General features: G+C 71.3%; 105 protein-coding genes and 3 pseudogenes. 50 read left to right on the top strand and 58 right to left on the bottom strand.

The window, feature by feature from the left end; all coding sequences use genetic code 11:
• Positions 1-78: 78 nt before the first annotated feature.
• Both AB0C26_RS42855 and AB0C26_RS42850 read right to left on the bottom strand, forming a co-directional pair.
• Positions 79-690 (bottom strand): DUF6114 domain-containing protein, encoded by a 612-nt coding sequence (locus tag AB0C26_RS42855; RefSeq protein WP_360260025.1) that lies wholly within the window; start codon positions 688-690, stop codon positions 79-81.
• A 2-nt stretch (positions 691-692) separates the two neighbouring features.
• A complete protein-coding gene (locus AB0C26_RS42850; RefSeq protein ID WP_360260022.1) occupies positions 693-1,325 on the bottom strand; it encodes a DUF6230 family protein in 633 nt (210 codons plus the stop codon).
• A 230-nt stretch (positions 1,326-1,555) separates the two neighbouring features.
• Here AB0C26_RS42850 and AB0C26_RS42845 point away from each other — a divergent pair, with 230 nt between their 5' ends.
• Complete coding sequence (locus AB0C26_RS42845) at positions 1,556-2,224, top strand: Tat pathway signal sequence domain protein (RefSeq protein ID WP_360260020.1); 669 nt, start codon at positions 1,556-1,558, stop codon at positions 2,222-2,224.
• 53 nt (positions 2,225-2,277) lie between these two features.
• Here AB0C26_RS42845 and AB0C26_RS42840 read toward each other — a convergent pair whose 3' ends face one another.
• From AB0C26_RS42840 to AB0C26_RS42790, 11 genes are all read right to left on the bottom strand, one after another.
• Positions 2,278-3,021: a maleylpyruvate isomerase family mycothiol-dependent enzyme gene (locus tag AB0C26_RS42840; protein ID WP_360260018.1), complete on the bottom strand. Its 744-nt coding sequence runs from the start codon at positions 3,019-3,021 to the stop codon at positions 2,278-2,280.
• Positions 3,022-3,033: 12 nt separating this feature from the next.
• Positions 3,034-3,213 (bottom strand): hypothetical protein, encoded by a 180-nt coding sequence (locus tag AB0C26_RS42835; protein WP_360260015.1) that lies wholly within the window; start codon positions 3,211-3,213, stop codon positions 3,034-3,036.
• Between the two features lie 186 nt (positions 3,214-3,399).
• Positions 3,400-4,230 carry a hypothetical protein gene (locus AB0C26_RS42830; RefSeq protein ID WP_360260013.1) on the bottom strand — a complete coding sequence of 277 codons (831 nt, stop codon included), beginning with the start codon at positions 4,228-4,230 and terminating at the stop codon, positions 3,400-3,402.
• Positions 4,227-4,688, bottom strand: a complete 462-nt coding sequence (locus AB0C26_RS42825; RefSeq protein WP_360260010.1) for a sigma factor-like helix-turn-helix DNA-binding protein — start codon at positions 4,686-4,688, stop codon at positions 4,227-4,229. The genes AB0C26_RS42830 and AB0C26_RS42825 overlap by 4 nt, the downstream gene beginning before the upstream one ends.
• 56 nt (positions 4,689-4,744) lie before the next feature.
• A complete protein-coding gene (locus tag AB0C26_RS42820) occupies positions 4,745-5,761 on the bottom strand; it encodes a HAMP domain-containing sensor histidine kinase (RefSeq protein WP_360260007.1) in 1,017 nt (338 codons plus the stop codon).
• The gene (locus AB0C26_RS42815) at positions 5,754-6,446 is read right to left on the bottom strand and encodes a response regulator transcription factor (RefSeq protein WP_360260005.1); all 693 of its coding nucleotides are present in this window, start codon (positions 6,444-6,446) and stop codon (positions 5,754-5,756) included. The genes AB0C26_RS42820 and AB0C26_RS42815 overlap by 8 nt, the downstream gene beginning before the upstream one ends.
• A 9-nt stretch (positions 6,447-6,455) precedes the next feature.
• Positions 6,456-6,830: a hypothetical protein gene (locus tag AB0C26_RS42810; protein ID WP_360260003.1), complete on the bottom strand. Its 375-nt coding sequence runs from the start codon at positions 6,828-6,830 to the stop codon at positions 6,456-6,458.
• Positions 6,827-8,227, bottom strand: coding sequence for a molybdopterin-dependent oxidoreductase (locus AB0C26_RS42805; protein WP_360260001.1), 1,401 nt, complete (start codon positions 8,225-8,227; stop codon positions 6,827-6,829). Before AB0C26_RS42805 ends, AB0C26_RS42810 begins: the two co-directional genes overlap by 4 nt.
• Entirely contained in the window at positions 8,200-8,880 is a 681-nt protein-coding gene (locus AB0C26_RS42800) for a methyltransferase domain-containing protein (protein ID WP_360259998.1), read from the bottom strand. Before AB0C26_RS42800 ends, AB0C26_RS42805 begins: the two co-directional genes overlap by 28 nt.
• Entirely contained in the window at positions 8,877-9,785 is a 909-nt protein-coding gene (locus tag AB0C26_RS42795; protein ID WP_360259996.1) for a DUF2064 domain-containing protein, read from the bottom strand. Before AB0C26_RS42795 ends, AB0C26_RS42800 begins: the two co-directional genes overlap by 4 nt.
• On the bottom strand, positions 9,782-10,441 hold the full coding sequence (locus AB0C26_RS42790) for a glycosyltransferase family 2 protein (RefSeq protein WP_360259994.1): 660 nt from the start codon (positions 10,439-10,441) through the stop codon (positions 9,782-9,784). Before AB0C26_RS42790 ends, AB0C26_RS42795 begins: the two co-directional genes overlap by 4 nt.
• A 133-nt stretch (positions 10,442-10,574) precedes the next feature.
• On the opposite strand from AB0C26_RS42790, the gene AB0C26_RS42785 reads away from it, so the two are divergent.
• The gene (locus AB0C26_RS42785; RefSeq protein WP_360259992.1) at positions 10,575-11,741 is read left to right on the top strand and encodes an NAD-dependent epimerase/dehydratase family protein; all 1,167 of its coding nucleotides are present in this window, start codon (positions 10,575-10,577) and stop codon (positions 11,739-11,741) included.
• A 269-nt stretch (positions 11,742-12,010) separates the two neighbouring features.
• Positions 12,011-13,300, top strand: a complete 1,290-nt coding sequence (locus AB0C26_RS42780; protein WP_360260074.1) for a hypothetical protein — start codon at positions 12,011-12,013, stop codon at positions 13,298-13,300.
• Between the two features lie 4 nt (positions 13,301-13,304).
• On the opposite strand, the gene AB0C26_RS42775 is transcribed toward AB0C26_RS42780, so the two are convergent.
• Complete coding sequence (locus AB0C26_RS42775) at positions 13,305-14,573, bottom strand: YbiU family protein (protein ID WP_360259989.1); 1,269 nt, start codon at positions 14,571-14,573, stop codon at positions 13,305-13,307.
• 87 nt (positions 14,574-14,660) lie between these two features.
• Here AB0C26_RS42775 and AB0C26_RS42770 point away from each other — a divergent pair, with 87 nt between their 5' ends.
• On the top strand, positions 14,661-15,743 hold the full coding sequence (locus tag AB0C26_RS42770) for an ROK family transcriptional regulator (protein ID WP_360259986.1): 1,083 nt from the start codon (positions 14,661-14,663) through the stop codon (positions 15,741-15,743).
• A 76-nt stretch (positions 15,744-15,819) separates the two neighbouring features.
• On the opposite strand, the pseudogene AB0C26_RS42765 reads toward AB0C26_RS42770, so the two are convergent.
• The 3 genes and pseudogenes from AB0C26_RS42765 to AB0C26_RS42755 all read right to left on the bottom strand — a co-directional run.
• Positions 15,820-17,223: pseudogene (locus AB0C26_RS42765) on the bottom strand (NAD(P)/FAD-dependent oxidoreductase); the annotation flags it as partial.
• Positions 17,160-18,140, bottom strand: a complete 981-nt coding sequence (locus AB0C26_RS42760) for an agmatine deiminase family protein (protein WP_360260072.1) — start codon at positions 18,138-18,140, stop codon at positions 17,160-17,162. The pseudogene AB0C26_RS42765 and the gene AB0C26_RS42760, both read right to left, overlap by 64 nt.
• A gap of 17 nt (positions 18,141-18,157) precedes the next feature.
• Positions 18,158-19,069, bottom strand: a complete 912-nt coding sequence (locus AB0C26_RS42755) for a nitrilase-related carbon-nitrogen hydrolase (protein WP_360259984.1) — start codon at positions 19,067-19,069, stop codon at positions 18,158-18,160.
• 84 nt (positions 19,070-19,153) lie between these two features.
• Between AB0C26_RS42755 and AB0C26_RS42750 the strand changes: the two genes are divergently transcribed.
• Positions 19,154-19,774 carry a TetR/AcrR family transcriptional regulator C-terminal domain-containing protein gene (locus AB0C26_RS42750; RefSeq protein ID WP_360259982.1) on the top strand — a complete coding sequence of 207 codons (621 nt, stop codon included), beginning with the start codon at positions 19,154-19,156 and terminating at the stop codon, positions 19,772-19,774.
• Complete coding sequence (locus tag AB0C26_RS42745) at positions 19,761-20,540, top strand: hypothetical protein (RefSeq protein ID WP_360259979.1); 780 nt, start codon at positions 19,761-19,763, stop codon at positions 20,538-20,540. Before AB0C26_RS42750 ends, AB0C26_RS42745 begins: the two co-directional genes overlap by 14 nt.
• Before the next feature lie 793 nt (positions 20,541-21,333).
• On the opposite strand, the gene AB0C26_RS42740 is transcribed toward AB0C26_RS42745, so the two are convergent.
• Positions 21,334-21,567, bottom strand: a complete 234-nt coding sequence (locus AB0C26_RS42740) for a hypothetical protein (RefSeq protein ID WP_360259977.1) — start codon at positions 21,565-21,567, stop codon at positions 21,334-21,336.
• A gap of 209 nt (positions 21,568-21,776) precedes the next feature.
• Here AB0C26_RS42740 and AB0C26_RS42735 point away from each other — a divergent pair, with 209 nt between their 5' ends.
• Positions 21,777-25,133 carry a family 16 glycoside hydrolase gene (locus AB0C26_RS42735; protein WP_360259975.1) on the top strand — a complete coding sequence of 1,119 codons (3,357 nt, stop codon included), beginning with the start codon at positions 21,777-21,779 and terminating at the stop codon, positions 25,131-25,133.
• On the opposite strand, the gene AB0C26_RS42730 is transcribed toward AB0C26_RS42735, so the two are convergent.
• A complete protein-coding gene (locus AB0C26_RS42730; RefSeq protein WP_360260069.1) occupies positions 25,130-26,071 on the bottom strand; it encodes an endonuclease/exonuclease/phosphatase family protein in 942 nt (313 codons plus the stop codon). The genes AB0C26_RS42735 and AB0C26_RS42730 overlap by 4 nt on opposite strands.
• 91 nt (positions 26,072-26,162) lie before the next feature.
• On the opposite strand from AB0C26_RS42730, the gene AB0C26_RS42725 reads away from it, so the two are divergent.
• The 3 genes from AB0C26_RS42725 to AB0C26_RS42715 are packed head-to-tail and all read left to right on the top strand — an operon-like array spanning position 26,163 to position 29,746.
• Positions 26,163-26,840 carry a response regulator transcription factor gene (locus tag AB0C26_RS42725; protein WP_360259973.1) on the top strand — a complete coding sequence of 226 codons (678 nt, stop codon included), beginning with the start codon at positions 26,163-26,165 and terminating at the stop codon, positions 26,838-26,840.
• Complete coding sequence (locus AB0C26_RS42720; protein ID WP_360259971.1) at positions 26,833-28,350, top strand: HAMP domain-containing sensor histidine kinase; 1,518 nt, start codon at positions 26,833-26,835, stop codon at positions 28,348-28,350. Before AB0C26_RS42725 ends, AB0C26_RS42720 begins: the two co-directional genes overlap by 8 nt.
• Positions 28,351-28,405: 55 nt before the next feature.
• Positions 28,406-29,746 (top strand): DUF2079 domain-containing protein, encoded by a 1,341-nt coding sequence (locus tag AB0C26_RS42715; RefSeq protein ID WP_360259969.1) that lies wholly within the window; start codon positions 28,406-28,408, stop codon positions 29,744-29,746.
• A gap of 141 nt (positions 29,747-29,887) precedes the next feature.
• On the opposite strand, the gene AB0C26_RS42710 is transcribed toward AB0C26_RS42715, so the two are convergent.
• Positions 29,888-30,172 (bottom strand): hypothetical protein, encoded by a 285-nt coding sequence (locus tag AB0C26_RS42710; protein WP_360259967.1) that lies wholly within the window; start codon positions 30,170-30,172, stop codon positions 29,888-29,890.
• An 88-nt stretch (positions 30,173-30,260) separates the two neighbouring features.
• On the opposite strand from AB0C26_RS42710, the gene AB0C26_RS42705 reads away from it, so the two are divergent.
• Positions 30,261-30,464 carry a hypothetical protein gene (locus AB0C26_RS42705; RefSeq protein WP_360259966.1) on the top strand — a complete coding sequence of 68 codons (204 nt, stop codon included), beginning with the start codon at positions 30,261-30,263 and terminating at the stop codon, positions 30,462-30,464.
• Here the strand turns inward: AB0C26_RS42705 and AB0C26_RS42700 are convergent.
• Positions 30,433-30,990 carry a helix-turn-helix domain-containing protein gene (locus AB0C26_RS42700; RefSeq protein ID WP_360259964.1) on the bottom strand — a complete coding sequence of 186 codons (558 nt, stop codon included), beginning with the start codon at positions 30,988-30,990 and terminating at the stop codon, positions 30,433-30,435. The genes AB0C26_RS42705 and AB0C26_RS42700 overlap by 32 nt on opposite strands.
• Positions 30,991-31,083: 93 nt before the next feature.
• Here AB0C26_RS42700 and AB0C26_RS42695 point away from each other — a divergent pair, with 93 nt between their 5' ends.
• The 3 genes from AB0C26_RS42695 to AB0C26_RS42685 are packed head-to-tail and all read left to right on the top strand — an operon-like array spanning position 31,084 to position 33,420.
• Complete coding sequence (locus tag AB0C26_RS42695) at positions 31,084-31,944, top strand: NmrA family NAD(P)-binding protein (protein ID WP_360259961.1); 861 nt, start codon at positions 31,084-31,086, stop codon at positions 31,942-31,944.
• Positions 31,945-31,982: 38 nt separating this feature from the next.
• Positions 31,983-33,002: an FAD-dependent oxidoreductase gene (locus AB0C26_RS42690; protein WP_360260067.1), complete on the top strand. Its 1,020-nt coding sequence runs from the start codon at positions 31,983-31,985 to the stop codon at positions 33,000-33,002.
• Positions 32,995-33,420: a PPOX class F420-dependent oxidoreductase gene (locus AB0C26_RS42685; protein ID WP_360259958.1), complete on the top strand. Its 426-nt coding sequence runs from the start codon at positions 32,995-32,997 to the stop codon at positions 33,418-33,420. Before AB0C26_RS42690 ends, AB0C26_RS42685 begins: the two co-directional genes overlap by 8 nt.
• Positions 33,421-33,465: 45 nt before the next feature.
• Here the strand turns inward: AB0C26_RS42685 and AB0C26_RS42680 are convergent, their stop codons facing one another.
• Positions 33,466-35,268, bottom strand: coding sequence for a sensor domain-containing diguanylate cyclase (locus AB0C26_RS42680; protein WP_360259956.1), 1,803 nt, complete (start codon positions 35,266-35,268; stop codon positions 33,466-33,468).
• 154 nt (positions 35,269-35,422) lie between these two features.
• Here AB0C26_RS42680 and AB0C26_RS42675 point away from each other — a divergent pair, with 154 nt between their 5' ends.
• On the top strand, positions 35,423-35,665 hold the full coding sequence (locus AB0C26_RS42675; RefSeq protein ID WP_360259954.1) for a hypothetical protein: 243 nt from the start codon (positions 35,423-35,425) through the stop codon (positions 35,663-35,665).
• On the top strand, positions 35,662-36,378 hold the full coding sequence (locus AB0C26_RS42670) for a hypothetical protein (protein ID WP_360259951.1): 717 nt from the start codon (positions 35,662-35,664) through the stop codon (positions 36,376-36,378). The genes AB0C26_RS42675 and AB0C26_RS42670 overlap by 4 nt, the downstream gene beginning before the upstream one ends.
• 22 nt (positions 36,379-36,400) lie before the next feature.
• Here the strand turns inward: AB0C26_RS42670 and AB0C26_RS42665 are convergent.
• Together AB0C26_RS42665 and AB0C26_RS42660 are read right to left on the bottom strand one after the other, a co-directional pair.
• Positions 36,401-37,096 (bottom strand): annotated as a pseudogene (locus tag AB0C26_RS42665) (DDE-type integrase/transposase/recombinase); the annotation flags it as partial.
• A 342-nt stretch (positions 37,097-37,438) separates the two neighbouring features.
• Positions 37,439-38,614: a GAF domain-containing protein gene (locus tag AB0C26_RS42660; protein ID WP_360259949.1), complete on the bottom strand. Its 1,176-nt coding sequence runs from the start codon at positions 38,612-38,614 to the stop codon at positions 37,439-37,441.
• A 178-nt stretch (positions 38,615-38,792) separates the two neighbouring features.
• Here AB0C26_RS42660 and AB0C26_RS42655 point away from each other — a divergent pair, with 178 nt between their 5' ends.
• Positions 38,793-40,568, top strand: coding sequence for an NAD(P)/FAD-dependent oxidoreductase (locus tag AB0C26_RS42655; RefSeq protein WP_360259947.1), 1,776 nt, complete (start codon positions 38,793-38,795; stop codon positions 40,566-40,568).
• Here AB0C26_RS42655 and AB0C26_RS42650 read toward each other — a convergent pair.
• Positions 40,551-41,237, bottom strand: a complete 687-nt coding sequence (locus tag AB0C26_RS42650; protein ID WP_360259945.1) for an alpha/beta hydrolase — start codon at positions 41,235-41,237, stop codon at positions 40,551-40,553. The genes AB0C26_RS42655 and AB0C26_RS42650 overlap by 18 nt on opposite strands.
• A 109-nt stretch (positions 41,238-41,346) precedes the next feature.
• Here AB0C26_RS42650 and AB0C26_RS42645 point away from each other — a divergent pair, with 109 nt between their 5' ends.
• Positions 41,347-42,201: a substrate-binding domain-containing protein gene (locus AB0C26_RS42645; protein WP_360259943.1), complete on the top strand. Its 855-nt coding sequence runs from the start codon at positions 41,347-41,349 to the stop codon at positions 42,199-42,201.
• On the opposite strand, the gene araA is transcribed toward AB0C26_RS42645, so the two are convergent.
• The 7 genes from araA to AB0C26_RS42610 form a co-directional block, all read right to left on the bottom strand.
• Positions 42,149-43,630, bottom strand: coding sequence for an L-arabinose isomerase (araA, locus tag AB0C26_RS42640; RefSeq protein ID WP_360259941.1), 1,482 nt, complete (start codon positions 43,628-43,630; stop codon positions 42,149-42,151). The genes AB0C26_RS42645 and araA overlap by 53 nt on opposite strands.
• Positions 43,627-44,301, bottom strand: a complete 675-nt coding sequence (locus tag AB0C26_RS42635; protein ID WP_360259939.1) for an L-ribulose-5-phosphate 4-epimerase — start codon at positions 44,299-44,301, stop codon at positions 43,627-43,629. Before AB0C26_RS42635 ends, araA begins: the two co-directional genes overlap by 4 nt.
• On the bottom strand, positions 44,298-45,944 hold the full coding sequence (araB, locus tag AB0C26_RS42630) for a ribulokinase (protein WP_360259937.1): 1,647 nt from the start codon (positions 45,942-45,944) through the stop codon (positions 44,298-44,300). Before araB ends, AB0C26_RS42635 begins: the two co-directional genes overlap by 4 nt.
• Complete coding sequence (yjfF, locus tag AB0C26_RS42625; protein ID WP_360259935.1) at positions 45,944-46,957, bottom strand: galactofuranose ABC transporter, permease protein YjfF; 1,014 nt, start codon at positions 46,955-46,957, stop codon at positions 45,944-45,946. Before yjfF ends, araB begins: the two co-directional genes overlap by 1 nt.
• The gene (locus AB0C26_RS42620; RefSeq protein ID WP_360259933.1) at positions 46,954-47,982 is read right to left on the bottom strand and encodes an ABC transporter permease; all 1,029 of its coding nucleotides are present in this window, start codon (positions 47,980-47,982) and stop codon (positions 46,954-46,956) included. Before AB0C26_RS42620 ends, yjfF begins: the two co-directional genes overlap by 4 nt.
• The gene (locus tag AB0C26_RS42615; RefSeq protein ID WP_360259931.1) at positions 47,979-49,505 is read right to left on the bottom strand and encodes a sugar ABC transporter ATP-binding protein; all 1,527 of its coding nucleotides are present in this window, start codon (positions 49,503-49,505) and stop codon (positions 47,979-47,981) included. Before AB0C26_RS42615 ends, AB0C26_RS42620 begins: the two co-directional genes overlap by 4 nt.
• A 68-nt stretch (positions 49,506-49,573) precedes the next feature.
• Entirely contained in the window at positions 49,574-50,536 is a 963-nt protein-coding gene (locus tag AB0C26_RS42610) for an ABC transporter substrate-binding protein (protein WP_360260065.1), read from the bottom strand.
• Between the two features lie 348 nt (positions 50,537-50,884).
• On the opposite strand from AB0C26_RS42610, the gene AB0C26_RS42605 reads away from it, so the two are divergent.
• Positions 50,885-51,874 carry a LacI family DNA-binding transcriptional regulator gene (locus AB0C26_RS42605; protein ID WP_360260062.1) on the top strand — a complete coding sequence of 330 codons (990 nt, stop codon included), beginning with the start codon at positions 50,885-50,887 and terminating at the stop codon, positions 51,872-51,874.
• A gap of 400 nt (positions 51,875-52,274) precedes the next feature.
• On the opposite strand, the gene AB0C26_RS42600 is transcribed toward AB0C26_RS42605, so the two are convergent.
• Positions 52,275-52,814 (bottom strand): GNAT family protein, encoded by a 540-nt coding sequence (locus AB0C26_RS42600; protein ID WP_360260060.1) that lies wholly within the window; start codon positions 52,812-52,814, stop codon positions 52,275-52,277.
• Positions 52,815-53,934: 1,120 nt separating this feature from the next.
• On the opposite strand from AB0C26_RS42600, the gene AB0C26_RS42595 reads away from it, so the two are divergent.
• Both AB0C26_RS42595 and AB0C26_RS42590 read left to right on the top strand, forming a co-directional pair.
• Complete coding sequence (locus AB0C26_RS42595; RefSeq protein ID WP_360260057.1) at positions 53,935-54,924, top strand: LacI family DNA-binding transcriptional regulator; 990 nt, start codon at positions 53,935-53,937, stop codon at positions 54,922-54,924.
• A gap of 239 nt (positions 54,925-55,163) precedes the next feature.
• Positions 55,164-56,072, top strand: coding sequence for an aminoglycoside phosphotransferase family protein (locus tag AB0C26_RS42590; protein WP_360259929.1), 909 nt, complete (start codon positions 55,164-55,166; stop codon positions 56,070-56,072).
• A 19-nt stretch (positions 56,073-56,091) separates the two neighbouring features.
• Here AB0C26_RS42590 and AB0C26_RS42585 read toward each other — a convergent pair whose 3' ends face one another.
• Positions 56,092-58,338: a beta-L-arabinofuranosidase domain-containing protein gene (locus tag AB0C26_RS42585; RefSeq protein ID WP_360259926.1), complete on the bottom strand. Its 2,247-nt coding sequence runs from the start codon at positions 58,336-58,338 to the stop codon at positions 56,092-56,094.
• A gap of 61 nt (positions 58,339-58,399) precedes the next feature.
• Positions 58,400-59,554, bottom strand: coding sequence for a helix-turn-helix domain-containing protein (locus AB0C26_RS42580; RefSeq protein WP_360259924.1), 1,155 nt, complete (start codon positions 59,552-59,554; stop codon positions 58,400-58,402).
• A gap of 108 nt (positions 59,555-59,662) precedes the next feature.
• Here AB0C26_RS42580 and AB0C26_RS42575 point away from each other — a divergent pair, with 108 nt between their 5' ends.
• Together AB0C26_RS42575 and AB0C26_RS42570 are read left to right on the top strand one after the other, a co-directional pair.
• The gene (locus AB0C26_RS42575) at positions 59,663-60,724 is read left to right on the top strand and encodes a ferredoxin reductase (protein ID WP_360259921.1); all 1,062 of its coding nucleotides are present in this window, start codon (positions 59,663-59,665) and stop codon (positions 60,722-60,724) included.
• A gap of 16 nt (positions 60,725-60,740) precedes the next feature.
• Entirely contained in the window at positions 60,741-61,916 is a 1,176-nt protein-coding gene (locus AB0C26_RS42570) for an acyl-CoA desaturase (protein WP_360259919.1), read from the top strand.
• Here the strand turns inward: AB0C26_RS42570 and AB0C26_RS42565 are convergent, their stop codons facing one another.
• From AB0C26_RS42565 to AB0C26_RS42555, 3 genes are all read right to left on the bottom strand, one after another.
• Positions 61,917-62,375, bottom strand: coding sequence for a peptidoglycan-binding protein (locus tag AB0C26_RS42565; RefSeq protein ID WP_360259917.1), 459 nt, complete (start codon positions 62,373-62,375; stop codon positions 61,917-61,919).
• A 143-nt stretch (positions 62,376-62,518) separates the two neighbouring features.
• Positions 62,519-62,671 carry a hypothetical protein gene (locus tag AB0C26_RS42560; RefSeq protein ID WP_360259915.1) on the bottom strand — a complete coding sequence of 51 codons (153 nt, stop codon included), beginning with the start codon at positions 62,669-62,671 and terminating at the stop codon, positions 62,519-62,521.
• Positions 62,668-63,081 (bottom strand): hypothetical protein, encoded by a 414-nt coding sequence (locus AB0C26_RS42555; protein ID WP_360259913.1) that lies wholly within the window; start codon positions 63,079-63,081, stop codon positions 62,668-62,670. Before AB0C26_RS42555 ends, AB0C26_RS42560 begins: the two co-directional genes overlap by 4 nt.
• An 81-nt stretch (positions 63,082-63,162) precedes the next feature.
• Between AB0C26_RS42555 and AB0C26_RS42550 the strand changes: the two genes are divergently transcribed.
• The 3 genes from AB0C26_RS42550 to AB0C26_RS42540 all read left to right on the top strand — a co-directional run bounded on the left by AB0C26_RS42550 (position 63,163) and on the right by AB0C26_RS42540 (position 67,198).
• Positions 63,163-64,269 (top strand): histidine kinase, encoded by a 1,107-nt coding sequence (locus tag AB0C26_RS42550; protein ID WP_360259911.1) that lies wholly within the window; start codon positions 63,163-63,165, stop codon positions 64,267-64,269.
• A complete protein-coding gene (locus AB0C26_RS42545) occupies positions 64,266-64,913 on the top strand; it encodes a response regulator transcription factor (protein ID WP_360259909.1) in 648 nt (215 codons plus the stop codon). Before AB0C26_RS42550 ends, AB0C26_RS42545 begins: the two co-directional genes overlap by 4 nt.
• Before the next feature lie 77 nt (positions 64,914-64,990).
• Positions 64,991-67,198: an MMPL family transporter gene (locus AB0C26_RS42540; protein ID WP_360259907.1), complete on the top strand. Its 2,208-nt coding sequence runs from the start codon at positions 64,991-64,993 to the stop codon at positions 67,196-67,198.
• Here the strand turns inward: AB0C26_RS42540 and AB0C26_RS42535 are convergent.
• Positions 67,122-67,685, bottom strand: a complete 564-nt coding sequence (locus AB0C26_RS42535; protein WP_360259905.1) for a TetR/AcrR family transcriptional regulator — start codon at positions 67,683-67,685, stop codon at positions 67,122-67,124. The two genes, AB0C26_RS42540 and AB0C26_RS42535, sit on opposite strands and share 77 nt — an antisense overlap.
• A gap of 90 nt (positions 67,686-67,775) precedes the next feature.
• Between AB0C26_RS42535 and AB0C26_RS42530 the strand changes: the two genes are divergently transcribed.
• Positions 67,776-68,129 (top strand): DUF4267 domain-containing protein, encoded by a 354-nt coding sequence (locus tag AB0C26_RS42530; RefSeq protein WP_360259903.1) that lies wholly within the window; start codon positions 67,776-67,778, stop codon positions 68,127-68,129.
• Position 68,130: 1 nt separating this feature from the next.
• On the opposite strand, the gene AB0C26_RS42525 is transcribed toward AB0C26_RS42530, so the two are convergent.
• From AB0C26_RS42525 to AB0C26_RS42510, 4 genes are read right to left on the bottom strand one after another with little or no spacing between them, the layout of a single operon-like run.
• Positions 68,131-68,763, bottom strand: a complete 633-nt coding sequence (locus tag AB0C26_RS42525) for a pyridoxal 5'-phosphate synthase (protein WP_360259901.1) — start codon at positions 68,761-68,763, stop codon at positions 68,131-68,133.
• Positions 68,760-69,527, bottom strand: a complete 768-nt coding sequence (locus AB0C26_RS42520; protein ID WP_360259899.1) for a class I SAM-dependent methyltransferase — start codon at positions 69,525-69,527, stop codon at positions 68,760-68,762. The genes AB0C26_RS42525 and AB0C26_RS42520 overlap by 4 nt, the downstream gene beginning before the upstream one ends.
• Positions 69,528-69,562: 35 nt before the next feature.
• The gene (locus AB0C26_RS42515) at positions 69,563-70,441 is read right to left on the bottom strand and encodes a MerR family transcriptional regulator (RefSeq protein ID WP_360259897.1); all 879 of its coding nucleotides are present in this window, start codon (positions 70,439-70,441) and stop codon (positions 69,563-69,565) included.
• Complete coding sequence (locus AB0C26_RS42510) at positions 70,428-70,631, bottom strand: hypothetical protein (protein WP_360259895.1); 204 nt, start codon at positions 70,629-70,631, stop codon at positions 70,428-70,430. Before AB0C26_RS42510 ends, AB0C26_RS42515 begins: the two co-directional genes overlap by 14 nt.
• Before the next feature lie 288 nt (positions 70,632-70,919).
• Here AB0C26_RS42510 and rpoD point away from each other — a divergent pair.
• The 6 genes and pseudogenes from rpoD to AB0C26_RS42480 all read left to right on the top strand — a co-directional run.
• Positions 70,920-71,951 (top strand): annotated as a pseudogene (gene rpoD / locus AB0C26_RS42505) (RNA polymerase sigma factor RpoD); the annotation flags it as partial.
• A gap of 49 nt (positions 71,952-72,000) precedes the next feature.
• On the top strand, positions 72,001-72,330 hold the full coding sequence (locus tag AB0C26_RS42500) for a metalloregulator ArsR/SmtB family transcription factor (protein ID WP_360259893.1): 330 nt from the start codon (positions 72,001-72,003) through the stop codon (positions 72,328-72,330).
• A complete protein-coding gene (locus tag AB0C26_RS42495; RefSeq protein ID WP_360259890.1) occupies positions 72,327-72,797 on the top strand; it encodes an SRPBCC domain-containing protein in 471 nt (156 codons plus the stop codon). Before AB0C26_RS42500 ends, AB0C26_RS42495 begins: the two co-directional genes overlap by 4 nt.
• 556 nt (positions 72,798-73,353) lie before the next feature.
• Positions 73,354-73,917 carry a TetR family transcriptional regulator gene (locus tag AB0C26_RS42490; RefSeq protein ID WP_360259888.1) on the top strand — a complete coding sequence of 188 codons (564 nt, stop codon included), beginning with the start codon at positions 73,354-73,356 and terminating at the stop codon, positions 73,915-73,917.
• An 11-nt stretch (positions 73,918-73,928) separates the two neighbouring features.
• Positions 73,929-74,996 carry an alkene reductase gene (locus AB0C26_RS42485; RefSeq protein WP_360259885.1) on the top strand — a complete coding sequence of 356 codons (1,068 nt, stop codon included), beginning with the start codon at positions 73,929-73,931 and terminating at the stop codon, positions 74,994-74,996.
• The gene (locus AB0C26_RS42480) at positions 74,993-75,961 is read left to right on the top strand and encodes a zinc-binding dehydrogenase (protein ID WP_360259882.1); all 969 of its coding nucleotides are present in this window, start codon (positions 74,993-74,995) and stop codon (positions 75,959-75,961) included. The genes AB0C26_RS42485 and AB0C26_RS42480 overlap by 4 nt, the downstream gene beginning before the upstream one ends.
• Here AB0C26_RS42480 and AB0C26_RS42475 read toward each other — a convergent pair.
• A complete protein-coding gene (locus tag AB0C26_RS42475; protein ID WP_360259880.1) occupies positions 75,951-76,655 on the bottom strand; it encodes an ElyC/SanA/YdcF family protein in 705 nt (234 codons plus the stop codon). The two genes, AB0C26_RS42480 and AB0C26_RS42475, sit on opposite strands and share 11 nt — an antisense overlap.
• Before the next feature lie 52 nt (positions 76,656-76,707).
• On the opposite strand from AB0C26_RS42475, the gene AB0C26_RS42470 reads away from it, so the two are divergent.
• From AB0C26_RS42470 to AB0C26_RS42455, 4 genes are read left to right on the top strand one after another with little or no spacing between them, the layout of a single operon-like run.
• Entirely contained in the window at positions 76,708-77,319 is a 612-nt protein-coding gene (locus AB0C26_RS42470; protein ID WP_360259878.1) for a TetR/AcrR family transcriptional regulator, read from the top strand.
• A gap of 20 nt (positions 77,320-77,339) precedes the next feature.
• On the top strand, positions 77,340-79,691 hold the full coding sequence (locus AB0C26_RS42465) for an MMPL family transporter (RefSeq protein ID WP_360259876.1): 2,352 nt from the start codon (positions 77,340-77,342) through the stop codon (positions 79,689-79,691).
• A gap of 47 nt (positions 79,692-79,738) precedes the next feature.
• Positions 79,739-80,041 (top strand): PadR family transcriptional regulator, encoded by a 303-nt coding sequence (locus tag AB0C26_RS42460; protein WP_360259874.1) that lies wholly within the window; start codon positions 79,739-79,741, stop codon positions 80,039-80,041.
• A complete protein-coding gene (locus AB0C26_RS42455) occupies positions 80,038-80,787 on the top strand; it encodes a hypothetical protein (protein ID WP_360259871.1) in 750 nt (249 codons plus the stop codon). The genes AB0C26_RS42460 and AB0C26_RS42455 overlap by 4 nt, the downstream gene beginning before the upstream one ends.
• A gap of 917 nt (positions 80,788-81,704) precedes the next feature.
• Here the strand turns inward: AB0C26_RS42455 and AB0C26_RS42450 are convergent.
• The 3 genes from AB0C26_RS42450 to AB0C26_RS42440 all read right to left on the bottom strand — a co-directional run bounded on the left by AB0C26_RS42450 (position 81,705) and on the right by AB0C26_RS42440 (position 86,938).
• Positions 81,705-82,067 carry a hypothetical protein gene (locus AB0C26_RS42450; RefSeq protein ID WP_360259869.1) on the bottom strand — a complete coding sequence of 121 codons (363 nt, stop codon included), beginning with the start codon at positions 82,065-82,067 and terminating at the stop codon, positions 81,705-81,707.
• Between the two features lie 382 nt (positions 82,068-82,449).
• Positions 82,450-85,482 carry a PAS domain S-box protein gene (locus tag AB0C26_RS42445; RefSeq protein ID WP_360259867.1) on the bottom strand — a complete coding sequence of 1,011 codons (3,033 nt, stop codon included), beginning with the start codon at positions 85,480-85,482 and terminating at the stop codon, positions 82,450-82,452.
• A gap of 4 nt (positions 85,483-85,486) precedes the next feature.
• Positions 85,487-86,938 (bottom strand): GGDEF domain-containing protein, encoded by a 1,452-nt coding sequence (locus tag AB0C26_RS42440; protein ID WP_360259865.1) that lies wholly within the window; start codon positions 86,936-86,938, stop codon positions 85,487-85,489.
• 163 nt (positions 86,939-87,101) lie between these two features.
• Here AB0C26_RS42440 and AB0C26_RS42435 point away from each other — a divergent pair, with 163 nt between their 5' ends.
• Positions 87,102-87,356, top strand: coding sequence for a hypothetical protein (locus tag AB0C26_RS42435; RefSeq protein ID WP_360259863.1), 255 nt, complete (start codon positions 87,102-87,104; stop codon positions 87,354-87,356).
• Between the two features lies 1 nt (position 87,357).
• Here AB0C26_RS42435 and AB0C26_RS42430 read toward each other — a convergent pair whose 3' ends face one another.
• Positions 87,358-88,164: a LysR substrate-binding domain-containing protein gene (locus AB0C26_RS42430; protein WP_360260054.1), complete on the bottom strand. Its 807-nt coding sequence runs from the start codon at positions 88,162-88,164 to the stop codon at positions 87,358-87,360.
• A gap of 82 nt (positions 88,165-88,246) precedes the next feature.
• Here AB0C26_RS42430 and AB0C26_RS42425 point away from each other — a divergent pair, with 82 nt between their 5' ends.
• Positions 88,247-88,948 carry an SDR family oxidoreductase gene (locus AB0C26_RS42425; RefSeq protein ID WP_360259861.1) on the top strand — a complete coding sequence of 234 codons (702 nt, stop codon included), beginning with the start codon at positions 88,247-88,249 and terminating at the stop codon, positions 88,946-88,948.
• Between the two features lie 61 nt (positions 88,949-89,009).
• Positions 89,010-90,083, top strand: coding sequence for an NAD(P)/FAD-dependent oxidoreductase (locus AB0C26_RS42420; protein WP_360259859.1), 1,074 nt, complete (start codon positions 89,010-89,012; stop codon positions 90,081-90,083).
• Between the two features lie 4 nt (positions 90,084-90,087).
• Here the strand turns inward: AB0C26_RS42420 and AB0C26_RS42415 are convergent, their stop codons facing one another.
• Positions 90,088-91,755: a DEAD/DEAH box helicase gene (locus AB0C26_RS42415; RefSeq protein ID WP_360259857.1), complete on the bottom strand. Its 1,668-nt coding sequence runs from the start codon at positions 91,753-91,755 to the stop codon at positions 90,088-90,090.
• A 78-nt stretch (positions 91,756-91,833) separates the two neighbouring features.
• On the opposite strand from AB0C26_RS42415, the gene AB0C26_RS42410 reads away from it, so the two are divergent.
• From AB0C26_RS42410 to AB0C26_RS42390, 5 genes are all read left to right on the top strand, one after another.
• Positions 91,834-93,201, top strand: a complete 1,368-nt coding sequence (locus AB0C26_RS42410) for an APC family permease (RefSeq protein WP_360259855.1) — start codon at positions 91,834-91,836, stop codon at positions 93,199-93,201.
• A complete protein-coding gene (locus AB0C26_RS42405) occupies positions 93,198-94,187 on the top strand; it encodes an acetamidase/formamidase family protein (RefSeq protein ID WP_360259852.1) in 990 nt (329 codons plus the stop codon). The genes AB0C26_RS42410 and AB0C26_RS42405 overlap by 4 nt, the downstream gene beginning before the upstream one ends.
• Positions 94,184-94,924, top strand: a complete 741-nt coding sequence (locus tag AB0C26_RS42400; protein WP_360259850.1) for an SDR family oxidoreductase — start codon at positions 94,184-94,186, stop codon at positions 94,922-94,924. The genes AB0C26_RS42405 and AB0C26_RS42400 overlap by 4 nt, the downstream gene beginning before the upstream one ends.
• Positions 94,921-95,844, top strand: a complete 924-nt coding sequence (locus tag AB0C26_RS42395) for a serine/threonine protein phosphatase (RefSeq protein WP_360259848.1) — start codon at positions 94,921-94,923, stop codon at positions 95,842-95,844. The genes AB0C26_RS42400 and AB0C26_RS42395 overlap by 4 nt, the downstream gene beginning before the upstream one ends.
• A gap of 105 nt (positions 95,845-95,949) precedes the next feature.
• On the top strand, positions 95,950-96,798 hold the full coding sequence (locus AB0C26_RS42390) for a hypothetical protein (protein WP_360259846.1): 849 nt from the start codon (positions 95,950-95,952) through the stop codon (positions 96,796-96,798).
• On the opposite strand, the gene AB0C26_RS42385 is transcribed toward AB0C26_RS42390, so the two are convergent.
• Positions 96,724-97,362: a hypothetical protein gene (locus tag AB0C26_RS42385; RefSeq protein WP_360259844.1), complete on the bottom strand. Its 639-nt coding sequence runs from the start codon at positions 97,360-97,362 to the stop codon at positions 96,724-96,726. The genes AB0C26_RS42390 and AB0C26_RS42385 overlap by 75 nt on opposite strands.
• A 50-nt stretch (positions 97,363-97,412) precedes the next feature.
• Between AB0C26_RS42385 and AB0C26_RS42380 the strand changes: the two genes are divergently transcribed.
• The gene (locus AB0C26_RS42380) at positions 97,413-97,964 is read left to right on the top strand and encodes a hypothetical protein (protein ID WP_360259842.1); all 552 of its coding nucleotides are present in this window, start codon (positions 97,413-97,415) and stop codon (positions 97,962-97,964) included.
• A 250-nt stretch (positions 97,965-98,214) separates the two neighbouring features.
• On the opposite strand, the gene AB0C26_RS42375 is transcribed toward AB0C26_RS42380, so the two are convergent.
• The 5 genes from AB0C26_RS42375 to AB0C26_RS42355 all read right to left on the bottom strand — a co-directional run bounded on the left by AB0C26_RS42375 (position 98,215) and on the right by AB0C26_RS42355 (position 103,291).
• Positions 98,215-99,003: an inositol monophosphatase family protein gene (locus tag AB0C26_RS42375; protein WP_360259840.1), complete on the bottom strand. Its 789-nt coding sequence runs from the start codon at positions 99,001-99,003 to the stop codon at positions 98,215-98,217.
• A 99-nt stretch (positions 99,004-99,102) separates the two neighbouring features.
• On the bottom strand, positions 99,103-99,717 hold the full coding sequence (locus AB0C26_RS42370; RefSeq protein ID WP_360259838.1) for an Ltp family lipoprotein: 615 nt from the start codon (positions 99,715-99,717) through the stop codon (positions 99,103-99,105).
• Positions 99,718-100,010: 293 nt separating this feature from the next.
• The gene (locus AB0C26_RS42365) at positions 100,011-100,589 is read right to left on the bottom strand and encodes a dihydrofolate reductase family protein (protein WP_360259836.1); all 579 of its coding nucleotides are present in this window, start codon (positions 100,587-100,589) and stop codon (positions 100,011-100,013) included.
• Positions 100,590-100,682: 93 nt separating this feature from the next.
• Positions 100,683-101,717, bottom strand: a complete 1,035-nt coding sequence (locus AB0C26_RS42360; protein ID WP_360259834.1) for an alpha/beta hydrolase-fold protein — start codon at positions 101,715-101,717, stop codon at positions 100,683-100,685.
• Positions 101,718-101,758: 41 nt separating this feature from the next.
• Entirely contained in the window at positions 101,759-103,291 is a 1,533-nt protein-coding gene (locus AB0C26_RS42355) for a heme peroxidase family protein (RefSeq protein ID WP_360259832.1), read from the bottom strand.
• A 190-nt stretch (positions 103,292-103,481) separates the two neighbouring features.
• Here AB0C26_RS42355 and AB0C26_RS42350 point away from each other — a divergent pair, with 190 nt between their 5' ends.
• Positions 103,482-103,823: an immunity 53 family protein gene (locus tag AB0C26_RS42350; RefSeq protein ID WP_360259830.1), complete on the top strand. Its 342-nt coding sequence runs from the start codon at positions 103,482-103,484 to the stop codon at positions 103,821-103,823.
• A 21-nt stretch (positions 103,824-103,844) separates the two neighbouring features.
• On the opposite strand, the gene AB0C26_RS42345 is transcribed toward AB0C26_RS42350, so the two are convergent.
• A complete protein-coding gene (locus tag AB0C26_RS42345) occupies positions 103,845-104,342 on the bottom strand; it encodes a DUF6985 domain-containing protein (protein ID WP_360259828.1) in 498 nt (165 codons plus the stop codon).
• A gap of 17 nt (positions 104,343-104,359) precedes the next feature.
• Complete coding sequence (locus AB0C26_RS42340; protein WP_360259826.1) at positions 104,360-107,686, bottom strand: beta-L-arabinofuranosidase domain-containing protein; 3,327 nt, start codon at positions 107,684-107,686, stop codon at positions 104,360-104,362.
• 163 nt (positions 107,687-107,849) lie between these two features.
• Between AB0C26_RS42340 and AB0C26_RS42335 the strand changes: the two genes are divergently transcribed.
• Positions 107,850-109,007 (top strand): MFS transporter, encoded by a 1,158-nt coding sequence (locus AB0C26_RS42335; RefSeq protein WP_360259824.1) that lies wholly within the window; start codon positions 107,850-107,852, stop codon positions 109,005-109,007.
• Positions 109,008-109,060: 53 nt separating this feature from the next.
• Complete coding sequence (locus AB0C26_RS42330; protein ID WP_360259821.1) at positions 109,061-110,671, top strand: lectin; 1,611 nt, start codon at positions 109,061-109,063, stop codon at positions 110,669-110,671.
• A gap of 27 nt (positions 110,672-110,698) precedes the next feature.
• On the opposite strand, the gene AB0C26_RS42325 is transcribed toward AB0C26_RS42330, so the two are convergent.
• Positions 110,699-111,127, bottom strand: a complete 429-nt coding sequence (locus tag AB0C26_RS42325) for a nuclear transport factor 2 family protein (protein WP_360260052.1) — start codon at positions 111,125-111,127, stop codon at positions 110,699-110,701.
• Between AB0C26_RS42325 and AB0C26_RS42320 the strand changes: the two genes are divergently transcribed.
• Positions 111,044-111,700 carry a TetR/AcrR family transcriptional regulator gene (locus AB0C26_RS42320; protein WP_360259819.1) on the top strand — a complete coding sequence of 219 codons (657 nt, stop codon included), beginning with the start codon at positions 111,044-111,046 and terminating at the stop codon, positions 111,698-111,700. The genes AB0C26_RS42325 and AB0C26_RS42320 overlap by 84 nt on opposite strands.
• Positions 111,701-111,752: the final 52 nt, after the last annotated feature.

The following is a 111,752-nucleotide window of genomic DNA, read 5'->3' as shown; positions in this document are numbered from 1 at the left end:
GAAACCAGGCGGCGTGGTTGCCGTACGCCGGGACAGCGACCCAACCGGCCCGGCAGCGAACCAACCCGGCGCGGCCGCTCAGCCGGCGCTGCGATGCCTTGGGCCGATGGTGGTGGAGGGCCCGGCTGGTCGGGATGGGTTTTCCGGCGGGGTGGGAGCCGGACTCACCGGGTCGTCGTTCGGTGAGGGCGGGGAATCGTTCGGAGGACCGAGGTCGTCGGGCGCCATGGCAAGGGTCTCGTGAGCCTCGGCGGGATTCCCCTGGGCGGAAGCTTCGTCCGAAAGGGGCCAGGCCGCGGGGTGGGCTTCGGGTTCTGGTGGTGGGGCCAGGGCTTCGGTGGTTTCCGGGCGGGGGCTCCAGGCGAAGGCCAGGGCGCTGCCGACCAGGCCGAGCAGCATGCCGACGATGAAGCCGCCCAGGTTCGAGGTCAGCCAGGAGCCCAGGCTCAGGGCGGCCGCGACCAGCGAGTAGAACAGGCGCTGGGCCGGGCTGACCAGCAGCAGGATGCCGCAGAGCAGCAGGATCATCGGGACCAGGAAGCCGGCCAGGCCCTGCATGCCGACGTGGACGACCACCGGCAGGGGGGCCTTCACCGAGATCAGGATCTCCGCGCCGGCCAGGGTGACGAGCAGGCCGCCCCAGAAGGGGCGGGCGTGCCGCCATCGGGAGAAGGACGACCGCCCGCCCATCGTCAGCAGCCGTCGCCGGTGAAGGCCATGCGCAGGTGCGGCAGGGTGAACCGGGCCGCCGTGGTGGCGTAGTTGTTCTGCCGCAGGTTCGCGATGGTCACGGTGTCGGCCTGCTGTCCGAAAACGCCCGCGCCGCCGGTGATCTTTCCGCCGTTGCGCCGGTCGTTCACCTTGTCGAAGGTGCTCGCGTCCTGGCCGATATCGATGTTCTTGAAGTCGGCCTCGCCGGAGATCTGGTCCGAGTCGACGACCAGGCTGTCGGCCTTGACCGGCGTACCGGCGTCGCCGGCGGTGATTTTCAAATGCATGCCGCCGAGGGAGACGCTCTGGCAGAGCTTGGTCAATTCCGCCTTGTCGATGGCCGAGACGATGACGACCACCTGGCCGCCGGTGTCACCGGCGTTGGGACTGTCCTCGATCATGTTGTCCAGCGCCGCGAACTGCTCGAATCCGGTGCCCTCAAGCTGGGTCGCGGTGACCGTGAAGGGCATTCCGGAGATCGAGAAGTTGGCGGCCAGGACGCCCTGCGCGGTCAGCGCCACCAGCCCGGCGGCCATCGCCGCGGTGATGCCGAACATGGCGCCGAAGCGCTTCCAGCTTGTTTCCCGACGAGTTTTCACTGGCAACGTTCTCATGGGCAACTCCTAGATCGACAAATCGCGATTCAATATCGTCGAGCGTCAATGTCGATTTGGCCGAAGTTACTCCCGGGTAGCGGAGCGGTCAAGTCGTACGGCCGCGGATCGCAGGTCGTGCTTTGTTACGCCGAAGTTGCCTTGACGTTACGTCCGGCCGGGTCTATAAACCGACAAGTCGAGCGTCAACGTCGGTACCTGCGCTTATCCGGACTATGAGGAGAGAAGCCATGCGCGCGTACCGAACCATCTTCGTGATCACCGCGGTCGCGGCCTCCGTGGGCCTGGGCGCCACCCCGGCCCTGGCCGACGCCCCGGCCGTGCTGACCGTCGAGGCGGCCGGCGGCACCGCCGTCGCCGTCGGCGATGTGCTGACCGCCTCGGTCGCCACCGGCACCACCGCCGACTTCACCACCACGGCCGGCGGGAGCACCGGCATCAAATGCGCCCAGTCGGCCTTCACGGCCACTGTCGTGGACAACCCCGAGGCGCCGGGCGTCGCCGGCGAGTCGGTCACCTCGCACACGTTCGCCGGCTGTACCGCGAACATCTTCGGCGTCACCCGGGTGAACAGCGTGACGGTGAACAACACGCCGTTCGCCACCACTGTCGACAGCGCCACCGGCGCCGTCACCGTGAGCGGCACCGACGCCGCCCCGATCCAGACCACGCTGAGCCTGGGCACCATCCTCGGCTCGGTCACCTGCGTCTACCGCGCCACCGGCAACGCCATCACCGGCGTGTCGGCCAACGACGACAACTCGATCACCTTCACCCAGCAGGCGTTCGCGAAGTTCTCCGGCCCGGTCACCTGCCCGGGCAGCGGCTTCTTCACCGCCCGCTACGCGCCGGTCCTGGACAGCTCCGTCGAGGGCACGCCGGCCGTCTTCACCAACTGAAGGTGATCAGCACGCTCGCCGGGCACCCGAAATGCGCCCGGCGGGCGGGCTGGTCAGCTCCACGAGACCGTGGCCCGGCTCCGCCACGCGTCCAGGGCGCCGAGGTCACCGTCGACGGCGAGCTGGTCCGGCCCACCCCGGTTCCACAGCAACAGGTACAGGTCGGTGGCGGCCCCGGACAGGGTCAGGGTGGTGGCCGGTGCGGCGCCGTCGGCCACGTGCAATCCGCCGGCGTCCATCCGAAGGGTCCACGCCGCCTCGGCGTCGGTGGCCGTCAGCGCGATGGTGACCGGCGGCTCGCAGGCCATCCGTTCGGGTCCCCGGCCGAAGAACCCGCGCAACAGCTCCTCGACGCCGTCGACCGCGAACGCCGGCGCCCAGGCCGGTGTGGCCCCGTCCGCGGACTCGACGTCGGCGCGGTGCACGGCCGTCTCGTGCGCCTGCCGGCGCGCCCAGAAGGCCAGCGGCGACGGCGCCGGCATGAAACTCCAGCAGGTGAGCTCGGGGTCGGCGCCGGCCAGCGTGCTGACCAGGGCGCTGTGCCCGGACCGGAACCAGTCGATCAGCGCCTCGTCGCCGACGCGGGTGAAGAACCCCTCCTCGCCGCTGGGGCGCTCGAGGCGGTCCGCGACGTGGGCCGCGGCCCACCGGTGCACGCCGCCGAGGTGCAGCAGCACGTCCCGGACCTGCCACCCGGGGCAGGCCGGCACCACGGCGTCCAGCCCGGTCCGCCCGGCGGCCTCGGCCACGAGCTCGCCGTCGCGGCGGAGAGTGTCAAGATAGTCCTCGATGCGCATGCCATGATCATCTCAGCCGCCGTCCAGCGCCGCGTACACCGCTTCGATGCGGTCGCGGACGGGGCCGGGCTCGGTCACCTGCTCGCCGGCGCGGTCCCGGAGCTTCACGAAAGCGGCCATGTCGGCCCGGGCCGCCTCGAGGTCGCCCAGCTCGACGTGGATGGCGGCCCGCCGGGTCAGGGCACGGACCATCGCGCCCACGTTCTCGCCCTGGCGCCGGCGCAGTCCTCGGTGGTCAGCAGCGGCTCCTCGGCCAGCACCGCCGCCAGCTCGGGCCCGGTCGACGCCCCCGGCACGAGGGCGAGCCGCCGGAACAGGCGGCGGGATCACCCTACTTCCCCTCGCGGGCCCGGCACCGGGTACCGGGCCCCCGAGCGGTCAGGGCTGAATCGGCAGGGTCTGCCCGGCCAGCAGCCGCTTGCCGGCCTCGATCTTGGCCGCGAACGGGTTCGGCAGATTCCACAGCTCGGCCAGCTTGGCCGCGTCCTGGCCGTCGTAGCCCCTGGCGAAGAAGGTGTCGACCCGCTTGATGTCGTCCTTCTGCTCCTTGGCCGCCTCGACGTTGGCCGGCTTGGGCTTGACCGGCAGGTCCTGCCCGGCCAGCAGGCGCTTGCCGGCCTCGAGCTTGGCCGCCGGCGGGTCGCTCAGGTGCCAGATCGTGGCCAGCCTCTCGGCGTCGGCCCACACGTAGCCGGCGTCGAAGAACGCCGCGTACTGCTTGTCCTGCTCGGGCGAGGTGGCCGGGTCGGACGGCACGACGTCCTGGTGCGGCCCGACCGGCAGGGTCTCGCCCAGCAGCAGACGGCGGCCGGCCTCGGCCTTGACGGCCGACGTGTCGCGCAGCCGCCAGATCTTGGCCAGCTTCTCGGCGTCACCGAGGCCGTAGCCGGCAGCGGCGTACGCCTCCCAGCGCTTCTGCAGCTCCTCGTCGCTCGGCGCGGACGACGCCGAGACGGCCGGGGCGGCGGCGACCGGAATGGCGGCCGTCGTGGCCCCCGAGCTGCCCGGCAGGAAGGCCGGCAGGTTCACCGCGCCGGCGATCAGGCCGGCGCCGAGCACGCCGCCCGCCGCGATCTGGGCGCCCCGCCGGCGGCGCTTGTAGCGGCCGGAGAGCTCGACCACGCGGGCGTAGACGGCGGCGGGGTCTCCGGTGTTGTTCTCGTGCTCCGCGAATACCTCACGCAGCTGGTCGGGGTGCTGCTCAGTCACGACTTCTCCTCGGCGGGAATGCGTTCGGTCAGCTCCGGCTCCAGCCGGAGCGCTTTCAGCGACTTCGTCGCGAGGCCCCGCACGGCCGGCCGGGAGCTGCCCAGCCAGTCGGCGATCTGGCCGTCGTCCAGCTGCTCGTAGTAGCGCAGCACCAGCACGGCCCGCTGCTTGCGGCCGAGGCCGGCCAGGCGCTGCCACAGATCGCCGGGGACGCTGCCCTGGACGTGCCGCAGCCGGCGGACCGACCAGAAGCGCCGCCAGGACAGGTACTCGTCGAGCACCATGCGCCGGACGTACGCCTCCAGGTCTTCGGTCCCGCTGATCCGCCGCCAGCGGGCCTGGACCCGGGCCAGCACCTCCTGCACAATGTCCTGGGCGAGGTCGCGGTCGCCGGAGAGGACGACCGTGAAGCGCAGGAGACTGGGCAGCCGGGCCATCGCGAATTGCTCGAAGGTCACGCCACTAGGACGGGCCTCGCGGCGCCGCTGTGCAGTCCGCCCGGAAAGATTTTCGCTCAGCGCGCCGCCGCGCCGGGCAGGCGCACCTCGAAGCGGCAGCCGCCCGTGACGTTCTGGGCACGCACCTGGCCGCCGTGCGCCTCGACCAGACCGCGCACGATGGCCAGCCCGAGCCCGCCGCCCCCGGCGGCCTCCGGAGTGCGGGCCCGGGTGCCGCGGAAAGCGACGTCGAAGACCCGTGGCAGATCGTCCTCCGGGATGCCGCCGCAGCTGTCCGACACCGCGAACCAGACCACGCCGCCGTCCCGGCCGGCGTCGACGTGGATGACACCGTGGGCCGGGGTGTAGCGCACCGAGTTGGTGAGCAGGTTGTCGAGGATCCGGTTGAGCTCGGCCGCGCCGGCGGTGACCACCGGCCACTCGTGCCCGGCCGCGACCACCCGGATCCCGCGGCTGCCGGCCAGCGGGGCGACCGCGGCCACCGCGTCCGAGACCACGTCGGCCAGCGGCAGGTCGGCCGGGGTGAGCCGCAGCGCGCCGGCGTGGATACGGGACAGCTCGAACAGATCGTCCACCAGGCCGCTCATCCGGTCGGTCTCGGCGCCGATGCGGCGGTGGTACTCGGCCACGGTCGCCGGGTCGGCCACCACCCCGTCCTGCAGCGCCTCGGTCATCGCGCGCAGCCCGGCCAGTGGGGTGCGCAGATCGTGCGACACCCAGGCCACCAGGTCGCGGCGGCCGGCCTCCATCCGCCGTTCCCGCTCGCGGGCCTGGGCCGCCCACACCGCGGCGGCGGCCAGCCGGCGCCCGAACACGGCGCCCAGGACCAGACTCACCACGGCCGACGCGGCCACGGTGACCAGGACGACCCGCATGTCGTGGGCGGAGAGGAACATGGCCCGGGCGACGGTGACGACCCCGGCGGCCACCGCGGCCACGGTGACGGCGAGCAGCACACACACGTGCACGGCGATCGACCGGCCGCGCAGCGCCCGCAGCGCGGCGGCGCCGAGCAGGCCGACGACCGCGCCCGCGGCCAGCGAGTAGAGGCCGATCAGCGCGATGTCACGCATGGCCCGGCTCGTACCGGTAGCCCACACCCCAGACGGTCAGCAGCCGCTTCGGCGCCGCCGGATCCGCCTCGATCTTCTCGCGCAGCCTCCGCACGTGCACGGTCACCGTCGACTGGTCGCCGAACTGCCACCCCCACACCCGGTCGAGGAGCTCGGCCCGGGAGAAGGCGCGCGCCGGATGCCGCAGCAGGAACTCCAGCAGGTCGAACTCGCGCACGGTCAACGTGAGCGGGCGCCCGGCCAGTTCCGCCGTGCGCCGGCCGGTGTCGGCCACCAGGTCGCCGTCGCGCAGCAGCGCCGGGCGCGGCGGGGCCTGCGGCGCGGTGCGGCGCAGCACCGAACGCACCCGCAACACCAGCTCCCGCGGGCTGAAAGGCTTGGTCACGTAGTCGTCGGCGCCGACCTCCAGACCGAGCACCCGATCGCTCTCCTCGCCCAGCGCGGTCAGCATGACCACCGGCAGCCCCGGCTGCTCGCGGCGGAGCCGGCGGCACACGTCGAGCCCGTCGACGCCACCGAGCATGAGATCGAGCACCACCAGATCGGGACACTCGGCGTCGACGGCGGCCAGCGCGGCCAGCCCGTCGGCGACGAGCCGCACCCGGCAGCCGTCCTGCTCGAGGTAGCGGCGCACCACATCGCTGACGGTCGGGTCGTCATCGACGACGAGTACCTGATGGGTCACGTTGGGAGGCTACCCATGCGCACGCCCGCGACGCCCGGCCCGCCACCTTTCGATTCCCTTACGACCGGCGACGGTCACCACCAGTATCAGGAGCGTTCCCCAGAGGTACGGGCCGGGGAGCGGCCCGATCGCCAGCGGAACGGCGACCACGGCGACGGCGAGACCCACCACGCCGGTCAGGCGCGCGCCGGGCCGCCCGGCGGGTGGCACGAACCGGTCGATCAGCGCGCCGCCGGCCAGCACGAGCGGCAGGAACAGGGCGTCGTGCAGGACCAGCACGGCGGCCAGGAACACCAGAATCCCGAGCCGGTGCGGGTCCCGGGCGGCCCCGATCACCGCGTACGCCATGACCAGCGTCCCGGCCACCACCAGAAGGCGCCTCATCGGGCTCTCCGCACCGAGATCCGGGCCACCCACTTGGTCTGCAGCACACCGGGCCGGTTCGGCGCGATCAGCCGGGCCGGAAAGCCGTGGTCGGCGTCGAGGGCCTCCCGCCCGAGCCGCAGAGCGATCAGCGTCCGATCGTCGCCGAGGTGCGGCCCCGCCACGACCGAACTGCGATAGCGCCCGGACGCCTGCAACGACACGACCTCGGCCTCCACGCCGGCCACGTCCCGGCCCAGCAGACCGGCCAGGTCGCGCAGCCGCACACCCGACCAGGTCGCGGTCGCGCTCCAGCCCTCCACACAGGCGATCGGCAGCACGGCGCTGTGCTGCGGCATCGCCGCCAGATCGGCCAGGCTCAGCGCGACCTCGCGACCGAAACCGGCCACCACGAGGCGATAGGCCGGATCGAGCGCGGCCTCGCGAACCCCGGCCGCCGCCGCGGTCCGGTTGACCGCCAGCCCCTGCGGCCCGTCACCGGGCCGCCGCGGCGCCAGCACACTGACCGCAACCAGCGGAGCGACGGTCTGCCCCACTGTGGCCACCGTGACGACACCGGCGGCCACCCCGACCGCCACCAGCACCTGCCGCCGCGCTACAGCGCCCTTTCCGCCGGCGGCTTCCCCCTCGCTCCCTTCTTTACTTTCTTCACTTTCTTCGTCTTTGCCGCCTTCGCCGGCCCTCCCCTTCTCCCGCGCTTCCTCGGCCGTCCTCTGACCGCCGGTTCCCTCATCGCGCGCTTCCTCGGCCGTCCTCTCATCGCCGGTTCCCTCATCCCGGGCTTCCTCGCCCGCCCTCTCACCGCCGGTTCCCTTATCCCGCGCTTCCTCGCCCGCCCTCTCTTGCTGGGGCGCGGAGATGTGCCGGCGGCGCAGCGCGGTGCGGGCCGCGGGCAGCTGGACGCCGATGTGTGTCAGAAGGGCGCCGACCGCCAGCCAGGCGATCCAGTAGTGGGCGGTGGTGAAGAAGAACGGCATCGGCGCGTACAGGTGAGCTGTGTTGAGCACGCCGCTCACCACCTGGAACAGCGCGGCGGCGACCAGCGCGGCCACGCTCGCGCGCTCGGCCGCGTGAGCGACACCGCGCACCGGCGGCCAGATGAACAACCGTGGGTAGACCGACCAGAGTTTCGCGCCGAGCAGCGGAACCGTGGCCAGGCCGGTCGCCACGTGCAGGCCCTGGGTGAACCGGTAGAGCCCGGCCGGCCGCGACGGCCACCAGAACCAGCCGGGCGGGTGCTGGATGAGGTGGCTCAGGACGCCGGTGACGAAACAGACGCCGAACGCGGCGCCGAGCGCCACCCCCAGCAAGCTCGTCAGGCGGGCCGACCTCGACGGTCCCGGCGAGGTGGGCCAGGTCAGAATCCGCGTCAGGCGGGAGTCATCGTCGCGAACCATCGGCCCGCCTCCGTCCACGTCGTCCGGATGACCAGTGCCGCCGCCCGGGCCAGGGGCGCGAGGTCGTCGGCGGCCACTTGCGCCCAGCGCAGCGGCGCCGCCGGCCCGCCGCCCTCGTCCCGCAGGGTGGCCGTTCCCGCCCAACTGCCGGCGCCCGGCGCCTCCAGTTCGGCGTGCAGCAGCCCGTGCGGCGCGAGCAGGTCACGGCAGCGCCGCAGCAGCGCGGCCGGATCGCCGCCGATGCCCACGTTGCCGTCGGCGAGCAGCAGATGCTCCCACCGCCCCTGGCCGGGCACCGCCGCGAAGACGTCCCGGCGCAGGGCCAGCGCACCCCGGGCCAGGGCCAGCCGTACGGCGGCCGCACTCACATCGATGCCCAGCGCCGGCCGTCCCCCGGCCAGCAGAGCCCGGGTGAGCCGGCCCGGCCCGCATCCCACATCGAGGGTGGCCCCGCCGCACCGATCGAGCAGCCCGCCGTCACCGGCTCGCACCGACCCGCACCACCCGGCAGCGTCGACCCGGTGTTCGCGCCCGTGAACGTCGCGCAGCGCAAGCGTCGCGTCCTCCCCGGCCGTGGCCCGTGCCAGCGCCCGCTCGTAGACCACGAGGGCCGACCGCTCCGCCGTCGCGCAGTCGGCCACCGTCGCGCTCATGCCGCCCCACCCACAACCGGCCCACCCGCGACCCGCGCGTCCACGCCCGGCCCACCCGCGACCCGCGCGTCCACGCCCGGCCCACCCGCGACCCGCGCGTCCACGCCCGGCCCGGCCGCGACCGGCCCACCCGCGACTCGCGCGTCCACGGCCCACGTGTCCACGGCCCACCCACCCGCGCCCTGCGCGCCCAAGACCCGCCCACCCAGGACTGGGCCGGACGCGACCGGGCCGGCCGCGACCCGCGAACCCGTGCCCATCCGCTCGGAACCGGCCGCCACGGGTGCGAGGATGCGGCGGACCGCGGTGGGGAAACACGCGGTGTCGGGGCAGGCGGCGGCCACCTCCAAGGCGTCGGCGGCGGTGTCGACGTCGCGTAAAGGCGGCAGGAGGTACGGCTGGACGCCGCGGGTTCGCAAGGCGGCCAGAGTCGAAGCGCCGGTGTCCGGTGTGGACATCGGAACGGCCGGCAACACCCGGGCGGCGTCCGTGTCCCGCAGGCCCAGGGCCCACCATCCGCCGTCGTGGGCCGGCCCGAGAACGGCACCGGTCCGGACCAGCGCCTCGGCCGCCGCGCACAGCAGATCCACGGTGAGCTGCGGGGTGTCCATGCCGATCAGGAGCGTCGGCACGCCGGGCAAGGCGGTGTCGGTGAACGCGTACGCCAATCTCTGCCCCAGCCCCTCACCGCGCTGCGCCACCCGGCACCAACCCGACGGCACGGGGTAGCTGCCTTCGAGGACGGTGGTCCGCCGTACGGCCGGAACTTGATCGACGGTTTTCCAGGTGTCGGCGAGCGCCGCCCCGGCCAGCACCGCCGCCTCGGCCGGCGTGCAAGGCGGGCAGAGGCGGGTCTTCACCCGGCCGGGGACGGGAGCCTTGGCCATGACCAGAATCTGGATCATCGGCTCAGCACCGCCCGCATGTCGTTGATCGCCTGTACCGTCCCGCGAACGGTCCCGGTCACCTTCGACCGGGTCCCGGCCGCACGGGGGTGATACGCGACGTCGAGCTCGCGTACCCGCCAACCCGCCCGGGCCGCGGCCAGCAGCAGCTCCAGCGGGTAGCCGCACCGACGGTCCCGCACGTCCAGCGCGAGCAGCGCGTCACGGCGAGCGGCGCGGATCGGGGCGATGTCGTGCACCGGCAGGCCGGTGGCGCGGCGCACCCGACGGGCGACGACCGCGTTGCCGAGACGCGCGTGCACGGGCCAGGCCCGCACGCCGGTCGGACGACGGCGGCCACCGACGAGATCGGCGTCGCCGTCCCGCACCGGGCCGGCGAGCCGGGGCAACTCGGCCGGATCGAACGAGCCGTCCGCGTCGAGCACACAGACGACGCCGTCGTCCGGGTCCGAAGCCAGAACCCCGGCGTGCACGGCGGCGCCGTACCCACGCCGGTCGACCTCGATCACCCGCGCGCCGAGACGGCGGGCCACCTCCCGGGACCCGTCGGTCGAGCCGTTGTCGGCGAGGATCGGCCGGAACCCGGCCGGCATGCGGGACAGCAGCCACGGCAGGGCGGCGGCCTCGTTGAGGCAGGGCAACACCACATCGGTCATGAACGCCGAAGCTATGCCCGGTCGGCGCCCGCGGATCTTACGGAACGCGAACGTCACCGCCAGTCCTTACGAAGCGCTGACGGATCGGCTCGCACCGCCGCACCACCCGGCCGGCGAACCTATGGTCACCGCCATGGCCCACATCCTCGTGACCGGCGGCGCCGGATTCATCGGCTCGGCGGTCACCTCAGCCCTGACCACCGCGAACCACCAGGTTTCCGTACTCGACAGCTTTCATCCGGCGGCGCACACCAGCCCGCCGGAAGTACCGGACGGCGTCACACTGCACCGGGCCGACGTACGCGACCCGGCAGCCGTCCGCGAGGCGCTGCGCGGCGTCGACGCGGTGGTGCACCAGGCCGCGCTGGTCGGGCTCGGCGCCGGGCCCGGCGACCTCCCCGAATACGTGAGCTGCAACGACCTCGGAACGGCGGTGCTGCTGGCCGCGATGAACGAGGCCGGCATCCGGCGGCTGGTGCTCGCCAGCTCGATGGTGGTGTACGGGGAAGGGAACTACCGCTGCGAGCGGCACGGGGCGGTCCGGCCCGCCGCCCGGGAAGCGGCCGAACTGCTCGCGGGACGATTCGAACCGCCCTGCCCGGACTGCGGGTGCCCGCTGAAACCAGGACTGGTGGACGAACAGACGCCGGTGGATCCGCGCAACGTGTACGCGGCGACGAAGGTGGCGCAGGAGCATCTGTGCGCGGCGTGGGCGCGGGAGTGTGGCGGTACGGTGGCGGCGCTGCGCTACCACAACGTGTACGGGCCGGGCATGCCGCGGGACACGCCGTACAGCGGGGTGGCGGCGATCTTCCGGTCGGCGCTGGAGCGGGGCGAGGCGCCGCAGGTGTACGAGGATGGCGGCCAGTTACGGGATTTCGTGCATGTGGACGACGTGGCGGCGGCCAATGTCGCGGCTCTGGACGCCGTGACCGCGCTGGCGGGCACACGCGAGTTTTCCACAGTGCCGGCTTGTCCACAGCCCACCAGCACGATCATCGAAAATTCCGGGAGAATGGCGTCGGGGGCTTCCCCCTTGGGAGGGTGGGCTCCGTGGGGTGGTGGATTTCGGGCGTTCAACGTCGCCTCGGGGCGGCCGACCACCGTCGGTGAGATGGCCGGGGCGCTCGCGGACGCCTTCGGCGGCCCTCGCCCGCACGTGACCGGCCGGTTCCGGCTCGGCGACGTACGCCATGTTGTGGCCTCCCCCGCCCGCGCGGCGGCCGAGCTCGGCTTTCACGCCGTGGTGCCACCCGTCGACGGTCTGCGGGAGTTCGCGTGCGCGCCCCTGCGCGGCTGACCCGCCGCCGCAAGCCCGTCCCGAACGGCAGCCCCGACCAGAATGCGCCGTCGCACGGCGACCCCGACCGGAATTCACCGCACGGCGACCCCGACCGGAATTCACCGCACGGCAACCCCGACCGGAAGTCGCCGTCGCACGGCGGCCGGCGCCGCGAACCCTTGCCGGACAGCGACCCGGCACAGCTCTCACCCTCGCGCCGGCGCGAGCCTTTGCCGGACAGCGACCCGGATCAGAACCGCGGCGGCCGGCGCAACGTGTCGCCACGGTTGCTCAAGTTGTGGCCGTCTTCCCGGGCCGACCGGTGGGCGCTGGCCGCGGTGGCCGGGCTGGTCGCGCTGGCGGCGGCGACCGGCGCGGTCCTCGGACTGGCCGGGCGGCCGGTGCACGCGTCGGCCGCTCCTCTCTTCGGCCATGTGCTCCCGCACGCCGGGCCGGGCACCCCGGCCGCGATCGCTGTCGCCCTGGCGGTGATCCGGTGGGGTCCGCGCCTCGCCGAGCGGGTGCCGTGGCGGACGCTGCTCGCGGCGACCTGGGCCGCCGCGACCGCCTGGACGTTCGCCCTGGCTCTGGTGGACGGCTGGGGGCGCGGTGTCGCGGGGCGGCTGACCACGCCGTACGAATATCTCGCCGAAGTGCCCGGCGTGACCGACGTTCCCGCCATGCTGCGGGGTTTCGAGGGCCGCATCCTGGACGGCGGTCCCGACCCGTGGACCACCCACGTGGCCGGGCATCCCCCGGGAGCGCTCCTCGCCTTCGTCGGCCTGGATCGGATCGGGCTGGGCGGCGGCGCCTGGGCGGCGGTGTTCTGCATAGTGGCCGGGGCCTTCGCCACTGCGGCGATCCTGGTTACCGTGCGGGCCTTGGGCGACGAGCGAGCGGCCCGGACCGCGGCCCCTTTCTTGGTTCTCTTCCCAGGGGCCGTCTGGGTCGGCGCCTCGGCCGACGGCCTCTTCGCGGGGGCGGCGGCGGGCGCGATCGCGCTGTTGACCGTCGGCTTGTCCCGTCCTTCGCCGTGGGCGGTCGCCGCCGGCGGGGTGGGGCTGGCCGCCTGCGCGTACCTCTCCTACGGCCTGGTTCTGCTGGCGCTGCCCGCCCTCGCGGTGGTCGCGGTTCGCCGCACCCGGTGGCGGCTGCTGATCTGGGCCGTTCTGGGGGCGGCCGCGGTCGTGGCGGCGATGACGCTGCTGGGTTTCGCGTGGTGGCACGGCTATTCGCTGGTACGCCTGCGTTACTACCAGGGTCTGGCTTCCGACCGCCCGTACGCGTACTGGGTGTGGGCGAATCTGGCGGCGTTCGCCCTCTGCGCCGGCCCGGCCGCGGCCCCGATCCTGCGCCGTGCCGCCCGCGCACCACTTGTCGCGGCGTGGGCGGCGGCCGCTCTGTTGGCGGACCTGTCCGGGATGAGCAAGGCCGAGGTCGAGCGGATCTGGCTGCCGTTCGCGGTCTGGCTTCCGGCCGCGGCAGCGCTGCTGCCGCGGCACGATCGACGGTGGTGGCTGGCCGCGCAGGCCGTCACCGCCCTGCTGGTCAACCACCTGGTGCTGACCGCCTGGTGAGATCTCAGGCCAGGCCGAGGCCGCGGCGGCCGATGTCGTTGAGGTCGCTGGGCTGGAAGCGGTCGGGCCATTCGCGCTCGTAGTGCTCGGCCGGGAAGTCCGAGGGGCTTTCGCCCTTGGCGAAGGCGTCGCGGACGTCGGCGGCGTACTTCTCGTTGCGCGGGCACCACGGCGCGGCCGGGATGTACATGACGTTGCCCCAGCCCTTCTGCGCCTCGACCGGGGCGACGCTGTGGATCATGTCGCAGTGCCACCAGACGGAGTCGCCGGCGCGGACGTCGGGGATGCCGGACAGGGCCTCCATGAGCGGGGCGTGCCATTTGTGGCCGGCCGGGAAGACCTGGTTGACGGTGACGCCGCACATGTCGTCGTCGGGCACGTCGGACAGCAGCGGGCGCAGCATCAGGTACGCCATCGCCTCGGGGATCGGGACGGTGTGCAGTACGCCCTGGTCGTGGTCCATGTCGGACAGGGCGGTCCAGCCCTGGAACGTGCGGAAGGCCGAGCACATCGTGGAGCCGGGGTACTGCGGTCCGTCGGTGCGATGGGCGGCGTCCCACGGGTCGTACTGCTCGACGCTGCCGTCGAACAGGTGCCGGAAGGCCTGCTGGTAGGCCTGGGTCATCCACAGGTCGAGGGTGCCCGGGTCGAGGTGTGTGCCGAGGCCGGCCGATTCGGCGCCCTCCGGGCGGCGGCGGATCCGGTCGGGGTAGAGCGAGTCCCGGTTCGGGTCGAACCACTGCGTGCCGTCGGGCGCCGTGTGCTTCCACTGGCTGTTGAGGAAGGCCTGCACCGTGGCCATGCGCTCGCTCTGCCGGGCCTGCATCTGCGCGTGCGACCAGTAGATCGGGTAGATCTCGGGCTTGGAGCCGACGCTGCCGAAGAAGTCGTCGCCGGGACCGCGGTAGTTCTCGAAGAAGCGGTTGCCTTCGACGTAGTCGACGATGTCCTGGTCCCAGCGCAGCGCCTGCTCTCGCTCGAAGTGCCCGCGCACGACGAGACAACCGCGCTTCTTGAGCAGTTCCGTGGGGGCGGTGCCGGCCTCGATGTCGGCGTAGTCGACGACCGGCCAGATCTCCTCGCCGCGGCGGCGGGTCGCGACGATGTCGTCGATGGCGGCCTGCACGCGCTGTTCGACAACGGCGAAGACCTCGTCGACCGTACGGCCGGACGCCTCGATGCGAGCGCGCAGCGCGGCCTTGATCTCACGGGTGGCCGCGGCCAGGTCGGCGGGAGTCTGCTCCCAATGCGGCAGAGCGGTGGTGGCCGGCACGGCGCCTCCTTCTAGTCAGGTCCCCTTACTTGAACGACGGTACGTGTCGCTCCCGTTCTGGGCAAGCCCCCTTACTAGAATCGGCACGTGGAGACCAGCGACGAGCACGTATTGCGTACGCTCATGCGCCACCGCCGCCTGACCCGCGCCGAGCTGGCCACCGAGATCGGCATCTCGAAGCCGACCGCCGGCGAGAGCGTGCGCCGCCTGACCGAGCGGGGCCTGGTGGCCGACACCGGCGAACGCACCCCCGGCGGCCGGGGGCGAGGCCGGGTCGGGTCGTACTACGCGCTCTCCCCCACGATCGGCGTCGCCCTGGCGGTCACCATCGCCCCGCAGGGCGTCGTCGCCGAGTGCGTCGACGTCTACGGCGACGTCGTCGGCCGCGCCGTGCGCCCGGCCGACCCCTCGAAAGTCGCCACCGCGATCTCCGCGGCCGCTCGGCAGGCGCGCGGCGAGGACGGCCCACCGATTCGCCTGGCCGTCGTCGGTGCCGCCGATCCGGTCGACCGGGCCACCGGCCGGCTGGTTCACCTGCCCGACGCGCCTTTCCTGGTCGGCGAGCTGGACCCGGTCGCGATCCTCGGCCGCTTCGTGGACGGCCCGATCGTCGTCGACAACGACGTGAACTGGGCGGCCCTGGCCGAACGCGATCGCCACGGGGCCGGCGACTTCGCGTACCTCTATCTGGGTGAGGGTCTGGGCTGCGCCATCGTCAGCGACGGCGAGGTGCGCCGCGGCCACACCGGCCTGGCCGGCGAGATCGCCCACATGCTCACCGTCGGCCCGGACGGCCGCGCGATCCGTTTCATCGAGCTCTTCGGCGAGCTGGATCTGCGCCGCGAACGCTCCGACGGCACGGGAGCACGCGGCGACGAGACGGCGATCGACGTAGGCCGGCTGCTGACGAGCGACGCCGCCACGCGGGCAGCCCTCGGCTCCGCGGTCGGCGGTGTCGTCGCCGCCGTGATCGCCCTGGCCGATCCGCGCGAGGTGGTGATCGGCGGCCCGTGGGGGCCGGCGCTGGTGGGCGAGATCCGAGCCGCCACCGAGCGGATGCCCCGGCACGTACCGGTCCGCGCCGCGGCCCTGGACGACGAGCCGGTGCTGGCCGGTGTGCGCGCCGAGGCCGTCGCCCGCTTACGCGCCCTGGTGGCCGCCGGCCAGTGAGTGTGATCAGCGAGCGCCGTCCCCGGTGCGCTCCACGCGAGGAGCGGCGTCAGGGCGACCGCCTGACGCTGCCCGCCTACCGCTGCTCGAGGATGGCGGCCGCGGCCGCCTCGCCCATGCGGATCGCGCCGTCGACGTGCTGGAAGCCCAGGCCGGCCACGTCGCTGCTCACGAAGGACAGCGGGCCGACCGGGGTGCGCAGGTGACGGCCGTAGCGGGTCAGGGAACCGATGTCGAAGCTCGTTCCGAAGGCGCCGGCCGTCCACTCGTCGGACTGCCACGGGCTCTCGTAGTACGCCACCGGCGACAAGGCCTCGGGGCCGTAGTACGCGGCCAGCGACGTCAGCACCTTCTCCCGGCGGGTGCCGGCGTCCAGGGCGAGCAGGGCGTCGGCGCGCACGTCGGAGACGAAGCCGACCAGGATGCCCCGGTCGTCGCCGGCCACGTCCTCGTTGCTGTTGTCGTACGCCTCGTGCACCAGCGCGTACGGGCTGAACGCCGTTCCCGACAGTCCCTCCTCGCGCCAGAACGGGGTCTCGTACGTGATGTGCAGCTTGACGACCAGCCCGAAGGACTGATGCTGGCGCATCTGCGCCTGGACCGGCGGCAGCGCCGGCGCGAACCGGATCCGGTTGACCAGCGTCGGCGGCACCGCCAGCACGACGTGGCGCGCCCGGTAGCCGCCGACCACGGCCGACGTGCCGTCCCACGAGATCTGGTCGACCGGTGTGGAGAGCCGCACCAGACCCGGAAGACGCGCGGCCAGCCGCAGCGGCACCTCCTGCAGCCCGCCGTCGACGCGGCGGTCGAGGATGAAGTCGGCGTCGAGCAGGTGGGCGAAACCTCCCGCGCTGGCCGCCATCAGCACCGCCGACAGCGCCGAGAACGCGTGCGCCGGCTTGGTCAGCATCGCCGGGCCGATGTAGAGGCCGATGTTGTCGCGCGCCTCCTGATCGCTGGTCTGCGACGAGAGCCAGTGGGCGAACGACATCTGGTCGAGTTCCACGGCCAGCGGGTGGTCCCACGGCACGAGCGGATCCATCTGCGCGGCCAGCCGGTCGAGTTCGGCGGCCACCCGTTTGATCTCCACCGCCGTTTCCGCCGGCACCGGGAACGCGTCACCGTGGAACGTCGTGCGGACGCCGTCACGGCCGATGTAGACCGACTCGCCCGAGCGGTACCGCGGATACGTCGTCAGTCCCAGCTCGTCGATCATCGCGAGCAGCGCCGTCTGGTCGGGCGAGACCCATTGACCCCCGATTTCCAGCCGTACGCCGTCGACGGTCTCCGTCAGCAGGCGCCCACCGACCCGGTCGCGCGCCTCGAGGACGACCACGTCGAGGCCGGCCTCCCGCAGGCGCACGGCCGCGGTCAGGCCGGTCACTCCGGCGCCGACCACCACCACATCCACGTCGTTCACGGTTCCACCCTCGGTTGCTGCTGTGTGATGCAGTGAATACCCCCGCCGCGCGCGAAGATCACACGCGCGTCGACCCCGACGACCTTCCGTCCCGGGTACGCGGCGGCGAGCACCTCGAGCGCGGCCGCGTCCCGCGGGTCGCCGAACGTGCCGGCCACCACCCCGCCGTTGCAGACGAGATGGTTGACGTAGCTGTGGTCGACCGGCCCGTCCTCGTCCGTCAGCCGTTCCGGCGCCGGCAGCTCGACCACCCGCCACTGGGCCGGCAGCGCGTCGCGGAGCGCCGCGCCGATCGCGTGGTCGGGGTGGTCCGGGGACGGCTGGACGTGCAACAGCACGGTCCCCGGCGACGGCACGGTGGCCACGATGTCGACGTGCCCGCGCGTGCCGAACTCCCCGTAATCCCTGGTCAGGCCCCTAGGCAACCACACCACATCGCGTACGCCCAAGGTACGCCGAAGTTCTCTCTCGACGTCGTCCCGGCCCCAGCCGGGATTGCGGCCGGGGTCGAGCTGCACGGTCTCCGTCACGAGGACGGTCCCGGCGCCGTCGACGTGCAGGCCGCCGCCCTCGTTGACCATCGCCGAGTCGATCACCGTGGCGCCGGCCCATTCGGCGACCCGGCGGGCGATCCGCGCGTCCTTCGCCCAGCGGGCCCAGCTCTGCTGACCCCAGCCGTTGAACACCCAGTCGACAGCGCCCAGCCCTTGCGGGCCCACGACGAAGGTCGGCCCGATGTCGCGCATCCACGCGTCGTCGAGCGGCGCCTCGAGCAGTTCCACGTCCGAGCCGAGCCACTGGCGGGCGTGTGCCACCGCGCCGGGGTCGACCACCATGCGTACCGGCTCGAACTCGGCCACCGCGAGAGCCACGGACGCCCAGGCGCGCCGGGCCTCGTCGGCGTCCTCGCCCAGCGTGTATCCACTGGACGGCCACGCCATCCAGGTGCAGTCGTGCGGTTCGGTCTCGGCGGGCATCCGCCACCGCGCCGGCGTCACGCGAGACCTCCGTACGTCTCAGGTCGCCTGGTCGTGAAGAACGGGAAAAGGGTGAGCCAGTCGCGGCGCTGATCGAGGTCGAGGTCGGCGACGAGCACGGCTTCGGAGTCGCGAGGGGCCTGGGCGAGGATCCGGCCGTACGGGTCGGCGATGAAGGAGGAGCCGTAGAAGCTGATCCGGCCCTCGTCGCCGGTGCGGTTGGGCACGGCGATGAACAGCCCGTTGGCGATGGCGTGACCGACGATCACCTGCTGCCACAACGGCTGCGTGTCGAAGTGCGGGTGATCGGGTTCGGAGCCGATGGCGGTCGGGTACGCGAGCAGGTCGGCCCCGCCCAGCGCGTAGAGGCGCGCCACCTCGGGGAACCACTCGTCCCAGCAGGTCGGCAGCCCGAGACCGACATCGTCGAGGCGATGGACCGGGTACGCGTCCTCGGCCGGCCCGGGACGGAAGTACTTGTCCTCCACGTACCCCTCGGTGACCGGGATGTGGGTTTTGCGGGTACGCCCGAGCAGCCGGCCCTCGGGGCCGACGAGCACCGCGGTGTTGTAGCCGAGCGCGTCGGTCCCGTTCCTCTCGTACAGCGAGGCGTGGACCGGAATGCCGAACTTGCGGGCGGCTTCGGCCGCGAAGGACACCGTCGGCCCGGTCAGGAGGTCTTCCGCGGCGTCCGACGGTACGCCCGTGGGCTCCTCGAAGGCCGGATAGCGCGACAGCGTCAGCTCCGGCAGGAAGACGATCTGCGCACCGTCGGCCGCCGCCTGCCCGATGCCGCCGAGCAGCGCGTCCTTGAGCTCGCCGGCGTCCGCGCGCCACCGGTGCTGGACGAGGCCGATCCGCAGCGGCGGCCGGGCCGGCTCGTGCACCCGGGCGGGCGAGTCCCGCGGACCGGAGCTGATCAGGCGCATGTCTTCTTCCTCGCCGTCGGGGGACAAACGAATGTCGTTCGTTTTAGTATGGTGGTCGTTCGAGCGCTTGTCGAGGGGAGTTCCGTGGGGCGACCGGCCACGCCGAAACTGTCGGTCAGCAAGATCGCCACGACGGCGCTGAAGCTGGTGGACGCGCAGGGCGAGTTCACGATGGGCGAGGTCGCGGCCGCCCTGTCCGTACGCCCGTCGTCGCTCTACAACCACGTGGCCGGCAAGACCGAGATCGTCGAGGCCATGCGGGCCCGCGTCTTCGCCGAGGAGCCCTTCACCCGGCGCGAGGCGGCCTGGGACGACGCCCTGCGCGCGCTGCTGCGCCACTACCGCGACGCCTTCGCCCGCCACCCCCGGCTGATCCCGATGCTCACCGCGCACACGGTCTCCTCCCCCGACGTCGTGCGCATGTACGACGACATCGCCACCGTGCTCAGCGACGCCGGCATCCCCACCGACCGCCTGCTCGACGTCATCACGGTGCTGGACAGCTTCGTCATCGGCTCGGCCCTCGACGTGGCCGCCCCCGACCAGGTCTGGGACAAGTCCAAGGCCCGCACCCCCGTCCTGCTCGCCGCCATCGAGGCCGCCGGCCAGGGCCGCCCCCGAGCCGACCGCGCCTTCGAACTGGGCCTCGACCTGCTGCTCACCGCCCTCCGAGATGACGATTGCGGCGGTCATGAAGCCCTCTGATCATCTCGGCGAGCCTCTCGCGGACGCGGTTCTGGCCGACGGCGTCGTCCACAAGACGGCCGGCCCGTGGACGCCCGCGGTGTTCGCCCTGCTCAAGCACCTGGAGCGGGTCGGCTTCGCCGGAGCACCGCGGGTGGTCGGCGACGGATACAGCTTCATCCCGGGCGAGTCTCCCCATCCGCACGCGTGGCCGGACGAGGCCGTCGGCGGCGTGGGAGCTCTGCTGCGCGGCCTGCACGACGCGACGGCAACGTTCACCCCGCCCGCCGGCGCCGTCTGGAAGCCGAACTGGCTACGCGACCTCGGCGGCGACGACATCGTGATCGGCCATTGCGACACGGGGGCGTGGAACATCGTCGGCCGGCACAGGCGGCCCGACGCGTTCATCGACTGGGAGTTCGCCGGCCCGGTGGATCGGCTGTGGGAGCTAGCCGAGACCGTGTGGCTGAACGCCCAGCTCGTCGACGACGACGTCGCCGAGACGCAGGGCCTGCCCGACGCCGCGACCCGCGCCCGCCACGCCCGGGCCATCGTCGACGGTTACGGCCTCCCCCGGTCCGCACGAGACGACCTGGTCGACCGCCTGGCCGACGTGGCGATCCACAGCGCACGCCACGAGGCGCTCGCCGAGGGCGTGACGATCGACAGCACCGCGGCCATCGCCGCCAACGGCTACCCCACCCTGTGGGCCATCACCTGGCGAGCCCGCAGCGCCTCATGGATCGCCCGCCACCGCCCCATGCTCCGCCAGGCGATCAGCGGATGAGCTCGCCTCCTCGGCAGGCGTAGGACTTTTCACCGCATCCCGCGCCGTCCAGACCGCGAACAAAGCCGATCACCGTGTGCGGCGCGCATTTCCGGACCCGGGTAGCACCGCTTCGAACCACTCGAAAGCGTGAAGATTATTCCGAACCAGCGACGCTCGCCCCTCGTATTCATCATTGAGCGGAGCGCGGTGGATTGATCCTTTTCTTATCCTGATAAATCCTGCCTTGTGACCATAGAAGCGACAGGCGTAGCGTCGACGCAGAATTGAATTCCTTCTCACCTCACTCCCCATACAGGAGCCTCCAATGCCCAATTCCGCGCCACAGCCTTGCGATGCCCGAACCGCTAATTTCCGTCTCGGGACGCCGAACTTCGGGGCCAGTGCCAATTTCTCGTGGCCAATGGCTTCTTTCGGGACCACGATCGAAAGGCCCAGCGGATTCAAGGTGACTCATTCGTTTCGCAGCACGAACCGCAGCGACGTACGAGATGTCGCGCTCGACTCGCTCCGGGCCGCCCTGGAGGCGGCGAACAGGATCGAAGCCATTGTGGCCACGCTCCGATCCGGCTATTCCACTCAGCTCAGCGGTTCACAGCAGAGGCAGATCGCCTTCTAATTGAACTTCCCGCCGAGCTGATCACTTCGGCCGGCCGCTAGCTTTCGCATCTCCGCCCGCCGGATAGGCCTTCCCCCTGTCTGGAGGGCTAATCGCGTTCACCGTGACGCCGCAAAGCGTTCTCATCGTATAAGTACAGGTGGCTGGGTGAAACGACGACTCACTGAGGTGATCTCAGCGAGGAATCGATGGGTAGCGGTGCGCGATTCGCCCTTCACGCTGGTGTTTTTCGGCGCAGCGGTCAGTGGTGAAGACCTTCCCGTCGGGGATGACGTGGGACCAGCCGTCGGCGGCAGCGCGACGCAGGGTGTCGTGCAGGCCCGATGCGGTCACGGCCAGGACGCGGGCGGCTTCGTCGCGGCAGCGGTAGGCGGCGACCCTGGAGACGCCGAAGCCTGCGGCGAGCACGGAGAGGTTATCGCCCTCGCCGCAATCGGCAAGTAGGTGAACAGATATCGCGCTCCTTGCTTCGTATAGTGCCTGGCCAGCGGCGGGATGCGGGACCGGCCGTAATCGGAAACAAGACTTTTCGATGAATGTGCCAAAGTTGTTTACTCGCGTGCAGAAGTGGGCCTACGGTGGCGGCCATCGATACTCGTCGAGGTCTGGACGGTGCTATGAGGAAGAAGCCGTTTGCCCTGCTCGCTGCCGTCACCCTGGTGGGACTGGTGCCCGCTCTGCCCGCCGCCGCGGCCGTGCCGCCGCAAGAAGCGGGTGTCACCCTTCGTACGTTCGACCTGCAGACCTCGCGTGACTCGATCTGCACGCTCAAGGCCGGGCAGACGCCCAACGTCGACAAGAAGATGCCGGCGATCAACTGGACCACCTCGGCCGACTTCGGGCTGGAGGACCGGTTCCAGTCCGAGGTGATCGGGAACGTCACCATCACCACCGCCGGGTCGTACGGGTTCCGGCTGACCAGCGACGACGGGTCCCGGCTGCTCATCGACGGGACCACCGTCGTCAACAACGACGGCGCGCACGGGCCCACCGCCGTCGAGGGGTCCGTCACCCTCACCACCGGGTATCACGGGCTGCACATCGACTTCTTCGAGCGCGACGGCGGCCAGCAACTGACCCTCGAGTGGCGGCCGCCCGGCGCCACCGCGTACACCCTGGTACCCGCCAGCGCCCTCAGCACCGACGCCGGTGTGGTGCGGGTGACCGCGCCCGGCAAGAAGGAGTGCGAGGGCGCCGGGGACAGCCCGGGCGACGGCCTGCCCCTGACCGGCGTGCACCCGGGCTACACGCTGACCAACCTGCGGCCCACCGGCTTCCAGCCGCAGGTCAGCGCCATGGACTGGTTCCCCGACGGCCGCCTCGCCATCGCCACCTGGGGTGGCAGTGACACCGTGGCGGGCGAGGTCTACGTGCTCAGCGGGGTCACCGGCACGACGTCGCCCAGCCAGGTGACGTACAAGAAGATCGCCTCCGGCCTGCGGGAACCGATGGGGCTGAAGATCGTCGACGGGAAGATCTATGTGTCGCAGAAGCACGAGCTGACCGAGCTCGACGACACCAACGGCGACGGCGTCATCGACCAGTACCGGCGGGTCGCCACCTGGCCGTTCGACGGGAACTTCCACGAGTTCGCGTTCGGGCTGCTGTACCAGGACGGGTTCTTCTATCTGAACCTGTCCGTGTCGATCAACCTGGGCGGCGCCACCACCGATCCGCAGGGCTCGCCCAACCGCGGGACCACGCTGAAGATCAACCGGTCGACCGGGGCCGTGCAGTACGTCGCCGGTGGGCTGCGCACGCCGAACGGCATCAACTTCGGGCCCGAGGGGGACATCTTCGTTCTGGACAACCAGGGCGGGTGGCTGCCCGCCTCGAAGCTCGTGCAGATCAAGCAGGACCGCTTCTTCAACCACTACACCAACCCGGACGGGCCGTTCGATCTCCAGCCGGTCACCCAGCCGGTGCTGTGGCTGCCGCAGAACGAGATCGCCAATTCGCCGAGTACGCCGGTCATGCTCAACTCGGGTCCGTACGCGGGTCAGATGCTGTTCGGCGACGTCACCTACGGTGGGCTTCAACGGGCGTACCTGGAGAAGGTCAACGGCCAGTACCAGGGCGCGGTCTTCCGGCTCACCCAGGGCCTGGAGATGGGTGTGCTGCGGCTGAGCGTCGGCCCGGACGGCGCGCTCTACGCGGGCGGGCTCGGCGCCGGCGGCAACTGGGGCCAGGAAGGCAAATTGACGTACGGGCTGCAGAAGCTCACGCCGAACAACGCGAGCGTCTTCGACATCAAGGCGATGCGGGCGGTCGCCGGCGGTTTCGAGCTCGAGTACACGCAGCCGGTCTCGGACGCGACCGCCGCCCAGCTGGCCGCCCGGTACCGCGCCGAGCAGTGGCGGTACGTGCCGACGCCGGACTACGGCGGCCCGAAGGTCGACGAGGAGGCGCTGCCGGTCACCTCGGCCACCCTGTCGGCCGACCGGCTCAAGGTGACGCTGAAACTGTCGGGGCTCAAGCCGGGCCGGGTCGTGCACGTCCGCTCGCCGCGGCCGTTCACCTCGGCGTCCAACGCCTCCCTGTGGAGCACCGAGGCCTGGTACACGCTGAACAGCCTGCCCGACGGCACCACGCTGAAGTCGGACCGGGTGGAGGCCGAGTGGTCGGGTCTGAGCGGCAGCACGTCGGTGGCCAAGGACCACACCGGCTACACCGGTTCGGGTTTCTCGGCCGGGCACGGCGCGGCCGGCTCGGCGACGACGTTCACGCTGAACGTGCCGTCGGCCGGGGCGTACCCGATCTCGCTGCGCTACAGCAACGGCCCGAACCCGGCCGCCGGGACCAAGACGATGAGCCTGTACGTCAACGGGACCCGGGTGAAGCAGGTCAGCCTGGCCGACACCGGCAACTGGGACACCTGGGCCGCTCTCAACGACACGGTGACGCTGCGGGCGGGCGCCAACACCGTCTCGTACCGGGTCGACACCGGGGACTCCGGGCACGTCAACCTGGACAGCCTGACCGTCGGCGCGAACGGTCCGGGCGGCACGAACAAGACGGGCACGATCACCGGGATCGGCGGCAAGTGCCTCGACGTGGACAACGCGACCATCACCGACGGGGCCAAGGTGCAACTGTGGACCTGCAACAGCTCGACCGCGCAGAGCTGGACGCGGGAGGGCGACACCCTGCGGGCGCTCGGCAAGTGCCTGGACGTCGACAACGGCGGCACCGCCAACGGCACCAAGGTGCGGCTGTGGACGTGCAACAACAGCGCCGCCCAGGTGTGGCAGGCCCAGGCCAACGGCTCGCTGCTGAACCCGCAGTCGGGCAAGGTGCTGGACGCGGCCGGCGGGGCGAGCGCGGACGGCACCGCCGTGCAGCTGTGGGAGTGGGCCGACGTCGCCCAGCAGCGCTGGACCCACAACGGCCCGAGCCGGGTCACGCTCTTCGACGGCGCGAGCCTGAACGCCTTCCGCAACGCCGACGGCAGCGCGCCGGCCTGGCCCGTCTCCGGCGGTTCGGCCGAGGTGCTGGGTGGAGACCTCAGGACCAAGCAGTCGTACGGGGATTTCAAGCTCCACGTCGAGTTCTGGCTGCCCAACCTCCCCGCTGACGTGACCGGTCAGCAGCGCGCCAACAGCGGCATCTACCTGCAGGACCGCTATGAGGTGCAGGTCCTCGACACGTACGGGAAAGCGGTCCTGGCCAACGACGACAGCGCCGCGATCTATCTGAAGCGCGCGGCCACCGCCAACGCCGGCACCGCGCCGGAGACCTGGCAGACGTACGACATCACGTTCCGGGCCGCCCGCTGGAACGGCACCACGAAGACCGAGGACGCCCGGGTCACCGTCGTCTGGAACGGCGTCACCGTGCAGAACAACGTGACCATCGACGGCCCCACCGGCAACGGCGCCGCCGAGAGCCCGGCCGCCCTGCCGATCCGCCTGCAGGACCACGGCGACCCGGGCGCCAACGTCCGCTACCGCAACATCTGGATCGAACCGGCCTAGGCTCGCGCCCTCGGCAGGACCACCGCGGCCAGCACCATGCGGTGGTCACTGCCGGGCAGGTCGTACGCCGCGTACCGGTCGATCCCGATCGTCCGGTCGGCCAGCACATGGTCGATGGTGATGGGCGGGATCGTCCGGTCCGCGTACGGGCCCCAGCTCGGCACCAGGCCCTTGCCCAGGGTCGCCGCCGCGTCCCGGTAGCCGCGGCCGAGCAGGTCGCGCAGCTCCTTGTGGTCGAGGGTGGAGTTGAAGTCACCGGCCAGGATGCGGTCCGGCCCGGGCTGGTCCCGCAGGTCCCGCCGCCATTCGTCGAGCACTTCCAGCGCGTGCGGCGCCGCCGGGTGGACCGACTCGACGACGACCGGCTTCGCACCGGGCGCCGTCACCGTGCCGTACGCCTGCTGGAAGCCCCCGTAGTTGAGGCGGGAGCCGACGCCGGTGAGCGGATACCGCGAGTAGAGCGCCGACCCGGTGGTCCCGTAGGGATCCTGGACGCGTTGCGGCGCGATCGACGAGTACGGCAGCAGCCGCTCGAGTCCCGCCCGGGCCAGCGCCGCCTGCCCGGCCGCGGTGAACTCCTGCAGCGCCAGCACGCCGACGTCCTCGTCCCGGACCCGCCGCACGATGGCCTCCGGATCGGCCCGCCCGATCAGCATGTTCGCGCTCAGCACGGTCAGCGCCACCCCGTCCCGGGGCCCGCGATCCCGGTCCGGCACGATCCGTCCCACCACACACCCGGCGAGCAGCGCGGTCGCCACCCCCGCCACCACAGCGGCGCGCCACTGCTTGCGCGCGACAACCACGGCGAGCGGAATCAAGGACGCGATTGCGGCGTACGGGGTGAAGGGCAGCACCACCACCACGGCCCCCGGACTCCACCCACTGATCCGCAGCAGAGCCCAGACCAGCCCCGGCACCACCAGCACCCACGCCAAGATCTTCACGCGCACACGGTAGAGAGACCGGACAACCCTCCCCACCTGAAACGGGCTTCAGGTTGTCCAGGGCATGAGCTGCGATGATGGCCCGGTGCGGCTGTTGGTGGTGGAAGATGAGCGGGAACTGGCCGAGTCTCTGCGTCGCGGTCTGGTTGCCGAGGGTTACAGCGTCGATGTCGTTCACGACGGGAGCACGGGGCTCGACTACGCCCTGACCGAGGGCTACCAGGCGGTGATCCTCGACCTGATGCTGCCGCGGCTGAACGGCTTTCAGGTGTGCGCCCGGCTGCGGGAGTCGCGGGTCGGCACGCCGGTGCTGGTGCTCACGGCCAAGGACGGCGAGTACGACGAGGCCGAGGCCCTGGACACCGGGGCCGACGACTATCTGACGAAGCCGTTCTCGTACGTGGTCCTGCTGGCTCGCGTGCGAGCCCTGCTGCGCCGCGGTGGCGAACACCGGCCGGTGGTGCTGACCGTGGGCGACCTGGTCGTGGACCAGGCGCGACGCCTCTGTTCGCGCGGCCCGACCCCGATCCCGTTGACCGCCAAGCAGTTCGCGGTGCTGGCCTGCCTCGCCCGCCGGGCGAACGCCGTGGTCAGCAAGGCGGAGATTCTGGACGAGGTGTGGGACGCGGCCTACGACGGCGACCTGAACATCGTCGAGGTCTACATCCGCGCGCTGCGCCGCGGCATCGACGTGCCGTTCGGCCGGCAGAGCATCGAAACGGTCCGCGGGGCCGGCTACCGGCTGGTGGACACCGATGCGTAGGCGCCGACTGCCGAAATTGAATTCGGTACGGGTACGGGCGGCGGCCGCCGCCGCGCTGGCGGCCGCGTTGTGCTTCGGGGGCGGGGCGCTCTGGCTGCGCCACGTCATCTACACCAACGCCATGGCGGCGTCCGTCGAGACCGCCCGGCAGACCGTCCGCGGCGTCGCGGCGACCTACGACACCGCCGCGGCGCGATCCCAGGCCGAGTCGGGAGCCCTCGTCGACCGGACGCCGAGTCCCACCGCGGGGATGAGCGAGGAGGAGGTGAGTGCCCTCATCAGCCGCATGCCCGACGGTGTGAAGAACGACTCCTACAAGTTCCCGTTCTTCACGGACTCCTACGCGGTCGTCGACACGGGCGGCAAGGTCCTGCTGGCCCAGGAACGCATGGCCTACTACATCCGCGAGAGCGGCCTGACCTTCCCCATCAGGCCGCCGGACATGCAGGACGGCTGGACCGGCCGGGTCAGCGTCCTGCTGAGCCCTTCCCGCAACGGCGAGCGGGGGCACAAGCTCGACGGGCAGACCGTCACGCTCGTCGCGATGAACGTCGAGGACACCAAGGGGTACGTGGTGGCCACCGTCTACGCGCTCGCCTCGCCGCTGCGCGCGCAGAACGCGGTCGCCGGCGTCGACCGCTGGCTGATCCCCGGAGTGCCCGCGTCGGCCCTGTTCGTCGCCGTGATCGCCTGGCTGGTGGCGGGCCGGGCGCTGCGCCCGGTGGAGCGGATGCGAGCCGAGCTGGCGCGCATCACCGCGGCCGACCGGACCAGCCGGGTGCCCGAGCCGCGCACCGGCGACGAGATCGCACGGCTCGCGGTGACCATGAACGCCACCCTGGACCGGCTCGCCGACGCGGCCGAGCGGCAGCGGCAGTTCGTCGCCGACGCCGCCCACGAGCTGCGCAGCCCCCTGGCCGGCCTGCGCAACACCGTCGAGGTCGCCCTCGAACACGGCGAGGCCGCCGACCTGAACACCGTCCGGTCCACCACCGAGCGGCTGCAGCACCTCACCGACGACCTGCTCCTGCTCGCCCGCCTGGAACGGACGGCCCCGCCCACCGGGAAACCGGTCGACCTGGCCGCGCTCGCCGAGGAACTGGCCGGCGAACGCGGCCACCGGACCCCGCCGGACGACAGGTTCATCGTGGTGGCGCCGGAGCCGGCCCTGGTGATCGGCCGCGAGCAGGAACTGACCAGGCTGCTGGGAAACCTGCTGGACAACGCCGCCCGGTACGCCCGCGACCGCGTCACCGTGACCGTCACGAAAGCCGAACCGGGCCTGGTGCGCGTCGAGGTCCTCGACGACGGCCCCGGCATCCCGGCGGCGGAACGGGAACGGGTCTTCGACCGGTTCACGCGCGTCGACGAAGCCCGCGATCGCCGCCACGGCGGCGCCGGGCTGGGCCTGGCCATCGCCCGTGACATCGCCGTGCGCCACGGCGGAAGCCTGTCCGTGGCCGACTCGTCGGCCGGGGCGCGCCTCGTCGTCGAGCTACCACGGACCTGAACATTCTTCAGATTGCTTCAGCGGGGGTTCAGCCGCGGCGCCGGAGTCTCCCGGCATGCCCGCGACCGCTCCACGAGCAACCACCCGGACGCCGTACCTCCTCGCCACCGCCCTGTTCCTCTCCTACGCGTGCTGGTCGGTCCAGCGGCATCGGCAGCTGCGGACCAGCGGCTACGACCTCGGCATCTTCGAGCAGGCGGTACGCGGCTACGCCGGCCTCGGCGCACCCGTCTCGACGATCAAGGCGCCCGGCTTCAACCTCCTCGGCGACCACTTCCACCCGATCCTCGCCGTCCTCGCCCCGTTCTACCGGCTCGCCCCCAGCCCGATCACCCTGCTCATCGCCCAGGCCGCCCTGATCGCGGCGTCCTCGATACCGATCACCCGGCTCGCCACCCGCCTCGCCGGCCGCCTCGCCGGGGTGAGCGCCGGACTGGCGTACGGCCTGTCCTGGGGTCTGCAGTCCGCGATCGACTTCGACTTCCACGAGGTCGCCTTCGCCGTTCCCCTGCTCGCGTTCGGCCTGACCGCGCTGCTCGAACGCCGTTTCGCCGCCGCCGCCGCGTGGACGCTGCCGCTCATCACGGTGAAGGAGGACCTGCCGGCCACGGTGGCCGTCATCGGCCTGCTCGTGGCCCTGCGCGGCCGGCGCCGTCTGGGCGCGGCGATGATCCTGGTCGCGGTCGGCGCGGGACTCCTGATCGTCGGCGTGCTGCTGCCCGCGCTCAACCCCGGCCACGTCTACGCGTACGCCGGGAGCACCGCCCCCGACGGCCAGAACCCGCTGCAGCGCCTGTTCCTGCCCGCCGTCAAACTGCGCACGCTGCTCGAGCTTGCGGCGCCGACGCTGTTCCTCTCGCTGCGATCGCCGCTGCTGCTCGCCGCCGTACCGACGCTGGCCTGGCGCTTCTGGTCGACGAACCCGTCCTACTGGGGCACCGGCTTCCAGTACAGCGCCGTCCTGATGCCCATCGTCTTCGTGGCCTTCCTCGACGCGCTGCCCACCATCGGCACCGGCCGCCCGGCCCGGACGGCCTGCGTCGCCGCCCTGGCCGCGACGATACTGATCCCCGCACCGATACGCGGCCTCCCGGATCACTGGAGAGTCAGCCCCCGAGCTCAGCAGGCGAAACTCGCACTCACCCGAATACCGGACGGCGCCCACGTCGCCGCCGACAACAGACTCGCGCCGCAACTCACCGCCCGCCGCACCGTCTACCTGTTCCCCGCCTACCCGCAGCCCGACGTCCGCCCCGAGTGGGTGGCCGTCACCACCCCGCCGGACACCAGCATGGCCGCCCTCGTGACGATGACCGCCGCCCTCGACCGCCTGCCGGCCTACGGCTACCGAGAAGCACTCCGAACCAACGACGTCATCATCTTCCACCGCCAGTGACCTGACACGCCCGCCTCTGGTAGCCGGCGGCCGCCAGCGTGCACAAGCGGCCTCGGCGCCCGCTGGCTCGCACCGGCTCGTCGTCCACGGCCGCGGCCCGAACCGGAACGGGACTGGACGAACCTCGACGCCGGCCTCGCCCTATACCAAAGGTCGAAGACCCTGGCCGAACGCGCGGCCTGGGATTTCGTGGCCGGCGAGGGCCGCGGCCTCGAACTGGCCACGGTCAACCCGGCCGCCGTACTCGGCCCGGTCCTCGGCCCTGACCACTCCCCCTCGCTCGACGCCATCGCGAGCATGCTCGACGGCTCGGCCCCGGCCCTGCTGAAGTTCGCCACCGGCTATGTCGACGTCCGCGACGTCGCCGCCCTGCACCTGCTGGCCATGACCGCCCCGGCCGCCGCCGGGCGAGAGCTTCATCGCCACCGCCGTTCCCAGCCTGTGGCAGCGCGACATCGCCGCCATTCTGCGCGGCCGCCTCGGCGACCGCGCGGCCAAGGTACCCACCCGCGAGATGCCCCTGACGGTGGCCCGCGGCCTGGCCAAGGCCGACCCCCGGATGCGGGCCCTGCGCCTGATTCTGGGCCGCGACCTGGCCGCCACCTCGGCCAAGGCCGAACGCCTCCTCGGCTGGAAGCCCCGCCCCATCGAGGACACCGTCGTCGAGACCGCCGAAAGCCTGCTCGTCACTCGGCGGGAGCGGGGCTCACGCCGGTGACGGTCAGGTGCAGCAGGCGGGTGGCCTCGGCGGCCGGGTCGGGGTGGTGTTCGGTGGCCAGGGCTATCCCGGTGACCAGGTTGAGCAGGTCGGTGATGGTGACGCCGGGGGTCAGGGCGGACGCCGCGCGTGACACCAGCGGGGCGCCGGCCTCGGTCAGGCGGGCGGTGGCGCAATGGTCGTGGGGCTCGGACGGATCGGCGGCGTGGTCGCGGTTCAGGGCCTCGGCCAGGCCACGGACGGTGGAGGCGAACGACGTGACGGCGGCCAGCCATTCCAGGAGGGCGGCGCGGGGGTCGGGATGGGCGGCGAGGCCGGCCGCCCGAGTGGCCAGGGTGTCGACTTGGCCGCGGAAGACGGCCTCCAGCAACGCGTGCCGGGTGGGGAAATGGCGGCGGACGGTGCCGGAGCCGACCCCGGCGGTACGGGCGATCTGCTCCAGGGAAGCGTCGGCGCCCTCGGTGGCGATCGCCTCGGTGGCGACGGCCAGCAGCAGCGCGTAGTTGCGGCGGGCGTCGGCGCGCATCGCGTCATCTCCAGGTTGATAAGTGGCGGACCCCGCCGTATGTTACTCCAGACGAAACGGCGAGCCCCGCCGTTTCGATGACGAGGAGTGCACATGTCTGTCCTGGTGGTGGGCGCCAACGGGCAGCAGGGAGGCGCGGTCACTCGCGCTCTGCTGGCAGCCGGCGTCGCCGTGCGAGGTCTGGTCCGCGATCCGGCCAAGGGCGTGCCCGGCACCGAGGTCGCCGTCGGTGATCTCGAGGACCGCGACTCGCTGGCCGAGGCGGTCCGTGGTGCCAGCGCCGTCTTCTCCATGCAGATGCCGCCGCTGAAGAACGGGACGTTCGACTTCGACGGCGAGCTGCGGCAGGCCGTCAACCTGATCGAGGCCGCACGGGCGGCCGGCGTGCGGCACTTCGTGCACTCGTCCGTGTCCGGCTCGCGGCGGCTGCCCGCGGAGGAGCGCTGGGCGCCGATGCGGCCGTACTACGCGGCCAAGGCCGGCGTCGAGGACCGGGTGAAGGAGGCCGGCTTCGAGTTCTGGACGCTGATCCGGCCCGGCTTCTTCATGGAGAACTTCCTGCCGTCGGCGGCCTACCTGCTGCCGCGCGGCCTCGAGGGCGGGATCGTCACGACCCTGAAGCCGGGCACGTGGCTCTCGCTCGTCGCGGTGGACGACATCGGCGCGGCCGTGGCGGCCGCCGTCACCGACCCGTACACCTGGAACGCCGTGGAATTGGAACTGGCCGGCGACCATCTCCCGCTCACCGCGATCGCCGGGGTGATGGGGATGACGGCACCCGACATGAGTGAGCAGGAGGCGCTGGCCGCGGGGATGCCGGCCTACGCCGTCCTCTCGAACCGGCTCATGAACGAGGTGCCGCAGCCCGCCCGCCCCGAGTTCGCACGGGCGCTCGGCGTACCCCTCACGCCTTTCGCGCGGTGGGCGTCAGAAAAGGGGGGAATACGCGGGTGATCTCGCGGGTTGGGCCGGTCGTGCGCCAAGTGACGGTGATGGTCATCGGTGGTGGTCAGGCCGGGCTGTCGGCCGCCTACCACCTGAAGCGGCGGGGCGTGGACTTCGTGGTCCTGGACGCGGCGCCGGCGCCCGGCGGGGCGTGGCTGAACCGGTGGGAGTCGCTGCGGATCGCGACCGTCAACGGCATCTTCGACCTTCCCGGGTTCCCCAAGCCGCCGCTCGACCCCGCCGCGCCGAGCCGGGTGGCCGTGCCCCGGTATTTCGCCGCCTTCGAGAAGGCCGGCGATCTGCCTATTCTGCGGCCGGTGCGCGTGACCGCCGTACGGCCCGGGCCCGAAGAGACTTTGATCGTCGAATCGGATCACGGGCGGTGGAGCGCGCGGGCGATCATCAACGCGACCGGCACGTGGACCAATCCGGTGCGGCCGCACTATCCGGGGCAGGAGACCTTCGCCGGGATCCAACTGCATTCCCAGGAGTACGTCTCGGCCGACGCGTTCGCCGGTCTGCGGGTGGCCGTGGTCGGCGGTGGGATCTCGGCCGTACAGCAACTCGAAGAGATCTCCCGCGTCGCCACGACGTTCTGGTACACGCGCCGGGAACCGGTGTTCAAGAGTGTCGGCGAGTTCGACGGCAGCGGCATCATCGCCAAGGTGGTCGCGGACGTCGAAGCGGGCAACCCCACCGGGAGCGTCGTCTCCTACACGGATCTGGCCTGGACCCCGTACGCCCTGGCGGCCAAGGAACGCGGCGCGCTGGAACGCCGCCCGATGTTCACCGCGATCGAACCGCACGGCGTCCGCGACGCCGACGGCTCCTTCACCGAGGTCGGCGCGATCCTGTGGGCGACCGGCTTCAAGGCCGACCTCAGGCACCTCGAACCGCTGCACCTGCGCAACGAGCGCGGCGGCATCCAGCTGATCGGCACCCAGGTCGCGGCGGATCCGCGGATCCACCTGATCGGGTTCGGCCCCTCCCAGTCCACTGTCGGCGCCAACCGCGCCGGCCGCGAAGCGGTGAACACCCTTCTCCGAAAGGTGCTGGCCCATGTCTGACTTCGACCCTCGTACGCTCCTCGAAGAGAGCCGCCTCGGCGTGCTGGCCACGATCAAGGCGAACGGCCTGCCGCAGCTCTCCCCCGTCACCCCGTACTACGACCGCGACGCCGAGCGGATCTACGTGTCGATCACCGACAGCCGGGCCAAGACGGCCAACCTGCGCCGGGACCCGCGGGCGGCGCTGGAGGTCACCCGGGGCGACGGCCGGGCCTGGGCGACCGCCGAGGGCCCGGTGGAGCTGATCGGGCCGGGCGACGACCCGGACGGGCCGGAGGTGGAGGCGCTGGTGGACTACTACCGCAAGGCCGCGGGCGAGCACCCGGACTGGGCGGAGTACCGATCGGTGATGGTGTCCGACCGCCGCGTGCTGATGGTCCTCAAGGTCGCCCACGTCTACGGCCAGCAGCTGGGCTGACGCCTTCTCAGGGTCGCTCACGGCCGGCGGCTGGGCTGACGCTTCTCAGGGTCGCTCACGCCTGCGGCCGGCGGCTGGGCTGAGCGCTTTCGCGCGGTACATCGCGGCGTCGGCCTCGCGCAGCAGGCGGCCGCCCTCGCTGGGCGAGCCGGTGGCGAGGCCGACGCTGGCGCCGACCGTGACCTGCTGGGTAGCGGTGATCCAGATGGGCTCGGCAACGGCGGCCGCCACCCTTCCCTCGTCCGAAATATCGCCATGAACGAGGAGCGCGAACTCGTCGCCGCCGAGCCGGACCGCCAGCCCCTGCTCAGCGATCACGCTCAGCCGGTCAGCGACGGCGACAAGCACCTGATCGCCGGCGTGATGCCCGTACTCATCGTTGATCGGCTTGAAACCGTCCAGGTCGACCAGCAGCACGGTCACGGTCTCGTCCGCGGGGATCTCGTCGAAGCGCTGCTCGAGCAGGCTCCGGTTGGCCAGCCCGGTCAGCGCGTCGTGCGTGGCCCGGTGCCGCAGCTCGTCGTGCAGCCGCCGCGCCTCGGTGACGTCACGGGCGTTGAAGACGATCGCCGCCACACTGGGGTTGGCGGTCAGGTCGACCCCGACGACCTGGAGCCAGCGGTACGACCCGTCCGTGTGCCGCAGGCGCAACTCGGCGTCGGCGTCGGCGCCGCGTTCGGCCGCGAGCCGGGCCACCAGCTCGGCCAGCCGGGGCCGGTCCTCCGGCAGCACCCGGTCGGCCAGCAGCGTCCCGACCAGCTCGCCCGGGCCGGTGCCGAGGATCTTCCGGGCGGCCGGGGTCGCGAAGCGGACCTGCCCGTCGGCGCCCACCACCAGCGTGAGGTCGGACGAATGCTGCACGACCGACTGGAACCACTCGCGCATCCGCTCGTTGTCGGTGAACGCCGCCATCTGCCGGCTCAGCACCAGCACCGTGATCAGGACCGCCCCGACCGACACGCCCCACACCTGCGGATCGGCGCTCCGCGTGGTCAGCGCCGCCACCAGCAGCAGCTGAACCGCGACCACGGCCAGGTAGGGCAGCCGGCTGCCGTGCCGCGGTCCCACCGGTCCGGTCTCGGTGCGGCGCCGGTTCCGCAGCTCCTGCCAGCGCAGCGCCACCGGCATCAGCAGGCACGGCAACAGCTGCGACACGTAGATCACGCTCGGGTCGTCGGTGCCGGTCAGCAGGGTCACCGTGGATGCGGCGATCGCCGTGCCGGCCACACCGGCGGCGGCCAGCAGCCCGGGACCCTTGGCGAACGGCGCGGTCCCACTGAGCAGCAGCTTCAACAGCCCGACGCTGAGCAACAGCATGATCGCCGAAGCGACCGCCGCGCCCGCCACCTCGGCCCGGTTGCCCTCGGCGACCACGTCGGCGAGAACGAAATACCAGACGAAAACGGCGACAGCGGCCAGTACGGTCACCGCGTCGAGCCACAACCGCAGACGTTGCCGCCCCGCCCCACCGAGCGGATGGCAGACCATGGCCACCATCGCGATCAGCATCCCGACCACGACGAACCCGGTCTGCACCGGACTCGGCCGATGCCCGGACAGGTGCATGACCGCCAACGCGGTCTGATACCCGTCCCCCACCGCACAGGCCACCCCGGTGGCGGTCACCGCCCGCCAGAACCGCCGCGCATGCCGCCGCCCGGCCGACGCCCGCGCCAGCCGCCACGCGGACACCGCGAGCGCCACATCGAGCCCGCTCTGCACGGCCCACGAGACGGTGGCCCCACCGGGCCCGGCCAGAAACCACAGGACGACGGCCACCCCGGCCACCGCCAGCCCGAGCAGCCCCGGATCCACCCGGAACCGCCGAGCCGTACCAGTGACGTCCATGGCCGTACCCATCGGCCAACCAAGCCGCAACGTAAGTGAAACCCAGCCCCGCCTCGGGTCGCGAACGCGTCAGTCCGCTTCCGGGACTTCCCTTGACTTGCCGCTGGGTCGAGCGCCTTGTGGGAAGAAGACGCGGTGATGCGAGGTGAGCCCCGTGAGCACCAGTACCAAGGCCACCTTCTCGGCGGTCACGAGCGGACTGATCGCCTTCCTGTCGGCCCTGCTGACCGCCCTTCAGGGCGAGAACACCGGATTCGACACGATCCTGCTGGGGCTGCTCCTGGCCGCCGTGCAGGTCCCGCTGTACCGGCTCGCCGAGGGTTACGTCGGCTGGCACCCCCGGCCGGCATGCTCGCGCAGCTGGCCGAGAAACGAACGCTCCGCCCGGAACTCATGAAAAGGCTCGCGCAGGTCCGGGCCGACCCGCGCCTCAAGCCCTACGTCGAAGCGGGCTGGGAAGCGAATCTCGCGCATCTCGGCCTGCTGAAGGAGCGGGCGCGGCGATATCCGGTCGACGACGGGCAGGTGCTGCCGACGCGGCTCGGCAACGCCATCCGGCGGCTCGAGGAATACGGCTACGACCGCTACCGGCTCGACTCGCAATTACTGTGGTACGAACTGAACTCCTCGGCCCCCGCGGAGGCACGGAAGTTCGCCGACCAGGCGCGCACCACCCTCGACTTCCTGATCTGCCTGCTCTACGGCAACCTGATGGTGGCCGCCGCGGCGATCGCCGCGCTGGGCTGGGCCGGCCGCGAGAGGATCACGCTGGGCGTGGCGGCGGTCATCCTGATCGCGGCCGCCGCGCTCTGGTACCGGGTGGCCGTCGTCGTGACTGACGACTGGGCCGCTTCGGTACGAGCCCTGGTCAACCTGGGCCGCAAGCCGCTCGCCTCGTCGATGGGGCTGGACCTGCCCTCGAGCCTCGCCGACGAGCGCGACATGTGGGCCGCCGTGTCGCGGGTCGCGGCGCGCCCGTACGACGACCTCAGCGCCCAGCTCGACCCCTTCCGGGCCCCACCCGCCGACACGTCGCTCCACGTCGACTGGCGCCGCGACACCCCGTCGGCGACGATCGTGACCGACGGCGACGGCCGACGGGCCGGCTGACGCCCGGCCCTCACTCGTGGGGCTAGCTGTGCTGCCCAGGGACGTTGGTCAACCTGGTGATGGGTGGCAGGCCGCCGATTGTGAGTGGGGTCGGTGGTGATGTAGTGATGCGGGAAGGCCGGTAGGGCCTTCCTGCGGGCCTGTTCGGTGTTATAGAAGCGTTTGAAGGCCCAGCCGTCGCTCATGGTGCGGTGGAAACGCTCGACCTTCCCAGTGGTCTGAGGCCGGTAAGGGCGGGTCTTCGTCGCCGTGATGCCGAGCTCGGCGCAGGCATCACGCCACGCGAAAGACTTGTAGGCTGAGCCGTTGTCCGCCAGCACCCGTTCGACGGTGACACCACGAGCGGCGAACCAGGCGACCGCGTTGCGCAGCACGGTAACGGCGGTGGCGGCCTTCTCGTCCAGGTGGATCTCGGCATAGGCGACCCGAGGTGGTCATCGATGACCGTGTGCACGAACGCGGTACCCATGAGCGGGTCGTAGCGGGCACTGCGGGTTCCGGTGCGCACCGCGGTGCGGTGCCGGTTGCGGTCGCCCTGGGCGCGGCCCACGTAGCGCCAGCCGCCGCCATCCGGGATGCTGCCGTATTTCTTGACGTCGACGTGCAGCATCGCCCCGGGCCGGTCGTGTTCGTAGCGGCGTACGGGTTCGCCGGTGACCCGGTCGATGTGAGAGAACCTGCTGAGCCCGCATCGGGTCAAGACCGCGTGCACCGTTGAGGCCGGCATCCCACCGCTGCCCAGCTCCCGATAGCGCTGCGCCCAGCGTTTCGCGAAGCAGCATTACCGTGGAGCACGAAGGCCTCCTGGTTGTGGAACTGGTTCCTAGACAGCTCCACTTCACAACCGGAGGCCTTCACCCGTCCACGACTCAGACCGAGTCGTCACACAACCTCGACCAACCTCCCTGGACAGCACAGCCAGCGCCTGTTTCGTACCTGAGGCGGGGCTGCGGCGTGGCCCGGCTTCCGCCTGGCGGCCTCCTGCGAAAGCCCGGTTACAACACCGGTAGCCGGACTTCCACGGGACCTCGCCTCGCTTCCACCCAGGTACGAACAGGCGCTAGCGGCGGAGCTCGAGGGTCACACCCGCGGCCAGGCGGTACGGGTTGGTCGCGACGAGGGCGCCGACCGCGCGGCGGAGGCGGCTGATCTCGGCGCGGACGGTGACCACGTGGGCGGTGTCGCCGTACAGCAAATGGCTCATCCTGCCCGCGGTCAGGCCGGCCGGGCCGCCGTCGTGCAGCAGGGCCAGGATGTCGGCGTGGCGGCGCGTCAGTGGTGTGCGCCAGGGTTCGGTCTCACCGCGTACCTCAAGAAGCGGTGGCGAACCGGTCAGGTCGAGCGTCGCGGTGATCGCGGCCCGCGGGCCGGCGGGCCGGACCAGCCAGCCTTCGGGCAGGCGTTCGGCCAGGCAGAGGCCCATTCCCGGTACGGCGACGGGTGCGCCCGCCGACGGAGCGCCGATCCGGTCCCGCGCGGACACCCCACTGGCGTGGGCCACCCAGCCGTGATCGTCGACGATGAGCAGGGGGCCGCGGGCGGTGCCGGTCACGTGCGCGGCCGAGCGCCGCAGCCGTTCGAGCCGGTCGGCGTGATGCCGCCACAGCCGCGCCTCGGCCAGCCGCACCCCGGTCTCGACGAGCACCCGGATCGCCGGGTGCAGGGTGAGGGCGGGCCCGCTGACGTCGACGATCCCGAGCAGCTCTCCGGTTCGCGGATCGTGCACGGGATGGGCCGAGCAGTACCAGGCATGCTGGGCCTGCTCGAAATGCTCGGCCGAGAACAGCTGAACCGGCGCCGCCTCGACGAGCGCGGTCCCGATGGCGTTGGTGCCGACGGCGGCCTCGGTCCAGAGCGCCCCTTCCCCGAACCCGAGCCGATCGGCCCGCCGGCGCAGCGGGGCGGGCCCGGCCCGCCACAGAATGGTGCCGTCGGCCCCGGTGACGACAAGCAGAAAAGCGGCGTCCCCGGCCATCCGCAGCAGATCACCGGCGACGGGCGCCAGCCCCGATCCGCGGCGCCGCCGCTCAACCTCCCCGGCCGGCACCGGATCGCGGGCGTTGGCCCGGCTGGGGTCGAGCCCGAACCCGAGCACACGCGACCAGGACCGCTCGACAAGCGCCCGCGGCCGATGCGGCGGCCGTCCCCCGGCCAGCACCGCGTCATGCACCCGCACCAGCTCACGGGCGTACCGCGACAGATCGGTGCCCGGCCGCACAGCGCTGTAGTCGCCCACGCCGCCTCCTCGCCGGTAGGCCCCTCCCGAGGCTCCCACGCCCGCCCGGACGAGGTCCAGAATCAGCCAGGTTGTCGATGGTCCGGGCTGAACAACGAAGGGAATGGCCGGCTGGGGCGAGTGATGCAATGTGTTGCAACTCTGTTGCGCGGGGTGAGCGTGGCGGTTTCGTGTCCGTATGACGCAGACCCTCGGTATCTCGGCCAAGCAGCGCGTTGACGACTGGCTGGAGGCGTTCGAAAGGGCGCTTCGGGAACGCGATGTGCGAGGCGCGGCGGATCTCTTCGCCCCGGAGAGCTTTTGGCGTGACCTGGTGGCCTTCACCTGGAACATCACCACCGTCGAGGGGCGGGACGGGGCGGCCGACATGCTCGGCGAGACGCTGGCGGGGGCTGATCCGCGCGGGTTCGCGCTGACCGAGGAACCCACCGAGGCCGACGGCGTGATCGAGGCCTGGATCCGGTTCGAGACCGCCACCGGGCGCGGCACCGGTCATCTGCGGCTCAAGCCCGAGGGCGCCTGGACTCTGCTGACCACGCTGCGGGAGCTCAAGGGCTTCGAGGAACGTCAGGGTGAGCGGCGGCCCCTGGGCGCCGTGCACACGCTGCGCAAAGGGCGTGAGTACGGAACAGAGGCGGCGGAGCAGGACCCGTACGTCGTGGTGATCGGTGGTGGGCAGGGTGGGATCGCTCTCGGGGCGCGCCTGAAGCAGCTCGGCGTCCCGGCCGTGGTCGTCGACAAGCACGCGCGGCCCGGTGATCAGTGGCGTGGGCGGTACAAGAGCCTCTGTCTGCACGATCCCGTCTGGTACGACCATCTGCCGTATCTGCCGTTTCCGCCGAACTGGCCGGTCTTCTCGCCCAAGGACAAGATCGGCGACTGGCTGGAGATGTACACGCGGGTGATGGAGGTGCCGTACTGGTCGTCCTCCGCGGTCCGCTCGGCGAAGTACGACGCCGGCACCGGCCGGTGGAGCGTGATCGTGGACCGGGAGGGCGGAACGACGGAGCTCACGCCGGCCCACGTCGTCTTCGCCACCGGCATGTCCGGCAAGCCCAACCGGCCCGTCATTCCCGGGCAGGACGTCTTCCGCGGGGAGCAGCAGCACTCGAGCGAGCATCCGGGGCCGGAGGCCTACCGGGGCAAACGGGTCGTCGTGATCGGGTCGAACAATTCGGCGTTCGACATCTGCGGGGCGCTCTGGGAGCACGACGCCGGCGTGACCATGGTGCAGCGGTCGTCGACGCACATCGTGAAGTCGGCCTCGCTCATGGACATCGGGCTCGGTGACCTCTATTCGGAGCGGGCCGTCGCGGCCGGGGTCACCACCGACAAGGCTGACATGATCTTCGCGTCGATTCCGTACCGGATCATGCATGAGTTTCAGATTCCGCTGTACGAGCGGATGGCCGAGCGGGACGCCGACTTCTACGCGCGGCTGGAGAAGGCGGGCTTCCGGCACGACTGGGGCGCCGACGGTTCCGGCCTGTTCATGAAGTACCTGCGACGGGGTTCCGGCTACTACATCGACGTGGGCGCGGCCGATCTGGTGGCCGACGGGCAGGTCAAGCTGGCGCGGGGGCAGGCCGTCCGGCTCACCGAGGACGCGGTGGTGCTGGACGACGGCACGGAACTGCCGGCGGATCTGGTCGTCTACGCCACCGGCTACGGGTCGATGAACGGATGGGTGGCCGACCTCGTCGACGCCGAGACCGCCGACCGGGTCGGCAAGGTGTGGGGGCTGGGCTCGGACACCCCGAAGGACCCCGGACCGTGGGAGGGCGAGCAACGGAACATGTGGAAGCCCACCCGGCAGGAGAACCTGTGGTTCCACGGGGGCAACCTGCACCAGTCGCGGCACTACTCGCTCTATCTGGCGTTGCAGCTCAAGGCCCGTTACGAGGGCCTGCCGACGCCCGTGTACCGCCTCGCCGAGTCACACCACCGGAGCTGACGCGGGCAGGAAGCCGGCCACCGCGGCGAAGAAGGCGTCGGGGGCCAGGCTGTGGACGCGGTGGCCGACCGGGATCGTCGCCAGCCGGGCGTTCGGCAGGGCGGCGGTCACGGCGGCCAGCCGGCGCGGGGGGATGCAGCTGGTGGGCCCGCCCGAGACGACCAGGGCCGGCTGGGTCACGAGGGCGAGGCGGCTCCACCACCGCGGGTCGGCGCGGGCCACCTGCAGCAGGATCGCCGGCACGGGGCGGCCGGCCAGGAAGCGGCCCATCGGCGGCAGGCCGCCCCGGCGGGGCGGGGCCGCGAGGTCTTCGAGGACCAGGCGGGAGACGCGGTCCGGCGAGTGCTGGGCCAGGGCCAGGCAGGCGTACGCCCCCACGGAGTGCCCGACCGCGAGCGCGCCGGTCAGCGACAGCGCCCGCATGACGCCCAGCAGATCGTCGCGGAGAGCACCGAGCTCATAGGACCGGGTGCGGTCGCTCGTCGCGTGCCCGCGCAGGTCGACCGCCACGACCCGGTAGCCGAGCGGCACCAGCCGGGCCGTGAAGCGGTCCCAGGTGCTCGCGCTGCTGCCGGTGCCGTGGACCAGCAGCGCCGGCACGCCGGACGGGTCGCCCGCCGAGCGGTAGCCGAGCCGGACGCCGTTGATCTGGAGGGTGCCGAACGTCATCACACTGTTTACCAGAAATCCACCACGTAACAAGCACGTAACAAGAGATTGACTCGCCGCCGCGGGGCAGACATGTTGGCGTTAACAGGCCCGTGGCGAAGGAGTCCGGATGACGGTCATCGGCGTGGTCGCGCAGAACTCCATGTTGTACGGGCCGGCCAGCATGGTGCAGGCGATCGGCGACGCCGCCTTCGACGCCGGCCTGGCCGTATCGGTCGGTCACGTCGCCGACTACGGCGCCGAGGCGCGCGAGGTCGTGCGGCGCCTGGTCGACCAGGAGGTGGCCGGGCTGATCGTCGTCGCTCCGGTGGCCGCGGCGGCCCAGCTGCTGGCGGCCGTGCCGAGCGGCCTGCCGGTGGTGACGGTGGACGGCCTGCCCCAGTGGCGCACGGCGAACGTCGCCGTCGATCAGTACGCGGGCGGGCTGCTGGCCACCCGGCATCTGCTGGCGCACGGGCACCGTACGGTCTGGCACGTGGCCGGGCCCGAGCAGTGGCACGGCAGCCGGGCCCGGGAGGCGGGCTGGCGGGCCGCGCTGGCCGCCGCCGGTGTCGAGGCGCCGCCGGTCGTGCGGGCCGCGTGGACGGCCGAGTCGGGCTACCGGTGCGGGCGGGCGCTGGCCACCGACCCGCGGGTCACCGCGGTCTTCGCGGCCAGCGACGACATCGCCATCGGGCTGATCCGGGCCTTGGCCGAGCACGGCCGGTCCGTGCCGGACGACGTCAGCGTGGTCGGGTTCGACGACGTGCCCGAGGCCGGGTACACCCATCCGGGGCTGACCACCGTGCGGCAGGAGTTCGCCGAGGTCGGCCGGGAAAGCGTGCGCCTGTTGCTGGGCGCACGCCGTCCCGAGTCCGTACAGCTGCGGCCGACCCTGGTGCCGCGGGGCACCGTGCGGCACCGGGTCGAGGTCAGAAGCCGCGGGCGAGCCGGTAGTACGCCTGGTTCCAGCGGACCTCTTTGACGAACTCCCGGATCGTCGTGTCCGAGTCGATCACCAGCAGCTCGCAGGAGAGCATCTCGGCCAGGTCGCTCAGCTCCTCCACGCCGACGGCCGAGGTGAGCACCGTGTGGTGCGGTCCGCCCGCGGTCAGCCAGGCCTCGGCCGACGTGGACAGGTCGGGGGCCGGCTTCCACACCGCGCGGGCCACCGGCAGCTTCGGCAGGGCCTCGGTCGGCGGCACCACCTCGATGACGTTCGAGGTCAGCCGGAACCGCTCCCCCATGTCGGACATGCCGACGACCACGGCCGGGCCGGGGGCGGCGTCGAACACCATGCGCACGGGGTCCTCGCGGCCGCCGATGCCGAGCGGGTGGATCTCGAGGCGGGGCCGGGCGGCCGCGATCGACGGGCACACCTCGAGCATGTGGGCGCCGAGGATGCGCTCCTGGCCGGGCGTCAGGTCGTACGTGTAATCCTCCATGAAGGACGTGCCGCCCGGCGCCATCGCCTTGATCGTGTGCAGCAGCACCGAGGTCTTCCAGTCGCCCTCGCCGCCGAAGCCGTAACCGTCGGCCATCAGCCGCTGCACCGCGAGGCCGGGCAGCTGGCGCAGGCCGCCGAGGTCCTCGAAGTTGGTGGTGAACGCGCCGAAGCCGCCGGCGTCGAGGAACTGCCGCAGGCCGAGCTCGATCCGGGCCGCGTACCGCAGCGACTCGTGCCGTTCGCCGCCGTCGCGCAGCTCGGGCGCCACCTCGTACAACTCGTCGTACTCGCCGACCAGCTTGTCGACCTCGGTGTCCAGGGCGTCGTCGACGACCTTGACCAGATCATTGACGCCGTACGTGTTGACCGACACCCCGAAGCGCAACTGCGCCTCGACCTTGTCGCCCTCGGTGACCGCGACGTCCCGCATGTTGTCGCCGAAGCGGGCCAGCTTGAGCGACCGGATGGCCGCGTGCCCGCGGGCGGCCCGCACCCAGGCCGCGATGCGGTCGACGACGCGCGGGTTGCTGACGTGCCCGGCCACCGTCTTGCGGGCCACGCCGAGGCGGGCCTCGATGTAGCCGAACTCGCGGTCGCCGTGCGCGGCCTGGTTGAGGTTCATGAAGTCCATGTCGATCTCGGACCAGGGCAGCGCCACGTTCGCCTGGGTGTGCAGATGCAGCAGCGGGGTGCGCAGCGCGTCCAGCCCGGCGATCCACATCTTGGCCGGCGAGAACGTGTGCATCCAGGCGATCACGCCGATCACCCGCGGCGCGGCGTTGGCCTCCCGGATGACCGTGAGGATGTCCTCGGCGCTGGTGAGCACCGGCTTCCAGACCAGGCGGACGTCGAGGGAGGAGCCGAGCGTGCCGGCGATCTCCCGCGACTGCGAGGCAACCTGGTCGAGCGTTTCGGGACCGTAGAGCCCCTGGCTGCCGGTCAGGAACCAGATTTCTTGGTCACTCATGAGCGTCCTTCCGAAGAGCGCTGGCCGTAGACGTTCTGGTAGCGGTCGTACAGGCTGTCCACGGCGTCGCCGGGCAGTCGATCGATCGCTCCGAGCTGCCGGGCCAGGAGCATGGTGCGGGCGACGTCCTCGCACATGACGGCGGCCTTGACCGCCGCCTGGGCGCTGGCGCCGACGGTGAACGGGCCGTGCTGGCGCATCAGCACGGCCGGCGAGCGGCTGCCGCGCAGCGTCTCGACGATGCCGCGGCCGATGTCGTCGCTGCCGATCAGCGCGAACGGCCCGATCGGGATGTCGCCGCCGAACTCGTCGGCCATGGCGGTCAGCGAGCACGGGATCGGCTCGCCGCGAGCGGCCCACGCGGTGGCGTACGGGCTGTGGGTGTGCACGACGCCGTTGACCTCGGGCATGTGCCGGTAGACGTAGGCGTGCGACTCGGTGTCGCTGGACGGGCTGTGCTCGCCCTCGACCAGCTTGCCGTCGAGGTCGCAGACGACCATGGCGGCCGGGGTCAGATCGTCGTACGAGACCCCTGAAGGTTTGATGACCAGCAGGTCCTCCCCCGGCACCCGGGCCGAGACGTTGCCGGCGGTCCAGGTGACGAGGCCCCAGCGGGTGAGGTGCGCGTGCAGGTCACAGACTTCGGTCCGTACGGCGTCGAGGACGCTCATCCGAGCGCCTCGTTCCGCAGATCGCGCAGCCGGTGCAGCACCTTGTTCTCCCCACGGCCGAAGTAGTCGTGGAGAACCGAGTATTCGGCGAACAGCCGGTCGTACACGTCGGCGGCCGCCGGGTCGGGCTCGAAGACCGCCTTCTCGACGCGGCCCATCGTCGCCGCCGCGGTCGCCACGTCCGGGTACGCCCCGGCCGCCACCGCCGCGTGGATGGCCGAGCCGAGCGCGGGCGCCTGGTCGGAGGTGGCCACGCTGATCGGCCGGCGCAGCACGTCGGCGTAGATCTGCATGACCAGGGTGTTGCGCTTGAGCCCGCCCGCGGCCACGAACTCGGTGACCGGCACGCCGGCCTTCTCGAACGACTCGATGATCGTGCGGGTGCCGAAGGCGGTGGCCTCGATCAGCGCCTTGTAGATCTCGAACGGCCGGGTGGCCAGGGTCTGCCCCACGATCACCCCGGACAGGTGGTGGTCGACCAGCACCGAGCGGTTGCCGTTGTGCCAGTCGAGCGCGATCAGCCCGTGCCCGCCGGCCGGCTGCCCGGCCGCCTGCCCCGACAGGAAGTCGTGCACGCTCAGGCCGGCCGCGCGGGCCTGCTCGTGCACCTCGGGCGGCACGCCGTGCTCGACGAACCAGCCGAAGATGTCGCCGACGCCGCTCTGCCCGGCCTCGTAGCCGTAGAGGCCGGCCAGGATGCCGCCGTCGACCACGCCGCAGATGCCGGGCACCGGCGCGATCGTCTCGCCGTTCATGATGTGGCAGGTGGAGGTGCCCATCACGGCCAGCATCTGCCCGGGCGTGATGGCCTGGGCGGCGGGCGAGGTGACGTGCGCGTCCACGTTGCCCACGGCGACCGCGATGCCGGCCGGCAGCCCGGTCCAGGCCGCGGCCCGCTCGGTCAGGCCGCCGGCGCGCTCGCCCAGCGCGGACAGCGGATGGGCGAGCCGGGTCTCGGCGAAGTCGGCGAAGGCCGGGTTCAGGGCTTCCAGGTACGCCTTGTCGGGGTACTGGCCGTCCTGGAAGATCCCCTTGTAGCCGGCCGTGCAGGCGTTGCGGGTCTCACGGCCGCACAGCTGCCAGATGATCCAGTCGGCCGCCTCGATCCAGCGTTCGGTCCGCGCGTAGACCTCCGGATCCTCCTCGAGGACCTGCAGGGCCTTGGCGAACTGCCACTCCGAGGAGATCCGGCCCCCGTAGCGCGCGATCCAGGGCTCACCCCGCTCGTGGGCCAGGTCGGTGATCCGGTCGGCCTGCGGCTGCGCCGCATGATGCTTCCAGAGCTTGGGGTACGCGTGTGGGCGTTCGGGGAGGACGTCGCGCAGCGGCGTCCCGTCGGCCAGCGTGGGCAGCACCGTGCAGGCGGTGAAGTCGGTCGCGATGCCGACGACGTCGGCCGGGTCGATGCCCGCGGCCTCCAGGGCCTCGGGCACGGCCGTACGCAGAACGTCGAGGTAGTCGTTGGGGTCTTGAAGCGCCCAGTCCGGGCGCAGCTGCTGCCCCGTGGCCGGCAGCGTGCGCTCGATGACGCCGTGCGTGTACTCGTGGACGGCCGCGCCGACCTCGGCCCCGTCGGAGACCCGCACCACCACGGCACGGCCGGACAGCGTCCCGAAGTCGACCCCGATGGTGTAGCTGGACATCACTTCGCCTTTCTGGTGACGAGGCGCTGCAGGACGATGAAGGCGAACAGCAGCACACCGATCGCCATCCGGGCCCACCAGGAGTTGAGGCTCGCGAAGTTCACGATCGTGTTGATCAGGCCGAGGACCAGGACGCCCAGGACCGTGCCGAGCACATAGCCGGAACCGCCGGTGAGCAGCACGCCGCCGATGACCACGGCCGCGATCGCGTCGAGCTCGGTGCCGGTGCCGTGTCCCGCGTACCCGGAAGTGGTCGTGATGCTGTAGATCAGGCCGCCGAGGGCGGCGCAGAACCCGCTGAGGGTGTAGACGCCGATCCGCGTACGGCCGACCGGAAGGCCCATCAGCAGCGCCGAGTCGGCGTTGCCGCCGATCGCGTAGACGTTGCGGCCGAACTTCGTCCAGGCCAGCACGACCGCCGCCACGGCCACGACGGCCAGCGCCACCAGGGCCATGCCGGAGATGTAGACGCCGGGCTCGAAGACGATGCGCGTCTCGGCGATGCTGGTCCAGAACTCGTTGGTGATCGGGATCGAGTTCTGGTTGATCAGCAGGGCGATGCCGCGGGCCAGGAACATGCCGGCCAGCGTGGCGATGAACGGCTCCACCTTGAAGAAGTGGATGACCGCGCCCATGCCGAGGCCGAGCACGCCGCCGATCAGCAGCACGACCGGGATCACGACGCCGGCCGGCCAGCCCGCCTGCAGCAGCGTGGCGGCCACGGTCGAGGTCATGGCGATCACCGCGCCCACCGACAGGTCGATGCCGCCGGTCAGGATCACGAAGGTCATGCCGACCGCGACGACCAGCAGGAAGGCGTTGTTGGTGAACAGGTTGAGGATCACCGAGGGGTGGGTGAAGTTCTCGTAGCTCACCGCGCCGAAGGTGTACATGACGATCAGCAGCGACAGGGTCGCCAGGACCGGGATGTACTGGGCGTTCGGCCGGTACGTCCGGCGCCGGCTGGCCGGGCCGCTCTTGTTGGTGGCCGGGGTGGTGCTGACGTCGATCATGCCGGGACCTCCGCCCGTGCGGCCGGCCTGGGAGTGGACCGGCGGAACAACATGGCCCGGAAGGTCGCCGACTGGGCGAGGCAGAGCACCACGACCACGACGGCCTTGAAGACCAGGGTCGCCTCGGGCGGGATGCCCACGGACTGGGCGGTCGTGTCGAGCGTGGCGATCAGCAGCGCGCCCAGCGTGGTGCCGGCCAGCGAGAACCGGCCGCCGGTCAGCGCGGTGCCGCCGATGACCACGGCCAGGATGGCGTCGAGCTCGATCAGGTTGCCGGCGTTGTTGCCGTCGGCGCTGGACACGTTCGAGCTGTAGATCAGCCCGGCGATGCCGGCGCAGGCGGCCGAGACGACGTACACCATCACGGTGAACCGGCGGGCCTGGATGCCCGCGAGCCGGCTGGCCACCGGGCTGCCGCCGACGGATTCCAGGAGCAGTCCCAGGGCTGTACGCCGGGTGAGCAGCACCGTGATCGCGAGGACCACCGCCGCGATCAGCACCGACACCGGCAGGCCGAGCACGTAGCCGGCGCCGATCACCTTGTACGGGCTCGACTGCACGTTGATGATCTGCCCCGACGTGATCAGCTGGGCCAGGCCGCGGCCGGCCACCATCAGGATCAGCGTCGCGATGATCGGCTGGATACCCAGCACCGCCACCAGGAAGCCGTTCCAGAGGCCGAGCACCAGCGACAACGCGATGGCCGCGAGCACCGCGATCGCCACCCCGCCGACGCTGTTCTGGTTGCTCAGGTCGCCGATGATCAGGCAGGCCATGGCGCCGGAGACGGCCATCACCGACCCGACCGACAGGTCGATGCCGCCGGTCGAGATGACCAGCGTCATGCCGATCGCGACCAGGACCAGGGGCGCGCTGGCCCGCAGGATGTTGACCGGCGTCCCGAACAGGTGCCCGTCCTGGATCCGGATGTCGAAGAAACCGTCGGAGAAGATGAGCGCGCAGAGCAGCAGCACCACGAGCATGGCGACCGGCCACATGAGCCGGCTCTTCATCGCTTTTTTCATGAGGTAGCTCCGCTGGCGATGGTCCGCATGATGCGGTCGGCGTCGACGTCGCCGGTGTTGTCGAGCTCCTCGACCAGGCGCCGGTCCCGCAGCACCTCGATCTTGTGGCTGAGGCGGAGCACCTCCTCGAGCTCGGCGCTGACGAACAGCACGGCCATGCCGCCGCTGGACAGCTCGGCGACCAGGCGCTGGATCTCGGCCTTGGCGCCGACGTCGATGCCGCGGGTCGGCTCGTCGATGATCAGAAGCTTGGGCTCGGTGATCAGCCAGCGGGCCAGGAGCACCTTCTGCTGGTTGCCGCCGCTCAGATTCCGTACCGGAATCTCGGGGTTGTCGGGTCTGATCTGCAGGGCCTTGATGTATTTGCCGACCAGTTCGTCCTGGCGGCGCTTGGCGATGGGCCGGGTCCAGCCCCGCGCGGCCTGCAGGGCCAGGATGATGTTCTCGCGGACGGTGAGCTCGCCGATCACGCCCTCGGTGCGGCGGTTCTCCGACGAGAAGGCGATGCCGTGCGCCATCGCGTTGCGCGGCGACCGCATCGACACCGGTTTGCCGTCGAGCTCGAGCTTGCCGCTGTCGGCCTTGTCGGCGCCGAAGAGGAGCCGGGCCAATTCGGTACGGCCGGAGCCCAGCAACCCGGCCAGCCCGACCACCTCGCCGGCGTGGATGGTGAGGTCGAACGGCGCGATGGCGCCCTTCCGGCCGAGGTTCTCGGCCCGCAGGACGGGCTCGCCGCGCTCGATCTGCTCGGCCGACTCGCGCGGGCGGCTCTCCAGCTGCTCGAGCGTGGCCAGTTCCTTGCCGATCATCTTGCGGACCAGCTCGACCTGGGGCAGCTCGGCCGTGCGGTACTCGCCGATCAGGGCGCCGTTGCGCAGCACCGTGATCCGGTCGGCCACCTCGTAGATCTGGTCGAGGAAGTGGGAGACGAACAGGATGGCCACCCCGGAGTCGCGCAGCCGCCGCATGATCGCGAAGAGCTGGGCCACCTCGGAGGCGTCCAGGCTGGAGGTCGGCTCGTCGAGGATGAGTACCTTGGCGTCGATGTCGACGGCGCGGGCGATCGCCACCATCTGCTGCACGGCCAGGGAGTACGTGTTCAGCGGGGCCGACACGTCGAGGTCGAGGTCCAGGCGCTTGAGCAGGCCGGCCGAGCGCTTGCGCATCTCGGACCACTGGATGCGGCCGAAGCGGCGCGGCTGGCGGCCGATGAAGATGTTCTCGGCGACCGAGAGGTTGGCGCAGAGGTTGACCTCTTGATAGACGGTGCTGATGCCGGCTTCCTGCGCCTGCAGCGGGCCGGTGAACAGCACGTCCCGGCCGCTGAGCTTGATGTCGCCGCCGTCGATCCCGTACACGCCGGTGAGCACCTTGATCAGGGTCGACTTGCCGGCGCCGTTCTCGCCCATGAGGGCGTGGATCTCGCCGGGCAACAGCCGGAAATCGACGCCGTCGAGCGCGACGACGCCGGGGAAGATCTTCTGGATTCCGGTCATCTCGAGGACCGCGGGTGGCTCACCCATTCATCCACTCCGTTCACGGGCTGCGGGTCACCCCGGTGGCGGCCGGGGTGACCCTGATCAGCGGTCCTTTAGTACTTGCGGTCCGGCAGGGCGGCCTTCGCCTGCTCGGGGGTGAAGGTCGTCTCCTTGGTGAGGATCCGGGTGGGGACCTCCTCCTTGTTCTTGACCTTCTTGACCAGCTCCATCAGCTGTGGGCCGAGCAGCGGGCTGCACTCCACGATGAAGTTGATCTTGTTCTCGGAGAGGGCCGTCATGCCGTCCTTGACCGCGTCGACGGTGATGATCTTGATGTCCTGACCGGGCTTCTTGCCGGCCGCCTCGATCGCCTCGATGGCGCCCAGGCCCATGTCGTCGTTGTGCGCGTAGAGCACGTCGATGTCCTTGACGGACTGCAGGAACGTCTCCATCGTCTGCTTGCCGCTGGTGCGCTCGAACTTGCCGGTCTGCGAGGCGACGATCTTGAACTTCGGGTCGGCCTTGATGACGTCCTCGAAGCCGGTCTTGCGGTCGATCGCGGGCGCCGCGCCCGGCGTACCCTGCAGCTCGACGATGTTGACCGGGTCGGTCTTGCCGTCGTACTCCTTGGTCAGCCACTCGCCGGCCTTCTTGCCCTCCTCGACGAAGTCGGAGCCGAGGAAGGTCTTGTACAGCGACGTGTCCTTGGAGTCGACCGCGCGGTCGGTCAGGATCACCGGGATGCCGGCGTCCTTGGCCTCCTTGAGCACCGGGTCCCAGCCCGACTCGACGACGGGCGAGAAGGCGATGACGTCGACCCGCTGGGTGATGAAGGAGCGGATCGCCTCGATCTGCTTCTCCTGCTTGCCCTGGGCGTCGGAGAACTTCAGGTCGATGCCCTCGGCGGCGGCCGCCTCCTGGATGGACTTGGTGTTGGCCGTACGCCAGCCGCTCTCCGCGCCGACCTGCGAGAAGCCGAGCGTGATCTTGTCATCGCCGCCGCCGCCCGAGCCGGAGCCACCGTCGTCGCCGCCACAACCGGCCAGGGTCGAGGCGAGCAGGAGCCCACCGACCATCGCCACGGAAATTTTCTTGAGCACAGGGCCCTCCAAATTGTTAACGTTCACGCATTCAGAGATGGTCGTCAGCGCGACCGTGAGACACCGAGCGGAGCATCGAGAGGAGAGTCGCGGCCCATCCGGGCACCGCGTTTCAGCAGTGTTACCGTTCTCAAACGCTCCGTCAAGGTTTCGCCATCGGTTTGTTACCGGGCGATTGCCTTGGGTGCTGAACGCGCGGTCGCCTATGGACAGCCGGGCAGAGCTTGTGCGATGTTCACGCTCACAAACCTGCCGCTCCTTGCCTTCGGAGGTTCGTTCTTGCCATCGTCCGACGGCGATCGGTCCCGGCCCCGGCTCACGGTCATGCGCGACGTCGCCAAACTGGCCGGCGTCTCGCACCAAACCGTGTCGCGGGTCCTGAACAACCACCCCAACGTGCGGCAGGAGACCCGGCTGCGCGTGCTCGAAGCCATGCAGTCGCTGAACTACCGCCGCAACCTGGCCGCCCGCACACTGGTCACCCGCCAGTCCGACACCCTCGGCATCATCGGCTTCGAGACCACCCTGTTCGGGCCGGCGTCGATGCTGTACGCCATCGAGAGCGCCGCCCGCGACGCCGGCTACCTGGTCAGCATCGCCTCGGTCCGCGACCTGGAACGCCGCCACGTGGTCGAGGCGGTCGACCGCCTCACCCAGCACGCCGTCGACGGCGTCATCGCCATCGCCCCGAAACTGACCGTCACCAGCGCCCTGGCCCAGGCCCCACCGTCGCTGCGCTGCGTGGCGGTCGGCACCGCCGGCCAGTCGGACGCGGCCCCCACGGTCGGCATCGACAACGCGGCCGGCGCCTGCCTGGCCACCCAGCACCTGCTGGACCTGGGCCACCGCACGGTCCACCACGTGGCCGGCCCCGCCGACTGGCCCGAGGCGCAGGAACGGGTGGAGGGCTGGCGAGGCACCCTGTACGCGGCCGGCGCGGTGGTCCCACCCGCCGCCCCCGGCTGGTGGGACGCCGAGTCGGGCTACGCCCGGGGCCGCACCCTGGCCGCCGACCCGACGGTGACGGCCATCTTCTGCGCCAACGACCGGATAGCCCTGGGCGTCCTGCGCGCCCTGCACGAGGCGGGCCGCCGAGTCCCCGAGGACGTGAGCATCGTCGGCTTCGACGACATGCCGGACGCGGGCTACTTCCTGCCCCCACTGACCACGGTGCGCCAGGACTTCCGCGAACTGGGCCGCCGAGCCCTGACCCTCCTCCTGGAACACATGTCCGGCGACTCCACCACCGACCGCGTGCTCGTGGCCCCCCACCTCGTGCCGCGGGCGAGCACCGGCCCTCCCCCGTCCCGCTAGCCTCGCCCGGCCAGGCGCCCCAGCTCGGCCGCTCGCCCGGCTCGGCCGCTCAACCGCTCGCCCCGCTTGCCCGGCTCGACCGCTTGCCCGGCCCGACCGCTCGCCCGGCCCGACCGCTCGCCCAGCCCGACCGCTCGCCCAGCCCGACTGCTCGCTCAACTCGACCACTTGTCTAGCTCGCCCATAACGGCCGCTCGCCCAGGCCGACCACTTGCCTAGCGTCGCCCAACACGGCCGCTCTCCCTGATCGGCCGCCAGCCCGGACCAGAAAATCGGCCAGCTCAGCCGTTTCTCAGACTGGCCGCGACCCGAAGCGGCCACCGCCTGGAGCGGCCACCGCCCGGGGCGGCCACCACCCGGGGCGGCCATCACCCGGGGCGGCCACCACCCGGGGCGGCTGCTAGCTGAGGTCGGCGGGGGTGAGCGAGTAGATCGCCAGATCGACCCGGCCGGCGGGGACGATGCCGGCGTTGCGGGCGAGACCCTCGTACGTGAAACCGGCCTTTTCGGCGACCCGGATCGACGCCTCGTTGCCGGGCGCGATGCGCAGGACCACCCGCTCGAAGGCCGCCTCGGTCAGCACCCAGCGGGACAGCGCGGCGGTCGCCTCGGTCATCACCCCCCGCCCGCGGGCCGCGGGCGCCGCCCAGTAGCCGACCTCGGCCGTCCGATGCCGCCAGTCGGTCTTCTTCAGGTCGATCATCCCGGCCAGAACGCCGTCGCACTCGATCGCGCGGATCAGGCCACGCCCACTCGCCCGCACCTCGGGCGCCTTCTCGACCACGAAGGCCACCGCCTGCTCCCGCCCGTACGGTTGCGGAAGCGGCAGCCACCGCCGCGTACCCGAATCCGCCACAGCGGCCACGATCGCATCCACGTCACCCTCGCCCGGCGCCCGCAGAGTCAGCCGCGCCGTCCGCAGGACCACATCGGGAAACATCTCTTCCACCACCCGACGATCTTCACCCCTCGCCCACACGCCGTCATCCCGGCGCCCTGACCTCCGCGCCCCTGGCGGCTCGAACACTCGCTCGACGGTTACCACGGCCGCGCTCGCCGCCCCTCCGTTCGACAAGGCGGGCGGCCCCGCACGCCCTCGACTGGGCCTGGCGCCTCCGGACCGGGCGCGGCGCCCTCGACTGGGCCTGACGCCCGCGAACCGGGCGCGGCGCCCTCGGACCCGGCGCGGCGCCACGCACCAAGTGCGGCGCTGCAAACCAAACGCGACAATCCGGACCGGCCGCGAAAATGCGGACCGGCCCGGTAGTGCGGACCGGGCGTGGCACTCCGGATCGGCCCCCGTAGCGCGGACCGAGCGCGGCTTTGCGGATCGAGCGCGGCTTTGCGGACCGGCTCGGTGGCGCGGACCGGCCGCGAAACTGCGGACCGACCCGGTAGCGCGGACCGGGCGCGGCTCTGCGGACCGGCTCGGTGGCGCGAACCGGCCGCGACACTCCGGACCGGCCCCGGCGGCGCGGCGCTGCGGACCGGCCGTGACCCTGCGGACCGTTAGCGCGGACCGGGAATGACACTCCGGACCACCGCGACGCCTGCGGACCGGACGACTCCGGACTGGCCCGGTAGCGCGGACCGGGCGCGGCGCTGCAGACCGGGCGCGACAATCTGGACCGGCCGCGATACTGCGGACCGGCCGGTGGTCCAGGCCGGGCGCGGCGCTGCCAACCAAACGCGACAATCTGAACCGGACGCGACACTGCGGATCCGCCGGTGGTCCAGGCCGGGCGCGGAACCTCAGGATGCGGTGACGCTCGGCCGACGGGTCGGAGCACGGTGCTCGGGCAGCGTGAGCGGGGGCCACGTTTCCTCGGGGCGCCTTACCCCCGGTGCGCGGCCATCCGAACGACATGCGACGTTCCGCGCCTCGCCGCTGTTGAATGCCGCGTTTTCGTGATGGGGGCTCGTCTTGCGGCGCGGCCGGCCGCCGTCGGCGGTGTGTGCTGCGTTTCGTTGACGGGTTCGGGCTGCGCGGCGCGACTATTCTTCCGGCAAGGACAAGATGTGGGGTGCGGGTGAGGGTGAAGCGCGGGCGGCCGCCGGGGATGATGGATGTCGCCCGGCTGGCGGGGGTGTCGCATCAGACCGTGTCGCGGGTGCTGAACGAGCATCCGAACGTCAGTGAGCCGACACGTCTCAAGGTGCGCGCCGCTATCGCTGAGCTCGGGTACCGGCCCGACCGTACGGCCCGGGCTCTGGTCACCGGCACGTCGGCGGTGATCGGGGTGGTCGCGCCGAACACGGCGCTGTTCGGGCCCGCGTCGATGTTGAACGCGTTCGAGCAGGCGGCGCAGGACAGCGGGTTCGCCGTGAACGTGGGCAACGTGCGTACTCTCGATGAACGCTCCATCGCCCGCGCCGTCGAGCGCCACATGGACCAGCGCGTGGCCGGACTGGTGGTGATCGCCCCGGTGACCAGCGCCGAGTCGGCGCTGGCGGCCCTGCCCGCGGACATTCCGCTGGTCACCATCGACGGCGATCCGAGCCGGGAGAGCACGCGGGTGACTGTCGACCAGGTGGCCGGCGGGCGCGCCGCCACGGAACACCTGCTGGCCGCGGGCCATTCGACCGTCTGGCACGTCTCCGGACCGCAGGACTGGTTCGACGCCAACGGCCGCGTCCGCGGCTGGGAGGAAGCACTGCGCGCGGCCGGCGTGGAACCGCCGCCGTTGCTGATCGGGGACTGGAGCGCCGAGTCCGGTTACCGCAACGGCAAGCTCCTGGCCCGTCTGCCCGAGGTGACCGCCGTCTTCACCGGCAACGACCACATGGCGCTCGGCCTTCTCCGCGCCCTCAACGAGCAGGGCCGCCGCGTTCCCGCCGAGATCAGCATCGTGGGCTTCGACGACGTACCGCAGGCCGCGTACTACACGCCCCCGCTGACCACGATCCGCCCCGACTTCGACGCCGTGGCCCGCGCCGGCATCGACATGCTCCTGGCCCAGATCGAGTCCGGCGCCCCACCGACGACGGCCCGCCGCGTCATAGCGCCCACCCTCGTCTCCCGCGCCAGCGTGGCCGAGCCGCCCTCCTGAGAACGGCATTCCCTTGCTGCCGTGCAGGCTGGTATCGATCACTGTGGTGTGTTAGCGTTCACACGTCTCGACGTGAATTCGGCGCCGTGGACATCGAGTGAGAGTAAGGCCTAGCGGAGCCGTCAAGGGGAGTACGGCTTCGCTAGGTCTGTCTCGGTCTATAGAGAACGTTCACTTTCGGTCGGGTGGGGCCTAGTGGTTGAGAGCCACCGACCCGGCGCCGGGTAGCGTGGCCAGCCGTGACTGAGCCGGAGATCGAGGTCAGCGAAGATCTGGTCCGTGCGCTGCTGCGAGAGCAGCACCCGGACCTGGCCGACCGGCCCCTCAGCGAAGTCGCGGGCGGCTGGGGTAACCAGATGTGGCGCCTCGGCGACGACCTGGCCGTCCGGGTGCAGCGGATGGACACGAGCCCCGGCCCGCAGCTCAAGGAGCGCCGCTGGCTGCTCGTGCTGGCCGCACGCCTGCCTCTTCCCATTCCCACTCCGGTGCGCGACGGTTCGCCCTCCGCGCGCTTGCCCAAGATGTGGACCGTCATGACCTGGGTCCCCGGCACTCCGCTGGACCAGACGGCGATCACCCGCGGCGACCACGCGGCCGACGTGCTTGCCGCGTTCCTCCAGGCGCTGCATGTGCCGGCTCCGCCGGAAGCGCCGGGCGCCTCGGACTTCGGCACCCACCCCAGGGACTCCCGGGACGGGTTCGAGCGCTTCCTCGGCGCGGTGGACCTCGACGCCTTCGGCTTCGCCGCGGGTGACATCCGGGCCGTGTGGGACGAGGCGGCGGCGACTCCCCCCTGGCCGGGACCACGAGTGTGGGTGCACGGCGACCTGCATCCCGCGAACGTCGTCGTCGCCGACGGCACGCTCGCGGGCGTCGTCGACTTCGGCGCGCTCTTCGCCGGCGATCCGGCGTGGGACATCGCGGCCGCGTGGTTGCTGCTGCCCGACGGGGGCGCCTCGCGGTTCTTCGACCGCTACCCGCCGGTGGACGAGGCGACCGTACGGCGTGCGCGTGGGCTGGCCGCCATGAAGTGCCTGTTTCTCATGCTGATGGGCCAGAACGGCGAGCGCGGCCGGCCCGGCGGGAAGCCGAACTGGGGACCGGCCGGCCGCTCGGCCCTGCAGCGGGTTCTGCGAAGTCAGGCGTAGCTGCGGAGCAGGCGCGCTCCTAGACGGGCACGACGCGCCACACCGTGTCTCGGCTGTCCTGCACGACCTGGGTGCCGCGCGCGGTGCCGCCGTTGAGGGCGCCCAGCAGTTTGCCGCTGTTGGCGTTGCGGAGCTTGTAGAGGCCGTCGCCGGCGGGAACCAGGATCCAGCGGTGGTCGGCCGTACCGTTGTCGTCCCACTGCATGACACGCGCGTTGTCGGCGGTGGACATGTTCTCGACACCCAGGACCTTGCCGCTGTTGAGGTTGCGCAGCCGGATGCCGTCGCCGTCCGGGATCTGGATCCAGCGGTGGTCCGCCGTGCCGGTGTCGTCCCACGTCAGGGCGAGGCCGCCGTTGGCCACCGACATGTCCTTGATGCCGAGCACCAGGCCGGTGGCCGCGTTCACCAGCTTGTAGGCCCGCGTGGTGCTCCAGTAGACGGCGTAGTTGAAGCCGTGCGCGTCATAGAACGGGCCCAGGTTGACCGTGGCGCCGTTCGCGGTGGCGGTGAAGGCCAGGCCGCTCGTGCGGCGCACGGAGGCGACGTCGAGGGCGGGCGGCGCGGACAGCGCCGCGTTCCCGTAGTTGCCGGCCAGTACCACCGGCCCGTACGCCATGGCCTGGATGCCGGGGTTGTCGTTGGCGGGCCTGGCGATCAGGCGCATCGGCAGGCGCACGACGACGGTGTCGCCGGGAGCCCAGACCCTGGTGATCGTGGCGTAGGAACCGGGGGCGGCGGTGACCGCCACCGCTTGGCCGTTGACGGTGACGGTCGCGTCCGAGGTCCACGACGGGATCCGGACACGGATGCTCCAGGTGCCGCTCATCGTGCCGGCCAGCGTCAGCGTCGTGGTGTCGGCGGCCGGGAACGCCGTGGTCTGGGTGACCGTGAGGCCCCGCTCGGACCAGTTCAGCGTCGACGGCACGAACAGGTTCACCGTCAGGGTGGTGCCGTCGCGGAAGTAGATGGAGTCCATCAGCCGCGTGTTGACCTCGACGCCGGTGCCCTGACAGCACCAGAAGGTGCCGTAGTCGGTGCTCCACGTGCCGCCTCCCCAGGCGGGGCCGACGCCGCGGCGGCCGCCGGGGCGCAGCGGCGTGAAGTACGTGACGTGGCCGTGGGCGTCGGCCGGGTTCTGCGCGCCGATGACGTGGTTGAGCACGGCCTGCTCGTAGAAGTCGAAGTACGCGGCCCGGTTCGGGTCGGTCAGCCACAGCTCGCGGGTGAGCCGCAGCATGTTGACCGTGTTGCAGTGCTCGCACGTGTCGTTGGTCAGGTACGACGCGATCGCGTTGGGGGCGCGGAAGTGTTCGGCCTGGCTGTTGCCGCCGATGGCGTACGTGTGCGCGCCAACCGTGAAGTTCCAGGCGTTGGCCGCGATGTCGCGGTAGCGGGTGGTGCCCGTGGCCTTGTACTCGCGGGCGGCGCCGATCCACTTGGGCACCTGCGTGTTGGCGTGCAGCCCGGCCAGCTGGTCCACGCCGGAGGCCAGCGGGTTGAAGACGGCCGCGTGGTCGAAGCGCTGGGCCACGGTCAGCCAGCGGGCGTCGCCGGTCTGCTGGTACAGGTCGGTGAGCACGGCGTTCATGCCGCCGAACTCGGTACCGAGCATCGCCTGCATCTGGGACGACGACAATTTGGAGGTACGCGTGTCGACCCACCCGGCGAGCGCCAGCAGCACCGTGCGGGCCTGGGTGTTGCCGATGTAGCGCCACACGTCGAGCAAGCCGGCGAGGGTTTTGTGGACGCAGTAGTACGGCACGTTGCCGTTGCTGAGGGTCCGGGCCTCCAGCGCCGTGAAGTCCGACTCGGGGAAGCCGGACAGGTAGCCGTTCGCGGCCTGGCATTTCGCCAGCTCGGCCACCATGTAGTTCGCCTTGTCGCGGCAGGCCGTGTCGCCGAGCACCGCCCACGCCTGCGCCCACGCGGTCAGGAAGTGCCCCTGCACGTGGCTGCGGAACGGGAAGCTCGGCGCGTCCCAGCCGCCGTTGGCCGCGGCCCCGCCGGTGGACCGCCCGTGGTTGGCCCGGAAGACGTACAGCAGCCGGTCGACGTCGACGAAGCGCAGGTAGCTCAGCGTCCGGTTCTGGTTGTCCAGGAACCGGCCGGCGGTGAGCCGCACCTGGCCGAGCTCGAACGGCTGGGCCGCGACGCCGAGGTCGGGGCGGGTGGGCGGGAGCTCGGCGGCGAGGGCGGGCGTTGCGCGGGTGAGGACGGGGGAGAGCGCGGCGGCGAACAGCAGGCTCCGGCGGGTGACAGGCATGGGGATCTCCGACGTAGTTAACGTTAACAATGGGAGCCCCCTCACCATACATCGATGAGCGTCAACCCGGAACGGCCAGCGCGATGATCAGAGCGGACGTCCACTCCGGGTCACGGAGCCGGTCTCCGTACAGCTCGCGCAGTCTGGTCATCCGGTAGCGGACCGTCTGCGGATGGATGAACAGCTCGGCGGCGACGTCCTCGCGGCGGCCCTGATGGCGCAGCCAGCTGCGCAGCGTCTCGACGAGCTTGGCGTCGGGGCCGGAGCCGAGCGGCGCCAGCACCTTCGACCGCAGGTCGGCCAGGGCCTGCGGGTCGGCCGTGAGCACCAGTTCGGCCAAGTGGTCCTCGGTGTCGACGACCGTCCGGGTGGTGGCCGGGCCGATCAGCTCCGAGGTGCGCACCGCCCGGTCGTACGACGCCTTGGCCCGCAGCCACGGCCGCGCCGGGCCGACCACCGCGCTCTGGCCGCGCAGCAGGCCCAGTACGGCGGCCCGCGCCGAGCCGTCCATGTCCGGCACCAGCAGCACCTCGCTGAGCTGCAACGTCCGGGGGTCGAGCAGGTCGACGACCGTGCGGGTGGAGTGCTCGGGGACGAGCACGGCGGTCAGCGTGCGCGGCGGCGACCAGTCGGCGCGCTCGGCGGCCGCGACGACCACGTGCTCCGGTTCGCCGGCCAGCAGGGCCTGGGCCAGCTGTTCGAGGTCGCGGATCCGGGCCCGGCCGGAGGAGGCCAGCTGGTCGGCGTGCCCGGCCACGCTGGCCGCGGAGAGCTCGTCGATGTAGGCGAAGACCAGCTCAGCGAAGTGGGCGATGGTCGCGGCCGGCTGCCCGCTGCTGACGCTGATGGCGGCCAGCTCGTGCCACGAGACGCGGGCTCCCACCCGGTAGGCACCCAGCAGCGCGTCCAGGCTGCGGCCGTTGCGGGCCTCACCCCTTCCCAGCGCGTACGCCCCCTCGAGCGCCGGCCCGAGCGGCGACTGCGGCTCGGGGCCGTCGGCCCGGGACACCAATTCGAGGAAGGTGCCCAGGGCGGCCCGTACGGCTCGCTCGATCTTGGGACCGAGATCACCGGCGAAGGGCACGGCGTACGCGGGAACTTCGGTCATGATGGCATCGATGGTCCGCAACGCCACGTCGGGCAGGCGCATCTTCAGCGGGGCGACGACTTCCGGCGCGAGCCGGAAAGTTCTGACATCCGGGAGAGCGTCACTCATCGTTTAATCGCCTCGTCTTGTCTCCTGCGAACAAAAAACGCGGTGCTGTTCACTTCCTCCGGTCAGGAATCTACCTCCGGAACGCAGGAAACTCGTTATGTGGCTGTGATGCGCAACATACGGGGCAGTGCCTGGCGGGTGGTCGAACTGATCACCACGCCGGTGGTGCCCGCCGACTATCTCGACGTGATCGCTCCGCTGCGGAACGCCAACGTGCTCCGCGCGAAGGTCGACGCCGTGCGCCCGGAGACGGCGAACAGCGTCACCCTGCTCCTGCGGCCCGGCCGCGGCTGGGTGCGGCACGAGCCGGGTCAGTACGTGCGGGTCGGGGTGGACGTCGACGGCGTACGGCTGTGGCGCTCGTACTCGATCACCAGTTCGCCCCGGCGCACCGACGGCCGGATCACCATCACCGTCAACGCGGTTCCCGAGGGCGTGGTCAGCAATCACCTCGTACGGAACGCGAAGCGGGGTTGGATCCTGCACCTCGACCCGCCCACCGGCGAGTTCCAGCTGTGCGCGCCCCGGCCGGCCAAGGCCCTGTTCGTCACCGCGGGCAGCGGCATCACCCCGGTCATGGGCATGCTGCGCAGCGCCCTGCACGAGCTCTCCGACGTCGTCGTCGTGCACTCGGCCGGCACCCGCGAGGCGGTGGTCTTCGGCTCCGAGCTGCGCGCGATGGCCGCCGACGGGCGGATCCGCCTGATCGAGCGGCACACCCGGGCCGACGGCCGCCTCAAGCCGGCCGACCTCGACGAACTGGTGCCCGACCTGTTCGAGCGGCGGGCCTGGGCCTGCGGGCCGAACGAGATGCTGGACGACCTCGAGACCCACTGGGCCGACGCCGAAGCAGGCCATCTGCTGCGCACCGAGCGCTTCCGGCCCACGCTGATCAGCGGGGACGGCGGCGGAACGGTCACCTTCACCCAGTCCGGCACGGTCGTCGAGACCGACGGATCCGAGCCGCTGCTCGACTCCGGTGAGGCCGCGGGCGTGCTCATGCCGTCCGGCTGCCGGATGGGCATCTGCTTCAGCTGCGTGCTGCCGCTGCGCGAAGGCGCCGTGCGCGACCTGCGCGACGGGCAGCTCACCGTCGCCGAGCCCGGCGACAGCATCCCCGTACAGACCTGCATCTCGGCCCCCGCGGGCCCCTGCACCATCGACGCCTGAGCAAAGAGGAACCTGCATGACGACGATCCAGCGCAAAGAGTCCAACCCGATCGCCCACCTGACGCCTGCGGACATCGAGCAGATCGGCGTCGAGCTCGACGCCATCCGCGACGAGGTCATGGGCAGCCGGGGCGAGAAGGACGCCGCGTACATCCGCCGGGTGATCGCCTGGCAGCGCGGCTTGGAACTCGGCAGCCGCGGGGTCCTGCTCTTCTCGCTGTTCCCGCCGGCCTGGCTGGTCGGCACGGCCGGCCTGTCGATCGCCAAGATCCTCGAGAACATGGAGATCGGCCACAACATCCTGCACGGCCAGTGGGACTGGATGCGCGACCCGAAGATCCACTCGACGAAGTGGGAATGGGACCACGCCTCCCCGGCCGAGCAGTGGAAGCACTCGCACAACGAGCTGCACCACACGTACACGAACGTGGTCGGCCGCGACAACGACCTCGGCTACGGCATCATGCGCGTCGACGAGGACCAGAAGTGGCACCCGGCGCACCTGGGCCAGCCGTTCTACAACTTCATCAACGCCTGCTTCTTCGAGTACGGCATCGCCGCGTACGACCTCGAACTCGGCAAGAACCTGGCCACCAAGGAAAGCCGTCGCGACCCCAAGTTCCGCGCCGGCCTCAAAGCGGTCCGCAAGAAGATCGGCAAGCAGGTCCTGAAGGACTACGTGGTGCACCCGGCCCTGTCCGGGCCGTCGTTCCTGCACACCATCGCCGCCAACGCCACGGCCAACCTGATCCGCAACCTGTGGAGCCACTCGGTCATCATGTGCGGCCACTTCCCGAACGGCGTCGAGACCTTCGAGAAGACGTCGATCGAGGGCGAGACCCGCGGCGAGTGGTACCTGCGGCAGATGCTCGGCTCGGCCAACATCAGCGGCAGCAAGGCCATGCACCTGATGACCGGCAACCTGTCCCACCAGATCGAGCACCACCTGTTCCCGGACATGCCGAGCAACCGCTACAAGGAGATCGCCCCCAAGATCCAGGACCTGTTCCAGAGGTACGGCCTGACCTACACGGCGGGCCCGCTCCCCAAGCAGGTGGCCTCGGCCTGGTACAAGGTCTTCCGGCTGTCGCTGCCCAACCGTGGCCAGGCGGCCGTGCGCCGCCCGGTGGAGAAGAAGGCCCCGGCCGAGGCCAACCGCTGGCGCCGGGCCAAGGCCCCCGCCGCTCTGTAGCTAGCCCGCGTACATCCCGCTGATCAACGACTGCCACGTCATGGGGCCGACGATCCCGTCGACCGCCATGGCGGGCTCGTCGTTGTCGTGCAGGAACTGCTGCCAGTCGATCACCACGGTCTCGGTGACCGGCCCGAAGATCCCGTCCACCAGCGGCGCGTTGTTCGGGTCACCGGACTGGTTGCGGTACTGGAACTCCTCCTGCACGGACTTCACGGCATCGCCACGGTCACCGGACCGCACGGTCAGAACGAGCGCCTTCCAGGTGGCCGGCCCGACGATGCCGTCGACGGCCAGGCCCTTCGACTGCTGGAACGCCCGCACGGCGGAGTTCGTCTTGGGCCCGAAGTCCCCGTCCACGGTCACGGTGTGCCCGCGGGCCCGCAGGTGATATTGAAGGCTCGGTACGGGGTGAGCCTTGTCCCCCTGCCGCACCAGCGGCCACGGCTGCAACGCCATCGCGATCATCCCCTGAGCCGGCGGCCACACCCGGGCCGCTCCGGCCCCGCCATCGTCACTCCCCCACGCGATCCACAGTGTCCTCGGTCGCGCTCCCGACATCGGTTAGGCACAACACCGCGCCGGCACCCTCGCTCACGGCCTCAGTCGGACGGCTCGGAGTCCACGCCGATCGAGCGCAGATATTCGAGGGCCAGCGCGGACGCGACCTTGGCCCGCACGTAAGGCGTCGCGAGGGCGCTTGCGATGACGGGGTCGCCGGGACCCTCGCGAGGGAAGCCACGTGTATCGATCACTCGGTGCTCGTGAACGATCGCGAGGGCAGGGCGTCCAGTTCCCGCTGCCAATCGTCCGCGGCCGCCAGGATCTGGGCGGGCCGGACCCGCAACTCGACCGGATTGTTCTCGCGCGGCCAGGGCGCGGCGGCTTCGGCAGTGAAGGAGAAGCGGACGACGAGTTCGTCGCCGCATGCGGCTGCGGAAAGGCTGAGAACGGGCTCGATGAACGACAGCGATAGCCCGACTCGACCGGCCGCCACCTGGCGGAGCCACGCGGTCAGGTCGTGTGCCTCTCCGATGAGAAGGCAGGGGTCCGTGAACGACCAGGTTCGGTCGCCGAGGTCGACGGTGCCATCGATGACCAGCCACTGGTCGTCCCACTCGCCGGCGTCGGCCGGGAACTGCCAGCGCACCGGTCTCAGGTCCACTCGGGTTCCGTCACTCGCTTCGATGAGCACAACGCCACGTTAGTGCCGCGGCCTCCGCGGAGTCGGATAGCTTGGATGATCATGATCAAAGGGCTGGCGCTGCGCTATCTGTGGTGGGCCGAGACCTGGTTCACGCTGGCCTGTCTCGTGATCCTCGGCTTCGCCGTCGCCGGGCTCGTCACCGGGGCCCGCGACGGGCCGGCCCTCGGCGCGACCCTGGTCACGCTGGCGTTGCTGCTGGGGTGGCGGCGGGCGGCGGTGGCGGGCTGGGTCGCCGGGTTCTGCGCGATGGCCGTGCTGGCCGTGCCGGGGCTGTGGTCGGGGGTCATGGCCGGGGCGCTGCAATTGGCGCTGACCAACCTTTTCATGCGCCGGGGCGGGAAGCTCGCCGTGGCCGCCGCCGTGCTCACGTTCGCCGAGCTCTATGCGGTTCTCGCGGTCGCGCAGGCTCCTCCCGGGCTCACCGCGACCGTGACGCTGGCGGTCTGGACGCTGGGCGCGGCCGGGTCGGGGGCGGCTATCCGGTCGCGGCAGCAGTACATCGCGGCCATCGAGGAGCGGGCGCGGTGGGCGGTCGAGACGCGGGAGGCCGAGGCGCAGCGGCGGGTGGCCGAGGAGCGGCTGCGGATCGCCCGGGACCTGCACGACGTGGTCGGTCACCAGGTGGCCGTGATCAAGCTGCACACCGGGCTGGCCCGGCGGACGTTGCGGGCCGACGCCGACCGGGCCGAGGCGGCGCTGCGGGAGGCCGAGGCGGCGACCGGGACGGTGCTGCGGGAGATGGCCGGCATGCTGCGGGTGCTGCGGGAGACCGACGAGCCGCCGGCGGGGCTGGCCGGTGTCGAGGATCTGGTCGCCACCTTGCGGGCCGGCGGCATGGACATCGCCGTCGAGCGCGAGGGCGACCCCGGCCGGGTGCCGGATCTGGCCGGGATGACCGCCTACCGGGTCGTCCAGGAGCTGCTCACCAACGCCCGCAAGCACGGGCACGGGCCGGTCGAGCTGGCCGTCCGGATCGGGGGCGGAAGCCTGGTCGTCGAGGTGTCGAACCCGGTCGCGGCCACGGCGGCGGGCACGCCGGGCTACGGTCTGATCGGCATGCGGGAACGGGTGGCGGCGGCCGGCGGCCACCTGAGCGCCGACCGACGGGGGACCATGTTCCGGGCAACAGTGGAGCTGCCGCTATGAGCGTGCGGGTGCTCATCACCGACGACCAGGCCCTGATCCGGGCCGGGCTGCGCGGCATCCTCGAGTCGGAGCCGGGCATCGAGGTGGCCGGTGAGGCCGCCGACGGGGCGGCCGCGGTCGAGGCCGTCCGGGCCGGTGGGGTCGACGTCGTCCTCATGGACCTGCGGATGCCGGTCATGGACGGCCTCGAGGCGACCCGCCGGATCGCCGCCGAGCCGGGCGTCGCCGTGCTGGTGCTCACCACGTTCGAGAACGACGCCAACGTGCTCGACGCGGTGGCCGCGGGCGCCCGCGGATATCTCGGCAAGGACGCCGACCCGGAGACGGTCGTCGACGCCGTGCGCCTGGCCGCGCGCGGGCAGACGCTGCTCTCGCCGAAGGCGATGGCCGCCCTCGCGTCGCGGGCGCACCTGCCGTCCGTACCACCGCAGGCACCCGATCTGCCCGGCGCCGGGCTGACCGACCGGGAGCGCGAGGTGGTCCGGCTCGTCGCCACCGGCATGACCAACGACGACATCGCCGCGCGTTTCACCATCTCCCCGCTGACCGTGAAGACGCACGTCAACCGGGCCATGGCCAAGCTGGGCGTCCGGGACCGGGCCGCCCTCGTCGTGGCCGTGCTCGGCATACCGCGAGAAGAGTAGGTACTCCGGCGGCGGTACGCCGCGGTGTCTGCGGCGGGACGACGACACCGAGGGGTGCCGGCGGCCAGGCTTTCGGTATGGCTCGTCTTCTCTATCGGCTCGGTGTCGCCAGTGCGCGCCGTCGCGGTCTCGTCCTGCTGGTGTGGGCGCTGGTGGCGGTCGCCGTCGGCGCCGGCGCCGCGACCGGCATGAAGTTCGGCGACGGCGGTTTCTCCATGCCCGGCTCCGAATCCAGCCGCGCCCTCGAGCGGATGGGCACGTACTTTCCCGGCACCGGCTCCTCCTCGGATCAGGAGAGCCTTCAGCTGGTGCTGAGCACGCGCGACGGCTCGCCGCTGACCGCCGGCGCCGCGCGGACCGCGCTCGCGGAGGCGCGGAAGGTTCCCCACGTCTCCTCGGTGAGCAACCCCTTCGACCCCCAGCGGCCGTACGTCTCGGCCGACCGCACGACCGCGGTCGCGACCGTCACCTTCACCGGCCTCACCGACGACGACACCGAGGCCACGTACGACCGGGTCGTCGCCGTCGCCGAGCAGGCCCGTACCGCCGGCCTGAACGCCGAGGTCGGCGGCTCCATCGAGGCCATGGGGGCCGAGGTGGGCGGGGTCAGCGAGATCGTCGGCGTGCTGCTGTCGTTCGTCGTCCTGCTGGTCACCTACGGCTCCCTGGTCGCGGCCGGCGCCAACATCCTGGTCGCGCTCGTCGGTGTCCTGGTCGGCATCCTGGGCGTGCTGGCCTTCTCGGCGCTGCACCCGATCAGCTCCACCACGCCCACCCTGGCCGTCATGATCGGCCTGGCCGTCGGCATCGACTACAGCCTGTTCATCCTGGCCCGCGTCCGTAACGAACTGCGGGAGGGCCGCGGCCTGGAGGACGCCATCGGCCGGGCCGCGGGCACGGCCGGCTCCGCCGTCGTCTTCGCCGGCACCACTGTCATCATCGCCCTGGCCGGTCTGTCGGTCGTCCGCATCGGCTTCCTCACCGAGATGGGCCTGGCCGCCGCGGCCACCGTGGCGGTGGCCGTGCTGATGGCCCTCACCCTGCTTCCGGCGCTGGCGCGCTTCATGGGTACGAGGGTGCTGCCGCGCCGCGAGCGCGGGGGCGCCTCGCACGCGCAGGCCCGGGCCACCCGCCTCACCTTCCTGGACCGCTGGATCCGGGTGGTCGTCCGCCGGCCCGGCCTGATCGCGGTCACCGTGGTGGTGGGGCTGCTCGCCCTGTCCGTGCCCACCCTCTCCATGAAGACGGCCCTGACCACGCCCGGCGGGGAGGACCCGGCGAGCACCCAGCGCGCCGCCTACGACCTGATCGCCGAGAAGTTCGGGGCCGGCTCGCAGAGCCCGCTGATCGTGCTGCTCGAGGGCGACGGCGCCGGCGGCCAGGTCGCCGAGGTCACGGCCGCGCTGGGCAGGCTGCCGGACGTCGCCGCGGTCGATCCGGCCGGGGTCACGAAGTCCGGCGGCGCCGCGCTGCTGCGGGTCATCCCCGAGAGCGGCCCGATCGACGACAGCACGTACGAGCTGGTGCACAGCATCCGCGGGGTGACGTTCGCCGGCGTCCAGCTGTCGGTGACCGGCCAGACCGCCATCGACATCGACCTCAACCACGCGCTGCGCCAGGCCCTGATCGTCTACCTGGTGCTGGTGGTCGGGCTCTCGCTGCTCCTGCTGATCGTGTTGTTCCGCTCGCTGCTGGTGCCGCTGATGGCCACGCTCGGCTTCCTGCTGTCGCTGGGCACCGCCTTCGGCGTGACCGTGGCGGTCTTCCAGTGGGGCTGGCTCAGCGGCCTGTTCGCCGCGCCCGCCGGCAATCCGATCCTGAGCTTCGTGCCGATCCTCATCGTCGGCATCCTGTTCGGCCTGGCCATGGACTACCAGGTCTTCCTGGTCTCGCGCATCCACGAGGCCCACCGCAAGGGCCTGACACCGGCCGAGTCGGTTCTGGACGGCTTCGGCCGTACGGCGGTGGTGGTGGCCGCCGCGGCCCTGATCATGACCTCGGTCTTCGGCTCCTTCGCCATCGCCCCGATGTCGATCATCGCCTCGATCGGCCTGGCCCTGACCGCCGGCGTGCTGGCCGACGCCTTCGTGGTCCGCATGATCCTGGTGCCGGCCCTGCTTGCCCTGCTCGGCGAGAGGGCCTGGTGGATGCCGCGCGGGCTGGACCGGATCCTGCCCCACATCGACGCCGAGGGCCAGTCGCTGACGGTCAGCGCGACAGCCGGCTCAGCAGCAGCGCCAGCCGTCGCTCATGGAGCTCACGCGGCAGGCGGCCACCGCGGGTGAGCGTGGCCAGGCCGTGCAGGGCGCTCCAGAGCAGCTCGGCGAGCAGGCCCTCGTCGTCGCCGGCGGCGATCGGGCGTACGACCGCAAGCAGCTCGTCGAAGCAGTCGTGCAGGGCGCCGGGTGCTTCCGGGGTGGCGAACGGCAGGGTGCTGGCGCGGTTGAACATCGCGTCGTAGAGGGCCGGCCGCCGCTCCGCGAAGTCGAGGTAGGCGGCGCAGACGCCCGCGAGCCGGTCCCCGGACCGCTCGCGGGCGGCGCGTATGTGGGCCGCCATCTCGGTGAAGCCCTCGACGGCGACGGCGGCCATGATGGCCTCCTTGCCGGCGAAGTGGCTGTAGAGCACGGGCTGGCTGTACTCGACCCGCTCGGCCAGGCGCCGGGTGGTGACCGCCTCCCAGCCCTCGGCCTCGGCCAGTTCCCGGGCCGCCGTGATGATCAGTTGCTCGCGTTCGGCCCGCTCCCGCAGCCGCCGTGCCTGGGTCGTCATGCCCACGATTCTAGCACCGCTAGGTTTTCTGTCGACGCTCTGTTAGCGTCGGTAGGAGTTCTAGCGGCGCTAGAAATTCATGGAGGAACCATGCTCGCGTACGGCCTGGCCATTGCCCTCGACCTGTTCATCATCTTCATCGGTGCCCGGTTCCTGCTCCAGCCCGAGACCGCGGCGGCCGGCTACGGCGTGCCGTCGACGCGCGGCGCCTACCTGAGCGTCAAAGGGGTGCGCGACCTGACGTACGGCGTCCTCGGCCTTTGCCTGCTCTTCTTCGCGGGCACCACGGCGGCGGCCTGGTTCATGCTCGTGGTCGCCATCGCCCCGTTCGGCGACACCGTGATCGTGCTGCGCAACGGCGGCACCCGCGCCACCGCCTTCGGCATCCACTTCGCCACGGCCATCGTGGTGCTGATCAGCGCGGCCCTGCTGTTCGCCGCCTAGCTCACGGCCAGAGCAGGTCGCGGGTCCAGCCCGAGGGCGTTCGGGCGTAGCGCAGGCGCGTATGTTTGCGCTCCTTGTCGGCCTGCCAGAACTCCACCCGGTCCGGGGCGAGGGTGTAGAGCGTCCAGCCCGGATCGACGAAGTCCGGGTCGGTGTCGATCCGGTGGCGGGCCCCGGCCACGGCCTCGTCGAGGACGGCCCGGTCGGCGAGGACCTGGCTTTGACGGCCGAGCGAAGCCTCCGCGCGGGAGCCGGGCGGGCGGGCCAGGAAGTCGGCGGCGCTCCGTTCGGGCGGCGCGGGGTGCACGGGGCCGCGGACCCGGATCTGGCGGCCCTGCGGCGACCAGTAGAAAGTGAGCGCGGCGACCGGATCCCGGGCCAGCTCGCGGCCTTTGGGGCTGGCCGCGTGGGCGGCGAACTGCCAGCCGTCCTCGTCGACGTTCTTGAGGATGAGGACGCGGGCGCCGGCCCCGGCCGTGGACAGGGTCATGGCGTGCGGCTCGCGGACGCCCGCGTCGACGGCGGCCATCAGCCACTCGATGAAGAGCTGGTCCGGCCGGGCCGGCGCCGCCGACGGGTCGAAGGACGGCAGCTCACCGGCGAAGACGGGCAGGGCCCGCAGGTAGTCCCTCATCGGCGGTGCCCCACGATCAGGCGCAGCGAGCCCTCGAACCGCGGTTGGGTACGGAGGTGGCCGTATCTCTCGTCCCACGCCCCCGATTCGAGGTCGGCGCGCAACGACTCGACGGCTCGCGTCGTGGCCGCCTCGTCGACGAACCCCCAGGCCGACTGGGCCGCCCGCACCCGGGGATCGAGGAATTCCGACGGGCGGGCGTAGAAGGCCTCGGTGAAACCGTCGGTGCAGTCGATGGGTACGGGCACCTCGCGCACCTCGGAGCGGGGCCCGATCGCGTCGGCGATGACGTCGACGGCGGGAAAACGGCGCCGCTCGGCGGCGATGAGCTCCGGCACGTAGGCGGCCAGCCAGAACCGGTCGAGGGCGGCAGCGTCGAAAGTCAGCACGAGCACCGGCCCACGGGCGACGCGGCGCAGCTCGGCCAGGCCGCGGGCCGGGTCGGGCCACTGGTGCACGGTGACGGTGGCCATCACCGCGTCGAACGCGCCGTCGTCGAACGGCAGGTTCTCGGCGACCGCGTCCAGCGCGGGAACAGCCGACGGTGGGCGCTGGGCGCGCATCCGGGCCGAGGGTTCGACCGCTGCCACGTACCGGTCGGTGGGCTCGTAGGAGCCGGCGCCGGCGCCGACATTGAGGACGGTCCGGGCGTCGCCCAGGGCCGCGTGCAGGGTCGCGGCGATCCGAGGGTCGGGGCGCCGCTGAAGCGCGTACCCCGAGCCCCGGGTTTCGTAGTCGACGTCGCCGCTCAAGATTTTCGTCATGACGGCGACGCTAAACCCGTACCCAAGGGTCCGGGTCAAGAGCGATTGAGCCAGCGCATCACCTCGAGCGCGTGCGCGGCCGGGTTGGGAATCGGGTGGAAGACGTGCTCCACGCGGTCGCCGGCGACGACCAGGGTGAGCCGCTCGTAGAGGGTCAGATCGCCGGCCGCGAGGGTGGGCAGGCCGAGAGCGGCGGCCAGGCCGAGGCGCGGGTCCGGGATCAGGGGGTACGGGAGACGGAGCCGGTGCACGAGCTCACGCTGGTAGCCCGTGGACTGCGCGGACAGGCCGTACACCCGGGCGGCGCCGGCGGCCAGGAGCTCGGCGTGGTGGTCGCGCAGCCAGATCGCCTGGTCGGTGCTCCCCCGCGCGCCGTGGATCTCCAGCAGGCCGCGCGGCAGGTCGACGCCGGGGCGGCCGGTCAGCGGATAGACGAAGATCACGCTGCGGCCGGGGCCGAGTGCGCGCAGGTCGACCAGGCGGCCGTCGCTGGCGAAGAAGGTGAGCGGTGGCAGCCGCCGGCCGGCCAGCTCGGCCACGCCCGGGCCGGGGGAAACCCCGCCGGTCACCACCTGGCGCGCGGCCTCGTCGATGCGGGCGTCGAGGGCGGCGCGCTGAGCGGTCAGCTCACTGATGCGTTTCTCCAGGTTGGTGACCGTGCTGCGGAAGGTCGCGAGGGCCGCCGCGCAGACGTCGTCGCCGTTGGCGATGGACTCGACGAACGGGCGGGTCTCCTCGACGGACAGGCCCAGCGCCATGAGCTCGCGGATCTGGGTGACCTGCCGCACCGCCACCGGCTCGTACTCCCGGTAGCCGTTGCTGAGGCGCCGGGGCACGACCAGACCGGCCGCCTCGTAGTAGCGCAGGGCCCGCACCGTCGTGCCGGTGCGGCGCGCCAGCTCACCGACTCGCACGCCGCCCCCGTCGGCGCGGCAGGCGCGGCCAGCGCTTGCCCAGCACCAGGTAGGCGGCGTACACGGCGGCGACCAGGGCCAGCGCCAGGCCGGGCCATCCCTCGTGGATGACCAGCGGCGGACCCGCCGACAGCAGCGCCAGCGCGAGGGCCAGCCGGTGTGAGCTGAGCCGCCGGGGACCTTGTGGCAACGCGATCCCCCTACCCGTCACAACTGTTCTGGCCCCAGAAGTATCCCAGCGGCCCCCATCGCGCCCGGCGGCACCGTCACCCCGGGTCGTTCACCACACGGTCTGGCCGGGCTCTGACCACGTCTCGGGCGGCGGGAGCGGCCCCAACCCGGTTATAATTCCCTGACCTCGCGGTTCGCGAGGACCAGATGGCCTCTCCGCGGTGCGAACCCTGCGGCCCGCGATGCCACGAGCCATCCCGGGAGCCTGGGCATGACATCCAGTACCGCCCGTTCCGCCACCGCCGTCAGTTCAGCCGCCGCCGGTTCCGCCGCCGGGCCGTCTGATTTCGACTGGGACACCGACGAGGCCGCCGAGATCGAGGCCGTGCGCCAGGCCGCGGCCGAGGCGCAGAGCGTCGCCACGACCGACACCGTGCGGGCCTACCTGCGCGAGATCGGCCGCGTTCCGCTGCTCACCGCGGAGCAGGAGGTGACCATCGCCAAGCGGATCGAGGCCGGGCTCTACGCGGCCGAGCTGCTGCGCGCGGCCGACGCCGACGGCACCGAGATGGACGGCGTGCACCGGCGCGACCTGCGGTGGATCGTCCGCGACGGCGACCGGGCCAAGAACCATCTGCTCGAGGCGAACCTGCGGCTGGTCGTGTCGCTGGCCAAGCGCTACACCGGGCGCGGCATGGCGTTCCTCGACCTCATCCAGGAGGGCAACGTCGGCCTGATCCGCGCGGTCGAGAAATTCGACTACGCGAAAGGCTTCAAGTTCTCCACGTACGCGACCTGGTGGATCCGCCAGGCCATCACCCGCTCGATGGCCGACCAGAGCCGCACCATCCGCATTCCGGTGCACATGGCCGAGATCATCAACAAGCTCGGCCACATCCAGCGCGACCTGCTCCACCGCAACGGCCGGGACGCCACGCCCGAGGAGCTGGCGGCCGAGATGGACATGCCGGTCGAGAAGATCCTCGAGATTCAGCAGTACGCCCGGGAGCCGATCTCGCTGGATCAGACGTTCGGCGCCGAGGGCGACTCCCAGATCGGCGACTTCATCGAGGACAGCGAGGCGGTCGTCGCCCTCGACGCGGTCAGCTTCGGCATGCTCCAGGACGAGATCGAGGCGGTGCTGGCCACGCTCACCGAGCGCGAGGCCGGCGTGGTGCGGCTGCGCTTCGGCATCCGCGACGGCAACCCGCGCACGCTCGACGAGATCGGCCAGGTGTACGGGGTGACCCGCGAGCGTATCCGCCAGATCGAGTCCAAGACGATGGCCAAGCTGCGCCACCCGGCCCGCTCTCGCCAGCTGTCCGACTACCTGTTCTGATCTTCCGGAGCCCTTGCGCGGTGCCCACACGGCGTCAATACTTAGCCTCGTGGCTAACTATTCGGCGCAGCTGGACGACGTCTTCGTCGCCCTGGCCGACCCGACCCGCCGCGGCGTCGTCCGCCGGCTCGGCGAGGGCCCGGCGACGGTCGGCGAGCTCGCCCGCTCGTACCCCATGGCCCTGCCCTCCTTCATGAAGCATGTGCGCACGCTCGAATCGGCCGGCCTGATCCACACCGCCAAGCAGGGCCGGGTCCGCACCTGCGCGCTCAACCGCGAACGCCTCGCCGTCGTCGAGGACTGGCTCGCCGAGCAGCGCGACGTCTGGGAGCGGCGCACCGACCGCCTCGAGCAGTTCCTTCAGGAGGACCGATCGTGAACCCCGACCTCGACCTCAGCCTGCAGCGCGTCATCCGCGCCCCGCGCGCCGCCGTCTGGAAGGCGTGGACCGACCCGGACCGCTTCGCGAAGTGGTGGATCCCCGCCCCCGCCGTGTGCCGCGTCGACCGCCTCGAACCCCACGCCGGCGGCGCCCTGCGAACCAGCGTGAGCGACGGCGGCTCGGCCTTCGCACCCCACATGGACGCGGCCTTCCTGGTGGTCGACGACCTGGAACGCCTCGTCTTCACCAACGCCGTCGACAGCGCCTGGCGCCCCGCCACCCCACAGCCGGTGGCCATGACCGCCGAGATCACCTTCGCCGACCATCCCGACGGCACCGACTACCGCGTCCTGGTCCGCCACGGCGACCCGGCCGCCCGCGCCCACCACGAAAAGCTGGGCTTCCTCGACGGCTGGGGCACCGTCACCGGCCAACTGGCCCGCGAGGCCGAACAGCTCAGCTAGTCCGTCACCCTGGCCGCTTTCGCCTAGCCCGGGCCGGCCGACCACTCTCGCCAAGCGTTGCTCGATCTCGTTGCCGGCCGGGTCCGACGAGACGAAGGCGTCCAGGCCGAACCGCGTGGTCAGAGTCCTGACCTCGAGGTACAGCAGTTCCGGGTCCGGGCTCGAGATCCACCAGTCGCACTGGCCCACCCAGTTCCACAACAGGATCCGCATGCCGCCGGCTTCGAAGCGCAGCACCGTGTGCCCGGGCCATCCCGCCGACGGCGGCCGCTCGTCGTAGCGGTGGCGAAGGAGCTGGATGGTCGGCGCGTCGAGCTCATCACTCTGAGCGCCGATCCCGTACGGCTGGTCCAGACAGTCCGTGTCCCAACGGCGCGCCGCGATGAACTCTTCGACGCCGGCTGCACGGCGCGGCCAGGACACGAGCGACCTCGGGAGTGATCCGTTCGCGCAGTCGCTGGAAAGGCTCAGGCATCGCCGTCGATCCTGGCGCCGACGTGGCAGCCAGTGGCAAAGTGCCGGTCACTGCCACGTTGGCAGGTGCTAGCATGTTGCTGTGACAGGCAATGATCTGCGCGAGCGCCGCCGGCTCGCCACCCAGGCGGAGATCGAGGCGGTGGCGCTCGAGCTGTTCAGTGAGCGCGGGTCGGAGCGGACCACCGTCGAGGACATCGCCGCCGCGGCCGGGGTGTCGCAGCGCACCTTCTTCCGGTATTTCCCGACCAAGGAAGATGCCGCGCTCGGGGTCAACCGCTCGTTCCAGGAGGCCTTCACCGCCGAACTCGCGCGGGGCAGGAACGTGTTCGAGGCCGTCGAAGCGACACTGGCCGCGGTGCGGACGCGCGACGGGGCCGTCGACCGGCTGTTGCGGGTGCGCTGTCTGCTCGCGCGCGACGACAACCTCAACCGGGCCGCTGTCGCCTTCGACAGCCAGGCCTGCCATGCCAACCAGGAGCTGATGGGCGGTGGCCTTCGGGCCCGGGTGGTCATGGAGACCGTCAGTGCGGCGCTGCGGGCCGCTCTCGACGACTGGGCGCTGCGGCGGCACGACGGCGAGGACGCCGATCTGCTCGAGATCTTCCGCGAGGCCTGTCGCTACACCAATTTGAGCACGGACTGACGGGACAACTGATGCTGTTCACTCCCCTGGAGCTCGGCTCCATCAAGCTGCGTAACCGCCTGGTGATGGCGCCACTGACCCGTATTCGCGCCGGGCAGGACGACGGCGTACCCAATGATCTGCTCGTCGAGTACTACCGGCAGCGGGCCTCCATGGGGCTCATCGTCACCGAGGGCACCTGGCCGGTGCGGGAGGGCCGCACCTGGATCGGCCAGCCCGGCATCGAGACGGCCGAGCAGGTCGCGGGCTGGCGCCGGGTCACCGACGCCGTGCACGAGGCCGGCGGCGCGATCGTCATGCAGATCATGCACGGCGGGCGCATCTCGCATCCGGCGGTCGGTGGCACCGGGCGTACCGTCGCACCCAGCGCTCTCGCCGCCCCCGGCGAGATCCGCGTTCCCGACGGCAAGGCCGACCTGCCCGTCCCCCATGCCCTGACCACCGGCGAGATCGCCGAGATCGTCGCCGGGTTCGCCGCCGCCGCCGGCAACGCCATCGCGGCCGGCATGGACGGCGTCGAGATCCACGGGGCCAACGGCTACCTGATCCACCAGTTCCTCTCCCCCGCGGCCAACGTCCGTACTGACGAGTACGCCGACCGGACCCGGTTCGCCGTCGAGGTCGTCACCGCGGTGGCCGCCGCCGTCGGCGCCGAGCGCACCGGCATCCGGCTGTCGCCCGAACACAACATCCAGGGCGCGCTGGAGACCGACCCGGCCGACGTCGCCGCCACGTACACCGCCCTGGCCGAAGCCCTCGCCCCGCTGGGCCTGGCCTTCGTCGACATCCTGCACGCGGACCCGGCCGGCGAGCTGGTGCAGAAGCTGCGCCACGCGATGGCCGCGCCGGCGATCGTGAACACCGGCTTCGGCACGCCGACCACCCGCGAGGAGGCGGCCCGCCTGCTCGCCGACGGGCTCGGCGACGCCGTGGCGGTCGGCCGGGCCGCCATCGCCAACCCGGACCTGGCCGTCCGCTGGCACCGCGACACCGACGAGAACACCCCGGACCCCGCCACCTTCTACGTCGGCGGCGCCACCGGATACACCGACTACCCCACGCTGGAGGAGCTGGCATGAAAGCGGCTGTCTACTACGAGAACGGCGGACCCGAGGTCCTGCGCTACGAGGAGGTGCCCGACCCGGCCCCGAAGCCGGGCGAGGTGCTGCTGCGCGTGCAGGCCGTGGGCGTGCAGGGCGGCGACCTGCTGCACCGGCAGGGCACCCCGCTGCCGGCCGCCCCGCACGTCGGCGGCTACCAGGCGGCCGGCACCATCGCCGCCGTCGGTGACGATGTGACCGGCGTGCGCGTGGGCCAGCGGGCGGTCGCCTTCATGATGGCCGGCTCGCACGCCGAGCTGGCCGCGGTGCCGCTGCCCAACGTGTACGTGGTGCCCGACGACATGGACCCGCGGGTCGCGGCCGGCATCCCGGTCGAGTTCGGCACCGCCGACGACTGCCTGTTCGAGTTCGGCCGGCTCCGCGCCGGCGAGACGGTCCTGATCCAGGCCGCCGCGGGTGGGGTCGGCCTGGCCGCCGTGCAGCTGGCCAAGGCGGCCGGCGCCACGGTCCTGGGCACCGCGTCCAGCGACGAGAAGCTGGCCCGCCTGGCCGGCTACGGCCTCGACCACGCCATCAACTACAAGGACCAGGACGTGGTCGAGCGGGTCCGGGAGCTGACCGGCGGCCGCGGCGTCGACCTGGTGGTCGACCCGGTCGGGGGCCGCACCCTGGAGGGCAGCATCAACGCCCTCGCCTACCGCGGCCGGATCAGCTGGGTCGGCCAGGCCAGCCGCGACACGTACTCGCCGCAGCTGGGCCCCCTGATGGGCAAGAGCGCTTCCCTGAACGGCGTCTACTTCGGTGCCGAGATGTCGTACAACCCGGCCCGGACCCGCGCCCTGATCGAGAAGCTGATCACCCGCGTGGCCTCCGGCGAGCTCAAGGTGGTCATCGACCGCGAGTTCCCGCTGTCCGAGGCGGCCGACGCCCACCGCTACATCGAGAGCCGCGCCGCCTTCGGCCGGGTCCTGCTCATTCCCTGATCGCTTGCCTGACCGGGAAGTCCGCCCGCAACCGCTCGAACGCGCGCGTGACCTCGTCCGGCACGTCGACGTGGGCGATGAAGTCGCGCCCCGAGGGACCGTAATCGGTCATCCGCGGGATCTCGCCCATCAGCAGCGTGACGTAGTGCTCCATGGACCACATGCCCGCCGGCGGGTCCACGTACGACAGCCGCCCATCGGCCTCTTCCACGAGAGTCCGGTGGGCGGCGTAGTTCACCAGCCGGATCGCCGGCGCGTGCCGGCGGAACCCGGCGTCCATCCGCTGCTGCATCGTCGCGTCCTGGATCAAAATCAGACTCGCGTGCCGTACGCCGGTGGCCCGCAACAGTCGCAGCGCGAAAGTGACGTTGTTTCCGCAGTTCGTCGACTCCTCCTCGAGGAAGTCCGCCGCCAGCCCGTGCCGCTCCCGGAGGTAGCCGTCGAACAGCGCGGCCTCCGTCCCGCCGTCCACACCCAGCGCCTCCCGCAGCGCCGCCGTCGTGTGCCCCTCGCCGCCGACGATCATGTAGTGGTCGGCGGCCCCCGCCCGCATGGCCTCGGCGAAGACCTCGGCGCCGGCCACGATGCTGCCACCGAACAGGATGGCCACATCGGCCGTTCCCGGAGTCAGCTCGGGTACGTCGCGGCGAGCGCAGAAGCGCACCAGGGTGTTGATGTCATCGGCCCAGCGCATGATCACCACCCTACTTTGCGCCGAGTGCAACGATGCACTTAATGTAATTGGGGTGACGGATCGGCGGGCGGCGCTCAAGGCACGGCATCGGCGGGCCATTCTCGACGCGGCCAAGGAGCTGATCTCCTCCGAGGACGGCAACTCTCGCCTCAGCGTCGACCTGCTGGCCGAGCGGGCCGACGTCTCGCGGCGCACGATCTTCAACCACTTCGCGTCCATCGACGACGTCGTGACGACCGTGTGCACCGAAGTCCTCGGTGTCGTCGTCGACAATGTGCTCGACCGGATCAGCACCGCCCCGGCCGCGTCGACCTTCGCCACCGTGTCCGCGGCGCTGCGATCCACCGACGTACCCTCGCTGATTGCTTTTCTCTATCGCGCCCTCGGCGGCTTCGGCGCCGGCGATCCCCGGCCCCAGCAGATCTTTCAGGCCACCTTCTCCCGTACGACCATCGACCTCGCCCGCCTGCTCGCCGAGCGGCACACCGACCTGGACGCGCTCGAGGCGGAGATCCTGGTCAGCTCGCTGATGCACGGCACCGAGGTGATCGCCCACCACTGGATCGCCGAAACCGGCGCCGTGGTCGGCGAGGACGCCCGTCTGCTGTGGAAACACCTGCTGGACCGGCTCATCGACAGCATCCGCACCGGTTACCCCACCTGATATCAGAGAGGCACTCCCCCGTGGCCGAGTTGCTTTACCGTCTGGGGCGCTTCAGCGCCAGGCGGGCCTGGACCGTCGTGATCGCCTGGGTGGTGATCCTGGGGCTGTCCGTCACCGCGTACTTCGCCTTCGGCGGCACCCTGTCGTCACAGGTCACCATCCCCGGCACCAAGACCGACCAGGTCACCCAGCAGCTGGCGCAGCGGTTCCCCAGCGCCAGCGGCGGCTCCGGCACCATCGTGTTCCACACCGCGAACGGTTCCGCCTTCACCGACGAACAGAAGGCGGCCGTCGGCGCCCTGCTCAAGAGCACCGGCGAGCTGGACGGCGTCGCCTCGGCCACCGACCCGTTCGCCACCCAGGCCCAGGCCGCTCAGCAGGCCGCCCAGGTCACCGGCGGCCTGGAGAAGGTGAACGCCGGCCTGGCCCAGCTCGCCGCCGTCCCCGCGGCCGGGCCTGAGCAGGAGGCGGCCAAGGCTCAGCTGGAGGCGCAGGCCACCAAGCTGAAGCTGTCGCAGCAGCTGCTGGCCATGTCGGCCGGGATCCGGCTGGTCGCCGAGGACGGCAGCGCCGCCACCGCCCCCGTCGTCTTCGACAAGCCGCGCATGGAGGTCACCCAGGAGACCAAGGACGGCGTCGTCGACCACGTCTCGGCCGGCGTCCCGGCCGGGGTCGAGGCCGCCTTCTCCAACGACATCACCCAGGGCGTCCCCGAAGTCCTCGGCGTCGGCGAGGTGGTCGGCGTCGTCGTCGCCGCCATCGTCCTGCTGGTCATGCTCGGCTCGCTCCTCGCCGCCGCCCTGCCCCTGGTCGGCGCGCTGGTCGGCGTCGGGGTCGGCGTCACCGCGTCGCTCGCCCTGTCCGGCGCCGTCGACATGCTCTCGATCACCCCGGTGCTCGGCGTCATGCTCGGCCTGGCCGTCGGCATCGACTACAGCCTGTTCATCCTCAACCGGCATCGCCGCCAGCTGCTGGCGGGCGTGGACCTGCACGAGTCGATCGGCCTGGCCAACGGCACCTCGGGCAACGCGGTCGTCTTCGCCGGCGCCACCGTGCTGGTCGCCCTGCTCGCGCTCAACGTCACCGGCATCGGCTTCCTCGGCATGATGGGCACCGTCGGCGCCATCTGCGTCGCGGTCGCCGTCGTCGTCGCCGTGACGCTGACCCCGGCCCTGCTCTCCCTGCTCGGCCGGCGGGTGCTCGGCCGGCGAAAGCGCGCCGCCGCCGCCGTTCCCGGCAAGCCGATGAGCACGAGCCGCGCGCTGCTCACCGCCCTCGCCGGCCTGGCCGCCCTGATCGTCATCGCCATCCCGGCGCTCTCCATCCGCCTCGGACTGCCCGACGGTTCCTCCGAGGCGGAGGACTCGTCGCAATATCAGGCGTACAAGCTGACCGAGCAGAAGTTCGGCGCCGGGGTCAACGGCCCGCTGCTGGTCGTGGCCGAACTCCCGGCCGCGGTGACCGGCGACGCCGTACTGGCCGAACAGGTCCGCGTCGGCAACGCCCTGATGGGCGCGAGCGGCGTCACCGCCGTCGCCCCGATCGGGCAGTCCAAGGACGGCGCGCTGCTGGCCTTCCAGGTGATCCCGGCCGACGGCCCGTCCAGCGAGTCGACCGAGCAGCTGGTCCGCGACCTGCGCGACCTGTCACCGCTGGACGGCGACGTCACCCTGGGCGTGGCCGGCAGCGCCAGCGGCAACATCGACATCTCGGAGCAGCTCTCCGACGTACTCCCGCTCTACCTGGGCGTCGTACTCGGCCTGTCCCTGATCATTTTGATCTTCGTCTTCCGCTCGCTGCTGGTGCCGCTCACCGCGACGCTCGGCTTCGTCCTGTCGCTGTTCGCCACCTTCGGCGCGATCACCGCGATCTTCCAGTGGGGCTGGCTGGGCGCGGTCTTCGGCGTCCACGATCCGGGCCCGATCCTGAGCTTCCTGCCGACCATCCTGATCGGCATCCTGTTCGGCCTGGCCATGGACTACCAGCTGTTCCTGGTCTCGGGCATGCGGGAGGCGTACGCGCACGGAGCCCCGGCCCGGCTCGCCGTCCGGCAGGGCGTGCACGCCGGCCGTACGGTGGTGACCGCCGCCGCCATCATCATGATCTCGGTCTTCGGCGGCTTCATCTTCTCGCACACCGCGATGATCAGGTCCCTCGGTTTCGGCCTGGCGTTCGGCGTGCTGGCCGACGCTTTCCTCGTACGCATGCTGGTCATCCCGGCCGTGATGCACCTGCTCGGCCGGTCGGCCTGGTGGATCCCGCGCTGGCTCGACCGGATCCTGCCCAACGTGGACGTGGAGGGCGCCGCCCTCGAACGCAGCCACCCCGCCACCCCGCACGAGGAGCGCGTGCCCTCGCCTACAGGTGCCTGACGATGGTCGCGCTTTACATATGTAAGTAGTCGCCATATAGTGCCGCCATGAGGGAGCCGACGTACTTCATCTTGGCGGCACTCCAGGACGAGCCACGCCACGGCTACGCGATCATCACGCGCGCCGCCGAACTGTCCGGCCAGCGCGTCACGCTGTCCACGGGCACGCTCTACCAGGCACTCGACCGCCTCAGCCGCGACGGCCTGATCGAGGTGGTCCGCGACGAGGTGGTGAACGGCCGAGCCCGCCGCCACTACGCGCTGACCCCCGACGGCCGCGCCGCCCTCGAGGCGGAAGCCACCCGCATGGCCGAGGCGGCCCGGATCGTCCTGCGGGTGAGGCCGGCATGACCCCGTACGAGGCGATGGTCCGCCTCTACCCCTCGGACCACCCCCGCGACGAGATGCTGGGCGTGCTCGAGGAAACCGGCCGCCCCTGGCATCGCGAGGCGCCCACACTCCTGCTCGGCGCCCTGCGCGCCCGCAGCGGCGGCGACCATCCGGCCCGCCTGCGCTGGCTCTACGCGACCCGCGCGGCCGCCCTGATGCTCCTGGTCGCCGGCGCGACAGCCCCGGTCCTCGACCTGCGCTACAGCGTGATACTCCTCAACGACCTCATGATCGCCACCTGGATCTGCGCCGGCCTGGCCGCCGCCGCGGTGATGCTGGGCGCCCGCCTGCCGGCGCTGGGCCTGTCCCTCTCAGCGCTCCTGCTCAGCGGCACCGACCAGACCAGCACGGCCGCGATAGCCGCCTACACCCTGGCCGCCGTCCTGCTGCTGCTCCCCGCACCCACCCTCCCGGTCCGCAACCCCCTCCCGATCCTGCTGGCCATCGCCTGGGCCGTCGACTACACCCTGCCCCCGTGGTCGCAGTCGGCCCTGATGCTGGCCCTGCTCCTCTGGACCCTGATCGACGAACGCATCCTGCTGGCCGCGGGCCTGGCCCTCTCCGCCGGCCTGATCACAGCGACCGAGGAGATAGCCCAGGCCACCGACCCGCGAGGCCTTCTCATCGTGGCCGCCTGGCGCCTGGGCATCCCGGTCGCCCTGATAGCAGCCGGCGCCTTCCTGATCCACCGCCGAGTAAGCACCTGACCGCCCCTCCGTCCCCGGCCGCCTCCCACCTCGCTCCGCCGCTACCCGACCGGCACGCAGCCACCACCACCTGCCGTTGCGCGTGAGCCCGCCCCGCTCTCGCACGCCGGCTCCGGTCCGCCGCCTCGCACGCCGCCGGACCGGAGCTTGGCGCCGCCCTTCGCGTACGGTCCCGACAGACCGGCCGCTGTCCGCCGCCCCGCACGCCGCCGGGTTCTCCCAGCGCTGCACGGCCCACCGCCTTCGGGTGGCGCCCGATCAGTGCTCGAGTTCAACCAGGCACCGTGGCGTGCCGCCGGCCGCTACCTGCGACCGTCGGATGCGGCGCGGCCAGCACCCGAGTAGGCGACGCTCGACCGCGAGCGTCGTGCGCCGCCGCCCTGAGGCCCCACCGCGACTGCCGCTGTCGTGTGCCGGCCGGCCAGCGCCCGGGCACGACCCGCCGCCATCATGGAGCCACCCCTCCAGGGGCGACCACAACCTGCCACCACCGTCAGCCACCCCGCCCCATCCGCCACCATCGTCGGTGCCCGGCTACTGACGTCGCCATTGAGGGCTGCGAGACAGGGCACGGTGCGGGCGACGCTTCGCGCGGTCCGTGGGGCTCGTGCTCAGGGCGACGCTTCGCGCGGTTCGTGGGGCTCGTGCTCAGGGCGACGCTTCGCGCGGCCCGTGGGGCTCATGCTCAGGGCGACGCTCCCCCGCGCGGCGCGTCGGCGTGCCCAGCGCAGTGCGCTGGCAAGATTTCCTGGCGGGAGATCGTTGGTGAATCGCTGCGAGGCTATGACGGAGCGGAGCCGGCTGCAGCCGGGACAATCTCCGCCGGCCGCACCTGGAGATCCTGTCCAGCTCATCCCTTCGGCTGCCGGGTAGCTGCGCGCGCTCATGCCGATGAGTGAGCTGTCCGACCGGGCCGGTCAGAAATCCTCCGGACGTATTCCGAGTGCCGACAACGTCTCGCGGCCCGCTTCCTCCGGCAGCCAGTCAACGGTGTAGCTCCCCTGATGTGCGTCGGCCTCTTCCCAGAGGAAGCTCCCCGCCACCATGTCACCGACCACGGTCCACGGCGGGTAATCCTCGTCGAGCGGTTCGCGATGCCCGTCCGCCCACACGACAATGAACCAGACCCACCACTGACGACGGCGGGAAAAGCTCAAAGGCGCCCAGAACGTGCCCACCTGCGTCGCCACATGGCCGGCCACTTCGCCGTTCCGCCGCAAAGCCGCCACCCCGCCCCGGAACGGGTCTAGATCGGGGAAAGGCTCGGGAGGTTTCAGCATTCATCCATGATCTCGCTCCGGCGCTGGGAACTTCCGGATCTGCCGCCGTCCGTGCGGCCACCGGAGCCGATGGCCAAAAAACCGTGGTGGCTAAAGAGACCGTGGTGGCTAGCATGCCGTCGTGGCCAAACCGAACTATGGGAGCAGGACTCGCCTGCTGCCCCCGGTCCTCGGACTGCTCCTGGGTGGCGCCATGATGGCGATTTCCAGCCTGTACTGGTCTGAAAGTACAGGCTGGAAATTCGGTGCCTTTCTCTTGACCCTGATGTTCGGAGCGGGGCTCGTTGTCGAGGCCTTCCGCGACCTATGGCGGGTGCTGCAGCGGACTAAGAGATAGCCGTCCCGGCACGATCACGCCGGTGGCGGTCTCGCGAGGGGGCGGTCAGCGGCTGACCGGGGCTCGGCGGGACAGGACGTCGCGGACTCGGTGGAGCAGTTCTCGGCTGGTGAAAGGCTTTTCGACCATGACCACGCCGTCGGGGAGGGTGCCGTTGTCGGTGAGGACCGGTTCGGCGTAGCCGGACATGTAGAGCACGGGGACGCCCGGGCGGACGTCGGCGAAGCGTACGGCTACCTCGTTGCCCATCATCTTGGGCATGATCACGTCGGTCAGCAGGAGGTCGATGGCCTCGGGGTGGGTCTGCGCCAGGTGCAGGGCCTGGGCGCCTCCGTCGGCCGCCAGGACCCGGTAGCCGGCACGGGTCAGGATGCGGGCCGTGGTCTGGCGCAGGGCGTCCTCGTCCTCGACCATCAGGATGGTCTCGTGTGCCGGGGGTGAGGTGGTCTCGCCGGGCGGCTCCGTGGCGCTGTCGCCGGTGGGCACGGACCGGTCCGTGGCCGGCAGCATGATGGTGACCGTGGTGCCTATGTCGAGTTCCGAGTACAGGTGCACGTCGCCGCCGGCCGCCGTGGCGATGCCGTAGACCGTGGCCAGGCCCAGGCCCGTGCCGGCGCCGCGCGGCTTCGTCGTGTAGAACGGCTCGAAAGCGCGTTCCTGCACCTCGCGTGGCATGCCGCTGCCGGTGTCGCTCACCCGCAACCGGACGTACGGGCCGGGGCGCAAGTTGTAGTCGCCGGCGTCCTCCGGGCACAGGTCGGCGTTGCCGGTGTCGATGGACAGGGTGCCGCCGCCGGGCATGGCGTCGCGGGCGTTGACGGCCAGGTTGACCAGGATCTGCTCGAGCTGGCCGGGGTCCGCGTGGACCGTGCGCAGCCGGCGGTCCAGGTGGGTGATCAGGTGGATGTGCTCGCCCAGGGTGCGGCGCAGCATCTGCTCGACGTCGCCGACCACGTGGTTGAGGCTGAGCACCTGGGCCTGTGTCACGTCGCGGCGGCCGAACGCCAGCAGCTGCTTGGTCAGCTGGGCCGCCCGTTCGGCCGCGTGCCCGATCTGGCCCAGGTCGTCGCGGGCCGCGGCCAGGTCGGCCGGCGCCGGGTTGTCGGCCTGCAGCGTGTCGAGCAGCAGCTCCGTGTAGTTGCCGATGATGGCCAGGATGTTGTTGAAGTCGTGGGCCACGCCGCCGGCCAGCTGGCCCAGGCTCTCCAGGCGGCGGGTGTGCTGCAGGCGGCGTTCCGCGGCGTCGCGTTCGGCCTGGGTGATCAGGCGTTCCCGTTCGGCCTGGGCGGTCACCCGGTCGGTGACGTCGCGGATGGCGGCCGACACGATGAGGCCCTCGTCGGTCTCCAGCGCGGACAGGCTGATCTCGGCCGGGAACTCCGAGCCGTCCTTGCGTACGGCCGCCAGCGTCGCCCCTCCTCCCAGCTGCCTGGTCCGGGGCTCGGCGAAGTAGCGGGCGCGCTGCCCCGGATGGCCCGCGCGGACCCGCTCGGGGACCAGGATGTCGACGTTGCGCCCGAGCAGCTCTTCACGGGCGTACCCGAAAAGCTCCTCGGTCTGTGCGTTGACGAGGGTGATGGTGCCGTCCCGGTCGACGCCGACCATGGCGTCGGGCGCCGCCTCGAGCAGGCCCTGGAACATCCGCTCGGCCCGGCGGCGCTCGCTGATGTCACGGTAGATCCCGGCCACCCCGGTCACCTGGCCGGACGGGTCGCAGATGGCCGAGAGGGTCAGCGCGACGGTGACGATCCGGCCGTCCCGGTGCCGCCGCCGCACCTGGTCCTGTTCGACGCGCTCACCGGCGGCGGCCCGGGTCACCAGCGCCCGCTCGGTCTCGTCCTGCCCGTCCAGGAAGATCAGGGCGATGTCCTGGCCGATGGCCTCGGCCGCCCGATAGCCGTAGAGGCGCTCGGCGCCGGCGTTCCAGCTGGTGATCACGCCGTCGAGGGACCGGCCGATGACGGCGTTCGGCGACGACTCGACGATGACCGCCAGCCGCTGCCTCTCGGCCAGCACCATGGCTCGCTGGGCGAGGGCGGCCGCCTGGTCGGCGAGCTCGGTGAACAGGGCTATGTCGTCGTCGGCGAACAGGCTCCGGTGGCGGCTGAGCATCACCAGCGCGCCCTGCCCGCCCGGCGTGGTGATCGGCGTCGCGGTGACGTAGCGGGTGCCGGTGGCCTGGGCGAGCTCGACCGCGACGGCCGGCGGGCCGGTCCAGCCGGCGAGCGCGTCGAGGGTGAAGCCGGCGGCCAGCAGGTCGTCGAGGTCGCGGTCCTCGGCCTCCCGGGAGAGAAGGGCCCGATCGTCGTACGCCAGGACCTGCAACCGCCCGGGTGTCGTGGGCAGCAGCACGGCCGCCACGTCGGCCCCCAGCACCTGGCTCGCGCCGTGGCAGAAATGCCGCCACGTCTCGGTCGCCGGGGCGTCCGGCGGCACCGTCAGCAGCTGCTGGGTCATGGCGTACGCGGCGCCGGTCGACCAGATCCGGCGCAGCCGCCGGGGCGGCACGAAGGCCAGCAGGTAGAGCAGGCCGGCGGCCAGGGCCAGGACCCGCGAGTGTACGGCCGTGGACCGCCCGGCCGCGGAGGTCAGCACCGCGACGCCGAACAGGGCGGTGGCGGCCGCGGCGCTCCACAGCCGCACCCGGGCCGCGCCGCCCAGGGAGCGTGCCTGGGCGGCCAGCAGCACGCCGGCCAGGGCCTCCAGGCAGAAGAAGACGCCGGCGGCGAGCCAGATCTGCGCGCGGGGCGGGGTTCCGCCGGTGGCGACGACCAGCGGGGCCGCGCTGACCGCCCACGCTCCGGTCGCGGCGGCCAGCAGCCACGCCGGGACCGGCCGCAGCCGGGCCACGAGCCGCAGGGTGATGACGGGCTTGGCCAGCAGCGTGGCCACCAGCACGCCCCGCACCACGGGCGAGGCCGATCCGCCGAACGCCTCCACCAGGCCGAGCGCGAAAATCATCGCCACCGACGCGAACATCACCATCACGTCGCGCAGCAGAGGATCGCGCCGCCGCAGGTAGCGGTAGCCCATCCAGGCGAAGATCACCGCGTACGCGGAGGTCACCGCGAGCAGCATCTTCTCAGTCTAGGAAGCTCCGGGCGAGTTCGTGGGCGGCCTCGTGAACCCGGTTCCGGCCGGCGTCCTTGGCCGCGTACAGGGCGGCGTCGGCGCGGGCGGTCAGGCCTTCGGCGGTCTCCGTACCGTCCCAGACGGCGACGCCGGCCGAGAAGCTCTGCCCGCGCGGGGTGGCCAGGCGCATGCGGTCGACGATGTCGCGGGCCTGGGCGGCCGACGCGGCGGGCAGCATGACGACGAACTCCTCGCCGCCGAAGCGGGCCATGTGGTCGGCCGTGCGCAGCTGCTCCTGCCAGGCGGCGGCCGCCTCCTTGAGCAGGCGGTCGCCGGCCAGGTGGCCGTACGCGTCGTTGAACTGCTTGAAATGGTCGACGTCGATGATCGCCACGGCCAGCGGGTCACCGGTGCGCCGCACCCGCTCGATCGTGCGGGGCAGTTCGGTGTTCCAGGCGCGGCGGTTCGGCAGGCCGGTCAGCTCGTCGGTGACGGCCAGCTCGCGCACCTTCTCGGTCTGCACGTCGAGCTGGCTGATCAGCTGCGACATCCGGGCCACGACGAGCAGGAACAGCAGGACGCAGCCGAGCGCGATGGCCTGGGCGTCGATGGCGTCGTGCCGGGCGGCCTGGAACATCAGCAGGGCGGGCGCGATGAGCGAGACGAGGGTCAGCACGAGCAGCAGGCCACGGCTGGGACGGGCCGAGCGCGGCGCGACGGCCCGGGTCAGCCGGCGGACGCTCGGATGGACGGCGGCGGCCGCGAAGAGCAGGTAGCCGGCCAGGAACACGTCAGACATGATCTTGTGGGCCAGCGGACCGGCCTCCCAGACCATCTGGTTGACCACCGCCCAGGCGCCGTCGCCGGCCAGGAAGCACAGCAGGGCCGCACCCAGCAGCCGGAACGAGGTGTTGCGGGCCCCGCCGCTCAGCAGCAGCCGGGCGGTCATGGCCAGCAGGGCGATGTCGCCGACCGGATAGGCCACGCTGACGATGTGGCCGAGCAGCCCGATCGACGGGTCGGAGGCCGCCGGCTTGATCAGGAAGACCCAGGACAGCAGGCCGGCGCCGGTGGTCAGAATGGCCGCGTCGACCAGGGTCGACAGGTCGCGGTGGGCGGCGCGCCGCCGGATGAGCAGCAGCAGGCCGACCGCGACGGCCGGATAGAGCGACAGGTAGGCGGCGTCGGCCCAGGACGGAAAACCCGGATCCTCCCCGGTACGCGTGAGCAGGTACTCGACGAGGATGCCGCCGGCGTTCCCGGCCACCCCCACCGCGACCAGCCACCACATGACCGGAAGCCCCGGCCGATGGCGCCGCACCCCCACCACGATCATCACGGCGGCGAGCCAGCCGCAGGCCACCTGCCACAGCACCTGCGCCAGACCGCCGTCGGGCACCACGAGGAAGCCACCCAGCGCCACCACGGCGACTACCGCGGCCCACCCTCGACGAGATCTCACGTCGCCTGCATCGGCATCCGGGGCCCCGACATGACGGGTTCCACGCGCGGGTGTGATGAATGAACCGGGTTCCCGGTTAGCCGATCAGCGAGACCGGGCACGGATCGGCCCAACAGCCGCGGCGCCTCCCCGTGCCGCGGTCGGCTCGAGAACGAGGAGTGCCATGAGCGTCGAGAAGACCGCCAGCAGCACCGTCATCGACCCGGAGGTCCCCACCGCCGAGACCCCTCGCCGCCGGTTGCGCGAGACGATCGCCGCGGGCGCTTCCCAGGCGCCGGGCGCCGTACGGCGGAACAAGGTCCCCGCGGCGGGCGCCCTGGCCGCGGTCGGCGGCCTGATCGCGGTGCTCCTGGTCCGGCGCCGTGCCGCCCGCGCCAGGTCCCGCAGCCGCTGGGTTCCGGCCCGCTTCCAGCGCTGAGTCACAGCGCCAGGGCGGCGAACTCAGCGAGGAGCGGGTCGCGGCGCACGGACAACCAGGCCAGAGCGACCTGGTTGTCCGGGATGTCGGCGATCCGGGACCAGGTGACGTCCGGCCGGGTGTAGTAGGTGGCCGCCGACAGCGGCAGTACCACGATCCCCCGGCCGGCCGCCACGTTCTCCAGCTTCTCCTCGACCGCCCGCGCCGGCACCGGCGCGACGGCCGCCACCTGGCGCCACTCGGGAACCGCCTCCGGGCTCTGCAGGAGCGTCTCGCCGGCGAGGTCACCGATGGACACCGTCCCCTGGCCGGCCAGGCGGTGACCGGCGGGCAGCACCGCGACCCGGGGCTCGCTGGTCAGCGGGCGGACCGTGAGCCCACGCTGGTCGACCGGCAACCGGACGTAGCTGACGTCGGCACGGCCGTCGCGCAGGACCTCGACCTGATCGTTCCAGGTGGTGCGGACGACCTCGACTGTCAGACCGGGGTGGCTGTCGCGCAACCGCCGGACGGCCTCGGTGACGATGAGGCCGGGCATGAAGGCGACCACGAACCGGTCCGGCGCGACCACCCGCCGGCGCAGAGCCTCGGCCGCGGCCAGCAACGGCTCGGCCCCGTCCAGCAGGCGGCGGCCGGCATCGGTCAGTTCGGTCGAGCGCCGGTCGCGCCGGAACAGCTCCACCCGGAGTTCGGTCTCCAGGGCCCGGATCTGGCGGGACAGCACGGGCTGGGCGATGTGCAGCTCGGCCGCGGCCCGCCCGAAGTGCAGGTGGCGGGCGACGGCCACGAAGTAGCGAAGCTTCCGCAGGTCGACGTCGATGCCCTCAGGGTATTACAGGCGACGGAACAGGTCTTGGACCCCGATGCCCCGCCGGGCGCACCGTAAGAGCATGAACATTGCGAAACAGCGGGTGGTAGTCGTCGGCGGCACTTCGGGCATCGGGTACGCCACCGCGGCGGCCGCCGCCGAGCAGGGCGCCGACGTGGTCGTCGTCTCCCGCACCGAGCACCGCGTCCGCGACGCCGCCGAGCGCCTCGGCGCCACCGGGCTGACCGCCGACCTCAGCGCCCCTCCGGCCGGCCTCTTCGACGAGATCGGCCCGTTCGACCACCTCGTCTACACCGCCGGGGAGCAGCTCTCCCTCACCCCGATCGCCTCGATGCGGGTCGCGCAGGCCCGGCAGTTCTTCGGCCTGCGCTACTTCGGCGCGCTCGCCGCCGTCCAGGCCGCCCTCCCCCATCTGCGCGAGGGCGGCTCCATCACCCTGACCACCGGCACCGCCGCCGACCGCCCCCTGCCCGGCTGGGCGGTCGCGTCGAGCATCTGCGGCGCGATCGAGGCGCTGACCAGGGCCCTCGCCGTCGAGTTGGCTCCGCTGCGGGTCAACGCGGTCAAACCCGGCGTCACCCGCTCGCCGATGTGGGGTTCCGGCGAGAGCGTGGAGCAGCTGTACGCGGACACGGCCACCGCCGTCCCCCTGCGCCGGGTCGGCGAGGTCACCGACGTGGCCGACGCCTACCTCTACCTGATCGGCCAGCCCTTCACCACGGGCACGATCCTCACCGTCGACGGCGGCGCCCTGCTCGCCTGATCTCAGCGCCGTGTGCGGGCCGTGTCAGGGCCGTGCAAGGCGGGCGCGCCAGCCTGGGCGCATGAACGCACCAGTCACCATCGTCGGCGCCGGGCTCGGCGGGCTCACCCTGGCCAACGTCCTTCACGTCAACGGCATCGAGTCCATCGTGTACGAGGCGGAGCGCTCCGCCGACGCCCGCGCGCAGGGCGGCATGCTCGACATCCACGACTACAACGGGCAGCCCGCCCTCGAGGCGGCCGGCCTGATGACGGAGTTCCGGGCCGCCGTCCTGCCCGGCCGCGAGGCCTACCGGGGGCTCGCCACCGACGGCACGCTGCTGTTCGACAAGGCCGACGACGGCACCGGCGGGCGGCCCGAGGTGCAGCGTGGTGAGCTGCGGCGGATCCTGCTCGACGCCCTGCCGGCCGGAACCGTGCGCTGGGGGCACAAGCTCGACGGCGTGCGCACGCTGGGCGGCGGCCGTCACGAGCTGAGCTTCGCCGGACGCGGCCGCGTCACCACGAGCCTGCTCGTCGGGGCCGACGGGGCCTGGTCGCGGGTGCGGTCCCTGCTCACCGCCGCCACCCCGGTCTATGCGGGCACTTCCTTCATAGAGACTTTCCTGTACGACGTGGAGAAGCGTCACCCGGAGCTCGCGCGGCTGGCCGGGCCCGGCACGACGATCGTCTCCGACTTCGCGGGCCGGCAGATCAACGTCCATCGGGAGGCCGGCGGCACCCTGCACGTGTACGCCGAGCTGACCGAGCCGCTGGAGTTCTTCGACGGCTTCGATCTCGCCCGCATCGCCCGCGAGTTCGACGGCTGGGCCCCCGAGCTGCTCGCGTTCATCACCGCGAGCGACACCCCGCCGCTCCACCGGCCGCACTACGCGCTACCGGCCGAGGGCCTCCGCTGGGACCACATGACCGGCGTGACCCTGATCGGCGACGCGGCCCACCTGGCGCCCCCGGACGGGGAGGGCGCCAACCTGGCCATGCAGGACGCGGCCGAGCTCGGCACCGCCCTCGCCACGCGGGACGGGGACGCTCTCCTCTCGTACGAGGAAACGCTCTTCCCCCGCAGCGCGGAGCACGCCGAGGCGGCCACCTACAAGCCGACCCGCGAGGACATGATCGAGTTCTTCGCCATGTAGAACCTCAGCGGTTGTAGCGCTCCCGGCGGACCGTGGGGCGCTTGCCGCGGATGGTGGCCCGCGACAGGGCCTTGATGACCCGGTCGGCCGCCGACTCCGGGACCTCGACCAGCGAGAACCGGTCGGTGATCTGGATGGCGCCGATGTCGCGGGCGGGCAGGCCGGACTCGCCGGCGATGGCGCCGACCAGGTCCTGCGGGCGCAGGCCGGAGCGGCGGCCGATGCCGACGAACAGGCGGGTCACGTCGTCGTCGTTGCTGCCGCGGGAGCGGCGGTCGGGCCGGGGGCCCCGGTTCTCCGGCTGTTCCCGGCGCGGCGGCAGCGGCGACGGGATCTCCTGCTCGTCGATGTCGCCGCCGGCCGCCTCGTGCAGCAGTTTCACCGCGGCCAGGGCGACCTGCTCGACGTCGTGCTCGTCGGTCAGCGAATCGATCACCACGCGGAAGCGGTCGAGGTCGTCGGCGTCCAGGGCCTCCTGCAGCGAGGCCCGGGTCAGCTCGAGGCGCCGGGCCCGCAGGTCGGTCACCGTGGGCAGTTTCTCGAGCGGGATGCGGCGGCCGGTCAGCCGTTCGATCGCCTTGAGCATGCGCTGCTCGCGGGGCTCGGCCAGGCTGATCGCGACGCCCTCGCGCCCGGCCCGGCCGACCCGGCCGATGCGGTGGACGTACGCCTCGGGGGCGGCCGGCACGTTGAAGTTGATCACGTGGGTGAGTTGTTCGACGTCCAGGCCGCGGGCGGCCACGTCGGTCGCCACCAGCAATTCCGTACTGCCGCCGCGCAGCCGGCCCATGACCCGGTCGCGCTGGTCCTGGCTCATGCCGCCGTGCAGCGCCTCGGCCCGGTAGCCGCGGCCGTTCAGGGTCTCGGTGACCTGGTCGACCTCCTCGCGGGTGCGGCAGAAGACGATGGCCGCGGTGGGCGCCTCGACGTCGAGGATGCGGCCCAGGGCGGCCGCCTTGTAGGCGCGGGCCACGATGTACGCGCTCTGGCGCACCAGCGGCAACTCGCCCGGCGAGGGCTCCTCACGGCCCATCGTGACCCGGACCGGCTCGCGCAGGTGGCGGCGGGCGATGGCGTCGATGCGGGGCGGCATCGTCGCCGAGAACAGCACGGTCTGCCGCTCGGCGGGCGTCTCGGCCAGGATCGCCTCGATGTCCTCGGCGAAGCCCATGTCGAGCATCTCGTCGGCCTCGTCGAGGACCACGGTCCGTACGTCACCGAGGTGAAGCGTGCCCCGGTTGATGTGGTCGAGGACCCGGCCGGGGGTGCCCACGACGACGTCGACGCCGCGCGACAGGGCCTGGAGCTGACGGCCGATGGGCTGGCCGCCGTAGACCGGCAGCACCCGCACGCCGAGCTCACGGCCGTACCGGTGCACGGCCTGGGAGACCTGCTCGGCCAGCTCGCGGGTCGGCACCAGGGCCAGCGCCTGCGGGCCCTCGGTCTCGCCGCGGGTCAGCGACTGGAGCAGGGGCAACGCGAAGGCGGCGGTCTTGCCGGTGCCGGTGGCGGCCTGGCCGACCAGGTCCTCTCCGGCGATCAGGGGCGGGATGGCCCCGCGCTGAATCGGGGTGGGCTCCTCGTAGCCGAGGCTGACCAGCGCGCGCAGCAGCTCCGGCCGAAGCCCCAGCCCCGCGAAGCCTGCCTCGGGCTCGAACAGGTCTTCGTCCATGCCAGCCAGGATACGAGCCTCGGAAATCTCGATGCGCGGCGGCGCGACTCATCGGCGTTTCTCGATTAATGTTCGACCATGGCGCAGGACGATCTCGAGCAGTTCGGCTACCGGCAGGAGCTCAGCCGTTCGCTGAGCTTCACCGACCTGCTCATCTACGGGCTCATCTTCATGGTGCCGATCGCCCCGTTCGGGATCTTCGGCAGCGTGTACAGCGGCTCGGGCGGCATGGTCGCCCTGGCATACGTCATCGGCATGGTGGCGATGATGTTCACCGCCCTGTCGTACGCCCAGATGGTCCGTGCTTTTCCGATGGCCGGGTCGGTGTACAGCTACGCCGGGCGCGGCATCGCCCCGCCGGTCGGGTTCCTGGCCGGGTGGGTGATCCTGCTCGATTACGTACTCGTGCCCGGCCTGCTCTATCTCGTGGCCAGTGTGGCGATGCACTCGTTGGTCCCGGGCCTACCGGTCTGGCTCTGGCTGGTGGCGTTCGTCCTGCTCAACACGGTGGTCAACTATCTCGGCATCAAGATGACGGCCCGGGTCAACCGGATCATGCTGGTGGCCGAGCTGATCATCCTGGCCGTCTTCCTGGCCGTCGGCGTGGCGAACATCGACAAGTTCTCGTTCAGCCCGCTCTTCAACGCCGACACGTTCTCCTGGTCGGTGGTCTTCGGCGCGGTGTCCATCGCCGTGCTGTCGTTCCTGGGCTTCGACGGCATCTCGATGCTGGCCGAGGAGAGCCGCGAGGAGGCCCGCCAGATCGGCCGGGCCATGGTCGGCGCGCTGCTGCTGGCGGGCACCCTGTTCGTCGTGCAGACCTGGGTGGCCGCGTTGCTCGTACCGGACGCTCCGGGCCTGCTCGAGAACGGCGACCCCGAGGGCACGGCCTTCTACGACGCGGCCCGGGCGGCCGGGGGCGGCTGGCTGGCCACCCTGACCGCGCTGGCCACGGCCATCGCCTGGGGTTTCGCCAACTCGCTGGTCGCCCAGGCGGCGACGAGCCGATTGCTGTACGCGATGGCGCGCGACCGGCAGATGCCACGCTTCCTGGCCCGGATCAACGAGCGGCACCGGGTGCCGGCGAACGCCACCCTGCTCGTGGCGGCCGTCTCGCTGGCCCTGGGCCTGTACATGGCGAGCCGCGACGACGGGATCTCGCTGCTGTCGACGCTGGTGAACTTCGGCGCGATGACCGCTTTCCTGGCGCTGCACGTGGCCGTGGTGGTGCACTACGTCGTACGTCAAGGAAGCCGGGACTGGTGGCGGCACCTGATCGTGCCGGTGGCCGGTTTCCTCATCCTGCTCTACGTGGTGATCAACGCGGACATCGCCGCCCAGACCCTCGGCTTCGCCTGGCTGGCCATCGGCGTGATCGTGCTGATCGTGTTCTACGCGACCGGGCGGCGCCCGTCGCTCGCCGGCCTTTCCGAGGGAGATTCGTGACCGTCCGCTTCCACCCCACGCCCGAGCAGCTGTCCTACACCTTCGGCGGCCGCGAACCCGTGCTGCGCGTGGCGCCCGGCACCGTCGTCGAGCTCTACACCGAGGACTGCTTCGGCGGCCGCGTCCAGTCCGTCGGCGACCTGCCGTCGGTGGTGTGCGAGTTCCCGTACCTGAACCCGGTGACAGGCCCCATCCACGTCGAGGGAGCCGAGCCCGGCGACACCCTCGCTGTGCACTTCGTGAGCATCGCGCCGGCCCGCGACTGGGCCGTGTCGTCGACGTTCCCGCACTTCGGGGCCTTGACCGGCACCCACACCACGGCCACCCTGCACCCGCCGCTGGACGAGGTGGTGTGGCGCTACGACGTCGACGTGGCGGCCGGCACCGTCACCTACCATGCCCGGCGCGGCGACTACAGCGTGTCACTGCCGCTGGATCCGATGCACGGCACGGCCGGGGTGGCGCCCGCGGCCTTCGAGAGCCGGATGACCATCGTGCCCGACGTGCACGGCGGCAACCTGGACACGCCCGAGCTGAGGGCCGGGGTCACCGCCTACTTCGGGGTCAACGTGCCGGGCGCGCTGTTCGCCCTCGGTGACGGTCACTGCCGTCAGGGCGACGGCGAGGTCTGCGGTACGGGCGTGGAGGCGGCCATGAACACGGTGGTGATCCTCGACCTGGTCAAGGGGGTGGCGACCCCGACGCCGCGCTTCGAGACCGACGAGGCGCTGATGTCGGCCGGCTCGGCCCGGCCGCTGGAGGACGCGTACCGGATGAGCCAGCACGACCTGGTCACCTGGTCGGCCGAGCTGACCGGCCTCGACGTGCTCGACGCGTACCAGCTGATCAGCCAGGCCGGCGAGGCCCCGGTCGGCAACGTCTGCGACCCGAACTACACGATGCTGGCCAAGATCGACAAGAGATACCTGCGGGAGGTGACCGCGTACGAGGGGATCCACGCCCGCCTGCGTAGTCTGCGATCATGAGAAACGTCCTCGTCACCGGAGCCTCGCGCGGCATCGGCCGGGCCATCGCCATCGCCTTCGCGGCGAAGGGCGACCGGGTCGCCGTCCACTACGGCTCCGATCGCGACGCGGCCTCGGAGACACTCTCGCTCCTGACCGGGACGGGACACGCCCTCGCCGGAGGCGACCTGGCCGATCCCGCCCAAGCGCTCTCGGTGGTCTCCTCCGCCGCTGGTTCCCTGGGCGCGCTCGACGTCCTGGTCAACAACGCCGCCGTGGCGCCCGGCCCCGGCAACCGCCATGCGATAGCCACGACGTCGTACGAGGACTGGCAGCGCCTGTGGCGCGAAACGGTCGACGTGGACCTGCTGGGCGCGGCCAACGTGACGTACGGCTTCGCCCATCACCTCATCGACCGCGGCGCCCCCGGCAGCATCGTCAACGTGGGTTCCCGGGGCGCCTACCGCGGCGAACCGGACTACCCGGCGTACGGCGCGGCCAAGGCGGCCCTGCAGGCCTTCGGCCAGTCGATGGCGATCGCGCTGGCCCCGCACGACATCGCCGTGACGTCGGTGGCGCCCGGCTTCATCGCCACCGAGCGCCAGCAGGTGGGCGACGCCGTACGGCGGCAAAGCCCCTTCGGCCGTGTCGGCACCCCGGAGGAGGTCGCCGCCGCGGTGCTGCACCTGAGCTCCCCCGAGGCCCTGTGGTCCTCCGGCGCCGTCCTCGACCTCAACGGCGCCTCCTACCTGAGGTGATCGCCTTCGACGCGCTCGACGACGCCGAACTGGCCAGCCTCCTGCGGTCGGCGCCCGCCGGCGCGGCCGGGGTGGGCGGCGGCTCCTCGGTCATCGACGCCGACGGCGTGCCGGTCTTCGCCAAGCGGATCCCGATCACCGACCGGGAGCTGGCCCACCCGCACAGCACGGCGAACCTGTTCGACCTGCCGCTCGCCTGCCAGTACGGCATGCACCGCCTCCCCGGCCCCGGTTTCGGCGCCTGGCGCGAGCTGGCGGCCAACACCATCATGGGCTCCCCCACGCTGTATCACTGGCGAGTGCTGCCCGGCCGCCCACCCGTAGCCCCGGAGCACCGCGACATCGACGCCGTGGTCACCCAGTTCGGAGGCAGCCCGGCCGTACGCACCCGCTTCGAGGAACTGGCCGCGGCCACCCACAGCCTCGTGCTGTTCTTCGAATACCTCCCCCACCCGGCGTCGGCGCTGCTGACCGATCCCGTTGCGGTTGAACGCCAGTTGTTCGAGATCGTGGCCGCCCTGCGCACCCACGACATGCTCCACATGGACGCCCACTTCGACAACATGCGAACCGACGGCACCCGCTTGCACCTCGTGGACTACGGCCTGGCCACGTCACCCCACTTCGAACTGTCCGAAGCCGAACGTGACTTCGTCACCCGCCACGCCGGCCACGACGCCGACTACGCCGCCATGCGCCTGGTGAACTGGCTGGCCACCACCGCCTGCGGCGTCCCGTCCGCGCCCGCCATCCGCAACGCCCACGTGCTCCGCTACGCGAACGGCGACATCCCCGCGACGGTGCCCGCACCCGTGGCCGGCATCCTCACCCGCCACGCCGCGGCCGCCGCCCGCATGAATTCCTTCTGCTACCGCTTGTACGACGGCGAGGATGTCGAATACGGGCGCCCCCGTTCGTAGCCCCGCCGCCCTCTGAACCGCCTCAGCCCGACCGGACGATGGCACTCCGGGGTTCTGCCGGGCCATCCTCCAGGTAGTTCGGGAATGCCGCGAAGGTGGGCGCACATGAATGTCTGCGATGACGTGGACTGGAATCCGGTCGAGGTCGGCCAGACCCATTCTCAGCTGGCGGCCGTGATCGCGGGTTTCCTCTTCGCCGGCGTCGTTTTCCTCCTCGGAAGGCGTCGCCCACCGCAGAACGACTCATACCCGTACGTGCTGATGTTGCCGTCCTTTTTCGTGCTGCTCCTCGACAGCTTCTTCTTCTCGGTCATCTCGGGTGAACAGAGCTGCAATCGCGCCTGGACCGAAACGATGATCGCCGCCGGACTACTCGGCACCGGAAGCCTGGGCGTCTTCGGCGGCCTGTGCTGGTTGATCTACAACTCCAGGCGGGGAGAGCGCGAGCCGCTGAGGATCATGCTCGTGACGTGCCACATCATCGCCGTCGTGGTCTTGACGCACCTACAGGTGACGACAAGCTACTACTTGGACGACATCTTCCGGCCGGGCGACCCGCCGTTCTGGCTCAGCGCTACCACCTGGGTTGTCACCGGCGCCATCGCCTGCCTTCTGGTCTGCGCGTCTCTTGCCCGGCGGCTGCCGCGGAGAAAGTCTCCCCTGGTGCACGCGGCGGCCTATTGCTCCCTGTTCTACGGGGTCATCTGCTCGGTCGCCTTCGCGTTATTGGGCGGCCGGCCCAAATCATCGTGGGAACCCACTCCTGGGTGGATTGCCATGACCGCCGTACTCCTTGCCCTCACGACAGCCGGCATAGCCGTCGCTTCGCAGGTCGCCGCCTTGCCGACGCGAAAGGAAGCGCAGACCGCGACGCCCCCTTCAGCTCCGGGCGCGCCAATCACCGATCGGCGCGACGGCGTGGCCACCGGCACCGGTGCACCACCAGACGGCTGACTCGTGGTGGTCTTCGGCGTGGACGCCCAGGTGGTGCTCGGGGCATACCGGCCAGGCGGCCCAGATGGTGTGCATGATCGCGTCCTGGGTGTCCTCGGCCACCGCTACCAGCGCGGAGACCGGGTCGGCGCCCGAGCGGGGGAAGACGCCCTGCGCCGTGCCGGTGTGGCCGTCCCAGGAGGCGGCGTAGGCGTTCCCGGTGAGGTCGGGCTGGTCGGGGTGGACCTTGAGCCGGCAGGGGTGGGGCAGACCGGTCGCGGTCACGTCCTGGTTCACCAGGCGCATGGCGTCCTGGAGGCCGGCCAGCCATGCCGGCTCCTCCGCGAAGCCCGGCTCGTAATCGACGGCATCGAGCACCGCGAGGGCGAGCTCGGCCATCCGGGGGCGGCTCGCCTCGGCGCAGTCGATGCTCAGCGACGCCAACTCGGTCGCGGCGGCGTCCCCCGGTGTCGACTCCAGCGCCGCGGCGGCCAGATCGAAGGCGTCCGTGCAGTCCACCGAGCCGGCGCGGGCCGCCACGTACACGGTTCGGCAGAGCCGGCGGAAAGCCGCGTAGTCATCCATGACTCCATGATCACGGATGGGCTTCCCCAGCGCCGTGGCATATTGGCGCGGTGAGGGACTGGTCTTATTACGGCGCGGCTCACCGCTATGACATCCACGGCGACCCCGACGCCGAACGGCGCTGCACGGAGACGACGCGCGCGCTGCGGTCGGCCGGCGACGAGGACGAGTTACGGCGCCGGGCCGGCGCCGGTGACAGGTGCGCCCTCATCACCCTGCTCGAGATCCTGGTCGACGCCGACCGCCTCGACGAGCTGCGCGTCATGCAGGAGGCGGGAGACGACCGCGCCGGTACGACACTCCTGGAAGCACTGATCAGGCAGGAACGCGAGGATGAGCTTCGCGCCGAGGTCGCCGACGGCCACGACGTCATGTGGCTGGTGGACTACCTCAGCGAGCGCGACCGGCCGGACGACGCCCTCGAAGCCTTACGGCACTGGGCCGACGCGAATCCCGACCTGGACCGCCTGGCCCACGCCCGACGCCTCGACGTGCTGCTCGCCCACGGCCGCGTAGCCGAGGTCCGCCGACTCGCCGAGTCGGGCGACCACACAGCCATCCGCCGCATGCGCAAGCTGCCGGGCCGGCCACCTGAGACGTGACCTCAGTCAGATGAATCGGCTGTTCGAGCCGGGAATGTCGCCTGTGTGATGGTCGCCTGGCGGAGCGGGTCGGGGATGTCCATACGCGTCATCCTTCAGCACGGCCGAGCCGGAGCGCTCCCCGCAGACATCGGCTTCCGGCCTCAGCAGGACGCGCCTTCCGGTGGTGGCGCACTCGCGACCGCCGTGCCGGATCGCGGACGGCGGTACTCCGACTACCGCGAATGCGGTATCGGTGTTGCGGGGCGGCCTACCGCGCCGCGGTGGAGATCAAGTCGAGGAGGGCGTCGTGGTGGCGGCCCGTGCTGAGCAGAGCGGTTCCGTCGCCGGCGAGCAATGGACGGCCCCGCAGGTCGGTGGCGCGGCCGCCGGCCTCCTCGAGGATGACGGGAAGGGGCGCCAGGTCCTCGTAGCCCATCTCCGGGCCGGCGATCACCATGGCGTCGACCAGACCGGTGAGCAGGCCGCTGATGCTGCCCAGATGTCCGGTGATCCGCGTCGCGCGGTGCAGGGTGAGCAGCAGCTCGGCCGGCCAGCCGGCCGGGTTCACCAGTTCCACCCGGGCCGTCGACAAGTCGGGGGTGTCGCGCAGCAGCGGCGCCGCGTCCCGGCCGTCGGTGCGGATGCGGCAGCCTCGGCCGCGGCCGGCGTAGATGAGCTGCCGGGCCACCGGCTGGTTGACCACGGCCAAGGCCGGGCCGTGCTCGTCCTCCAAGGCCAGGTTGGTGCCGAAGACGGGGATCCGGTACGCGAAGTAGCGTGTGCCGTCGATGGGATCGATGACCCACCGGCGGCCCGAGGTGCCCGATGTGGAGCCGTGCTCCTCGCCGTAGACGCCGTCCGCCGGGAACCGATCGGCCAGTTCGCCCCGGATGAACTCCTCCACGGCGAGGTCGGCTTCGGTCACCTCGGTCCCGTCGGCCTTGATCGCGGTCGAGAAGTCGGCCGCGAAGAACCGCTCGGCGGCCAGTCGGCCCGCGCGTGTGGACAGTCCGACGGCGTACTCCAGCAATGGGGTGTTGATCGAAGGTGCCGGCATCCCTGGAGAGTATGAGAAGAGGTCGAAGTCGCTCCCCCGCTGACCGGGGCGCAGCATGACCGGATGGCCGTGCGCGCTTGGACGGCCCTGTTTCCGCGGCTACAGCCCGACCTTTTTGACGCCGTAGGTGGCCTGTTTGGTGGTGAATCCTTCGAATTTCAGCTGCTTGATCAGCCCGGTACGGGAGAACGAGGAATGCGACAGGTAATCGGCGGCTTTCTTGGCGGCCTGTTCGTTCCAGTTGGCCTTCTGCGCGTCCACGCCGAAGGTGGCGTCCTTGGTGGAGAACCCTTCGAACTTGAGCTGCTTGATCAGCGCGGACCGGGAGAAGGCGGTGTACGAGAGATAGTCGGCCGCTTTCTCGACGGCGTTCTCCTGGGAGGCGGTCAGCTCTTTGGTGGGCTCCGCGGTCGGCTCGGCGACGGCCTCGACGGTGGCTTCGTTGCTGACCTCCACAGCGGGCTCGGTGGTCGGCGGGGCCGAAGATCCGAGGCTGCCCTTGTACGCACCGCACAGAGCCGTATCCCACAACGCCGGGTCGTAGGCACGGGCACCGGTGGTCATGTCGATGCACACCTGGAGCTGGTCGATCGCTTCGCGATTGCCAGCGGCGGTCGGATCCGTCGCCGTGGTGGTTACCGCAACGGGCGCGACGGCGGGCGTCTCGTCGCCTCCGCCGGCCGCGACCCCGATGATGACCAGGCCGGCCAGCACGCCACCGCCGATCAGGGTGGCCTTTCGGCCGCGGCTCATTCTCTTCTTCGGAACAAGGACGGAGGGCGTGGACATAAATGCATCTCCTTGCGCGGCTAAACGCTTTCGGGGCCGCCACCAGGCTAAATGCCGCCGACGCGGAATCAATCCGTCAGACGTGCGGGGACATAGGCTTCGCGACCCACTCGGCGATGACGTTGATGTCGCCTGACCGGCCGATGGGATGACCCGATCGGTCTTAAGTGGCCATTGCCAGGTGGTGCGATACGGGCGATGGCCCGGTGAGTGATCGGTCAATGGGCGGTGGGGCGGTAGACGAGCTCCAGGGTTCGGCCGTCGAGGGTGCGGCTCTCGAGCAGGTCGAGGTCGAAGTCGCCCGCGCCGGCGAGGATCGGGCTGGTTCCGGTGCGGCCGGAGATGACCGGGAAGACGGTCAGGTGGAGGCGGTCGACGAGGCCGGCGGCCATCAGGGCCCGGTTCAGCGACAGGCTGGCCTGGGACCGCAGCGGCACGTCCGACTCCTCCTTGAGGCGGGCCACGATGTCGACGGCGTCGCCCTTCGCGATGGTCGCGTCGGGCCAGCCGAGCGTGTCCGTCAACGTCGAGGAGATGACCGTCGCCGGTGACCGCATGGTTCGGATGTTCCACTCGTCCACGGCGTTCGGGTCGATGCCCGAGGACATGATCTGGGCCATCTCGCGGAACGTGGTCGCCCCGTAGACCATGCGCTGCCCGGTGTCGAAGATGGCGGCACGGCTCGCGAGCAGCTCGGGGCCCTGCTTGCTCCAGTAGCCGCCCCAGTCGGCCCCTTCGGCGTACGAGCCGTAGCCGTCGAGGGTGGAGAAGACGTCCCAGGTGTAGATGGCGGTCATGTCAGTTCCTTTCGCCTGTGATGAGCACTCTCACCACCTCCACGAACGGCGGCCGGCGTTTCCTACATCCTTGGCCGGTGCGGCTCGTTTCTGTCAGCCGTCCGCCGACGACAAGCGGTGGGCCAGCCAGCACACCGCCTGGGGGTAGCGGTGGTCGATGCCGCCGTGGCCGGCCGGGAACAGCTCGAAGTGGATGCGGTCGGGCGGTACGCCGATGCGGTCGAGGCCGGCCCGGAACGCCTCGGCGCCCAGGTCGAGGAACCATTCGTCGCGGGTTCCGGCGTCGATCCAGATGGCCCGCTGGGAGCGCAGGGCGTCCGCGTACCGGTCGATCATGCGGATCGGGTCCCAGGCCAGCCATTTCTCCCACAGCGCGGGGATCAGCTGGCCCGTGCGGGGGTCGAACGGCAGCTGCGGCGTGCCGTCCTCGGCCGGGGAGAACGCGGCGGCGCAGCCCAGCACGAGCACCAGCAGCGAGTCGTGGTCGGCCGTGAACGCCGTACGGCCGCGGAAGTCTGACCACCACGCCTGGATGTCGTGGTCATACTCGCGCAGCGCGCGGGTCGCCTTGGCGAACTCGTTCAGGTAGCAGTACTCGTACAGGGCGTCGCCCGCGTGGGTGGCCAGCGCGCCGAACAGGTCGGGGCGCAACATCGGGGTGATCATCGCGCCGAAGCCGCCCGACGACTTGCCGCTGATCGCGCGGGACTCGGGGGCCGGGATCGTCCGATAGCGGGCGTCGACCCAGGGAACGACCTCATCGCAGAGGTACGAGTGGTACGGGCCGGTGCCCGCCGAGTCGACGAACTGCGATCCGCCGTACGCCGTCCAGGCGTCCACGTACACGAGAACGCACCCGGGGGCCTCGCCCCGCGCGAACACCTGGTCGGCGGTCTCGATGAACGGCTGCCGGAACGGCGTACGGTTCGCCCACATGGCGACGTGCCCGGTGTAGCCCTGGATCACGTAGATCGCCGGGTAGCGCGACGTCCCCGACTCGTAACCGGGCGGTGTGTAGACCCACAGCGGCCGCTCGTGCGGATCGCCCAGCGGGTTCCCGCGCAGCAGCGCCGAGTCGATCGTCTCCCGATGCAACCGGCCGGACAGCTCGTGACTCCAAGGCAACATCACCCGAGTCAATCACGTACGGCGGTTCACGCCACCCCGGTTCACGCCACCCCGGCCATGGTCAGCAGGTCGGTCATCGTGAACGATCCGGCGTCGCGGGGGTCGCGGGTCGGCAGGTCCGGCGTCCAGCCTCCGGTCACGTTCCGGTACGAGTGCGGGTCCGCCGCGAGCAGCCCGAAGAACACCTCGGCCACGATCCGGCTGCCGACCTGGCCGAGCCGCTGCCCGTGGTGCTGGATCAGCGCCTCCTTGAGCACGTAGTACCAGAGCGGCGTGCTGTCGCGGAAACCGAGCGGGTGCAGCTCGGCCGTCTCGGCCGCGGTGAGCGGCGTGTAGTGGAACCGGGCGGCGATGGCCTGGCCGGAGGCGATGCCGTGCTGGAGGTGCCGTTCCAGGTTGCGCCCGGCCAGCGACTTGAGGTCGTCGTCCGGTTCGACCAGCCCGGGACCGACCGGCAGGTCGAACAGGGGCGAGGAGAGGTACGGGTCGATCCGCTTGTTCCGCTTGACCTTGTCGACGACCTCGCCGGTGTCCTGCTTGATCTCCTTGGTGCCGAAGTCGAAGAAGTTGTCCCACTCGACGAACCGGCGCGGCGCCCGGCGCCCGCCCCGCAGGTCGTTCGGGTCTCCTTCGCGCGGATCGACCCGGCGGTCGAAGATCGGCGCCCCGAACCCGGCGTTGAGCTGGTAGCCGGGCCGGACCTGGCTGTGCCCGAACCGGTAGGCGGCGACCTGGAACTCGCGCGGGATCTTCTCGGTCATCTCGTCCCGGTAGACCTTCGGCCCGTTGCTCTCGACGGCGGCGAAGACGACCGGGTCGAGGGTGGCGGCCAGGAACTGGTTGACCACGATCCACTGGTAGTGCCGCCGGACCGAGCACTGGGCCCACTCGAACAGCTTGCGCGGCCGCTCGGTGGGTTCGAGGAGGGCCAGGTCGTCCGCGCGGGTCTCGGCCAGGTGGTCGGTGACCTCGTTGTGGAAGCGCAGGAAGGCCAGGTGCAACTGCGAGATGATGACGTTCTCGTCGTTGCGGGGGTCGGCGATGATGGCTCGCTGCTGGCTGGTCCGGGGCAGGTCCCGCGGCGCGTCGAAGTCGATGAGAAACTTGATCGGCGCCGCGTGGTCCAGCTCGGACGCCCGGTCGTACAGATGCCGGTCCTCATCCGGCCCCCGCCCGTACACGCTGTCCAGATCGAAGAAGCGGCTGCGCAGGTTGGGGCTCTTGGTCTGCCCGCACCGGATCGGCATCGGGTCGAAGGTCAGGTCATGGTCGATGAACTGCCCGAGGAACGTGAACCCCACGGTCATGTCCGGGTTCGGGTTGTCGGGATTGCGGATGGGGTTGGCCGCGATCGGATCGGTGACGGTGATCCGCGGATCTTTCGCGTCCATCAGCCCGTCCCGCGCTCCCAGCAGCCGAACGTTGTGAATGACCGCGTCGGTGCACGGCGCGAAGGGTTCCAGCTCAGGAAACATCGTGGTGAAGTCGTCCGGCTCCGCCGCCCCGGTTTCCCGAAAGAGAGAGTCCTGCAGCATGTACGCGTCCTGGGCCGACGGCCGTTCGATCAGATCCATGGGAACCCCTCCGAGAGGTCGAATCGGGCGAATGCCATAAATCGCGCCCGGTTGGGGTCAGCGTAGGTCCGGCCGCCGGTCGCCGGAGTGCCGATCCCCGCCGAGTCGGAAAGGCGACTCACCAGCGTGCCCGTTCGGCGGCGCCGGCCCTCGACCTCCACGCCGAGGGCGTCGGCGGCATCATGACGACGTGACCGGACAGGATCTCCAGTTCTCTGGCGGGCCTGATGCCCTGACGTGGCTTCAAGGCTGGTACGCCACCCAATGCGATGGAGATTGGGAACACGAGTACGGATTGTCGATCGAGACGCTCGACAATCCCGGTTGGTTCCTCCAGGTCGATCTACAGGACACGGCGATGGACGGCCGGGCGTTCCCCCGGTACGAGGTCCGCCGCAGCGAGCATGACTGGCTGATCGCCCGCGTGGTCGACATGCGTTTCGAGGTCGCCTGCGGACCGCTCAATCTCAGTGAAGCCATCCACCAGTTCCGGGCCTGGGTGGCTGAGCAAGCGCGCCCGCTACCGGACTAGGCCCGGCCGCCGGTCGACTCGTCAGTGGTAGACGACGTCGGTCAGGGACGGGTCGCCGTAGGCGGAGGCGTTCGTCAGATGACCGTCGTAGGGGCCGGCCTTCGTCACTGTCCGGCCGTCGCGGAACACCAACTGCAAACCGTGCTCGGGCTCCCAGGCGCACTCGCACTCGAGTGACACGTACACGTGCCGGTCGGTGTAGGTGTCGCGGGAGACCGTGGGCTCGCGGCCGAGCGTGATGTGGTCGAGGACGTCGGCCGGGCCGTCGATGTGTACGTCGACGGCGTCGGTGGTCTCGGCGACGTCCCGGTAGTAGGCGAAGATCGCTGGAGCGGCCGCCTCGAGCACCGAGCGGTCCAGCGTCAGGAACGCGCGTATCGCCTCGTGAAAGTCCTCCGGCGCCTCGTCGTCGCCGTAACCGTCCAGGATGATGGGCACCGGTGGCCCGCCGAGCAGGGGAATCTCGACGGGACCGGTCGTGTGCCATTCCTCGTTCGGGTCCTCGGTGATGTCCAGCATCGCCCGATAGTAGGACGTCAGCCGTAGGTGGCCTCGAACGAAGCTGTCACCTGTCCCCCGCCGACCGTGCCGGTGGCCTTCACCGTGGCCGTGCCGGGCGGGACTGTGGCGGAGCGGGTGTTGAAGGACTGGTAGGCGGACTGGCCGGGGGCTACGGCGGAGACCGTCTTCGAGCCGTACGGGGTGGTCAGCTCCAGAGTCAACGGGACGCTGTCGGTGTTGCGGGCCGTCACCTGCACGTAGACGGCCGTGCCGATCTGCTGGGTGCGGGCCCGGACGTCGACGCTGAGGGCCGTGGCCGGTGAGAGCTCGCGGTCGGCGGCCGCCGCGCGGGCCACCACCGTGTCCCGCTCGGCCGGCGTGAAGACGCCGGCGGCCGCGAAGGCGTCGGCGGTCTGGGTGACGGTGGCTACGAACTGGGTGTGGGTGGTGAACGGGGCCCGGTCCCAGACCAGGTCCAGGAACGTCGGGCCGTCGGTGCCGGGTGAGGTGACGCCGGTGACCGGGACGTCGTAGTTCGGCAGGCCGTCGTCGCGTTTGCGGTTGGGGACGCCGGTGTCGATGGAACCGAAGACGATCGACGGCTCGACGCGGCGGAAGTACGACGAGGCCGCCTGGCTGTCGCTGATGTAGTACGGGCGCAGGGAGTAGCCACCCGCGGTGAACGTCGGGTCGCCGGCCGCCGTCACGGCGCCGGCGGTGATCGCGGCGCGGCCGTAGTCGCCGTCGCGCTTGAGGTGGCGGTAGAGGGTGAGCTCGCGCCATTGCGTACCGCTGCCCATGATCTGCAGCAGGATCGGGCCCCAGAAGATCGCCTGGGTGTCGGGGCGGTCGAGGGCGCGCTCGACGCGGATGCTGAACGGCATCGTGATGTCGACGATGTCGCCGGGCTTCCAGGTTCGGCTTATCGAAACGTACGAACCCGGCGTGGCCTGAAGGTTTTGAAGAACGCCGTTGACCGCGACCGTGAAGCCGCGCTCGGCCCACGCCGGAACGCGCAGTTTGAGGGTCAGCGGGCCGGTTCCGTCGATGGTGAGCCGCGTCCGATCCGTACGAGGGAACGAAGTCTCCTGTTTGACTTTGAAATCCCACGTCAAGGTGGAGGGCACGTAGAGGTTGACCCAGAGCGTGCCGCCGTCGGCCGATCTGAAGTAGACGGTCTCCTGATATTTCGTGTGGTTCTCCAGGCCCGTTCCGCCGCAGCAGGTGCCCGTGTTGCCGTAGCTGCGGACCGTGCCCGAGCCGAGCGGCTGGAAATAGGTGACTTGCGGATCGCCGGTCGACGTGGTGTCCGCGCGGGACCCGAGAATCATGTTGTAGAGGCCGCGCTCGTAGTAATCCAGGTAGGCCGGGTCATGCTCGTGCAGGAACAGATTACGGGCCAACTTCATCAGGTTGTACGTCGTGCAGGTCTCGGCGCCGCTGGTGGGCACCGAGTTGGCGATGTTCCCGCGGTTCTGGAACAGCTCGAGGTTGTTGTTGGAACCCGGGTAATTGCCGCCGGCGCCGCCGTTGGCGAACGTGCGGTGCGGCACCACCATGCCGTAGAAGTTCTTGGCCGCGGTGAAGTAGTCCCGGCCGCCGCCCTGCTCGAAAACGCGCAGATAGCCGATGAACTGCGGCACGTGGGTGTTGGCGTGCAACCGCTCCGGGCGACGGCGGCCGGGCCGGTTCTGCGGGGTGACCACGAGAATGTCGCGGTTCTCGACAGCGGCGCCGAACAACGATTCCCGGTTGTCGAACGCCTTGGCCGTCTCGAGGTGCTTGGCGTCGCCGGTGATGGCCGCGATCTCCGGGAACACCTCGTTGGCCCCGCCGAATTCACCGCCGATGTAGAGGTCCCACATGTAATTGAGGTCGTCGCGGGTCAGCGGGCCCTCGTAATCGGGGTGGTTCTTGTCGCCGACGGTCAGCGCCAGATGGGCCCAGTCGGCCATAGTCGTGACCACCGCGAGGGCCTGGGCGTTGCCGGTGTTGTAGTACGCGTCGAGCAGGCCCCGCATGATCTTGTGCTGGGTGTACCAGGGCGCCCACGTGTTGGTCTGCGCGTTGCCGCCGTAGACGGCCCAGCGCGGCGGGCCGAGGCGCAGCACCGCGTCCTCGGGGATGGCGCCTAGGTAGCCCGGATGGGTGGGCACCCAGTCGGCCGGCCCCTCGGCCGAGGCGGCCACCACGCCCGCGTCCCGGCCGTTGGGCGACGAGTCCTTCAGCGCCGTGCCGCCGGCCTCCTCGAAGCGGTACCAGGCGATGTTCCCGCCGCCCGTGGTCGCGGTCCGCAGGGCCGTCACCTCGGCCGGGCCGAGCGCCCGGTCGAAGATGTGGAACTCGTCGATGGTGGCGTCGAGGAACGGGTCGCCGTACTGCGACCGGCCGATCCACCGGTTGCCCGGGTTGCCGAGGTTCGACGGGTTCAGCGTCATGTTCGGGTTGGTGCCGGCCGGCTGCCCGTCGACGTAGAGGGTGCCGACTCGCCCGGCCAGCGTCACCGCGACGTGCACCCACTGGCCGACCGGCAGCGCGGAGGTGCCGTTGATCTGCTGCTCGCCGCCGGAGCCGCCGACGGTGATGGCGAAGCGCGGGACGTCGCCGGTGACGCCGGCCCGCGGCGTCAGGAACATGTTGATCGCGGTGGACTGGCCGAAGTCGAACAGGCGGGTCCAGCTCGCGGTGGAGCCGAGGTTGATCCAGGTGGCGATGGTGAAGTCGGTGAGCTGGTTGATCGCCTCCTGGGGAAGGGTGCAGTACTGCGCCGGGGTGCCACCGCCCAGCCGCAGCCCGGTGCCGATCCGGCCCGGGACCCGGCCGATGGAGGCCGCCGGCTCCGCCGGCCCGCCACCGCCGCCGGTGGTCATCCGGGCCGTGATGGCGGCCTGGCAGGCGGCCAGCTCGCCGACCATCCAGTCCAGCTTGGTCTTGTAGACGGCCTCGCCCTGATCGGCGTACGCCTGAGCCAGCGCCGTCATGTAGTGCCCGGCCCAGTGGCCGCTGAGCAGCCCGCCGTCCTCCCAGCCGCCGGGCACCGCCACGCCGGCCGGGTTGGGGCGCCCGGCCTGGTCGTTGAAGAGCACCACGAAGCGGCGCTCGTCGTAGGCCCGCAGCCACGCCTTGGTGCGGTCACGCTTCTCCTGGAGCAGCCCGTCGCCCAGGCGCACGTCGCCGAGCGGGAACGGCCGTACGGGAGCGGTGGCGCCCGGCCCCTCGGCGGTCGCGGCCAAGGCGGGGGCGGTCGCGGCCAAGGCGGGGGCGGTCGCGGCCCAGGCGGGGGCGGGGAACTCGAGGCCGGCGAAAGCGGCGGTGCTCAGGGTGGAGACCTGCAGGAACTGACGACGGTTGAACGGTGCCATACAGCTGTCCTTCCGACCAAACGAAAACCTTTTCGGCGATCGTGTCAGCGCTATACCACCATGTCAACGGGGGCGTTTTCGCACGTCGACCGAAAACGTTTCGGCGCGGAACCGTGACGCAGGACATGAAGCATTACGTGATATCTCATGTAGCTTGCGGATCATGGTTGAACTGCGGGAACGGCCCCGAACCGGGTGGGCAGCGGTGGCGCCGGTGGCCGCCGCCTCCTTCACACTGGTGCTGTCCGAGTTCATCGCGGTGGCCGTGCTGCCGTCCCTCGCGGCCGATCTGCACGTGTCCGAGGGCGACGCCGGCCTCGCGGTGGTGCTGCCCGGCCTCGTCGCCGCGGTGGCCGCCCCGGCGGCGGTGCTGGCGGCCAACCGTACGGACCGAAGGCTTGTGCTTCTGGCCCTGACCGGCCTGCTGGCCGTCTCCAATCTGCTGGCCGGCCTCGCCCCCTCCTTCACGATGCTGCTGGTCGCGCGGGCCCTGCTCGGGGTGGCGGTGGGCGCCTTCTGGACCATCGGCGTGGCCGTGGCGCCCCGGCTCGTACCGGCCGGCCGGGGAACCGCGGCGACGGCTCTGGTCACCGCCGGCATCTCGGCCGCCACGGTGGTCAGCCTGCCCGCCGGTCACCTCGTGGCGCAGACCTGGGGCTGGCGGTGGGCGCTGCTCATCGTGGGCGCCTTGGCCGTGCTGATCACCATCTGGCAGGTGCTGGCACTACCCTCGATGCGCCCGGACCGAGCACTGGGCTGGAGCGCGCTGACGTCACTGTTCCGTTCCCGGCGCGACCGGACCGGCCTGCTCCTCGGTGCGCTCCTGTTCTTCGCGCACTTCGGGGCGTACACCTTCATCACGCCCTTCCTCACCGACCGGTCGGCCTTCTCCTCCGGCTCGGTGACCCTGCTGCTGCTCGGCTTCGGCGTCGCCGGGCTCGCCGGCAACTTCGGCGCCGGCGCCGCGGTGACCCGCAACCTGCCGCTGACCCTGGCCGCGGCCGCCGTGCTGCTCGGCGGCTCGGTCGCGCTGCTGACCGCCGTGACGTCGCTGCCGGCGCTGACCGTCGTGCTGGTGCTGGTCTGGGGCGCGAGCTGGGGCGCCGTCCCGCTCATCGTGCAGGCCTACATGATGGGCGGTACGGCGGCGGAGGGCGGCCTGGCCCTCTTCGTCTCCACGACCCAGCTGTTCCTGGCGGCGGGCTCCGCCCTCGGCGGCCAGGTCGTCGACCGGTGGGGCCTGAGCCCGGACTACCTGCTGTTCGCCATTCCCGCGGTCGCCGCCGCCGTGGTCGCCCGGCTCTTCCTTAAAACTACCTGAAATAGTACTAAACCAATTTTACTAAAATATCGGTCGATCTTTACGGTGACCGCATGAAAATGACCCGCCGCGCCTTCCTCGGCGCCGCCGTGGCCGGAACCGCCGCCGTGGCCACCGGCGTCACCCTCGACGCGTTCGCCGCCGACACGCCTGGTGATGTCGTCGGAAAGATCACCGTCGGGTACCAGGGCTGGTTCACCGGCAAAGGCGACGGCGCTCCCCTGGACGGCTGGTGGCATTACGGGCAGGCCTGGCAGAACCCGCCGTCGCCCACCAACCAGGCCCTCAAGTCCTGGCCGGACATCCGCGACTACGACAAGACATACCCGACCGGCTACCCCGCCCTGGGCGACGGCCGGCCGGCCACCGTCTTCTCCTCGTACGACCAGCAGACCGTCGACACCCACTTCCGGTGGATGCGCGAGAACGACCTCGACACCGCGGCGCTCCAGCGCTTCAACCCGTTCGGCGGCGAAGGCCCCGTCCGCGACGCCATCACGGCCAAGGTCCGCGACGCGGCCGAACGGCACGGCCGCAAGTTCTACATCATGTACGACGTCACCAACTGGAAGGACATGCAGCAGCAGATCAAGGACGACTGGACGGCCACGATGAAGGCCTACACGGCCTCCCCCGCGTACGCCAGACAGAACGGCAAGCCCGTCGTCTGCGTCTGGGGCTTCGGGTTCAACGACGACGCCCACCCGTGGAGCGCCGCGGTCTGCCTGGACGTCGTCAACTGGTTCAAGGCCCAGGGCGTCTACCTGATCGGCGGCACCCCCACCCACTGGCGCCTGAGCGACGGCAAGGACGACTCACGGCTCGGCTTCCAGGACGTCTACCACGCCTTCGACATGATCTCGCCGTGGATGGTGGGCCGCATCGGCGACGCGGCGGGCTCCGACTGGTTCTACACCAACGTCACCGTCCCCGACGTGAAGGACTGCGCCGACCACGGCATCGACTACCAGCCCTGCGTGCTCCCCGGCGACCTCCAGGAACGCCAGCGCGAACACGGCGACTTCATGTGGCGCCAGTTCTACAACGTCATCCGGGCCGGCGCCCCGGCCCTCTACATCTCCATGTTCGACGAGTACAACGAGGGCAACCAGATCGCCAAAACAGCCGAGACCAAGGCCGACGTCCCCACCGGCAGCAACTTCCTCCCTCTGGACGAGGACGGCACTCCCTGCTCAGCCGACTACTACCTGCGGCTCAGCGGCGACGGCGGCCGCATGCTCAAGGGCCGGATAGCGCTGACGGCGACCCGCCCCACCCAGCCCGTCCTGTCCACGGCGGCGGCGGTGGCGCTCCGCTCACATGCCAACGGCCGCTACCTGACGGGCTCGCCCTTGACGGCCTCAGCCCCCACCGCCGCCGAGCGCTTCCTCATCGAAGACGCGGGCAACGGCTCCGTAGCCCTCAAATCCACCACAACCGGCAAGTACGTCTGCGCCGAAAACGCCGGCGGCAGCCCTCTGACAGTCAACCGCGACACGGTAGGCGACTGGGAACGCTTCACCCATGTCGCCAACCCGGACGGCTCCGCCAGCTTCCGAAGCACCGCCAACGGCCACTATGTCTGCGCCGACAACGCCGGCGCCGGCCCTCTGATAGCCAACCGCACCGCCATCGGCCCGTGGGAAAGCTTCGACCTCATCTGACCCCGGGCCGGCCCAGCCGGTGACGGATCAGACCGGGGCGATCGCGAGGTCGATGACCTGGTCGTCCTCGATGCCGAACACGAACGAGAAAGACAGCGGCCCGCCGGGGAAGTCGCCGTCCCCGGCGGCCACCAGCCGGTCGCCCGCGAACGAGATCGGCGTGAGCACGATCCTGGGACTGATCAGATGTCCCTGGATCCACTCGCGGATCTCCGTCTCGCCGGCCCAGGTCTTCCCGTCGTCGCGCACGGTGGCCCGGTCGCCGAAGACCGCGGCCAATGCGTTCGTGTCGTGGGCGTTGGTGGCCGCGACGAAGTTCTCGACAGCGGTGGGCAGCGTGATGTGGTTTAGGCGCGCCGGCGATGCGCTGCGGTGGAGCTGCTGGAGAGCGGCGGCACGGTGTCCACGAGGGCGGTGTGCGAACGCGCCGGGGTGCAGGCCCCGACGCTGTACCACCACTTCGGCAGCAAGCAGGGCCTGATCGACGCCGTGGCCAATCACGGCTTCACCCAGTACACGGCGGTCGAGGACTCCGGCGACCCCCTGCACGACCTGCGCGAGGGCTGGGACAGGCACGTACGGTTCGGGCTCGAGCACCCCTCGTTCTACGGGCTGCTCTACGGCCGCGCCGAGCCGGGAAAGCCCTGCGCCGTCACCGCTCCCGCACACGCCGCGCTGCGCGACCGGTTCATCGCCGCCGCCACCCAGGGCATGCTCAAGGTGCCGGCCGCCGACGCCGCCGAACAGCTGTTCGCCGCCAACATCGGCGTCACCCTAACCTTGATCAGCCAGCCCGAGCCCGACTTCATGCTTTCCGAACGCGTCCGCGAAGCTGCCCTGGCCGGAGTCCTCCACACTCCCACCACCGACACCCCCACCACCCGCGCAAGCGCCGCAATGACCTTGCGCGCCCTGGTAGGCAACGACCCAGCCGACCTCACCCCAGGCGAACGAGCCCTACTGGACGAACTACTGGACCGCCTAGCTGTGCTGTCCAGGGAGGTTGGTCGAGGTGGTGTGACGAGTTGATCTGACTCTGGACGGGTGAAGGCCTCCGGTTGTGGAGTGGAGCTGTCTAGGA

It is taken from the genome of Actinoplanes sp. NPDC048796 (assembly GCF_040650035.1).
Classification (GTDB): domain Bacteria; phylum Actinomycetota; class Actinomycetes; order Mycobacteriales; family Micromonosporaceae; genus Actinoplanes.
The sequence above is the reverse complement of the archived record's forward strand: the minus strand, read 5'-3'. Positions and strand labels throughout refer to the sequence as shown.

Excerpts from the sequence above, each read along its gene's own strand:
- AB0C26_RS42800 (WP_360259998.1), bottom strand. The coding sequence starts at position 8,880 with ATGAGCGCGACGGTGGCCGACTGCGCGACGGCGGAGCGGTCGGCCCTC.
- AB0C26_RS42620 (WP_360259933.1), bottom strand. The coding sequence starts at position 47,982 with ATGAAAAAAGCGATGAAGAGCCGGCTCATGTGGCCGGTCGCCATGCTC.
- AB0C26_RS42365 (WP_360259836.1), bottom strand. The coding sequence starts at position 100,589 with ATGACCGCCATCTACACCTGGGACGTCTTCTCCACCCTCGACGGCTAC.
- AB0C26_RS42565 (WP_360259917.1), bottom strand. The coding sequence starts at position 62,375 with ATGGCGTTGCAGCCGTGGCCGCTGGTGCGGCAGGGGGACAAGGCTCAC.
- AB0C26_RS42390 (WP_360259846.1), top strand. The coding sequence starts at position 95,950 with ATGAATGTCTGCGATGACGTGGACTGGAATCCGGTCGAGGTCGGCCAG.
- AB0C26_RS42790 (WP_360259994.1), bottom strand. The coding sequence starts at position 10,441 with ATGACCGATGTGGTGTTGCCCTGCCTCAACGAGGCCGCCGCCCTGCCG.
- AB0C26_RS42760 (WP_360260072.1), bottom strand. The coding sequence starts at position 18,140 with ATGCCCGCCGAGACCGAACCGCACGACTGCACCTGGATGGCGTGGCCG.
- AB0C26_RS42580 (WP_360259924.1), bottom strand. The coding sequence starts at position 59,554 with ATGAGTGACGCTCTCCCGGATGTCAGAACTTTCCGGCTCGCGCCGGAA.
- AB0C26_RS42785 (WP_360259992.1), top strand. The coding sequence starts at position 10,575 with ATGGCCCACATCCTCGTGACCGGCGGCGCCGGATTCATCGGCTCGGCG.
- AB0C26_RS42635 (WP_360259939.1), bottom strand. The coding sequence starts at position 44,301 with ATGAGCGTCCTCGACGCCGTACGGACCGAAGTCTGTGACCTGCACGCG.
- AB0C26_RS42735 (WP_360259975.1), top strand. The coding sequence starts at position 21,777 with ATGAGGAAGAAGCCGTTTGCCCTGCTCGCTGCCGTCACCCTGGTGGGA.
- AB0C26_RS42695 (WP_360259961.1), top strand. The coding sequence starts at position 31,084 with ATGTCTGTCCTGGTGGTGGGCGCCAACGGGCAGCAGGGAGGCGCGGTC.
- AB0C26_RS42460 (WP_360259874.1), top strand. The coding sequence starts at position 79,739 with ATGAGGGAGCCGACGTACTTCATCTTGGCGGCACTCCAGGACGAGCCA.
- AB0C26_RS42445 (WP_360259867.1), bottom strand. The coding sequence starts at position 85,482 with ATGCTGCTCGCGGTGACCTCCGCGTACGCGGTGATCTTCGCCTGGATG.
- AB0C26_RS42530 (WP_360259903.1), top strand. The coding sequence starts at position 67,776 with ATGCTCGCGTACGGCCTGGCCATTGCCCTCGACCTGTTCATCATCTTC.
- AB0C26_RS42835 (WP_360260015.1), bottom strand. The coding sequence starts at position 3,213 with ATGGTCCGTGCCCTGACCCGGCGGGCCGCCATCCACGTCGAGCTGGGC.
- AB0C26_RS42360 (WP_360259834.1), bottom strand. The coding sequence starts at position 101,717 with ATGTTGCCTTGGAGTCACGAGCTGTCCGGCCGGTTGCATCGGGAGACG.
- AB0C26_RS42545 (WP_360259909.1), top strand. The coding sequence starts at position 64,266 with ATGAGCGTGCGGGTGCTCATCACCGACGACCAGGCCCTGATCCGGGCC.
- AB0C26_RS42645 (WP_360259943.1), top strand. The coding sequence starts at position 41,347 with ATGACGGTCATCGGCGTGGTCGCGCAGAACTCCATGTTGTACGGGCCG.
- AB0C26_RS42330 (WP_360259821.1), top strand. The coding sequence starts at position 109,061 with ATGAAAATGACCCGCCGCGCCTTCCTCGGCGCCGCCGTGGCCGGAACC.
- AB0C26_RS42610 (WP_360260065.1), bottom strand. The coding sequence starts at position 50,536 with ATGGTCGGTGGGCTCCTGCTCGCCTCGACCCTGGCCGGTTGTGGCGGC.
- AB0C26_RS42700 (WP_360259964.1), bottom strand. The coding sequence starts at position 30,990 with ATGCGCGCCGACGCCCGCCGCAACTACGCGCTGCTGCTGGCCGTCGCC.
- AB0C26_RS42745 (WP_360259979.1), top strand. The coding sequence starts at position 19,761 with ATGAAGCCCTCTGATCATCTCGGCGAGCCTCTCGCGGACGCGGTTCTG.
- AB0C26_RS42850 (WP_360260022.1), bottom strand. The coding sequence starts at position 1,325 with ATGAGAACGTTGCCAGTGAAAACTCGTCGGGAAACAAGCTGGAAGCGC.
- AB0C26_RS42425 (WP_360259861.1), top strand. The coding sequence starts at position 88,247 with ATGAACATTGCGAAACAGCGGGTGGTAGTCGTCGGCGGCACTTCGGGC.
- AB0C26_RS42855 (WP_360260025.1), bottom strand. The coding sequence starts at position 690 with ATGGGCGGGCGGTCGTCCTTCTCCCGATGGCGGCACGCCCGCCCCTTC.
- AB0C26_RS42400 (WP_360259850.1), top strand. The coding sequence starts at position 94,184 with ATGAGAAACGTCCTCGTCACCGGAGCCTCGCGCGGCATCGGCCGGGCC.
- AB0C26_RS42595 (WP_360260057.1), top strand. The coding sequence starts at position 53,935 with ATGATGGATGTCGCCCGGCTGGCGGGGGTGTCGCATCAGACCGTGTCG.
- araA (WP_360259941.1), bottom strand. The coding sequence starts at position 43,630 with ATGAGTGACCAAGAAATCTGGTTCCTGACCGGCAGCCAGGGGCTCTAC.
- AB0C26_RS42585 (WP_360259926.1), bottom strand. The coding sequence starts at position 58,338 with ATGCCTGTCACCCGCCGGAGCCTGCTGTTCGCCGCCGCGCTCTCCCCC.
- AB0C26_RS42820 (WP_360260007.1), bottom strand. The coding sequence starts at position 5,761 with ATGCGTGACATCGCGCTGATCGGCCTCTACTCGCTGGCCGCGGGCGCG.
- AB0C26_RS42720 (WP_360259971.1), top strand. The coding sequence starts at position 26,833 with ATGCGTAGGCGCCGACTGCCGAAATTGAATTCGGTACGGGTACGGGCG.
- AB0C26_RS42755 (WP_360259984.1), bottom strand. The coding sequence starts at position 19,069 with ATGCGCCTGATCAGCTCCGGTCCGCGGGACTCGCCCGCCCGGGTGCAC.
- AB0C26_RS42810 (WP_360260003.1), bottom strand. The coding sequence starts at position 6,830 with ATGAGGCGCCTTCTGGTGGTGGCCGGGACGCTGGTCATGGCGTACGCG.
- AB0C26_RS42480 (WP_360259882.1), top strand. The coding sequence starts at position 74,993 with ATGAAAGCGGCTGTCTACTACGAGAACGGCGGACCCGAGGTCCTGCGC.
- AB0C26_RS42845 (WP_360260020.1), top strand. The coding sequence starts at position 1,556 with ATGCGCGCGTACCGAACCATCTTCGTGATCACCGCGGTCGCGGCCTCC.
- AB0C26_RS42455 (WP_360259871.1), top strand. The coding sequence starts at position 80,038 with ATGACCCCGTACGAGGCGATGGTCCGCCTCTACCCCTCGGACCACCCC.
- AB0C26_RS42435 (WP_360259863.1), top strand. The coding sequence starts at position 87,102 with ATGAGCGTCGAGAAGACCGCCAGCAGCACCGTCATCGACCCGGAGGTC.
- AB0C26_RS42705 (WP_360259966.1), top strand. The coding sequence starts at position 30,261 with ATGCCCCTGACGGTGGCCCGCGGCCTGGCCAAGGCCGACCCCCGGATG.
- AB0C26_RS42550 (WP_360259911.1), top strand. The coding sequence starts at position 63,163 with ATGATCAAAGGGCTGGCGCTGCGCTATCTGTGGTGGGCCGAGACCTGG.
- AB0C26_RS42805 (WP_360260001.1), bottom strand. The coding sequence starts at position 8,227 with ATGGTTCGCGACGATGACTCCCGCCTGACGCGGATTCTGACCTGGCCC.
- AB0C26_RS42670 (WP_360259951.1), top strand. The coding sequence starts at position 35,662 with ATGAAAAGGCTCGCGCAGGTCCGGGCCGACCCGCGCCTCAAGCCCTAC.
- AB0C26_RS42375 (WP_360259840.1), bottom strand. The coding sequence starts at position 99,003 with ATGCCGGCACCTTCGATCAACACCCCATTGCTGGAGTACGCCGTCGGA.
- AB0C26_RS42345 (WP_360259828.1), bottom strand. The coding sequence starts at position 104,342 with ATGCTGGACATCACCGAGGACCCGAACGAGGAATGGCACACGACCGGT.
- AB0C26_RS42540 (WP_360259907.1), top strand. The coding sequence starts at position 64,991 with ATGGCTCGTCTTCTCTATCGGCTCGGTGTCGCCAGTGCGCGCCGTCGC.
- AB0C26_RS42615 (WP_360259931.1), bottom strand. The coding sequence starts at position 49,505 with ATGGGTGAGCCACCCGCGGTCCTCGAGATGACCGGAATCCAGAAGATC.
- AB0C26_RS42795 (WP_360259996.1), bottom strand. The coding sequence starts at position 9,785 with ATGATCCAGATTCTGGTCATGGCCAAGGCTCCCGTCCCCGGCCGGGTG.
- AB0C26_RS42475 (WP_360259880.1), bottom strand. The coding sequence starts at position 76,655 with ATGCGCTGGGCCGATGACATCAACACCCTGGTGCGCTTCTGCGCTCGC.
- AB0C26_RS42535 (WP_360259905.1), bottom strand. The coding sequence starts at position 67,685 with ATGACGACCCAGGCACGGCGGCTGCGGGAGCGGGCCGAACGCGAGCAA.
- AB0C26_RS42715 (WP_360259969.1), top strand. The coding sequence starts at position 28,406 with ATGCCCGCGACCGCTCCACGAGCAACCACCCGGACGCCGTACCTCCTC.
- AB0C26_RS42690 (WP_360260067.1), top strand. The coding sequence starts at position 31,983 with ATGGTCATCGGTGGTGGTCAGGCCGGGCTGTCGGCCGCCTACCACCTG.
- AB0C26_RS42600 (WP_360260060.1), bottom strand. The coding sequence starts at position 52,814 with ATGTTTCCCGATGTGGTCCTGCGGACGGCGCGGCTGACTCTGCGGGCG.
- AB0C26_RS42355 (WP_360259832.1), bottom strand. The coding sequence starts at position 103,291 with ATGGATCTGATCGAACGGCCGTCGGCCCAGGACGCGTACATGCTGCAG.
- AB0C26_RS42450 (WP_360259869.1), bottom strand. The coding sequence starts at position 82,067 with ATGCTGAAACCTCCCGAGCCTTTCCCCGATCTAGACCCGTTCCGGGGC.
- AB0C26_RS42335 (WP_360259824.1), top strand. The coding sequence starts at position 107,850 with ATGGTTGAACTGCGGGAACGGCCCCGAACCGGGTGGGCAGCGGTGGCG.
- AB0C26_RS42485 (WP_360259885.1), top strand. The coding sequence starts at position 73,929 with ATGCTGTTCACTCCCCTGGAGCTCGGCTCCATCAAGCTGCGTAACCGC.
- AB0C26_RS42520 (WP_360259899.1), bottom strand. The coding sequence starts at position 69,527 with ATGACGAAAATCTTGAGCGGCGACGTCGACTACGAAACCCGGGGCTCG.
- AB0C26_RS42575 (WP_360259921.1), top strand. The coding sequence starts at position 59,663 with ATGCGCAACATACGGGGCAGTGCCTGGCGGGTGGTCGAACTGATCACC.
- AB0C26_RS42655 (WP_360259947.1), top strand. The coding sequence starts at position 38,793 with ATGACGCAGACCCTCGGTATCTCGGCCAAGCAGCGCGTTGACGACTGG.
- AB0C26_RS42570 (WP_360259919.1), top strand. The coding sequence starts at position 60,741 with ATGACGACGATCCAGCGCAAAGAGTCCAACCCGATCGCCCACCTGACG.
- AB0C26_RS42420 (WP_360259859.1), top strand. The coding sequence starts at position 89,010 with ATGAACGCACCAGTCACCATCGTCGGCGCCGGGCTCGGCGGGCTCACC.
- AB0C26_RS42340 (WP_360259826.1), bottom strand. The coding sequence starts at position 107,686 with ATGGCACCGTTCAACCGTCGTCAGTTCCTGCAGGTCTCCACCCTGAGC.
- araB (WP_360259937.1), bottom strand. The coding sequence starts at position 45,944 with ATGTCCAGCTACACCATCGGGGTCGACTTCGGGACGCTGTCCGGCCGT.
- AB0C26_RS42415 (WP_360259857.1), bottom strand. The coding sequence starts at position 91,755 with ATGGACGAAGACCTGTTCGAGCCCGAGGCAGGCTTCGCGGGGCTGGGG.
- AB0C26_RS42840 (WP_360260018.1), bottom strand. The coding sequence starts at position 3,021 with ATGCGCATCGAGGACTATCTTGACACTCTCCGCCGCGACGGCGAGCTC.
- AB0C26_RS42525 (WP_360259901.1), bottom strand. The coding sequence starts at position 68,763 with ATGAGGGACTACCTGCGGGCCCTGCCCGTCTTCGCCGGTGAGCTGCCG.
- yjfF (WP_360259935.1), bottom strand. The coding sequence starts at position 46,957 with ATGATCGACGTCAGCACCACCCCGGCCACCAACAAGAGCGGCCCGGCC.
- AB0C26_RS42685 (WP_360259958.1), top strand. The coding sequence starts at position 32,995 with ATGTCTGACTTCGACCCTCGTACGCTCCTCGAAGAGAGCCGCCTCGGC.
- AB0C26_RS42410 (WP_360259855.1), top strand. The coding sequence starts at position 91,834 with ATGGCGCAGGACGATCTCGAGCAGTTCGGCTACCGGCAGGAGCTCAGC.
- AB0C26_RS42680 (WP_360259956.1), bottom strand. The coding sequence starts at position 35,268 with ATGGACGTCACTGGTACGGCTCGGCGGTTCCGGGTGGATCCGGGGCTG.
- AB0C26_RS42385 (WP_360259844.1), bottom strand. The coding sequence starts at position 97,362 with ATGGATGACTACGCGGCTTTCCGCCGGCTCTGCCGAACCGTGTACGTG.
- AB0C26_RS42605 (WP_360260062.1), top strand. The coding sequence starts at position 50,885 with ATGCGCGACGTCGCCAAACTGGCCGGCGTCTCGCACCAAACCGTGTCG.
- AB0C26_RS42650 (WP_360259945.1), bottom strand. The coding sequence starts at position 41,237 with ATGACGTTCGGCACCCTCCAGATCAACGGCGTCCGGCTCGGCTACCGC.